Source organism: Winogradskyella psychrotolerans RS-3 (assembly GCF_000427335.1).
In the GTDB taxonomy this organism is placed as follows: domain Bacteria; phylum Bacteroidota; class Bacteroidia; order Flavobacteriales; family Flavobacteriaceae; genus Winogradskyella; species Winogradskyella psychrotolerans.
Genome location: NZ_ATMR01000139.1, coordinates 1 through 91,490, shown reverse-complemented (window position 1 = coordinate 91,490; position 91,490 = coordinate 1). Strand labels below are relative to the sequence as shown.

The following is a 91,490-nucleotide window of genomic DNA, read 5'->3' as shown; positions in this document are numbered from 1 at the left end:
TTTTTTTAGTTTATGCTTAGCATCTTTTGTTTTACCACATTTCACTAACCTCTTGTTTTATATATGCAAGAGCCGCATTACTTGGTGCTGGTTTATCCATAAGTTCTGTTAAAACAACCTCTCTAAGTTTGTCAGCTGTATCTGTTGATTCTTGCATGGCAGCTTTTCTAATCAATTGAATGGTCGCATTTTTTGCAGCTAATGTAATAGACCAACATTGATCGCTTACATAAATCTGTTGTGATAAGTTATGCTCTAATTCTTGTTCTATCGTTGCAATAAGTAAGCTTTCATAATCTGTTTTATTAGAAGACGTAGGGTGAACTCTCGTTAAAAGTTTTGAAGGTGCCACGCGCTCTAAGAAAAGCGATATACGTTCGTAAGCTTGCAAGCGTAATGGAAAGCTTTCTTTTTGCAAATCTTTCTGCAATAAAAAGCGTCTTCTACTATTTTCATTTTCTACATGTTGCTTAAAAAAATAGTAAGCCACTGCACCAACGATAGCAGCAGGAGCAATGCTGAAAAGTAACTCGATAATGTTGTCAATATCCATAGTGTAAATTTAGAATACAAACTTAAAACCTTTAAGTCTATTGCACAAACAAAACCGATAATTGAATGAAGTCTGTCTTTCATTCCATGAAGTCGCTTTTAAGGCATATGGTAACGTGCATTTTATAGTGTACGGCTTATTTTGCATAAGCTATTGACTTTTACGTCGTGAAAAGTATCGAATCGTTTTCGATTGCTTACACGAAATAATCTTTTTTTAAAATAATTCTAAAAAAGAAAGAATTAGAGGGTAACAATTTTAATAGCTACTTGATATAACCTCGAACGTCAGTTTTCAAAGCGTTAACTGAATTATAAAAAACAAAAATATAAGAATTATGAAATCAATTTTAAAAACAATTTTATTACTAGCCATTACACTTACTCTATTTAACTGTGACAACGATGATGACAATGCTCCAAACATAAGTGTTTGTAGTTATGAAGGACTTACAGCAGAATTACAAGGGGTTCTAACTTTAATACCAGCATCAGATTTGGTTACGGATTATTTTCCAAATAATGATGGACCAGGTATTGGAGCGTATGAAGTGAATCAAATTAGCAATATGGGAGGCACGTTCGTTGTCACAAAAGCGGTTACTAATGGTGCTGTAGATTCAGATCCTGAAATTAAAATTAATGATATAAACTATTCTGGTGTTGTGACTTGCCAAAGAGCAGGAAGTGCTGTAGGTGATGAGATTCGATTAGATATTGTACTAGCTTCAGGAGAGGAAGTAGAATTATGTGTTGTAATTGATTATGTAACTCCTTAAAAAAGTAGATTATGAAATTAGGAATAAACACCTTATTAATACTAGTTGTTGCTCTTACTTTTTTAATTGTGATAATAACGACGATGCTACATCAGCAGCTTCAACAGATGGATTTACAATAAATTCAACGTTTCACGAAACTGTAAATGCTTACGTCACTATAGATCAATTAGACAGCAATGCAGATGGTAATCCTGATCATTACAACTTTATGTTTACTGATGGGAGAATCACAGATACTTTTGGAGATGTAGGTCTCGGTTATGCCTATGCCTATTCGGTTAGTACCACTTCAAAATTGGCTTTAATAAAAGTATCGCTAGATGATAATCCAAGTTTAGGTTCGGGTTTAATTTCGACAGGTAATACGTATATCGGCTCTAGTTTAAGTACTGGTGTACCTAATTACTCAGCAGATTCTTTAATCGCTTATGATGGAGTCGTTTCTTCTTCTTTCGGAACAGAAAATGGAATCAACTATGGTCACCTTCCAGAAACAAGTGGAGTTTGGTATGCTGTAGGAACTATAGGACCGACGGTGATCATAAATGCAATAAACATTGATACAAATGTGCCTGCAAATAGCACAATCGATGTAGACTATACGTTTTTAGCTTCAGATGGCACTTCCATTACTGGGCATTACGAAGGCACTTTAGGAATAATATTAGATTAAAACAAAACGATGAAATCATTTATTAAATCAATGCTTTTAATGGCATTAACACTCTTGAGTTTTAGCTGTAGTAGTGACGACGATACAATTACACCAACCTTAAATACGAGTGAGTATTTTAAATATTCAATAAATAATGGTCCTGACCGTATTTTTGATGCTTACGCTAGAGGACGGTATGAGCCAAATCCCAATTCTACGTTTGAGAAATTTTATTTTAGAGCAGGTGCGGCAACGGCAGATGGTCCGACTGTTATAGTTGATGCCGATTTTACGTTTCAAGATTTCACGTCATTTACTAATACAACTAATTTTAATTGGGGAGTATCGGATGGTCTAACGGCTAATTTTTATTTCACAGAATTAACCCCTGGTCATACGTTTTTGTCTAGTTGGACGGTCATGCCAAGTAATCCTATTGTGTGCACAATTACCGTACACCCAGTGAATGTAGGAGACTATATAGAATTTTCTTTTCAAGGTGATTTTTTACTTGCGACAGAGAACTCTGTTCAAGGATCAATAGTAGGAGAGGGTAGAGTGTTGAGAGAATAAGTGATTCAAATAAATAATAAAAATTATGAAACGTGCATGTTAAAATTATTAATAACAAAGATCTAATTAATAACGAACAGCATGTGACCTTCGAAAAAAATAAACACATGAAAACATATATAAAAACAATAGTGTCAACATTGGTCGTGTTATTGGCTTTTAGTTGTAGTGATAATAGCTCTTCAAGCGGTTCTGGAAGCACAATAAATGCGGAGTATGCCTATATCACAGATGGTACAGATTTAAAAATTATTGATATTACGGTACCAACCGCACCAACGTTAGTAAATAGTATTGCGGTAAATACCTCTTACTTTGTAAGTGTATCTCCAGATGTGGCATATGTTGCTCAGTATGATGCGACCGAACCTTATTTAAGTATCGTAGATATTAGTAATGTAGCGGCACCAAGTATTCAGGCAGAGATTCAAAAAAGTAATACACTTGCTTTTAGTTTATTAAGTGATATGTACATGGTTAATAATGTGGCTTACTTAACAGATGTTTATAGAGGTTTACATGTTGTAGATATCGCTAGTTTTAATTTTACTAGTCAATTAAATTCTGGTGGAGATGCTATGAGTCTTACAAAGGTTCAAAATGAATTATTTGTCATCGATCAAGCTAATGGTTTACATTCTTACGATGTTACAACACCAGGAACTCCGACAGCAACAGGAACCACAAATACCGCAGATATTGATACGGCTTCTTATGGTGATGCTCCTTTTGGTCAGTATCATTCTTGGGTTGAAACCGATGGAACTTACCTTTTCGTTGCTAATACAATAGATAAGAAAATAAAACAATTCGATGCTGCAACACTTACGTTAGTTAACGAAGTTAATATAGAAGGATATCCTACAGCATTCGCAATTCATAATGGTAATGCTTATGTAACCATGAAAGCAAGTGCAAATGCACCGTTGCAAAATAGTTCTGATAGTGTTAGAATGTATGATTTGGCAACACTTTCCTTACAAGATATGAAAATACTATCAAGATCAAGTGGTGTAGCACTAAATGGTAATTACGCTTATGTAACAGATGCAAATGGACTTCATATTTATGACATCAGTGGAAATGATTTTGTATTAGAATCTTCTTTAGGAACTGGTTTCGGAAATTTTATAGCACTCGGACAATAACTAATTTAACCTAAATAAATAATTATTATGAAAATAATTATAAAAACGTTTTTAATCCTATTAACAATTACAATGTTTAGTTGTAATAGTGATGATGATCAAAACATAACACTTAATGTTTGTGATGAGAGTTATGTGTCTACAGAAATGACACATACGTTTTCTACAGCAAATGGTTATACAAATCTAACAGAGGCAAAACCATTAGAGGTTCACCATTATGCTATGCGAATACTCGAAGACGGAGTAATATGCAGTATTGGGTACCAAAACCCAACAAATTACACTGGTACTTATACTATTAAAATAACAAATAATAACAATGGTTTTATTTATGAAGATGTTCTGTCTTTTTCTCAAACAGAATTGGAATATCATACGATTTCTCAAGTTTTAAATGTTGAGGCAGGCGATTTCATTAGTGTCTGGAGGACAATAACCCCAGGATACACGGATATAAATCAAGCTAATGGGACTATCATTAATAAAATGGATAATTCCGCCTTTACATTCCCAATAACAGGTGTTAATGTAAAGTTTTTAAGCTCAAGTTTTGAAGGAGGTGGATCGGCAGAGTATGATACAGCCATTCCGCATATAGCTTTAGGTTTTAATGCTGATTAGAAATTGAAATATATCAATATTCATGTAGGTAATACATTTTTAAAGTAACATGAAGCTTTAAGATAAAGATATTATAAGAGTAGAGCTGTTCTGTCTGGGATTCCAGTTTTCAGAAGCAATACAATTATATAATAACATTAAAAAAGAATAGAGTTATGAATCTAGCATGTTATTACTATTAAGTACTCACTAGTCATTAATTGTAATAACATCTGATTGTAATAAATTAAAAAATATACACCTATGAAAACAAAAATACTATTATTGGCTTTTTTTAGTCTAGCCATATCAGCATATTCGCAAAATACTTATGTACCAGACGATAATTTTGAAAATTATCTAGAAACACACAATACTAGTGGTAATGTCGTTGCCGTTGGTGACCCAACGAGTTTGGGAAATGGAATTGCTAATGACGACTATGTAACTACGGCAAAAATTAATACAATAGGTTATTTGGATGTTAGCAATCAAGGGATTTCAGATTTAACAGGTATTGAAAGCTTTTCAGCCTTACAATCACTTTATTGTGGGTACAATCAATTAACAGAATTAAATGTGACACAAAATCCCGCTTTATCAGTATTAAAATGCTATCATAATCAATTAACCAGTTTAAATGTGAGTTTTAATTATTATTTGGAAACTTTAGAATGTAATGATAATGAGATAGTTACTTTAGATTTTTCTCAGAATCACCCTTTGTCATATGTATCTTGCTACAATAATCAAATAATAGGTCTCGATTTTTCACAAAATATAAATTTATATACCTTATTAGCTTATAATAATCAATTATACAGTTTAATCATGAAGAATATAAACAATGTAGCTATTTCAAATTTTAATGTGCTAAACAATCCATACTTAACGTGTATTGAAGTAGATGATGAAGATTGGAGTACTGCTAATTGGCTAAATGTTGACGTTACAGCTGTTTATAGTGAAGATTGTGCTCATGTCGGATTAACCTACGTTCCAGATGATAATTTTGAGAATTATTTAGAAACGCATGATGCTAATGGTAATATTGTATCTGTTGGAGATTCTAACAGTATGGGTAATGGAGTAGCAGGAGATGATTATGTGACTACAGCTTCTATAGATTCCGTAATTAACTTAAGTGTAACGTCGCAAGCTATTTTAGATCTAACAGGAATTGAAGATTTTGAGGCTTTGGAAAATTTACGTAGTGTTAATAACCAGTTAGCTAATGTTGATTTAACTCAGAATATTTTATTAAAAAAATTATATTCAAATAATAATCAATTGATAAATTTAGATCTGTCTCAAAACATCCTTTTAGAATATTTAGATATAAGTTCTAATGAGATAAGCACTATAGATGTGACTCAAAATATAGATCTAGACCATTTTTATATAACTAATAACCCAATAGCAACTATAGATGTGTCACAGAATATAGCGTTAGAATATTTTCACTGTAATAGTACAGAGTTAACGAGTTTAGATTTAACTCAAAATATAGTTTTATTTAGACTTTATTGTCAAAATAATTCTCTGACTAGTTTAAATGTAAAAAACGGGAACAATAGTAATTTGAACGGACAATTTTTTAATTCTTCTAACAACCCTTACCTAATATGTATAGAAGTAGATGATGCTACGTACTCCGCAATAAACTGGACAAACAAAGATAATGCATCAACGTTTGTAAACAACCAAGCAGAATGTGCTGCGTTAAGCACATCAGAATTTACACAGGTAGATTTTAATGTCTATCCTAATCCTGTAAAGCATGAATTAACGGTTTCAATAACTAATGAAGCTAGTTATAGTTTAATAACAGTAAGTGGACAGGTGGTTAAAAGTGGACAACTTCAATCAGGAGAGAATACTTTAAATGTATCTAGCTTCTCTAATGGTTTATACTTTTTACAAGTAAAAACAGAAAAAGGGATTTCAACTAAAAAATAATCAAAGATTAAATTTACACTTATATTTAGCCTTCATTCAAATAAGAAATAAAGACAACTAATTTTATTGAAACATAACAAACTCCATATCAAAATCTATTTTCTTCTGATATGGAGTTTTTCATTCGCACAACAATATACCAATTACGCTACAAAAGACGGTTTACCTAGTAATCACGTCTATACTATTATGCAAGACGCCAAAGGCTTTATGTGGTTTTTAACCGATAAAGGCATGGTGCGCTATAATGGTAAAACGTTTAAAACCTTTACAACAAAACAAGGTTTGCCAAATAACGATGTTTGGGATGCATTCCCCACGCCAGATGGTAAAATTTGGTACCTGTCTAAATCAACACATTTAGGATATATTGAGAATGATAGTGTGTTATCTTTTCCTAATGAAAATGAAGAAGAAACGATAAACCCTATTTATTCGATACAGCTAAATAATGAGGTATATCCTGCAGGACCTAAAAAGATTTATGCTTTAAAAGATAAGTTTTGGAGAAGTTTTGAAATTCAAACAGAAAACAAAATACGAGAAGATTATACCACTGTTTTTAATGATAAAGTGGCTTATTTAGGTATTGCGTTTAAAGACGAAAGCCTAAACGTTTATGACAAAAAATTTAATGTTTTAGGTAAGAGACCTACCAAAGGTGTCATCAATAATAACAGTACTCGTGGTCAGATAAGTGATAGCTTATATTTTTGGGTTTCAGAAAAATCATATAGTATTTTAAACCTAAAAACACTTGCTTTAAAAAGTTTTAAATTTATAGATGAAGTTGGTATTGAAACCTTAAAATATCCTAGAATTAATTTGGTTGGAAATTCGATTCAAATTTCCGGAGACCGCTTTGTAGGTACATTTAATACCGACTTTCATATTGTAAATCCTTTTTTCTTTCCGCCAGAGTTAAATGCACATTTTGGTTTTATAGACCAACAGAATACTATTTGGTTAGCGACGTTTACTAACGGAGTTTATAAATTACCATATATAAAACAAAACATAGCATACCAATTTAACAACGAAAAAGTTCAAAACCTAAATATTATCAATAATGAATTGTATGCAAGTGTTTATAATAAGGGCTTTTATAAGTACAACGAGACAAATAAAACCTTTGACCCTTATATAGCTTCTAATGATTATAATTTTGGTGGGGTTTATATTGATAGCCTTAAGCGCACCTATTTCTTAAAACAATCTGGTATTATTTCCGAAGGAGATGGAAAAAGAGAGCGCATAATCTTTAATACTAATGTAAAACCATCACATCATATTAACTCTTTTGTAAAGAAACTCGCGTTTTTTAAGTCCAATTTATATGGTATTTATTCTTTTGGAATTTTTAAGTTAGATGCTAAAACATTCAATATAGAGAAGGATATAATTTTGAAAGGCTCTAATGATTTCTTAGTTTTTAATTCCCGATTAATCATAGCAACCAATAATGGTTTAAAAGAATTAGAAAATGATGCCATAAAAAAAATAGAGTTTAAAGAAGCCGTTTTTAATAAATCTGTACTAAGTATTAAGTCCATCTCAGAAACCGAAATTTTAATTAATACGGATGGTTTTGGTAGTTATATTTCAGATTTAAATACAATAAAGCCTTTAGATAACTCTGAGTTTTTAATTGTTCAGGATGCTTTTATACAAGAAAAATCTATTTGGTTAGCAACCAATTCTGGCGTATTGCATTATACCAAAATCAACAATACATATAAGTTAGTTAGAACGTACAATAGCAATGATGGGTTGCCAAATAACAACGTGAACACAGTCAATGTTATTAATGAAGATTTAATTGTTGGAACAAATAATGGATTAGCAATTGTACCCATTAATCAAACAAGAAAATACTTATTAATTGATCTCTTTATTACCGAAGCAACCTATAACAAACAACCAATATCAGAAAACAATGTCTCCTTTAATTATGCAACTAATAATGCGGTGAACTTTAAGTTTGAAAGTATTGATTATTCTGAAGATCAATTAAAAAACGGTGACTATTTATATAAGTTAGAACCGCTGCAAAACAATTGGATAAACACACCAATTAACTCGGTGAATTATAACAACCTTCAGCCTGGAGATTATGTTTTTCAAGTATATAATAAATCAATTTCAAAAAAAATAAGTTTTAAAATAAAGGCCTTATGGTGGCAAACATTTTGGTTTAAAACCTGTATTGTATTGCTAGGAATTTTTCTCGTGGCACTAATATCAATGTTTATTGTAAAACAATCACAGTTTAAAAAGAATCAAAAGATTTTTGAAGATAAACGTCTTATCGAATTACAGCTAAAAGCCTTACGTTCGCAAATGAATCCGCACTTTGTATTCAATTCCTTAGCAGCGATTCAATATTATATCAATGAAAATGATTTTGAAGCATCGGAAATGTATTTGGTAAAATTTTCGAAATTAATTCGGCAATTTTTTGAGCTTTCAAAAGAAAATGAAATCTCATTAGCAGCCGAAATTGATTTACTACAGAGTTATTTAGAAATTGAGAAACTTCGTTTTAAAGAAAAATTAAATTTTAAGATTAATGTGGATGACGATTTATATACGGAAAGTACAAAAGTACCAACCATGATATTGCAACCCATTATTGAGAATGCCATAAACCACGGCATATTTAATAAGGAAGATAATGGGGAAGTTATCGTTAATTTTAAAAAAGGACAAAATCAGACTCTAATAGTAGAAATTATAGATGATGGAGTAGGTTTTGTTAATACCAATAAAAGTCAAAATGGAAAGATTAAGTCGTCTAATGTTCTAAAAGATAGACTACACTTTTTAAACAATTCTAAAAAATGGAATATCTCTTATGCCGAAGAAGAAGTATTTCCAGATCATTTCGAAAAAGGAAATAAGTCAACTTTTATAATTCAAAAACTATGATAGATCAGATAACAGCGGTAATAGTTGATGATGAAATTACCAATATAAAAGGCTTACAGAAAAAAATCAAAAAACTGTTTCCTAGTATTCAGATCATTGGCACTTATCAAAAACCAGAATTAGCTATTAGTGCGATAAAAGAACTGCAACCACAACTCGTATTTCTAGACATACAAATGCCTAGAATTAATGGTTTTGAGCTTTTAGAAGCTTTAGAGTTGATAAATTTTCAGGTGATATTTGTAACGGCTTTTAGCGAATATGCCATAAAAGCATTTAAGCAAAATGCCATCGATTATATTTTAAAACCAATAGATGATTCCGATTTAAAGAGCGCAGTTCATAAAGCTTTAGAAGCTATTGAATCACAAAACTCTGTAGAGCAAAACACAAAGCTTTTACAATTGATTTCAACCATGGTAACTGATAATAATAAGCTTATTGTACCAACTGCCAAAGGTTTATCCTTTATTCCACAAGATGAGGTTCTACATATTGAAGGTTATGAAGGTTACACCAAAATCCACTTAGAAGATAGTACCACATTACTAAGCTCTTATAACTTAGGTAAGTTTGCTAAAATGGTATCTTCTGATTTTTTTAAATGCCATAAGTCGCACATTGTTAATCTCAATAAAGTGAGGCATTTTGAAAACGAAGGCTATCTCGTTTTAGAAAATAAAGAACGTGTTCCGATTTCTAGAGCTAATAAAAAAGCGTTTCTAGAGCTATTCAATTAAAGCTGTACTTCAAAATATTACTGAAACAGAATGCAATCTCAATGCGTTGATTAGGAAGTTTCAATAATAAAATTTTAAAAATTGGGTAACAAACATAAGCTTGTTTTTATATAAGGGTGATAATACGTTAAAAACACTTTTTAAATAAAACAATATGAAAACAAGACAAGCAATTTCAAAAATTTCACTAGCATTAGTTCTAGTGTTTAGCGTTCTATTTACATCCTGTGAAAAAGAGGAAGGTATAGATATTCCTTCAGGTAATGGCAATAATGAAATAGGTGCTATAGACCAAGGTATAAATATTCAAAGAGATTTTATGGGCAAAATAGTAGATGAATCGTCTATGCCTTTAAGTAATGTAAGTATTACAATTGGAAACAAAGTAGCGTCAACTGATGCTAATGGTGTTTTTATGATTAGCGATGCACAAGTCAAAGAAAGACAGGCCTACGTAATCGCAGAAAAAGCAGGTTTTATTACAGGCTTAAAAACGGTAGTACCTACAGAAGGTATGAGCAACGTGCAAATTATGCTTGTTGCTAAAAATCTTACAGGTTCGGTGTCTTCAGGAACAAATAGTGAAGTGTCTTTAACTAATGGCGCTAAAGTAAAATTTGATGGTGCTTTTAAAGATGAAGATGGAAACGCTTACTCTGGTAATGTTGATGTGTATATGTATCATCTAGATCCTGCACATGCTAATGTATACGATGTAATGCCAGGAAATTTACAAGCCATAAATAGTAATGATGATGAACAATTACTAGAAACGTATGGTATGCTAAATGTGGAGTTAAAAGGAGAGTCTGGACAAACATTAAATATTGCCGATGGTCATGTCGCAGAAATACACATGCCATTAGATCCTGCGCAAAGTGGAATCGCACCTTCAACAATTCCATTATGGCATTTTGATGAGGTCAATGGTTATTGGGTAGAAGATGGTGAAGCCGATTTAATTGGTGGTGTATATATTGGAGAAGTTTCTCATTTTTCTTGGTGGAATTGTGATGCGCAATTTCCAACGGTATCATTCTGTTTAAATGTTGTAGATGATACAAACACACCAATTTCTAATGTAAAAGTAACATTAGGAAGAGCTGGTGAGGTTTATCCTAGACAAGGTTTCTCTAATGCAAATGGTGAAATTTGTGGATTAATTCCTGCAAACGAAACCATAACGCTAACGGCATATGATCAGTGTGGAGAAGTAGTGTTTTCAACAATTATAGGCCCATTTTCAACGGATACTAATTATGGCGACATTGTGCTTTCAGGTACTGTAACGGAAGTAATATCAGGTAACTTAGTAAACTGTAGTAATGCTAATGTTACGGATGGTTATGTGAATTTAAATTACGGACATCAAGAGGCATTGGCTGAAGTTACTAATGGAGCTTTTGCAATGAATATTATTAAATGTGCTTCCATAAATACGTTTTCATTAGAAGGAGTAGATTACGATGCATTGCAATCAACAACCGTTTTGCCTTTTAATTTAAGTACACCTAATGTTGGTAGTATCATGGCTTGTAGTTCGGTTACGGAGTTTATTTCTGTGCAAGTAGATAGTGATCCTGCAGAATATCTTTTATTGGATCTCTATGCGTATCAAGAAGGACCAGTAAACGGTATGTTTGTAATATCAAGTCAATCCGAAGATGGTTCAATTGGAGTAGGTGGTGATACAACCACATCAGGTACCTATACAACTCCAGACTTTTGGGTACAATCGTCTATGTTAGATATGGATTATAATGCACCAGATACGCTGCAATTTACTATATCAAATTTTGGACCAATAGGAGGTTATGTCGATATGACTATAACTGGGACCTATACGGATACGAGTGGTGTCGTAAAAAACTTAGCAATCACTATTCATGTTCTAAGAGATAGTTAATAGAAAAAGAAGAATACAACCTAAAGAGCCATTTCATATTTTGAAATGGCTTTTTTTGAGTTAACATAAAATGGGTATTGGTTAATACTTTTAAAAGCGTTTTGGTAAATTCATGCATAATATTTTAGGATAAGATAAAATGACAAAACCAAAATATAAAAAAGCCATCATTGTAATAGCTATTATTACAATCGTTACTATACTACTATCATTTTTAGCAAATAGTTTTATTGAACAAAAAATAGGAGAGGAGCTTCAAAATGTATCCGAATCTACTAAAATCGAATACACATCTATTAATGCTAATATATGGACAGGTAATGTTGAGGTGGAATCGCCAACAATCCTTGTCTCAGGAGAAACAACCAATAACACCATCTTAGATGCAAAACTTAAATCTATAGCGATCAATGATGTTGGCTATTGGGATTTACTTTTTAATGATAAAATAACCATTGAATCTCTTGTTATAGATGAGCTTATTGCAAAATATAAGCATAATTCAGTTGTTAAGAATGAGGATTACCAAAGTAGCTTTCTAGATAAAATCAAACAGGTTATTCATGCCGAAAAAATAGCGATTAATAAGGCAGATGTTTTAATAACGAATTATGAAAGCGACTCTATAATTTTGAGTATTCCGAATCTTAATTTCGAAGTATTAGACTTTCAAATCAATCCGAAAGCTTCAAAAGCAAATAAGAAAATTACCTATACTGATTTTGAGTTAAATGCTGAAAATGTAAAATGGGCGACCAATACGTATGATGATCTCATATTAGATGCCATGCATGTTACTAATGATAAAGCGACATTTAAAAATTTCCAACTAAAAACAAAATATTCAAAAGCGGAGTATTCAACAGTTTTAAAAACGGAGCGCGATCATTTCAACCTGAATGTGAAAGAAATTAATATCTCGGATATGGATTTTGGCTTTAATACGAATGATGCCTTTTACTTTACTTCAAAAAAGGTAGATTTAATTGCACCTGTAGCAGAAATATACAGAGATAAATTAGTTGCAGACGATTTAACGTATAAAGCACTCTATGGAACGTCACTCAGAGATTTGACTTTTGATTTAGGCTTAGATATGGTTGAAATTACAGATGGAAGTATTTCATATCTCGAAAAAGTGAATGCCGAAGAACAAGCAGGTCGTTTAGATTTTACAAACCTAAATGCCACATTTGCGAAATTAGGGAACACCTTTGGAAACGATGATACAGCGATTGAGATACAAACTACTTTTATGAATGATTCACCTTTAAAAGTGAATTGGAATTTTAAAGTTGCCGACACTACGGATCAATTTACATTTAAAGCCGATTTAGGATTTTTTAATGCCAAACAAATGGATCAATTTACACAACCGAATCTTTATGTCGATTTAAATGGAGAATTACAACAAACCTATTTCACCATTAGTGGTAATCCAAGAACGTCTCGCATCGATATCAAAATGAAATATGATGATTTTGAAGTTTCAATTTTGAAAAAAGATGGCAAGGAAAAGAACAAATTTTTATCTAGCATCGTCAATCTATTCGTTTCAAAAGATAGTGAAGATGATAAACATAATTACCGTTACGGGCAATCCGAAGATGTCGAACGTGAAACCAATAAATCCGTATTTAACTTTATATGGTTAAATGTTAAAGCGGGCTTACTTTCTGCCCTCGCAGGCGATGGAGACGAAAAGAAAGATTAATGACTATTCAAATAATCTAATGTCAGTTGCGTAAATGCTTTAACTCCGAGTAACATACTACTATCATCAATTTTAAAATCTGGAGTGTGGTGCGGAAATGATTCCGTAGCTCCAGGCGTCATACCTCCTAAGAAAAAGTAAACACCAGGCACAACTTCTTGGAAATATGAAAAATCTTCTCCACCAGTTGTTGCTTTTATAATTGAAACATTAGAGTCACCTGCTGCTTTTTGTAAAGAAGGTAATACCTGTGCCGTTAAGTCAGGATCATTATATGTAATAGACGTGAAATTTTGAAATGTAATAGATGCCTCACCACCATAAGCTTTGGCAATTGTTTCCACCATTTCTGTCATTCGTTTTTCAATGTGAACACGCATTTTTGGATCTAAAGTTCTAACAGTTCCAATCATTTCTGCCGATTCTGGAATAATATTAAATCGTGTACCAGACGTAATTTTACCAACAGTAATTACCGCAGCTTCATTGGTTAAATCAGATTCACGACTAATAATGGTTTGCAAGCCATCTATTATTTTTGCAGAAATCAAAATCGGGTCGACTCCTGACCAAGGTTGAGATCCATGCGTTTGTTTCCCCTTTACATCAATGACAAAGCGCTCTACTGCAGCCATAATGCCACCCGTTTTATAAGTTATAGAACCAACAGGAGTTCCAGAATCAATATGAAGTCCGAATATCGCATCTACTTTCGGATTTTCTAAAACGCCTTCTTTAATCATCAATTTAGCACCTCCTTCTTCGCCTGGTGGAGGGCCTTCTTCTGCGGGTTGAAAGATGAATTTTATAGTTCCTTTTATTTTGTCTTTATGTTTAGATAACACTTCTGCTGTAGCCATTAAAATGGAAATATGCGTATCGTGTCCGCAAGCATGCATCACTCCTGTTTCGGTATTTAAAAATGTAGTTTTTACTACAGATTTAAAAGGTAGATTGTTTCGTTCTGTAACAGGTAACGCGTCGATGTCTGCTCGTAAAGCAATAACTTTTCCGGGGTGATCACCTTTTAAAAGCCCAACAACACCGGTTTTGGCAATACCAGTTTCAACGTCTAATCCTAAAGATTTTAAATGTTCTGCTATTTTTTTAGCCGTTTTAAACTCTCTATTTGATAATTCGGGATTCTGGTGAAAATGATGTCTCCAGGCTATCATTTTTTCTTCAATAGCATTAATATCGCTTTCCATGGAATTTTGAGCATTAGAAAACAGCGATAAAAAGACGAGGAGTACAGTTAAATTTTTCATGTAATAAATATTTCTACTAAGATATTGAATTTTAATAAACTACATTTTTTTATAGTTTGTTTATAATTTATAGCATTTACATGCGGTAAACTATAGGACTATGCGTAATTTTACTCCTTCAAAAAATTTTAGCTTGGAAAAGTATCTTAGTCAACTTAATGAGGCTCAATTAGCGCCTACTGTACAGATTGATGGCCCAATGATTATCATTGCTGGAGCCGGTTCTGGAAAAACACGTGTGCTCACATTTCGTATTGCTTACTTAATGAGCAAAGGAGTAGATGCCTTTAATATTTTGGCATTGACCTTTACAAATAAGGCAGCCAAAGAAATGAAAGGCAGAATTGCTGATATCGTTGGTGATGGTGAAGCTAAGAACCTTTGGATGGGTACATTTCACTCTGTATTTGCTAAGATTTTACGTTTTGAAGGGCATCATTTAGGTTTTCCAAGCAATTTTACTATTTACGATACACAAGATTCACAAAAATTAATGGGTTCTATTATTAAAGAAATGGGACTCGATAAAGATATTTATAAAACCAAGCAGGTTTACAGCCGAATTTCGTCTTATAAAAATAGCCTCGTTACTGTAAAAGCGTATTATAAAAACCCAGAATTGATGGAAGCCGATGCAATGGCTAGACGTCCTAGAATCGGTGAGATTTACAAAGAATATGTAGATCGTTGTTTTAAGGCAGGAGCGATGGATTTTGACGATTTGTTGTTAAGAACTAATGAGCTTCTTACACGTTTCCCTGCAGTTTTAGCACAATATCAAAACAGATTTAGATACATATTGGTAGATGAGTATCAGGATACCAACCATTCACAATATTTAATTGTTAGAGCATTAGCCGATCGTTTTCAGAATATCTGTGTTGTAGGTGATGATGCGCAGAGTATCTATGCCTTCCGTGGTGCAAACATTAGTAATATTTTAAATTTCCAAAAAGATTACGACGGTGTAAATATGTACCGATTAGAACAAAATTACCGTTCTACAAAATGTATTGTTGGTGCAGCAAACTCTGTTATAGAACACAATAAAACTAAATTAGATAAGATAGTTTGGACCGCCAACGATGAGGGTGAAAAGGTAAAAGTACATCGTGCTTTAACGGATGGTGATGAAGGCCGATATGTGGCTAGTACTATTTGGGAAACCAAAATGAATGAGCAACTTCACAACAGTGATTTTGCCGTTTTATATCGAACTAATGCACAATCTAGAGCTATTGAAGATGCGTTGCGTAAACGAGATATTCCTTATCGTATTTATGGAGGTCTATCATTTTACCAACGAAAGGAGATTAAAGATTTAACGGCGTATTTGCGTTTAATTTTAAATCCTTCAGATGAAGAAGCTCTAAAACGTGTTATTAATTATCCAGCAAGAGGAATTGGCCAAACTACAGTAGATCGCTTAATTGTAGCAGCCAATGGTTATGGTAAAACTATTTTTGAAGTCTTAAAAAATTTAGATAGTATTGATATCAATATCAATGGTGGAACTAAAAATAAGTTGAGAGATTTTGTGACGCTTATTGAAAGTTACCAAGTGATGAATCAGACAGCAAATGCTTTTGATTTAGCAGAGCACGTTACTAAAACGAGTGGATTAATAAGAGAACTTAACAAGGATGCGACACCAGAAGGTGTGGTGAAAATGGATAACGTTCAAGAATTATTAAACGGTATTAAAGATTTCGTTGAAGGTCAATTAGAATTGGCAGATGCAGGCGATTCTTTAGCCGAATTCTTAGAAGATATTGCCTTAGCAACAGATTTAGATGGAGATAAAGGAGATCCAGATCATGTCGCTTTAATGACTATTCACTTAGCAAAAGGATTAGAATTTGGTCATGTATTCATCGTTGGTTTGGAAGAAGATTTATTTCCAAGTGGTATGAGTATGAATACGCGTAGTGAATTAGAAGAGGAACGACGTTTATTTTACGTAGCCTTAACGAGAGCAGAAAAGCAAGCTTATTTAACATACACCTTATCGCGTTACCGATGGGGGAAATTAATAGACGCAGAACCAAGTCGATTTATTGAAGAAATAGACGAGGAGTTTGTAGATATAGTAACACCATTAAGAGAACAACGTAATCCGATGTTAGATCAATCTATATTTGGAGATATTGAACCTAATCGCATTCGATTCGCGAAACCAAAAACAGCAAAAATTTTGAGAAAAGAGTCTAAGAAGAAACCTGAGAAATTTCAAATTAGTACACCAAAAAAGATGAAGCCACTAGCAGATACGGAAGAGGTATCAGGCTCATTTAATACTAAATTAGAAGTTGGTAACACTGTTAATCACGATCGATTTGGTAGAGGTGAAGTGATGACAATTGAAGGTACAGGAGCTGATGCAAAAGCTGAAATTAAATTTCTGAATGGAGATACTAAAAAACTGCTCTTACGTTTTGCAAAGCTTGAAATATTGAGAACAAAGCAAGACTAAAGGTACGTTTCAATAAATATTTTCAGTTTTAGAGTTGTGTCTAACAAGTTTAGTCCTGTCCATCCGTGTCCTTCATTAGGATACAGTGTGAATTGGTGTGTAACGTTAAGTGATTCGAGCTTGTCTCGCATGGTCGTACCTTGAGTTATTGGAATTAAAGGATCTTCTCCGCCATAAAATAAAATAGTTGGAGGAGATGTTGCCGTGGCTTTATGATACGGGCTAACTTCTTCTAAAAAATCTGTTGCTGTATCAATTCCAAAAGTATCTAATAGCTCTTGCAGCACTACATTGGTGTTGTTTAAGTAAGCAGGATCTGTAAAGTTTGTGGGGCCAACAATACTACAAACCATTCTAACTTGGTTTTCAGTGTCAAACCCATAACTCCATAATAAGGATAAATGGGCACCAGCGCTAACTCCTACAAAACCTAAGTTATTTGAAATGGTATAATGTGCTTCATTGTTTTTTAGACAATTAACAACGCTCGTAATATCATTAATCTGCATTGGGTAAGGTGAATTATTTTCATCTGCTAATCGGTAATTAATGTTTACAACAGCGTAGCTTGGCATTTGATCTTTAATAAAATTCTTAAAATCAGTCATGTCTGTTTTATCTCCAGAAGTCCAACCTCCTCCATGAACCAAAATAATTGTTTTAGTGTCAGCTGTTCGGTTTGCTGGTAAATACAGATCAAAAACCTGCTCGTCATCATTGCCATAAGAAATATTAAGGTCTTCGTAAGACTCTGACGTGTTTAACGGTTCTATTCCATCATCATCATCAGAACGTTCAGAAGCGCAAGACGTCACTATTGAAATTGAGTATAAAACGATGAATACAAGTTTTAAATGGTTCATATTGAAAAAAATATAGTTACTTTGTATAACGTATTTGAAAGATACATATTATGGCGGAGTTTATTAAAATATACCCAGAAAATCCGAATCCTAAAGAGATTCAAAAAGTAGTTAAAGTATTAAAAAATGGTGGATTAATAATTTATCCTACCGATACCGTTTATGGTTTGGGTTGCGATATCACCAATATAAAAGCCTTAGAGCGTATTGCTAAAATAAAAGGGGTAAAGCTAGAAAAGTCTAATTTTTCATTCGTTTGTGAAGATTTAAGTAATTTAAGTGATTACGTCAAGCAGATTGATACCACAACGTTTAAAATTCTGAAACGTGCCTTGCCTGGACCTTATACTTTTATTTTACCAGGATCTAAAAATTTACCCAACCCTTTCAAAAAAAGAAAAACAGTCGGAATCAGAGTTCCAGATAATTCTATAGCATTGGCAATAGTTGCAGCTTTAGGTAATCCAATCGTTTCTACTTCTATAAGAGACGATGATGATGTTTTAGAATACACTACAGACCCAGAGTTAATCCTTGAAAAATGGAATAATTTAGTCGATTTAGTAATTGATGGAGGTTATGGAGATAACGAAGCATCCACTATTATAGATTTATCGGAAGAAGAGCCTATTGTGATAAGAGAAGGCAAAGGGAGTTTGGAGATCTTTTAGACAGGTTTTAGACTATGCTCATGTCAGTTTTTTACGTTATAGAATAAAACCAATCCAATCCAATAATGAGTGTTATATTAGTATTCTTTATATAAAATGAGAATAAATAAATTGTACAATTTATTTATTTTTTCTTACGCACAACAACACTTAAACGTGTTTATTTGCTTTTTGTGGTATTTTTTTGTACGTTTACCGACTGATTAATTAATATATCTTAAAATTTTGAACACAAAAGCAAAAATTTACACAGCCCTTTCTTTACTAGTATCAACTTACAGTTTCTCTCAAACAGGACCAGGCGGAGTCACAACAGATAACGAAATATGGCTAAAGGCCGAAAATAGTACGTATACAGATGCAGGTGTAACTCCAGCTTCTAATAACTCATCGATACAACAATGGACTGATGCATCAGGAAACGGTAACAATGCCTTACAGAGTAATGGAAGTTATCAACCTAAATTAAAAACAAATGCTTTAAATGGCTATTCAGCGTTAAATTTTGATGGTAATGATGATAGAATTCTAGCAACTGGTATAGGACATAGCGATCAAGTAAGTTTATTTGTCGTTCTAAAAGCAACAACTTTTAGTGGTGGCACTGGGGGTATTATTCAAGCAGGACCGTCTGGAACTGCATTTGCAGGTCCACAAGAAGATAAATCTATTGGCATGTGGGCTAGTGATAATGGACGTGTGTGGGGAAGAGGAGTTCAATTTAATAGGGTTGCAAGGACTCTTGACAAAAATACAGGAATAATCTTAGCTAATAGTACCCCGTATATTATTACACAAAATTTCAATGGTACAGCTATAAATCAATATGTAAATGCAACAATTTCTGGTACAATAGGATATAATGGTACTTTACAAAGTTTCAGTGATTTTGGTATTGGTAGACAATCGGCTGATAGTTTCAACGGAGACATAGCTGAAGTTATTTTATACAAAAGATCACTTAATCTAGCAGAAACAACAATTGTTGAAAATTATCTATCTGCAAAATACGGTACAGCTTTAGACGGTTCTAAAGATTTTTATGCACAAGATAATACTGGTAATGGAGATTTTGACCACAACGTAGCAGGTATTGGCCAAGCATCAGATGGTTCTAATCATTCAGCTTCTAGAGGAACAGGAATTGTTAGTATCAATGCTGCTTCAGATTTAAATGATAGCGAGTATTTGTTTTGGGGAGAAGATACTAAAGACCCAGCATATGATTTTGCATTAAATGCAACCAACAATTCTCAAGAGTTAACGTCAAAGTGGCGTGTTAGTAAAACCGGAGATTTAGGTACGGTAACAGTAGAATTTGACATTACAACTATTAGTGCAGCTTTAGAAGGCTGTCAAGGCTTACAATTAGTAGTAGATAACAATGATACTTTTGCTACATCAACAGCTTATAATTTAACAGTTTCAGGAAATATAGCAACAGCAACAGGTGTTTCTTTTGCTGACGACGATTATTTTACATTAAGTTTCATTTCTGATATTGTTTGGGATGGTACGGATTACTTTAAAGGTTCAGCAGTCTCAGGTGCTCCAGATGGCACAGATACATGTTATGGGTTGATCATAAAATCAGGTACGAATGCAGTTCTTACTGCAGATGCAGATGTAAAATCAGTATTGGTAGAAGCAGGAGCAAGCTTAACTATTGATTCTGGAGTTACTTTAACGGTTACCGATGCTATGACTTTAACATCGGAATCTGATAGTTATTCAAGTTTAATTTTAAACGGTACTATTTCTGGTACGATAAACTATGACCGTCATGTAAATATAGTAGGTACAAGTGCAGGTGGTGGAAACGACTTAATCGCTTTACCATTAAGACCAGCTGGTGGACTTACATTTGATGCTTTTATAAATCTTGGTTCACCAACAAACGCTACCAAACTTGCGTCCAATGGATCGGTATATGCTTTTGGTCCTTATAATAACACTGTAGATGTTACTTCTTATGAGAATTTTGCAGTAAACGCAACTACAGCTTTAGAAACAGGAAAAGGATATAGAGCGGCAACTACAACTAGCGACCAAGTATTAACTTTTACAGGCGATGTCGTTACAGGTAATATTAGTGCTCCTATTAGTAATCCTGTTAGTGGAAATCAATGGAATTTAGTTGGTAACCCTTACCCAAGTTATCTTAGTGCTTCAGAATTTTTAACAGTTAACACAGCTGTTTTAGATGAGGATGCTATAGCCATTTATGGTTATAAGAGCAATGGAGCTTCTACAGGAAGTGTAGCTACTACAGGTAATTTTACAATTATAAATTTTGCCACTATTGGAGCTGAGACTGAAACTGGGATGTTTAATATTGCACCTGGTCAAGGATTTATAATTGCTGCTAAAAACGCTACAGATAATGTTGTTTTTAATAATGGAACGTCTAGTACTACAGATATGAGAACATTAATTGGTTCTGATGATTATATAGTAGGCAGATCACCATCTATCAGTTATAATCTTAAATTAGATCTTGTAGGTTCTGCTGCTTACAGGACAAGTTTCTACTTTAATGAAGGTTCTAGTTTAGGGTTAGATGCAGGCTATGATGCTAAAGTATTTGGTGCTGCACCTACATTTGCGCTTTACTCTCAATTAGTAGAAGATAATGAGGACGTTAATTTTGCACTTCAATCTTTAAATACTTCAAATTTAAGTGATGTTACTATTCCACTTGGTGTGAATGCTAATCAAGGTGAGCAAATTTCGTTTACCATTTCACAATCGACATTACCAAATACGGTAAATGTATATTTAGAGGATACTGTTACTAACACCACAACATTGTTAAATTCTGGTGATTATACCTTAACTCCTAGCACTAACTTAAGTGGTACAGGTCGTTTTTACTTACATGTTTCAAATAGCACATTATCTACAGTAGATAATACTTTAAACCAATTAAATATTTATACTAACGAGGCCGATAAAACAATTGTTGTTGCAGGTCAGTTAGTAGGTGCAACTAAGGCTACGATTTACGATTTACAAGGACGTGTAATTCTTTCGGAAAATTTAATGACATCTAGTACATCTCAAGCCATTGATGTGAGTGGATTAAGTACAGGTGTTTATATTGTAGAATTAAATAATAAAACACAGAACAAAACACAAAAAGTAATATTGAAATAAGCAGGGTATACCCCATGTATTAAATGTAACTAAAGAGTGAAAGCGATAATTTAAATATTAAGCTTTCACTCTTATTGGTTTCTTTACACTATAGAATAAAACCAAACCAATAATTCCTGTTACAAAAAAACCGATAAAAAGCGGTAAGACAGACGTTTTTACAAAACTACCAATATAATTAGCAATTGGTACAGCCATTATGGTAGATATAAAACCATTAAGCGCAGATCCTACACCAGCAATGTGTCCCATAGGTTGCATAGCTAAAGCTCTATAATTTCCAAATAAGAACGCTACACTCGCAAATTGAAGCATTAAAAATATAATGAGAATTTCTATTGGTGGATTTACACCAGACCAGAATATGATGACATAAGTTAAAGAGTTAATCACAAATACCAGTAAGGCAATATTCACCAAATTCCACATGCCAAAACGCATAACAATGGCACTATTTAAAAACGTTGCGAGACCAATGGTCACCGCTAAGCTGGCAAAAATATAAGGGAACATGTTACCCAAATCATACTGCACCTGAAAAATTTGTTGCGATGTACTTAAATAGACCATAAAAGAGCCTGTGGCCAATCCTGAAAGTAAGGTGTAGATAACCGCAGATTTTATTCTAAAGAACGTAATGGCTCCAGATTTAAAAATGGCTAACCGAAAGGTCTTCTGATATTTTTTGTGAAGCGTTTCGGGTTGGCGTCTCCAAAACCAGAATATAACTAAAGATCCAAAGATAAGGTTAACAATAAATATAGATTGCCATCCAAAATGCACCAATAAAAACTGACCTAACATGGGTGCAATAACTGGAACTAAAATAAAAGTCATAGTCACAACAGATAGAATTTTTGCCATGTGATCGCCTTCGTAAGAATCTCTTACAATAGCAATACTCATAGTTCTGGGTGATGATAACCCTACACCTTGAAGAACCCTTCCCAAAAGCATAACTTCAAAATTCCTTGTGGTAATACAAATAATAGAAGCAATTATAAACACGCCAAAACCAAATAAACCATTGGCTTTCGTCCAAAACTATCTGATAATGGTCCAAAAACAAGTTGTCCGAATCCCAGTCCCAAAAATATGGCTGTAATAAGCTTTTGGTTTTCAGTTTCATTCACACTACTTAAATATTCTCCAATTTCTGGCAATGCAGGTAAAAGTGCATCAATAGATAAAGCAACAATAGACATCAATGCTGCCATTAATACTACAAATTCTAATTGCGACCTTTTTTGTTTTCCATGGTGCAAAAGTAAGATATATATAACCTACTTTTAGATTCATGTTATTCTAAAATCGGATATTTATATTTAATAATTACATAGTATGCTAACTGATACCTTATTAAAATTATTTAAGCGAGATCTTAATAAATTAATTGAAGAAATTGAACTGTATAAGACCGATTCTCATATATGGAAAATAGAAGGTTCAGTTACTAATTCTGCCGGAAGTTTATGTCTTCATCTTATCGGAAATATAAATCATTTTATTGGATCCGTTTTGGGTAATACAGGATATGTAAGACAACGCGATTTAGAATTTTCATTAAAAGATGTTCCCAAATCCGAACTAATTAAACAAATTGAAGATACTTTACTTGCCGTAGAGCGCACTTTAAAAATTGTAACGCCTGAAGATTTACAAAAGGAATATCAACTGCAAGTTTTTAAAGAACCGATGACTACCGAATATTTTTTAGTGCATTTAAGCACACATTTAGCTTACCACTTAGGTCAGATTAATTTTCACAGACGTCTATTAGATTAAATTTCGGTTTGCGGATTGCTACTTTAGGGGATTTGTAAACGTATCTTTGTGCAAATTTTAAAATAAGGATGCAACACTATAAAGATTCACCAAAACGATCTAAAACAGATAAGCCAAAAGTAACTATGGCAACCGCTTTTAAGACCATTATTTGGCCAAGACGGAAGTTGGTTCTTGTTGGTTTAATACTTATTGTGATTCGTAGTTTATCTGGACTAATTTTACCATGGCAAAGTAAGGTATTGCTAGATGATGTGGTGCCAAATAAAGATTTTGATGGGCTTTATACACTTATTGGTATTGTATTGGTAGCTATTTTAATACAAGCCGTTACGTCATTTTTATTAACGCGTATTCTGAGTGTTCAGGCACAATATCTCATTTCAGAATTACGAGCACAAGTTCAAAAGAAAGTATTGTCCTTACCGATTAGTTTTTTCGATAATACAAAATCAGGTGCATTGGTATCACGTATAATGAGTGATGTAGAAGGTGTGCGAAATTTAATAGGAACAGGACTGGTACAACTTGTAGGTGGTACGTTTACAGCTATTGTTTCTATGGTGATTTTGATAAAACTAAATGCATGGATGACTTTATTCGTCTTTGTACCACTGTCATTATTCGGAATCGTTGCCTTAAAAGCCTTCAAATATATTAGACCCATTTTTAGAAATCGTGGGAAGATTAATGCTGAAGTTACCGGGCGATTAACCGAAACATTAGCAGGAGTACGCGTAATTAAAGCGTTTAATGCTGAAGAGCAGGAAAACCAAGTCTTTGAAAAAGGTGTAGAACGTTTGTATGAAAACGTAAAAAAGAGTTTAACAGCAACCGCTTTAATGACGAGTTCTTCAACATTCTTAATTGGAGTAGCAACCACAGGAATTATGGGAATTGGTGGTTATTACATGATTTTAGGCGATATGACTGCAGGTGAATTTTTATTCTTCACTTTAATTTTAGGCTTTATGATTGCACCAATTGTGCAAATGAGTAACATTGGTAGCCAATTAACGGAAGCTTTAGCAGGCTTAGATCGTACTGAAGAATTAATGAATTTAGCTACGGAAGATGAGCAAGAAGATAGAACTATCGCATTAGAAACATTGAAAGGTGACATAAAATTCGATAATGTGACGTTTGCTTATGAAGAAGGAAAACCGGTGTTACACAATATTAATTTCGAAGCACCATCCGGATCTGTGATAGCGTTAGTTGGAAGTTCAGGATCCGGTAAATCAACTATTGCTGGTTTATCAGCTACATTTTTAAATCCTGATTCAGGAATCATTACCATTGATGGGCAAGATTTATCTAAAGTGAAATTAAGTAGTTTTAGACGGAATTTAGGAGTCGTGCTACAAGATGAATTTTTGTTTGAAGGCACTATTAAAGAAAACATTATGTTTCCAAGACCTAATGCCACGGAAGCACAATTACAAAATGCAGTAAAAGCGGCTTATGTCAATGAATTTACAGATCGTTTTGATGACGGTTTAGAAACGTTAATTGGTGAACGTGGTGTAAAGCTGTCTGGTGGTCAACGTCAGAGAATTGCCATTGCGAGAGCCATTCTAGCAGATCCTAAAATCATAATTCTAGATGAAGCAACGTCTAACTTAGATACAGAAAGTGAAGGCTTAATTCAGAAAAGTTTATCAGAATTAACTAATAATAGAACGACGATTGTGATTGCACACCGTTTAAGTACCATTAAAAAAGCAGATCAGATTTTAGTGATAGAAAATGGACGAATTGCAGAACGCGGAACTCACGATGAGCTACTAAAAGCTGAAGGCCGTTATTACGATTTATATACTTTTCAAGCTAAGATATAAGTAATTACAGAAAATAGTTTGATTCTAAAAGGATATATAAAAGATTAAAATTCCAACTGTTACGATATGAATTCGCTCTGTTGATTTCACGTGATTTAATTCGATTATTGTCAATAACTTATATAATATCAGTGATTTTGATTGCAAATAGGTGCTAGTTTTGATGTATATTAAGTAGCGATAAATCAAGTTATGAAAAAATATATAGTACTATCACTTTTCCTATTGGGATTCTCAACTTTTGTGTGTTCTCAGAGTGTATCAAATGACCAAATAAAAGATTTAATCTCCACTTATAAAAATGATGTTCGTGGTCCTTATAAGGACATTCGATGGTTCTGTACAGATGGAAGTTTGCGTCAACCAAAAGATCCTTGTCCAGAAAATATTGGGCCAGGAGTTCAGCATGCACGCTATAAAGATGCAGTTGTCAACTTAGGCAAAACCAATCATATTTATTTAGGTCAAATATTAGCCTATACCGATGCTGCTGAGTTTTGGGATGTAAAGCATAATCATTCGCGTCTTAAACAATACCAATTAGATAAGTATTTAAGAACTATTGATAATGGATGGGTAAATCAAAAAGGACAATTTTATAGAGGCTCAATTCAGTCGGAAGATGAAGAGGCCTGGGGAATCGAATTCTACAAATGGTTATTAGCGAATGACACTAATCTTAAACAAAATTATTTTTTAATTAGACAGTCTTTAAAAGACATTCCGCATAGTGGTGATGATAATGTTGCACAAGTAATGCGCAGTCAATCTAAGGTGATTTCTGATGTAATTCCTGAGTTTATGGATTTACGTGTTAAGATTCATAGTTTACCAGAAGCTTCGGATATTCAGAAAGTTAAAAACTTCAAGCAAGCAAATACCTCTAAAATATCTTCCGCAAATGGAAAGAAAATAGATGAATTAATTGCGACGATGACGCTCTTTTTTAAACCAGTAGATGTTTCAGCATTGGCAAAACAGACTACTGCGCTTAAGAACACAGAGATTGGTTTAAAAATAAATGGCTTTATAAGTTCTAATTCTAATACGTCAGAACCATCCAAGCTTATTGAAGAATCATCACAATTACTTTATGATATTCGTGAAGCAGTGATTACTGAAACGAGTGGAGCAAAACGGTTACAGTTATTAGATGTATCACTTAAATTAGAAGAAATCGTTTTTAAGACTGCTCAAGATTGGGAAACTGAGACCGTTGATGAGTTATTGAATAAAATATGCTATTTAGGCTTAGCAACTGCAGGTGCTGGTTATGTAGAATTATCAGAATGGCAAGAATTAGATTTAGGTATTAAGCCATCGGAAAATAAAACGATGACCTTAGATGAGTTAACCCAAATTCTAGAAAATGCTCGGCGTCAAGTAGAGTGGAGTTCGTCTATGGTCAAAGCCAATTACCAGCATGTTGTAGATCAATTTACCGCTTTTGAGCCTTTGGCTTATGGTTTTATTGATGATAAGATTAGAGGTTCAGTAGCTTTACACTTAGGAAAAGCAGTCAGCGATTTAGGTGATTTTATTGCAAAAGAATCATCATTAACTAACAAAGTTTTAGATGTCCCAAATCAAAGTGGCTTTAGAGGTTTAAATCCTGGTTATGCTTTGGGTGAATTAGTTGTGGTTTCTGGATCACCTGAAGACATAGAAGTATCATCTAATAAAATATATATTTTTCAGCGTTCACCTTCCGATCTAAAACCTATTGCAGGTATAGCTACAGTTTCTGAAGGGAATATGGTATCACATGTGCAACTATTAGCTAGAAACTTAGGCATTCCGAATGCAGCATTATCAGATGATAATCTACAGAGTCTTTTAAAATATAATGGTGAGACGGTTTTTTATGCGGTTTCTAATAAAGGAAACATCATCATGAAGCTCGAAAAGGATATGACAGAAAGCGAGCGCTCGTTGTTTGTGAAAAAAGAGAGAAAGGAAGGAAAAATTGCTGTGCCCATTGAAAAAATCAGATTAGATGAAACAAATATTCTAAACCTTAGAAGTGTTGATGCTAGTGATTCCGGACAATTATGCGGACCAAAAGCAGCCAATTTAGGACAGCTCAAAAAAATGTTTCCTGATAAAGTAGTTGAAGGTCTTGTGATTCCTTTCGGAATTTTTAAAAGTCATATGGATCAACAAATGCCAGATCAAAATAAAACATATTGGGAGTTTTTAAACACAATGTTCGCAAAAGCAGAACAGATGTCACAAGATAATAGTGATGCTGAAATTGAAGCCTATCAGTTATCGCAATTAGAAATCTTAAGAGTTGCCATAAAGAAAATGCCAATGAAACCTGAGTTTCTTTCAGAACTTGAAAAAGATTTTAAATCAATTTTAGGGAATGAAATGGGTGATGTACCTGTGTTTTTGCGCAGTGATACTAATATGGAAGATTTAAAAGAATTTACAGGAGCCGGTTTAAACCTTACCTTATTTAACGTTGCAGATAAAGCTAAAATTATTGAAGGTATCAAAGATGTTTGGGCCTCACCATATACCGAACGCAGTTTTAAATGGAGACAAAAATATCTGTTGAATCCTGAAAATGTATTTCCTTCTATTTTGGTAATTCCTAGTGTAGATGTCGATTATTCTGGTGTTTTAATTACTAAAGGTATTAGTAACAGTAACGATAATGATCTCACAGTAGCATTTAGTAGAGGAGCAGGTGGAGCGGTTGATGGACAATCAGCAGAAACCTATCTGATTAAAAATGAGGGTGGCTTCCAGTTGTTAGCGCCTGCGAGAGAATCATATTTCAACAGGTTACCAATTACAGGAGGTATGGAAAAGCAAACTTCAACTTTTGATGATTTTGTTTTAAATATCCAAAATATTAATGAAATACGAGCTTTAGCAAAAACGATTAGAATTTCTATTCCTAAAGAAACCAATTCAGATTATGAAGGTGCGTATGATGTGGAGCTTGGTTTTAAGGATAATAAATTATGGTTGTTTCAAATTCGACCATTTGTAGAAAACAAAAAGGCATTAAGTTCTGAGTATTTAGAATCTATTACTCCAAAAATTAATAAGTCGAAAGTAATTTTACTTTCAAAAAACATAAATTAAAAGATGAAAAAATTAAGTCTCATTCTTATTCTATTCGTTTTGTGTACGGCATTTACGACCTTAAATTATTACCCAATTGATGGTTATACACATACAGGAATAAAGCGCCTAAAACGGCTTGAGTTAATTAAAAGTGGAGAACTTGTTGATGCAGCTAAATTACCAGCTGGAGCAATGAAGTCTTATATGGATATTAACTTAAATCTCACATCTAAAAAAGCAGATAGTATGGGGTCTTTTCTCGTTGTCGATGATGCTTTTCAAAAAGAAATAAGTAGTTTATTTAAAGGCTTAGATAAAAGTTATTCTATTGCGGTATTAGACATTTCTAATCCTGATAGTTTACGTTATGCCAAACGAAATGAAACTTCGGGTTACCAACCAGGCAGTGTAGGTAAATTAGCTGTATTAACCGGACTTTTTACACAGTTGGCTAAGATTTATCCCGATGATTTTGAAAAACGATTAGACTTGCTGAGATCAAAATCTGTTAGAGCAGGAGTTTGGGGATTAACGGATGAACATACCATTCCTATTTATAATATTGAAACTAAAAAATTAGTAAAGCGTCAGGTAATTGCTAGTGATGTTTTTACACTTTTTGAATGGGCTGACCACATGCTATCTGTAAGTAATAATGGTGCAGCAAGTATTGTTTGGAGAGAGGTTTTGCTGATGCAAATTTTTGGAGATAAATATCCAGCATTAACACAAGACGAAGCGGATGCTTATTTTAAAACTGCTAACAGAAGAGAGTTAACGGATTTAGGTAATGATGTGGTTAATTTGCCATTAAGAGCGTTAGGCATTACTAAAGATGAATGGAGATTAGGAAGCTTCTTTACAAGAGGTGCTAATACCTATGTTGATGGCAAGGATGGAAGTATAGGTTCTCCTTTGGGATTAATGAAATTTTTAATAAAATTAGAACAAGGTAATATTGTTGACGAAGCGTCTAGTTTAGAAATGAAACGTTTAATGTATATGACAGACCGAAGAATTAGATACGCACAATCGCCAGCATTAAAAGATGCGGCTGTTTATTTTAAATCTGGAAGCCTTTATAAATGCGACCGAAGTAAAGGTGAAGCTTGTGGAAAATATATGGGTAACGTTACTAATTTTATGAATTCTGTTGTGATAGTAGAACATCCAGATAACTGTAAATACATGGTAGCTTTAATGACCAATGTGTTGCGAAAAAATTCAGGTACAGATCATATGATGTTGGCTTCTAGTATAGATAAAGTGATTACGAAGTAGTTGTAGTATTAAGTATCTCTTTTATGTTTTTTTAATTTTCGGATTGTTATCAGTAATTAAAATAAGTTCTAATAACGGATTGAATTTTGGGTCGTTAGATTTTTCAATGAGATAGAGGACGGCAAGTTTTAATTTTAAATCCTTTCTTTTTAATAATTCACTGTAGCATTCTATTTCGCTTAATACTTTTAAGTTTAATTTTTTAAGATTTTCTTCAGATCGGATGCCTATTAAAATAGATTCAGCCACAGGAATCAATTCTTTTTTGAGTTGATTATCTAGAATATTCTCTAAGAATTCAATGGCAAGTATACGTTGTTCTTCTTTTCCTTTAAGAATGGTATTTAAAATAGAATCCACATCATTGGGAGGATATTTTATACCCAAAAATCTGAATATTCGCTGCAATTGTCGGTCTAATCGCAGTTCTAATAAATTGATAAGCCCTTTTCTCGCTTCATCGATGTCTTTTGATTCTTCTGTTTGATTTTTCGATTTATAACGAATCACAATTTGAGAATGAATTACAGCAAGCGTATTTTGGTATAAATGACATTCATCCAAAATTTTATCTACTATAAATTGATCCTTAATTTGTAGGTTGTTATGTTTCCATTTAAGTCGTCTTAAAGCTTCAATCGCTTCAATCTTAATAGTGTGTTCGGTGTCGCCGGTTAATTTTATTAAAGTATTGATAGCTTTTTGAGAAGCGAAATTTTCAATGACTAAAATGGCATAATGCGCATCTTCTAATTCGATGGTTTCAGATTTAATTTTTTCAGCAAGAATATCAATAATGGGTTCACCATAAAACGTTAGCGCTTCAATAGCATTTTTCCGAGTGTCTTTACCGGATAGATAAGAAATTATAGCATCTAGAAATTGTATATCTAAAGTTTTTGAAGCACTTAGAATTGCCATATTTAAGATTTCTAAATGATCTGATTTTAGCTGAGTTTTTATGATGTCATAATACCGTTCTACTTTAGCATTACCAATAGCCTCAAGAATTGCTAATATTTTATGGTTCTTATCATCCTGAGAATTTAGTTCAGAATACTGGGTTAAAGCTGTTTTTATTTTGTCTTCTAAACTAAAGCGATGCTGTAATAATTGGTTGTTTCTTAATTCTAATGACAGTCCGACTAATGCAGCATTGGCAATAGTCTTATCGTCACTATAGAGGTACTTGTTAAATAATTCTTCGGTGTTTTTGTTATAATGTTTTAGTAAATATCTGAAGGCAACTGTGGTGACCTGTTGATCCGTATCGTGAATCATAGTTTCTATTTGAGAACTTAGATTTTCAGTTCTTAAAAAGTATAAATTGTCAATAACCAATGCACGTATTTTTGGGGATGAATTGTTAAGTTGACTTTTTATCGCAGTGAAAAAACGTTCATCTTTTACCTCAAGTGTTTTTTGAAGCATGTGCAACACTTGGTTGTCATTACCATCCTTTAAAACCCGAATAACAGTATCAATAATAGAGGTGACCTTAATATCTTTTTTAGTTGTTTTTTCTTTTTTCTCTGGTGAAATTTCTAGCAGTTTTTTAAATGAAATAATGTATTCTATTCTAAGATGATATATAAAATACAGCCAAATAATAATTAAAGCGATGATAATTAAACTGATGTAAGTCGATGCGATATCTAGTCCGTTAATAAAAAAGATAAGAATAAAACCAGCTAAACCTGTTGCAATACTATCAACCACCACGTCTGTAAACGTTTTTGTTTTCTTTTTTATATCGATAGGAATAGGAATAGACAGTAATTCCGTAGCTGCTTTATTAACCGATTGTTTTAAACTACCATCCACAACTTTTATAAAAACAATGACCCAAAGTTGAGGAATAATCAATAACAAAATAGACCCTATTAAAATACCTGAAGGTAACCAGAGTAGAGATTTTCCAACACCAAAAGTTCCAACGATTCTTTGAGTTAAAAACAACTGAATCAATAATGAGATAACACTTAATGTAGAAAACCAAAATCCAAAAAAGGAAGTTAGATCTTCTTGGTTTTCTATGAGGCGAGAGGCATAGTCACTGTATTGGTAATCAACTAGTTTAGCTATTAAAACGCTGATTCCGATGACGATAGCGATTAGTTTTAATAGTTTTGATTGTTTAATGAGTTTAAAAGGAGAATCTGTTTTAGGATCAGACCTCAAAGCCACTTGAAACGTATTCAGCTTAACGACTTCATTTTTCCAAATATAGCGTGTTATGGGAATGCAGATAGCGAGTAATGCACCAGCTACGAATAATAAATCTTCCGTATTCAAAAAAGTGGTCAATATTGATGTTAAATAACCACCAAAAATCCCTCCAGCAATGGCACCTGCACCAATGAAACCAAACACACGTTTTGCTTCTCTTGCGTTGTAAACTAGATTAGCAAGGATCCAAAACTGTGATGCCGTTAATAAACCAAAAATAGCAACCCAAACATAGGGTATGTATAGTAGGGGCCCAGCAGCAAGATTAAAATTTAGTGCGATCGAGAATAGAATTAGGGACATGACTGAACCAATTAAGGTACGATCAATGATAATATTTAAAGGATATTTTTCTAAGGCTTTATTATAAAAAAAGGACCCAATAACCGCCATTACAGCTGTTAATATATAACCTAGTGGAAGTGCATCTGCCGTTAATTCGGATAAAAATAAGGAGTTAATTGTAGGCTTTACAATTAAGAGTGTCGTTATAATAATAAATATATTTAACTGAAGAAGCAGTGTTTTAGGTAACTCTTCTTCTTTTAAGTCAAATACTTTGAGTATATATTTTTTTAAAATGTGTAATACAGACATTTAATGGGGTCATTAGTAAAGCATATTGCTAATTTAGTTATTAGCGACTACGCATTCTTCTGTTTTAAGGATCTTTTCTGTAGGTTTTATTAAACACCTATTAATGTGTTTACCTTTTGCAGAATTATTTTACAGAATTTTAATGCTTGGATCACTTAAATCAACAATATCAGAGGCCTTTATTTTTTGATCAACTAGTTTCCGTTATTTTGGATTCTTGTAAAGCTCAGTTTGATGGTCTTCCGAAAAGTAGATGCAACTAGCGTTTTTATAGATTGTAATTATTACAATAATAGATTAGAGCATTATATTTTCTGTGGCTTAGTCAATGAACGTGCTTTTTTCATTGCTTTTTCTAAAGGCTGTACTAAATTTCTAATAATGGTCTCGCCAGAATTGTCATCTATCAGTGCAACCATAATATAATGCCTCTGTGGTCCCCATACTAATGCAGAATCTGAATGGTAATTTTTCCAAGATCCAGATTTTCTATATACGTCAGCCTTAGGTGCAATTTTATCTAAAGTGTTTACAAATTTATGGTGTAATGCAGGATTTTTCATAATCTCGAGCATCTCTCTAGAGCGGGCGTCAGTGACTAAATTTCCTGTTATCATTTGATAATAAAAATTACAAACTTGTTTTGTTGTTGCAGCATGACTAAGTTGCTTTAAGGGTTCTCTATTAGTATCACCACCTCCTCCATAACGTTTGCCAACCCAAAGTCCACCACCTGTTTCCTCATCATAAAGTTGATTGTCTGGTGATCTTAAAACCTCTTCAATCTTCGCATACCCGACACGATCAATCATACGAGTTGTGGCTTGATTATTAGATTTACTAATCATCAGTTTCATATCCTCTTGGATTTCCTGAGAATCTTCTAATTCTCCTTTTTCAATGGCATCCATTGCGGCTAATAATACTGCAATCTTAGGTAAGCTAGCGGCATACATCATATTCTCATCATTGATGCCTGCGTATTTTATGTTATTTAAATCTGTTAAATCTATAATACCAATAGCCATAGATTTATTAGCTACTAAATTTTTCCAAGTTTTGTTTTATTTATTTCTTTTTCTAATATGGATTGTAACTGAAGGTTTCTAAGGTCGTCTATTTTTATTAAAGAATCCTTAACCTCAATAGGTAATTGAATGTTTGTGCTGTATTGTGTAACTTGAGTTGCGTTAGAATATAGGCGCTCTGTAGATGTTTGAGATTCACAACTATAAGCTAAAACAAGGGAAATAAGTACAACTATGTTTTTCATGAGTTTTATTAGTTTATAAATTCAATAATATACGTGCAAGGTACATACAATGGATGTCACTAGATACTCGTCTAAATCATAAATATTTCACAATATTTTAAGCATTTTGTAGGTTTTAAAGGTTTGTTTACTAGTGTTTTAGGTTGTTTGTTTTGAGTTTTGATTACAATGGAATATTCCCATGCTTACGGTTAGGTCTTACAACGTCTTTATTTTCTAGCATACTAAATGCTTTTATTAGTTTGCGTCGAGTGTTTTCAGGTAGAATCACATCATCTACAAAACCACGTTCAGCAGCACTATAAGGATTCGCGAATAATTTGGCATATTCTGCTTCTTTCTCTTTCCATTTCGCTTCTTTATCGTCTGCTTTAGAGATTTCACGTTTAAAAATAATCTCAGCTGCACCTTTGGCTCCCATAACGGCGATTTCGGCATTAGGCCAAGCAAAATTCATGTCGGCTCCAATATGTTTAGAATTCATTACATCGTACGCTCCTCCATAGGCTTTTCTAGTAATAACTGTAATTCTTGGCACAGTAGCTTCACTAAATGCATAGAGTAATTTTGCACCATTGACAATGATACCATTCCATTCTTGGTCAGTACCTGGTAAAAATCCGGGAACATCTTCAAGTACTAATAAAGGAATATTAAAACAATCACAGAAGCGCACAAAGCGCGCTGCTTTTTTAGAACTATTCACATCTAAAACTCCTGCTAGAAACATAGGTTGATTGGCTACGATACCAATGCTTTTTCCGCCTAAACGGGCAAAACCTACAATAATATTTTCGGCATAATCTTTATGAACTTCGTAAAAAGAATCTTCATCTATAATACCTTTTATAACCTGATGCATATCATAAGGTTTATTCGGGTTATCAGGGACTATTGTATTTAAAGAATCTCTAAGTTCATCCTTAAGTTCAAAAGGAATATCGTCAGCTTTTTCTTTATTGCTTTGTGGTAAATAACTCAAGAGTTTTTTGATATCCTCTAAACATTCCACATCATTTGTCGATGTAATGTGAGCCACTCCAGATTTTGAAGAATGTACACTTGCTCCACCTAATTCTTCACTAGTAACTTCTTCATTAGTCACTGTTTTTACCACATTAGGGCCTGTTACAAACATATAACTGGTGTCTTCAACCATCATTGTAAAATCGGTCATTGCAGGCGAATAAACCGCTCCCCCAGCACAAGGGCCCATAATTGCAGAAATTTGAGGAATGACTCCAGACGCCTGAACATTTCTGTAAAAGATATCAGCATAACCTCCTAAAGAACGCACACCTTCTTGAATACGTGCTCCACCAGAATCATTCAACCCGATCATTGGGGCGCCAACGTTAACAGCCATATCCATGATTTTACAGATTTTTTCGGCATGTGTTTCAGATAATGAACCACCAAAAACAGTAAAATCTTGCGCAAAGATGTATATCAATTTTCCGTTAACTGTGCCGTAACCTGTAACAACACCATCTCCGTAGAATTGCTGATCAGCCATCCCAAAATCTTTTGTTCTATGCGTGACTAAGGCTCCAATTTCTTCAAACGAACCTTCGTCTAATAAATAGAGTACGCGCTCTCTTGCTGTTAATTTTTTCTTTTGATGCTGTTTGTCTATTCGTGCTTGTCCTCCGCCAAGTTTGGCAAGAGCTAGTTTTTCGTTTAGGATTTTTATGTTGTTATTCATGCTTTATGGTTTCTCGCAAAGGCGCAATGGCGCAAAGCTGTATGTATTATATGTTTAGCTGTTTAATTGTCATTCGAATTTCTATAAACTGAGACTGCGACTGAAAACTAACGCGGTACTTTTAAAACTTTTTGTTCTTTTAAAAAATGCTTTAAGGCAATTTTTGCTGCAATTTCTGCTTCTAACGTTTCCTGATCTTGCAAAAGGCTAGGTGAGTAGTACTTTTTTACAAAATGAGTATCAAAATTTCCACTTCTAAAAGCGTCATGTTCACAAACAAAACGTCCAAAAGGCAAGGTGGTTTGTACTCCTTCTATATGATAGTTATCAATCGCTTCTATCATTAGCTCAATCGCTTCTTCACGTGTTTTGCCATAAGTTATTAATTTTGAAATCATTGGATCGTAGTAAATTGGAATATCCATACCTTGTTCAAAACCATTATCGACTCTTATATTTTCGCCTTCAGGTAAAATATAAACTTCTAAATTTCCAACGCTAGGTAAAAAATCATTCATCGGATCTTCAGCATAAACTCTAAGTTCTAGAGCGTGACCGTTGATTTTTAAATCGTCTTGCTTAAGATTAAGATGTTCTCCTCTAGCAACTTTAATTTGAAGTTCTACCAAATCGACTCCTGCAATCCACTCAGAAACAGGATGCTCAACTTGTAATCTCGTATTCATTTCTAAAAAATAGAAATTTAGATTTTCGTCTAGTAGAAATTCAACTGTTCCGGCACCGATATAGTCACAAGAACGTGCCACTTTAATAGCGGCTTGTCCCATTTTTTCTCTTAATTCTGGTGTTAAAACCGCAGAAGGAGCTTCTTCAACTACTTTTTGATGACGACGTTGTACAGAGCATTCGCGTTCAAATAGATGAATAACATGGCCATGCATATCTGCCATGACTTGAATTTCGATATGTCTAGGAGACGCTACATATTTTTCAATAAATACAGAACCGTCACCAAATGCATTTTTAGCTTCACTAATAGCTCTATCCATTTGCGATTCAAATTCCGCTTCGTTTTCAACAATTCGCATTCCTTTTCCACCACCACCCGCAGACGCTTTGATAAGGATAGGGAAACCGATGTCTTTTGCTATTTTCTTGGCTTCCGGAATATCAGTAATGGCTTCGTCAGTACCAGGAACCATCGGAATATCATAAGCTTTAACCGTTTCCTTTGCTGCTAATTTACTACCCATAACTCGGATGGCTTTAGAACGTGGTCCGATAAAAATAATGTCATTAGCTTCACATAACTCAGCAAAATCGGCATTTTCACTAAGGAATCCATAACCTGGATGAATAGCATCAACATTTAATTCTTTTGAAACTTCTATAATTTTATCACCGCGTAAATAGGATTCGTTTGAAGGTGCAGGTCCGATACAAACGGCTTGATCTGCATATTTAACATGTGGAGAATTTCTATCAGCTTCAGAAAATACGGCAACCGTTTTAATGCCCATTTTCTTTGCGGTTTGCATCACTCTTATGGCGATTTCTCCTCTGTTTGCAACTAGTAATTTTTTCATCTTAAGTGCCTGCGAAAGCAGGTATCTTTTTAATTTATACTTATTTATCTAAAGATTCTCGATACATTCTGCCTAAAAAGGCAGAGCACTCGAACTGATGTTAATTTTATTCAAACTCAATTAAAAGCATGTTTTTATCAACAGTCTGACCTTGTTTTACTTCAATGGATTTTATAACACCATCACGCGGTGATTTTAGAACATTTTCCATTTTCATGGCTTCTAAAATTAACAACGCATCATTTTCTTTAACCTCTTGACCTTCGATTACATCGATTTCTAAAATCAACCCAGGCATTGGAGCTTTGATATAGTTGACTTGTTTTGATGCGCCAATTTCAAACCCTAAGGCCTCAATTTGTTGGTCTAAGGCATCGTAAATGTCAACTTCGTATGTATTGTTATTGACTTTAATTGAATATAATTTTTGGTTGAAATCGGAGCTCAGAATTTCAGCTTTAATAGGGGTGTTATTTTGAAGAATATGATACTGATTATTTGAAGTTTCTACAGCATCTAAAGTTTCCATGCTTTCTTTTGTAACTTCGAAAGTATGGTTAGTGTTAACTTTTATTTTATACATAATATTACGTTTATTACATGATTAGCATGTAATCATTAAATCCATTGCAAAATATGAAATTATAAACTTTTATTTTATGAATTCTATAAAGATTTGAAGTTTGAATTTTTTTGATGTGCTTTGATTGCTTTCTTAGAGAGAATAATACCAATGGCTAACGAAATAAATGCACCAATGGAAATTCCTGGAATAAAATTGATGAATAAGAAGAAATCATAGGCACCATGAAATAGAGTGGCTAATAATAAACCTGTTAGATTAAGAACTAATCTATTATTCGAAAATTTAGCTTTTCCCATATAGTAGCCCATAAGCACACCATACGTAGCGTGAGCTGGGACAGCAGTAAAAGCTCTTAAAATAGCAGTTTGATAACCCCCATCAATCACATACATAATGTTTTCTGTACAAGCAAAACCCATGGAAACCATTACGGCATAGATGATACCATCATAAGGTTCGTTGAATGCTTTTTTAGGTTGTGCATAATATTTTACAATGACATATTTGCTGAATTCTTCTGCTAACGCTACGACTATAAAAGCCTGAATAAATTGTTGCCAGATGCTGAATTCATCAGTGATAGGAATTAATCGTCCTGTGAAAAAATATAATATAAAAACAATAAGAATACTTACAATAGCTCCAAAAAGAAAGCTTTTAATTAATAGGGCTCTAGGTTCTTTTTCGTGTTTATCTTGAACGTAGATATATAGAAGAATAGCACAAATAGGTGCGATGGCTAGTAGGAGTAGATTCATAAATCAAAAATAATTAAAAAAGCAGTAAGAGCTGATTTCTGCTTTTCGTATCTAAAAAGATATAGACGATGTTAGTTATAAAGTGACTGGTTAAAACTGCAATAGCAGCACCTGTAACGTGCCAAATTGGAATTAGCAAGTAACATAAAATAACATTAGAAACGCAACCAATAATGAATCTGTATACATTTTTTTGTAGGTCGTTTGTATTGATAAGGTGTTTTTCATAAATCATTCCTATAAACACAAAAAGTGGCGCCCAACAGAAAATTAATAAAGGGATTTTGGCTTCAGCATAGCTTTCTGTAAAATAAGTGCTTAATATCGCATTCCCGAAGAGTGTGTATAGCACGCCTATAAGTATGGCTAAAGCACACATAATTTTTAGCAGACGTCTTATTTTTTTGATATAAAGAGGCCTGTTATTTTGAAAGGATTCTGCTAGAGAAGGGTAGAGTGCATTAATGATAGAAAATCCGACATTCCAACTTAAAGCTATTACTAAAAATTGAACTGTAGCAAAGATGCCATTGGCATGATCTCCTAGAAAATATTTTAAAAATAGCTCATCAATTGTGATATAAAACATAATTAAACTATTGGAGATTATTAAAGGAAAGGACATTTTTAATAATGATTTCCCTAGAGGCCATGAAAAGGTCCAGTATAGAAATGAAAATTGCTTTTTATACTTTAAAATGAGTGTGTAAATTAAGCCTTGAATGAGAAAATCGAGGACAATAAGCTTGGCAAAATAATAGACATCTAATTGTTGTTTAACTCCATAATATTGTAAAGACACAATTATAATTAAACTCGTTATTTTGCTCAGGAATATAATTTTTGTTTGTTTTTTGGCTAGTAAATAATATTCAAAAACATCAGTAAGCTTGAAAAGATAACTAATGGTTATGATATAATACAATCCCTTTAAAGGGCTATTTTCGGAGAGATTAAAATAAATTAGAATTCCTATTAAAATAACAATCCAACTTATAAGGCGAAGGTAAAACGCAGTCGCTAATATTTGCTGACTTCGTTTGGGATGAAATACAATTTCTCTGATACAGATACCAGATAAGCCTAAAAAAACAAAGGAGTCAACATCCCCAAAACGGATTCCACAAATTTGAGTTTTCCTATATCTACAGTACCTAACAGACTGAAAATTTGAGGAACAATTAAAACACCTGTAATAAGTTGTATAAGTTTTTCTAAAGTAAACCATTTGGTCGCAATAAAATCTTTCTTACTAAAAACCGATGTCATGTAGTATAATTAGGTGTTCAAAGATATAAAAACCAATTCCTTTTAGTCATTTCAAAGTTTATTATTACATTCGTTTTTCAATCCATTAGATGACTCCAGAGTTTCTTCGTCGCTACTATATATTACGCATTATTTCGAACCCAATAGTTTATGGGATTGAAAAAAATGAGTTTGTGCCATTAGAGGATTTACAACGGTCTTTAGATCAGTTGCGTAGCAATAATATGGATGATCCGCTTTACGATAAACTGAACCTTCACAGTCAAAAAACGATTAAGCGCGATTTAGAAAAAATCAAATCCTATTACAAAGCTATTATTTTACACAAGCGTAATTACGGTTATTATATTGGCACTTTTGAAGTAAGTGATGAACTGAAGGAGGTTTACGAAAAAACAGAACTCTATCTCTTGCATCACCATGCCCATGCATGGAAAACATATGTAACTACAGCACGCAGTTCGTTGAGCTCGCAAGTGGATTTGGTACCTTTAATTCAAGCTATAGAGCAACATTTCTTAATTGAGATAACCTATCATGGTTGGTATGACGATAGCTTTAAGACTATAAGTGGCTTTTTTCAAGCGTTGCACATTAAGGAAATTAATAAAGCGTGGTATTTAATGGCCTATAATGAACAGTATGGGTTTTACGCCTTTTGTTTGGATAATAGAATTAAGAGTCTTTCTGTAAGTAAACAGCGGGTGAAAGAACTTGTGACTTTTAACTCAAATCACTATTTTAAAAATGTTATCGGCATTTTAAAATCAGATATAACTGCAGAATGGATCCATATAGAAGTGGCCAATCATCATTTTAAGTATTTAGAAAATAATCCATTACATCATTCTCAACAAATTGTAACACGTCCTAAAGAACTAGATACGCACAACTTAGACTATAAAAATCCTAATATTTGGGGTGAAATTAAAGTGTATGTGGAACCTAATTACGAGTTTTTAATGGAAATCTTAAAGTATAATCTTTGGGTTAAGGTGGTTAGTCCATTACATGTAAAAGCTTATGTCAAGCATCATTTGGAGTTAATGCTTAGCTATTATAACTAGATTATTTATTTAAAATTTTCCTTCTCTAGCAACCACTCTTAAGGGGGTTGAAGTCTTCCTCTAATTATTTAATATGATAATCTTAAAATATATTTTTGAAATGGACACATTTTGTCTATTTCAAGAATAGATTTGAGACTTATTAGAAATTACCCCAAAATAACCAACCTATGGCAACCTATAAATGCTGTATCTGTGGCATCCACAAAAATGATACTGTGACTTCTCAATTAAATACGAGTACGACTTGTAAATCTTTAGAAAATACTGTTGAAGTTGTGTTTCATAAATGGAATTTGATTTCTGAGGATGATTTAATGATTGACTAATTAAAAAAAATACAATGGCAACATTCGAAATTAAAACAAAGCGCGCTATAAACGTGCAAGGTGAATACGTTGATGCAGGTTTATCTGTACAGGTCAGTAGTATGTTTTCTAATCCTTTTAACGAGGTGGATAAAATACATAAGGCTTTTAAAAGAGTTCATGGAATTGACTTGAGGCCAGAGGGGTATTTGAGTTTGGGGTATTTGGAGTGTAGATTAATTTAATAGTGATTTATAAATGTATAAAAGAATATTATGTATAGTATTTCCGCTTTTAGCTTTTAATTGTGGAGATGGATTAACATACGAACAAAAACTTAATGAATATCAATCGTATATAAATATAACGGATTCCCTAATAAATGCAAATAATTATGAAGAGGCCATAAAATACGCAAACACCGCAATTTCTTTAACTGATACTTTGTCTCCTGCTTTTACAAAAAAAGGCATTGCATGCTACGAGTTAAATTGGTTAGAGTTTGCTGAAGAAAATTTTGATGAAGCTATTGAAATTGAAGGCGAAGCTTCTAAAGTTTATAAAAGAAGAGCATTAGTTCATTTAAAAAATAATGATTCAGATTTTCTAGATGACATTAACATCTATTTATTAAACTATCCTGAGGATGAAGAGGCTTTAGAAATACGCCGTGATTATTATGAAAATAAAGAAGATTACGATGAGGCAATTTTCGAATATGATTTTGCTATTGAAAAATATAGAGACAGTACAGAACTATATATAAAGAGAAGTAGTTTATTATATTTAAATGGCGATTACGAAAGAGCATTAGAAGATTATGAAAAAATTCTAGTTTTAGATGCTTCTAATACAGAAATTTATAATAAAAAGAATGACTTATTGGCCGAATTACATAAAAAAAATGATTTAATTATTTTTATTATACTTCTATTCGTTTGTTATGGGGTTTATGTTCTGATTTCATATTTCATTTTTAAAACCATTAGTTCATAGAAAAGCGCAAAATCAGATAGGTGGTGAATTCCAGATTTCTAAAGATCCACTTCTTTGGGTTTTACCTGTTCTTTTAGTACTTCTTTTTACGATTTTATATTTTCTAGACTATTTACCAACATTTTAATTTTTTTTATTATGATAGATACTATTAATTGTACCAACTGTGGTTTAGAAATAAAGTATAATATACCATGCTGTGAATGCGGTTATTATATGCCTGAAAATGAGAAAAAAGAGATACTGAATTTGATAAATAGAACAAATACAGTTCAATTATTTAATAAAAGATTAGAGAGCAGTGCAAGGGGAGCTTATCTTAAATTGGACGACTACAGTCTTGATTCTAAGTATTATAGATCTAAAACTGCTAAAAAAGATTTTGAGAAAAAGAATAATTTTATTAAAGAAGAATTAGTTCCTAAAGTTATAACTTGGAGAGAGAAAGTCATTGATGTTGAAAAAAGAATGGCTAAAGAAAGGTTAGAAGTTTATGGAAGAATTTATCAAATCACTGATTTCATAATAAATGATTTTTTTGGAAAATTTAAATTTAATGATACTGATCATAATATAAAAATTTTTCTAGAAATGAGAGATTTTAGTAAATATGAAATAGAAGAAACTTTATCAACATCTGATTTAGATTTTTCAGATATTGAAACTACAGATTTAGGCTCAAATATCTTGAGTTCAGGGTTTAATGCGCTTGCTAATGGTTCGTTTGTTGAATTATCCGAAAAATCAGAATGGTCTAAGTCAGATAAAAACAGAGTTGCGGCAGAAGTTGGTATTGCTGTTGGGATGGAAATCATTAACGGAATTTCTAATGTTATAACCAAAAACAGTAAAATTATAAATCATGTTAGAGAATCAGATTTACAACTTAACACTGAGATGGAAAAGTTAATGAATGTTATTAGTGGCTTGTCTATTGAACAAAGTACTTTGATAAAAAATAAAAGATTGTATGATAGATGTGATTTAGTTTTAGATTTTACTTATAAGTATAAATTGTTACCTATAATTAACGAATTAGTTAAAAATCCAATATTTATTGAATATAAAAATAAAAGAAGACCTTATGATTTAGAGCAAGAAAAAATTCAAATAAATGAAACTGTTTTAAACGAGAAAATCAGTTTGTCTTTTTGGGGAAGTTTGTTGAAAGGTAAAAATGCAAATTTTAAAAGTTCATGGAAAAGGAGAATCCAACTTGCCAATCTTGAAGAAAAATACACAAAAATAAACTTAGAATTGAATGAGTCTTCACATACTAATTTCAATCAACTTATAGATTATAAATCAATTAAGGACGAATATTTCAAGGATTTTGAAAAAAAGAAAGAAAACTTATAAGACGCGAAAATATTTGGAAAGATAGTTTTGAAGACGTTAAACAATATGCTGAAGTTTTTAAAAATATAAGAAAGAATTTAAATTAATAAAAAATGAAAAACAACAATTTACCTCAAAAAAAGAAAGGTTCATCTATTCAGAACAGTAAAGAAGCCGAAGAAAAACGCAGAAAGGATGAGATGAAAATTAAGGAAATGGAATTTGCAAGTACCATTCATACAAATATTACTAGTGTTAAAAATAAAGGATTAGACACCATTAATAATTTATCGAATAATAAATTAGCATCTGAAAAATTAAAGATTGATGCTAAGCAAAAAGGTATTGATAATGCAAAAATGTTTAATACTTTAAATAAAACTATTGATAAAAAATTTAGCCAGCAAGACAGAGCTATGGATAATGCTGAGAAAACATTAGATGAAGCACTTGTTAGATGGGATAAAGATGTTATCATGAAATCTTTAGATAAATTGGCAGATGTAGCTAACACCAACCCTTTAGGTAATAATCTTAATAAAGAAATTAAAACTGAAATCTCTTTAGAGGACTTTGATGATGATGATTTTATGATTGAAATTTAAATCAAGATTTTGATGATGATTTTACTTTGGAATTTTAGTGACTTAACGTTATTTATTCATCTATACTAGATACTAAACCATTAATTATCAGAAAAACTAAAGTTGAATACTTAAAACTATAATAGTTAACATAATTCAAGAGCATATGAAAGGTTTCACTCAAATTATTCATCATCAAATATTTAGCAAAAGTGTTGGTTTTTTTAATAGAAATTTTAATTGGGTAACTCATAGACAGGACGAAAATGGAAATATTTTATTAAAGGATGAATCATGGAATAAAATAATTAAAAGTCTCAATTATTTTTGGTTAGAAAGATTTGATGAAAAAGATAAATATTCCGTAAAGTCTGATTATTTACTCATATGCTTAAAAGAAGAAGAATTTCAATACTTTAATTCTATTACTGTATTCAGTGCAATTGTATTAGATAGTTCCGGTTTAAATACTTTTAAAACCTATTGGGATGAAAACTCTAGATTTATTGAAGCAGGAGATTTTTATTATCAATCATGGATAGAGTTAGATAAAATAGAATTAGGTGAAGCTTGTCATGAACCATATTTACGTTTTTATTTGGTTGACAGTATGTTGTACAATGATGTTCCGTTAAAATTATTTAACGTAAAAAGTATTGAGGGTATTAACTTCTTAATAAAATTTTATACAGGTAATGCAAGATTTGTGCAATCCATAAATCAACTATAATAATTCAAACTATTAAATTCTAAATATCAAATGTTGCATTTTTTAAAAAAAATAATAAATAAAAACAACCCAACCCGCCCATACCACCGCAAAGAAATAGATTTACTATTCACTAAAGTAAAAGCTCAAATGCACCAAGACGCATTAACTAAAGGAGGAGATGGAATAGCATTATTTACAGATTGTTATACCGGAGAAACGTTGCGTGGTGGCGATAGATATGATTATGAACATATACGCTCATCAGAAGACGTATTTATGACGTATCGAGATCGTTTAACCAATACGGAAATTGCACAAGTGGTTAATTGTCCAGAAAATGTCGCAGTGACTTTAAGAACGATTAATCAATCGAAAGGAAAAATGAGAATGGAGGCTTGGATGGCTAATTCTAATAATGTTTCAAATCACAGTATAAGCATGGCTATATCAAAAAGAAGGGTTGCTAATGCCGATTTAGGAATAAAAAATAAGGTAGAAGAAATTTTGTCTCGTAGGTGAAACCATAAATTATAAATATTAAAACAGACACATTTTGACCATTTCAGATTTACTTTTGAAAAAGCTAATAGTTAGAGAGGTTTTCTGTATGAAAATTAAATTCTAAGATTATTACATATTTACGATTTGAAGCCACTAAATACGATGTAGGGATCGCTATTTAAATATTGATTAATTGGTTTCAGTCGTAACTAGCTGAAAAAAGCCTCAACCGAATAGGTTGGGGTTTTTTATTTATAAGTATAAGCGACTATAACTTCAGTAACTTGGTTTGTATGGCCTCATGTACTTTAAGATAATAGTCATAATTGCTAGCCACAAAATGCATGTTGGTTTCACTATGTTTTAATAAGTTCTTAAACTCTTTTAGCGTCACTAATTTTAGAGCTTCAACTTCCGATTCTTGTTTTACTAAGGCGTTTAATGGCACTGTTAATTCAGCGCTATAAACTTGATGAAATTCATTATCTTGAATATTGCCATTAGCATAAAGTGTTTCATGGAGAAACGTTCCGATTTTATCAAGATGTTTTGGTTCCAGTTTTAGGCCAATTTCTTCTTCAGTTTCACGTAAAGCGGCTTCAATAAAAGTTTCACCAGCATCGATGTGTCCAGCTACAGAAACATCCCATAGCAATGGGAAAATGATTTTTTTATGGGAGCGCTGTTGTAAAAGAATTTCGCCTTTAGAAGTATACAACCATAAATGAATGGTATTATGGTACAAACCTTTGGCATGTGCTTCAGATTTTAAAGCTGTTTTTCCTGTTGGTTGACCTTGTTTTGTGACAATATCTAGCAGTTCGTCCATAGTTGTAAGAAGACCTCAAAGGTTTTAGAAATCTTTGAGGTCTTTAATATTATTGTTTTGCCAAATCTAGCTTAGCTAGTTATTTAAAATAACTAAACGTTTCTCCGTCTTCTATTTTAAGCAAGGTTTCATAAATTAATTTAATCACATTTTCAACATCGTCTCTATGTACCATTTCTACTGTGGTGTGCATGTAACGCAAAGGCAATGAAATCAAAGCAGAAGCGACGCCTCCGTTGCTATAAGCAAAAGCATCAGTATCTGTTCCTGTTGCTCTAGAAAGTGCAGCACGTTGAAACGGTATTTTATTGGCTTCAGCAGTATCTGTAATTAAATCTCTTAATTTTTGTTGAACAGCAGGTGCGTAAGCGATAACTGGTCCTTTTCCGATTTCAGCATAACCTTGCGTTTTTTGCTCAATCATAGGAGTGGTTGTATCGTGCGTTACATCGGTAACAATAGCCACATTTGGCTTAATGGTTTGTGCAATCATTTCAGCACCACGTAAGCCTATTTCTTCTTGTACAGAGTTCGTAATATAAAGTCCGAATGGTAACGTTTTCTTGTTTTCTTTCAATAAACGCGCCACTTCAGCAATCATAAAACCACCCATTCTATTATCTAAAGCTCTGCAAACAAATTTGTCTTTATTCAGAATATGAAATTCATCAGGATAGGTAATCACACAACCCACATGAACTCCCATTTTTTCAACTTCTTCTTTGTCTTTAGCTCCGACATCGATGGTAATATTATCTGGTTTTGGAGCTTGTTCTTTGGCTTTATTTCGCGTATGAATTGCTGGCCAACCAAAAACACCTTTAACGATGCCGTTTTTAGTATGGATATTCACAATTTTACTTGGAGCAATTTGATGATCACTTCCTCCATTTCTAATCACGTAGATTAAACCGTTATCAGAAATGTAGTTCACATACCAAGAAATTTCATCAGCATGGCCTTCAATAACCACTTTAAACTTAGCGTCCGGATTAATAACAGCAACAGCAGAACCATAAGTATCTGTGATAAATTCATCAACATAAGGTTTTAGATAATCCATCCAGATTTTCTGACCTTCCCACTCATAACCAGTAGGTGAGGCGTTATTTAAATATTTTTCAAGGAAATCGAGTGATTTTTTATTTAGTATGCTTTTAGAAGCCATAATATAAGTTTTGAATTTCTGTAAAAATAAAAGGATTTCCTAAGCTTTTAATACCTTTTGAAAAATTTTTGTAACAAATTCAACTATTTTTACACTAATAGATCAATAATCTTAAACTTAAATTTAATACGATGAAACATCCATCCTAAAAATTTGATAATTATTCAAATTACTAATTGGATGTTGCATGTGACCATTTTAAAACAAATAAACTTAAACACATGAAACTAGTTATAACTAACCTTACTAAAACATATAAAAAATGGTGTAAAAGCCATTGATAATCTTAACCTTGAAATCGGAACAGGAATGTTCGGTCTTTTAGGACCAAACGGAGCAGGTAAATCCTCTTTAATGCGAACTATTGCCACATTACAAAGTCCAGATTCTGGATCTATAATGTTTGGAGATATCAATGTTTTAGAGGATAAAATGGCTTTACGAAAAGTGTTAGGGTATTTACCGCAATCGTTTGGGGTCTATCCAAAAATGTCGGCGGAAGCCTTGTTAGATTATTTTGCAACTTTAAAAGGGATCAGTTCAAAAACGGATAGACAGGCCATTGTAAAAGAAGTTTTAGATATTACCAATTTGTATGACATGCGTAAAAAACATGTTGCTGGTTATTCTGGCGGTATGAAACAACGCTTTGGTATTGCACAGTTATTATTAAACAACCCAAAATTAATTATTGTAGATGAACCAACCGCAGGATTAGATCCCGCAGAACGTCATCGATTCCTAAATGTTTTACGTGAAGTTGGTACCAATTGTACCGTGATTTTTTCAACACATATTGTAGAAGATGTAAAGGAACTTTGTAACGATATGGCGATTTTAAATGGTGGTCGTATTTTAAAACAAGCGACACCATCTCAAGCTAGACAGGAATTACAAGGTCGTATTTGGACTAAGATTATAGACAGAGATGATTTAGAAGCGCACGAATCACAATTCAATATATTGTCTTCTAATTATAATGAAGATAACTCATTAAATATTCGCGTATTTAACGATGCACAACCAAGTGACGATTTTAAATCCGTTGAGCCACAGCTAGACGATGTGTACTTTATTGCACTAAAACAAGACGAGCCAGTAAGCGCAGTTTAATTTGGTATTAATCTTGAATTTTTAAAAAAGTACATCTATGTTCTCAACAATATTTACTTACGAATTAAAGTACTGGTTAAAACGACCAGCGACTTATATTTACATGGCTATTTTCTTTATGTTATCGGTCTTTATGGCCGCAACAACAGCAGGAATATTTGATAGTATCACAGCAACGACAAGCTCGGCTCGAATTGTAAATTCCCCAATCGGAATAAACAACTTATTTAATGGAGTTACTATTTTAATTTTCTTTCTATTTCCTTCCATTATTGGAGCTTCAATCAATAGGGATTTTAAAAGTGAAATGCATTCCATTTTATACTCTTATCCGTTTACAAAAGCGAATTATTTATTTGCTAAATTTTTTAGTGCCATTACTATTGTAACGCTTATAGTTTTTACCATTGGAATTGGAATGTTTATAGGCTTTAGATTGCCAGGCACTAATTCAGATTTGATTATTGCGTTTGATTTTAAATCGTATTTCGATGCGTATTGGCTTTTTATTCTGCCTAATATTTTATTGTTCGGAGCTATTGTTTTTGCGGTAGTCACCTTTTCAAGGAATATTGCAGCGGGTTTTATAACCGTTATTTTATTACTGTTTATTCAGGGAGTAACTGATAATTTATTATCGGATCCTGATAGTCGTTATTTAGCAGCCTTATTAGATCCTTTTGGATCTTCGGCTTCAGATTATTACACACGTTACTGGACGGGTTACGAGCAAAACGAGTTGCATATTCCTATTAAGGAAGTAATTCTTTATAACCGTTTAATATGGTTAGGTGTTGCTAGTTTAGTGTTTGGATTGGTGTTTAAGTTTTTTACGTTTAGTCAAAATGCAATGACTATTTCGCTCTTTAAAAAAGCAAAAGGGGAACGTTCTACAAAACGTAATTTTGGTGGTATCACAAAAATAAATCTTCCTAAGGTTGTAAATGATTATTCATTTGTTCAGAATTTAAAAGCGACTTGGAAAATATCGAATGTAGAATTTAAGTACATCGTTAAAAGTTGGCCGTTTATTAGTATTGTTTTAGTCGGATTAATTGTTGTGTTAATTGCTTTATCTGATTTTGGAAGTCCAACCGGAACCGCATCATATCCTAGAACATGGTTAATGCTACGTGGAGGTAGCGCCTTTGTATTTGCTATTAATATTTGTACATTTTTATATGCAGGTATGTTAGTGAATCGAAGTAAGATAGCCAACATAAATGGTTTAGAAGACGTTACACCAATTCCAAATTGGTCGTTATTCTTATCTAAGTTTATCGCCATAGTTAAAATGCAAGTGTTATTGCTTACCGTGGTAATGGTTGCAGGTATTTTGTTTCAATTGTATAAAGGGTATTTTGATATTGAAATAGGTTTGTATATTAAAGAATTGTTCGGTTTAAAACTGATTAATTATGTGATTTGGGCCTTTTTAGCATTGATGGTTCAAACAGTAATTAGAAATCCATATTTAGGTCTGTTTATTCTTTTGGTAATTTCAATTGGTATTCCGCTACTAACGTTAGCAGGCGTAGAGCAAGCGATATTCAAGTATAATGAAGGACCAGGATTTGGTTATAATGATATGAACGGTTACGGAGATTCATTATCTAGATATTTAACTTATAAAATGTATTGGGTACTTGGAGGCTTAATTCTAATGCTTATTGCAGCGTTGTTTTGGGTTCGTGGCTTACCGCATTCGTTTAGAGAGCGTGTAAGTATAGCGATAGACCGTTTTAGAACTCCAATTGCAATTTTATTTGTTGCACTTTTGGTAGGTTTCTTTATAATGGGGTACACTATTTTCCATGCGACTAACATTAATAATGACCGCTATTCTTCTAAAGAAGCTGAAGAACTGAGAGTGAATTGGGAGAAAATGTATAAAAAATACGAAGACTATGCGCAGCCGCGTATTATTGCTGTAAACGTCAATATGGACTTGTTTATTGACGATCGTAATTTTGAATCGTCCGGAGAATATACAATGATCAATAAAACAGATACTGCAATTGATAGTATTTTCTTAAATCATAATGATTATCCAAGTACATTTAAGTTTAGTCGCGAAAACACGTTGGTTTCAGAAGATACCCTTTACAACTTTGATATTTACAGGTTGAAAGAGCCGATGATGCCAGGTGATACCATGAGTTTGAAGTTTACAGTTAAAAATAAACCAAATACATTGTTAGTGTCTAATTCGCCAGTTATTAAGAATGGAACGTTTATTAATAACATGGAATTGTTTCCTAATTTAGGATATAATGGAGGTGAGCTTACAGATGATAAAACTCGTGAAAAATACGATTTACCACCAAACAAATTAAAACCACAGCCATCAGACTCTACTGCTTTGGGGAATACTTATATTTCTAAGGATAGTGATTGGATCGATTTTGAAGCTACCGTAAGTACAAGTGAAGATCAAATTGCCATTGCACCAGGGTATCTACAGAAGGAATGGGTAAAAGATGGAAGACGCTATTTTCATTATAAAATGGATAGTAAAATCTTGAATTTTTACGCTTTCAATTCCGCAAAGTATGAAGTAAAAAAAGACAAATGGAAAGACGTTAGTCTCGAAATTTACTATCATAAAGGGCATGAATATAACTTAGAAAGTATGATGGATGGTATGAAGGCATCCTTGGCGTACAACAGCGAAAATTTTAGTCCATACCAACACAGGCAATTACGTATTATAGAGTTTCCTAGTGGTGGATTCGCACAGTCTTTTCCTAATACAATTCCGTTCTCTGGAGATGCAGGTTTTATTGCAGACGTCGAAGAGAGTGAAGATGGTGAAGATGCCGGTTTAAACTATACCTATGCGATTACCGTACACGAAGTAGCGCACCAATGGTGGGCACACCAAGTGATTGGAGCTGATGTTTTAGGAGCAACCATGTTGTCTGAAAGTTTGTCGGAATACGTGGCTTTAAAAGTTTTAGAAAAAGAATTAGGGAAATCACAAATGCGTAAGTTTTTGAGAAAATCTTTAGACGATTATTTAATTAGTCGAACTTTTGAACGTAAACGCGAAAAACCATTAATGTACAATGATGGTCAAGGCTATATTCGCTATCAAAAAGGCTCTTTAGTATTTTATGCGCTTAGCGATTATATTGGTGAAGATGTATTAAATGGAGCTTTAAAAACCTATGTTGAAAAGGTGAAATTTCAAGAGCCTCCTTATACCACGTCTATTGATATGGTAAATCATATTAAAGCGGTGACTCCAGATAGTTTACAGTATGTTATTAAAGATATGTTTGAAACGATTACGGTGTACGATAATAGAGTTACATCTGCGACATCTACCGAATTAGATAACGGTAAGTACAAAGTGGACATAGAATTTGAAGTAAGTAAATACAGAAATGACGAAAAAGGAAAACAATTATTTTCTGAAGTCGGAAGAGATTCAATTTCATATGTACCAGAAGGAAAAGAAAAACCTATTTTGTCATTACCACTTCAAGATTATATAGATATTGGGATTTTTACGGAGAATGACGTTGATGGTAAAATGAAAGAAAAAGAACTTTATTTGAAGAAACATAAAATAACAGCTATTAATAATAAGATTTCGATAATTGTAGATGAGAAGCCGACAGAAGTTGGTGTGGATCCCTACAATAAACTTATTGATAGAGTCTCTGGCGACAACCGTCAGAAACTATAAATAGCTTCAACATTTAATATAAAAGACCTTTCAGATGAAATTAATTTGAAAGGTCTTTTTTATTTGGTGTTTTTTTGAAAAGGTTTCATAATATTAATAAGAATTTAAGGTTATAGCCTTTAAATATTATTAATTTTGAAATTGCTAAGAATCTCACATTGGAACGATTTTAGTATTAGAATACTACATGAAATACATCACCTACATAGCATTGTTTTTCTCAATGATTATAAGCGCTCAAGAAGATCCTGTAAAACAAGATTCTACTGAAGTGCACTATATGTATATTGAAGGAGATTCTATACCTGTAACTTCTGTAGAATTAAACGAAGTTTTAGTGCTGCCAAATTTAAAGTTTAAGGATAGAGATGCACGCATTCGGTATATTATTTTAAAACGAAAAACATTAAAAGTATATCCGTATGCTAAGTTAGCGGCAGAACGTTTAGAAGCCTTACAAGAGCGGTTAGATGGATTGGAGCGTAAGCGCGATAAAAAGCGCTATGCTAAAATTATTCAGAATTATATTGAAGAAGAGTTTTCTGCAGAACTTAAGAAACTTACAAAAACCGAAGGTCAGATTTTAGTAAAACTCATTCACCGACAAACCGGAAAAACAACCTTCGATCTCATTAAAGAATTACGAAGTGGCTGGCGTGCCTTTTGGTTTAATAGCACAGCGAGTTTGTTTGATATTTCATTGAAGAAAGAATTTAGTCCCATAGATGAAGAAGAAGACTATCTCATTGAAGATATTCTGCAACGTGCGTTTCAAAGTGAACGCTTAAAGCGACAAGAATCCGCTTTTGAAATTGATTTTTACAGTTGTGTAAACAAATGGTCTCCAAAAAATAGAAATTAATTATGCGTATTCAAACTCAGCGAGAAGAAAAACTAAATACTTGGACACATGGTTTTGGTGCACTTTTGGGAATAGTAGCGTTAGTTTTATTAATTATTGACGCAGATAACCTAAAACCTTGGAGTTTATTTAGCGTAATTGTTTACGGCCTTTCTATTATCATTCTTTTTTTAGCATCAACATTTTACCACGCGGTAGAAGGGGAGAAGCGGAAGCATTATTTTAGAATCGTAGACCACGTTAGTATATATATATTAATTGCAGGGACCTATACACCAGTTTTATTAATACTTCTAACAAGAAGTTTGGGCTGGCCATTATTTTGGACGGTTTGGGGAATTGCAGCTTTTGGTGTAATTCTGAAATTGTTTTTTACCGGACGTTTTGAGATTTTTTCAACTCTTTTATATTTAGTAATGGGCTGGCTAATTGTGTTTGATTTCTCAAATGTATCAGAAGCACTTGGACCAAATGGTATACTTTGGTTGTTTGCAGGTGGTACTTTTTATACTGTTGGAATTGTTTTTTACGCCTTACAGCGAATTCCTTATAACCATGTTATTTGGCATTTGTTTGTTTTAGCTGGTGCCATTTGCCATTTCTTTATGATTTATCTTTATGTGATTTAGATAATTCTTTTTTAATATAAGGATTGAATGACGACATCTATTTCGTTATGAACTCTGTTTAATTCTATGTTGTAATTGTCTGTTTCATGAATAATTAAGTTTTTGAATAACTTAAACGCTTCTAATCTTAGTTTAGCGTATCTCAGTAATTTTTTATTTTGTTCTACAAGTTCGGATGGTAAGTCTTCAATACTATTAGTTCTATTAATAATCTCTATGTTTTCTTTCCATTTAGGGATGGCTATGTTATCAATCTCATTTAAAAGTGTTTCATTTTCTTCTGTATTTAAGTGATCGTAAAAGACTAATGACGCCTCTTCGTTTTTTGTGAACTGCTCCATTTCGGCATCATAGGTATCATATACTTCATCTGGAATTAAAAATATAGAAGCAAAAACGATGGCTATTAAAATAATTAATGAGATGACACCAATACCTGCAGCTCTCCAGCTAGAATAAAACGGATAATTATTTTCGTCGTGGTTGTTCAGAAGTTTACCCTGAATTTTGTCGACTATCAAATAAATAATTCCTGTATATATGGCAGGAATTATCATATTAGGAATTTTATCCATAATAGATTCAGGAATAACATATAAAGACCCAAAAATGATTAGCGTTGCTATTATGGAAATTATAAAAGCTGTTTTTCCTTTTTCAGCCTGATTTAATGCTTTGTAATTTTCTTTAATTAAATATCCGGCTGCCAAGGGGCCACCAATAAAACTAGCTAGTCCTATTGATTTTTGTGAATACAATTTTAAGTCTTTGGTTGAGTTGTTTGGTTCAATCATTTTGAGGTTTAAGGCTTTAAAAGTAACTTTTTTAAAATAATAATTTTTTCAAGTATATACTACAGTCCGGAATTGTAAACGGTAAATAATACTAATCACTCCCATACACAAGATCAATAAAATCTGACGTTTCTAAAGTGCCAAAGTAATCTTCAATTGAAACATTTTCAAGTGTTTTACGAATTTCATGTTTATCATATGGCACACCAATAAGTCTATTTTCTAGATCTGAAACCGGTTGCCTTCCAAAGAAATCTCCGAAAACTTTAACCTCTGAAATATGTCCTTTCTCAACAAAAATGCGAAGGTCAATTTCGCCTATCGGAAAACGTTTATTACGTTGGATATTAAACTTAGGTGAGCGTCCAAAATTCCAATCCCATAAATCATATTTTTCAGCTTTCAATTGGTGTACAGCTTTCCATTCGTCTTCCGTTAGTTTATAGGTTTCAAAAGGTTCACTGGCTTCATATAGACCAATGAGTAATTGCTCTTTAAAGTTAGCCATAGAAATCGGTGTCTTTAAAAATTCACTGATATTTGCCACACGACTTCTTACAGATTTATGACCTTTAGATTGTATTTTGCTCATTTTTACCTGAAGCGCTTTAGCCACCTCACTCATATCGGTATCAAATAATAACGTACCGTGACTGATCATACGTTTGCCGGTGGAAAATTGAGCAGTACCAGAAATCTTTTTATCATTTACTAAAATGTCATTTCGACCTTTAAGTTCTGCAGAAACACCCATGTCATTTAAGACTTTAATTACCGGTGCTGTAAATTTTTTAAAGTTGCTGATGCTTTTGCCATCGTGGTTAGTGATAAAACTAAAGTTTAAATTCCCTAAGTCGTGATACACAGCGCCACCACCAGAAACGCGTCTAACTACATGAATATGTTTAGCATCTATATACTCTTGGTTAATTTCTTCTAAGGTGTTTTGATTGCGTCCAATAATAATGGAAGGTTCGTTGATGTAGAATAACAAATAATCGGTAGACGTATCAAAATGTCTTAAGGCATATTCCTCTAATGCTAAGTTTAATTTGGGATTGGTATGGCCTTCGTTATCAATAAAAATCATAAGGTGTAATGGGTTTGGTACTTCACAAAGATACTAATTTGAAATGGCTGATTTGGTAAGGATTTGCTTGTTTCAAAGTGTAAAGAAATGTCCTCTATAAAATTAATTAATTTTTAATTTGTTTTGGTTACATTTTAATGAACTTCCAACAACACAAAAAATAATATAAAGGGATATTATTTTTTATATAAGTCTTAGAAGTTTGGTTGACGGACTGAATTTATTGTATAAAATCCAAGTAGACCTGAACACTGCATAAGGTTTGATGCATAGCACATGAGCATATATTCAATTCAACTCGATTTGATTAGGTAATTCATTGAACTATCATTCGATAAGGTGAAATATTTATGTTAAATTGTGATATTTTCAAAAATATAAAATTCTATATATGCATTCATTTCGATTATTTATTATTTTATTTTATTAAGCTTTTCAGTTCAATCACAAAACAAAACGCTCAAAGTTGAAGGTATTGTTTTAGACGAAGCTGAATTAAGCATTCCTTATGCTGCTGTTAGCATTACTTCAAAATATATTGGAACTTCAACTAATGAGGATGGTCATTTTTATTTAGAATTATCAAAGAAGAATGAATTAGATACTTTGGAGGTGTCTAGCATTGGCTATTTAACCTCTAAAATAGTCGTTAAAGAATTTCTAGAGTTAAAGGAAAAAGTCATCATCTTAAAAGAAGATATCGTATCGCTTGATGAAGTTAATATTATGAACCCACAACAATATGTAAAGTTCGCTTTTAAAAACTTAAAAAAGAATACGGTGAGTTCTGTACATGAATTAAAAATTCTGAATCGGTTTTTCGCTGTAGAAGATGATATAGCTAAATTTTTTGTTGAACATTATCTAAAAATTAAAGATGTAGGTCCAAGAGGTGGTATAGATATACGTAGAATTGGAATTTTAGAAGGTCGGAAATCTGCAGATTATAGAACTTATAAAGATGCTAATATTGGGAGAATTTACCCTGTGAATTTTATGGCTAAAATAGATCCTTTACGTCGCGGCATTTCTATTAAGGATTACAAATGGACAAAGATTGGTGATACGTCTTACGATGGAGAAGATATTGTTATTATTCAAGGTGTAAATCAGGTTCAAAAACGGAAAAATTATTTAGATCCTGTTCTCTATATTGGTATAGATAGTTATAAAGTGTACAAAACCAGAAATAAAGCCTCTAATGTGGTTTATATCTACAAGAAAAATACTGAGGGGAAACTTTATTTAAGTTATCACAATCATTACACAAAACGGTTTATAGATTTGACAGAAGAGCATCAGAAAATTCTACAAACTACAAACAAACAAATAAAATTATCTAAACGAAATGAGGTCATTGTTTTAGGAATAGAAACGGATAAGAAGAAAATAGATGTCGGAAACACGTACGTGCATCGCACGAAGATGGAAGACGTAAAGGTAAACTATAACGCGCAATTTTGGGGTACCTTTAATTTACCACCTCCAACAGACTATTATAAAAAGAGTATTAAGGAATTAGAAGCCAATTATGGTGTCGCTATTGATACGCAGTTTGAGTTGGTGAATAATTAAATCATCTTTAGCTAGATGACTTAATTTATAATTAACCATTAAGTAAGGACTTTGACTGTTTTAAAATGTCATGTTTGGTATCGTTTGTAAATCCGCTCTTCTCAGCTTTATCAAGCTTGGTTTTTATCCTGTCAACTTGAACTTGTTGTTTTCTAGCTTGTCTAATTAAGTCATTAACGAGTTCACTTTTGCTAGCGTACTCTTTATGATCCACTTGGTCTTTTAACCAGTCATCGTTTGGTTCTGTAAATGAAATACTTGGTCTTCCCATACTTTTCGTCTTTGATGTAAGTTTACACCAAAAATGAACATGAGCCAAAACTTTATTTGATGATAGGGATTGATTTCACGTAGATTGAACTGTTTAAAGTGATGCTTTTGCCATGTTATGATCTATCAGAAAGGCACATCTAAAAACGTTATCTATTATTTCTGTACACCAACCGAACCATCAGGCGAGGGGTGAAGCTCATAGATGAAATTAGGGTGGATATTAGCCTCATCACGATGCGCCACAAACAAAATACTGGTCTCACTTTCTTTGGCGATTTTGTTTATTAACGCAGAAATCAGCGCTCTACCTTCATCATCTACATTAATTAAGGGTTCATCTAAAATCAATAAAGGTGGATGCTTAATCATCGCTCTTGCAATTAATATTAAGCGTTGAACAGCTGGCGATAATTTGAGAAACGAGGTGTTCCTTTCTTGGCTTAGATTTAGGACGTCCATCCACTGCGCAGCGGCAAGTATTTGTGCGGTTGATGGGGTTTGATATAAGCCAATACTATCATAAAAGCCCGAAATAACCATGTGCTCTACCGTGTAGCTTCGTTTAAATAATTCTAGCATCGCAGGACTAATATAGCCGATTTTCTGTTTGATATCCCAAACACTTTCACCAGAACCTTTTTTCTTGCCAAAGAGACATACCTCTTGACCATAGGCTTTGCTATTATTCCCATAAATCATGGATAGTAAGGTTGTTTTACCAGAGCCATTAGGACCAATTAAATGCCAGAATTCCTTTTTCTTAATGGTCCAGTTGATATCTTTTAGAATGGAACGATCCTCATAATTCACATTTACATTCTTAAGTTCTATGAGCACTTCTGGAATATTGTTGTAGGTTGTTATTGCAGATGGAATGTCTTTATCAAAAACAAACTCTTTTTTTCTAAAAGCATAGTCTTCGATTGGCACCACCACTTTAAGCTCCGCTTTTTCAAAAGTAATCGCATGGGTGATTATGGGTAAGAGATCATCTTGTCTGTTAAAAATTAAGACGATGGGCCTGTCTTTAGACAAGGCTATTAATTGCTGTTTTAATAACACAACAGACCCTTTGTCTAAGGTTTCATAAGGGTTATTTAAGACTATAAAATCTGGGTTTTGCTGCAACAAATAAGACAGCAATGCTTTTTTTTGCTCACCAGAAGATAATGTTCTAAGGCTTCTGTTTAGTCCCGATGTGAGCTTAAAATTATCGTGTCTTTCTTCTTCTTGGATATATTTTTCTAAGGTGGTATTTGAAAATATCACCCCTTTTTTGCCTTCTAATCCTGGTAATTTATAAGAACCACTAAGTAACTGCGGTAGCCATTGCTCTTGTGGTGAACGTGCAGTGTCTTCAACGGCGTAATGCTGATGTGATGGTGTCATTGTTCTAGTTAGAAGTGCTTCAATATTTGAGTTGTCCCCAATCCTAATTCGTGTGAATAGCCATTGTTCATCAACGCTGATTCAATGGCTCCAACCGTTGCTAGTAAATCATTTTTGTTTACCGATCCCATGTGTCCAATTCTAAAGTAATTATTTTTTAATTGCGGTAAAAGACCACCAGCAAGTATAACTCCTTCTTGGTTTACTGACTTTAAAAAAGCGCTAGTATCTATTTGGCTGGGATATAATGGAGCTGATAACGTGTTTGCAGAAACGTGTTCGTTTTTTGATAATAAGTCTAAGCCTAAGGCCTTGATTGCAGCTCGCATGGCTTTCCCCGCTCTTTTGTGTCGGTCGAAACGATGGTCTAAACCTTCCTTTAAAATGAGTTGTAAACTTTTTTCTAAAGCTATTACAAGATTCACTGGAGGCGTTCCAAAATAAGAGGCTTGTTTATTTTCATAAGCTTTCATTATTGGTAACCAATTGGCCCAATCTCCATAGTAATTAGCAACAGGACTTGTTCGTTGATCAAATACTTGCATTGCATTTTTAGAAGCCACTAAAAGCGCGAGTCCTGGAGGAACGCCTATTGCTTTTTGGGACGCTGTAAGTACCACATCAATTCCCCAATCTTCTTGCTTAATTTCTTCACCCGCAACAGAACAAACACCGTCTAGAATGGTTAATACGTTGTACTTTTTACCCAAGGCACCAATACGTTTAGCGTCATTTAAAACGGCAGTTGATGTGTCAACGTGAGTAAACGTTAACAATTTATATCTTTTAGATTTTAGTTGTTCTTCTATAAGTTCTAAGGGTACAATGTCACCGACTTCAGCTTCAAGGATATCTACTTGAGCTCCATATCTTTTTAAGATTTCGGCATAACGTAAGCCAAAGTAGCCTGTAGCTATTACAAGGGCTTTATCACCGCTTTCTATTAGGTTTGCAGCAGCCACGTCCATAGCAAGTGTACCTGTTCCTGCTATTATGAATGGTTGACCAGAAGGGCATTGCCAAACGTCTTTCATTAGTTTTAAACTATTGGCAAAGCAGTCTATAAAATCTGGCGACACATGGCTAGGTGTTGGTATTGCCATACATTGCATCACTTCACTTTCAAATTCTATTGGACCAGGGATCATTAATAACTTTCTCGATTTCATCTCTTGCGTGTTATCGTATTGCTAACGGTTTTATTAATTTTTTCGACTATATTATGGTCACTAAAATTCTAGAACTCTACCTTTGACTTATTCTTTAATTTATTTTCTATGATAGGGTATAGGTTGTACGTTGGATAAATTTCTGTTGTAAAAGCTTTCCATGCCGTTCTTTCAATTGCTAAATTCACGGCGGATAATTTAGAGGCAGGAAGTTCTAACACCACCACTTGACCAAGTCCCATAACCACAAACCAATTCACTACAGAAGTACCTTCTGGAGGGAGATTTTCATAAAAGCCTTGATCTGTTCTTATCGTTTCAATCTCACTTAAGGTCATACTTTGATCATGTTTAAGAACGACGGTTAATAACAATTTGTCATCCTCTTTTTCAGAACTGGGTTTTGCATCTAGCGTTACTTTTGACTTATTTTTCAATTTGTGTTCTATGATAGGATACAAATTGTAAGTTGCATACATTTCTGTTGTAAAAGCCTTCCATGCGGTTCTCTCAATTGCTAAATTTACAGCAGATAATTTTGAAGCAGGAAGTTCTAACACCACCACTTGACCAAGTCCCATAACCACAAACCAATTCACTACAGACACACCTTCTGGAGGGAGGTTTTCGTAAAACCCTTGATCCGTTCTTATCTTTTCAACCTCATTCAAAGTCATACTTTGATCATGTTTAAGAAAGATGGTTAGCAACAACTTGTCGTCCACTTTTTCAGAGCTGTCAAGGGTATTAGTCGATTGTGCATGAACAATTATTTGTAATAAGAATAATGGGAGTAATACTGCGTATTTCATGTTTTTTATTTTTAGATGTTTGTTTAAAATAAGACAGAATAATCTTTAAGTCATTATTTTATAGTGTAATACCATTTTAATGCCATTAGCAAGTTCTGGTTTGTTTATCATTTAATTGATAAACGATCAAATCGTGTTCTTTTGAAAATTCCATAATAGTATGGTTATTCGTCAATGTTCCGTGGTCATTCATTTCTGCATTTAGATGACACTTTAATTGAAGTTGCCCATTTTTAAAGGCTATGAAGGTCGCAATTTAACTATGTTTATTACTTGTTTACTCTTCTATGCTTCTAAAAATCATACAAGTTTAGACCCGTGTCCTCATCATAATAGCGATTTAAGGTTCCATCAAAACTTTCTATAACAAATTCTGCAGCACCATTAATTTTGGCTGTAAGCAAGTGTCCCGCTAAAGCCGTGTAATCGTTACGTCCAAGAGTTACATGCATGTGTATGTAGTGCTTATCATTTTGTTGAGAGATATTACCTGTTAAGTTGGTGATTTCCATTTGTTCGGAAAACGTTTTATCTACAAATTCTTTAGTAGCTGGATCAAAAAATCGTAAGGTAGCTTCATTGACAGCCCCAAGACCTACAATTGTTCCTGCTTTTATATCCTGCTCTTTCACAAATGCCGTGATTGCTTTTGTAATCTCAGCATGATTTTGAATACTTACAACATACTTGTTACCAATCTGTTTGTAAGTGTACAGTTCAGAATTTGATTGTGCGTTTGCTAAAAAAGATACTGCGATACACAGTACTATTAAAATTGACTTTTTCATTTTGTATACTATTTTAAGTTATAACATTAATAAGACGCTCTTATTATATCTATTGTTAAACTATCGGCCTTTTTTCCAAGTTCGGTCTTTAATGTTAAAAAATGCGCTGTTTGATTATGAAAGTCAATCGCTTCCTGAGATTTCCATTCTTCTAGAATGATGACCTTTGCGCTATTATTAATATCTTCATGTAATACATACGAGATATTACCTTCCTCTTTCCGTGTGGCATCAGTTACGGTTTGCAACATATTTAAGACATCTTCCTTAAATTCGGGTTTTACAATAATTGTAGCTATAATTTTTAATTTGCTCATAATAAATACTATTTTAATTTATTTTTTTTGATTTACTTTATTTTTTGAGTTCATACCATCAATATGAACTTTTAATTGAGTTTAAACAGTTTCCGTTTTAAACACAGCTGTTTTTTTCGGCATTAAAGCTAACCTTTAACTCTTTGGTTTAAACCAAATTTTGAGTAATCGACCACGCTTACCTAAAAGTGGATCTTCATTTGGTATTGGTAGTGACAATATATTATTATCTGCAGTAGGACGCTCTCCTTTAGCGCCTCGCATTAGATCCCAGTCACGACCATCAGGATACGCACCTACTACACCAAGATTTAAACTTTCAATTTTTTTGTGGCCAACACCAGCAGGTATAATAATAACATCTCCTTTGGTAACTTTAATTTTTTCACCTTGCTCTCCTCCTAAATGAATGATCGCTTCACCAGAATATATTCCCAAAACTTCATGAGAGGTACTATGGTAATGGTGAAAAGGGTAGATACCGTTTGTCCATGAATTGGTCCAATTATTGGATTTGAAAGTTTGTAAAAACCATTGGCTAGGATTCTTTTCGTTTTTTGGCAAAGCATCTTTAATAAGGAGTAATGGTAATTTACTATTGGGTATTAGTCCATCATCTTTAAAATAAAATTTCTCATAGTGGTTTTCGTTGTCACTATTTGCAAATAATTTTGAAACAGGAAATACCAATGGCGCTAACCCCAATAAGCGTATAAATTTTTTTCTATTCATAAATTTTCGAGTTTTACAACATTATTGGTTTTGGTAGATTAAATTTTATCTATAAATCTTTTTCGTTTTTTACAACTAAAATAATAAGGGAGGTTTTAATTAATTTTAGCTAAAGCAAAAACTAAATTAGCAGTTATTTGCTAATAAATAGAAATAGAATATCTAAAGTTTTCTTAATTTTTAGATTTGATTCTGCTTAAAGTTTCATGTGATATATTGATATAAGAGGCTACAATTTTGTTTGGTAAACGCTTAACAATGTTTGGATTTATCTTGAATAATTGCTTGTATCTTTCTGAGGCATCTAGTGTTGTAAAAGAGATTAATCTCTTAGCATTATTGACATAAGCTTTTTCTAAATAGATGCTATAAAAATCTTTCCATTTAGGAACAACTGTCATGAGATGTCTAAAATCATCGTGAGTTATGTATAGAAGTTCACTGTTTTCAATAACCTGAATTGTTTCTTGTGCAGGTTCATTGGTGATGAAACTAACTAGTTCTGTTGCAAATTGATTTTCGAATGCAATATAACGTGTGACGTCTTTTCCTTCCTCATTGATGTAAAATAGCCTTAAACACCCTTTTTTCACGAAATAACTCACCTGACTATTCTTTCCATGGGATAGCAAAATGTCATTTTTCTTTTTTTAATTGTTTTAAAATAAGATAATATGATTTTTAAATCTTCATCATCAATATTAATAGTCTTTTTTATGAAATGAGTGAGTTCTATATTGTCTGCCATCTATTTGTAGTCTCTTACAAACTTACGATAATGAATAATATCTTGTATAGAAAGTACTATCAAATTATGCTCATCTGCAAAGTCTAAAATGGTGTCCATTTTTGCCATGGTTCCATCATCGTTCATTAATTCACACAGTACTGCTTCTGGTTTTAAGCCTGCTAATTTCATTAAATCTACGCTCCCTTCCGTATGTCCTTTTCTTTCAAAAACACCATTATTTTTCGCTCTTAAAGGAAAAATATGACCCGGTTTAGCTAAATCGGTACTACGCGCATTTTCTCTACAAGCCGCTTTAATGGTTGTTAGTCTATCTTTAGCAGAAACCCCTGTAGTAACACCTTCACTTGCTTCAATTGAAATTGTAAAAGGGGTTTGATAACTACTCGTGTTTTCTTTGACCATATAAGGTAATTCTAATGCATCTGCTTTTTTATTCGGTAAACAAAGACAGACAATACCACTGCATTTTCTAATCATGAGTGCCATTTGCTTATTTGTCATGTGATGTGCAGAGAATATTAAATCTCCTTCATTTTCTCTGTCTTCATCATCCATAAGGATGATTCCATTTCCGTTTTTTAGGTGTATTAGGGCTTTTTCTAATCGTTGTTGACTGTCGTTATTAAATGTTGTTAACGTCTCTATTTCTGTAAGTACCATTTTTGTTTTTATTGTTGATAGGCAAAACTACTGTTGTCTAAAGTGAGATTATTTGACATAAGTCAATAAATCTAATTTTTTTAATATCATAAGTTTTATGCTTTGGTCTCATTTGAATTCAATATGCTATAAGCTTGTTTTAAGCATTTTATAAGCATGCTATAACCACGCTATAACCTGTATTATAATATTTTGTATATTGCTGTATTGTAAGTGTTTAACTTAAAATATGATGTTATGGCACAACAGACCGGAATTATCCCTTTAGTAGGGACCTTAAATGGTATTAATTTTTATTATTTGAATGGTAAGCCGATTGCACGAAAAGCGGGTGGTGGATTTACTAAAAAAGCAATAAAGAGCAAGGCTAGTATGCAGCGTGTGCGCGAAAATGCCAATGAGTTTGGCCATTGTTCTGCAGTGAATAAAGCGTTTAGATCTGCATTGTATCCGTTTTATAAGGGGCACAAATTTACACATTTTCATAGTCGTTTGATGGGCTTGTTTACGGCTATAAAGGCTTTGGATACGACACATAAACGTGGGGCACGCTGTGTTGCAAATGGGATAGGGCAGGTGCATGGTTTGCAATTGTTGGCGCAGTTTAGCTATACACCAGCGTGTGATGTAAGGCAGGTTTTACCGTTTGAGTTAGAAGTTTCTAGCAGTGATTTTGCGTTAACACTTACTGATTTTGATATTGCGCAGGTAGGCTTTGCGGATGGTGCTACCCATATGGCGTTGACTTATGGTGTGTTGGATTTTGATTTTGACCGTTTAAATTACGACCTACATTTGGCACCTGCTTTGGTTTTAGATCGCTCTTATGCGGGTTCTACGGTGACGTTGGAACCTGATACTTTACCAAGTGGCCTTGGTACCGCGCTTTGTGTGCTTGGTATACGGTTTTACCAAGAAGTGGCAGGAGCTTTATATGTCTTAAATGCTAAAGACAATGTGGGGATTACCGTTTTGAAATGTTTATAGGGAGTTGGAGGTTGCGAAGTGGTTTTAATTTATTTTGAGTTTCCGAATTTGTTGAAGGCTGTTTTTTATGTTTTTATTTGGAAATCTTCGATACCATCAGAATTTTTTTGTGAATCCTAATCCATTTTTTAGTCTGTTATAAAGTCTTCATAATTATTTATTAATTATAATGTTTAATATATTCGAATTACCATTATTTTTTCTGCTACAAAATTCCCTTGTACTTGCCACGTTCTACCGTTAATTTGGTTTGGTAAAATGGAGTTACATGAGTTAATTATTGGATAAAGAAAAAACCTACCATTCTTCGCTTTATCTTTAGTTACGCTTGAGATGTAGGATAGTGTAGTCTCAAATTGATTGTCTTTTAGTCTCCACTAGATTTGCCACAATTGTCCATTTCTCGTATTTAATTTGATGAAATTATGCGTGTTATTTTTAGCAAAGCGTCGATAGACAAGATTGCTATCTGTAGAAATGTTTTGTGCAGTAGGTTGTGATGTGCTTTGAGCAACAGTTAGCATTGTAGTTTATGCAACAATCTATAACGAAATTTTTATTTTTATACGTCCTTTATTATTAGTGTGCGATCTCGGCATGTGGCTGGTTTTACTGACGCAGAACCGTATAGTATAAAAATAGTAGTGGGTTTTTACACACTAATTTTTAGATGACACACTCACTTTTTTTTAATTTAATTACTTTTATTTTTGCGATTATAGCGCTATTATTTTTAAACATTATAGGGTGTATGGTCTTTATTTTCGTCTAAATAGTTTTGCAATCGTTTTTCCAATTTCATCAAGTTTTTCAAGCGGTTCTATAAATGTTGGGTTTTTCAAGTCAATTTTTGAGGTGTCTGTAACCCCAGCTTGCATTGGGTAAATTAAGATATAACTGGTGTCTTTAAAATACTTGTTTAGATAGGAAGGTATTTTTATCATATTGTTGTGGAACGATGGTTTATCTTTTCTGCTTAAAACAATGATTAGATTGTCGTCTTTTTGAAATTTTCTTGCTAATATTAAGAAGTCATCCCAATCACTAAATTCTTCAAATAAACAGTCTATTGGGTGTTTAGATTGAATTTCCGTTATAACCTTTAGTGTTTCTTTTGTCGCATAAAAAATAAGTGTAGCACCAGAGTTTCTTGCAATATTCCATACTTTTATAAGCCAAAAAGGAAATCCAATTTCTTTTTCTGCATTTTCGGGAACGATAATAATGTGTCGTTTGATAGTTGCAAAAGGTTGTGCAGGTTTGTAAATTAATGTAGTGGTGTTACATTTTGTTAAAATGCCTTCAGTCAAATTTCCTAAAAAAGAGTTGGAAATCCCTTTACTGATATGCAATCCTAGTATTAAATCTGTGATTTTATGTTCTTTAGCTACACTTGTAATGCCATTGACTATACTTAGATCATAGCGCAGTAGTTCGTGAATTAAATTATCTGTTGCAGAAGCGGTTACGGCTGCTTTACTTAATATTTTTTTTGCTTTCTTGTCTGCTGAACCGTCTATTGTATTATTGTCCACAATACTTAGAGCATACAATCCATCTTTATTCTTTTTTGATTTAATGGTGACTCCCAAATTGATAAGTTCATCTGTTGTGTTTATATTACTAATTGGAATTAAGATTTTTTCTCTGTTTTCCTCATCGTCTATTTCTGCGTCAGCATTTTCTAAAAGGGCAATATTATTAGCGCCTTTTTGCGCCACAAAAGAGGCAATGGTGCAGGTAAAAAGTATCATCAAAATAGTTCCGTTCAAGATGCTTTCGCTTAGTAATCTTATAGGCTCTCCTGTTGCTGTTTCACCCACTATGATATTATAACCCACCAAAACCGCGGCCAATGTTGCGGCAGCTTGAGCGTTACTTAAGCCAAATATGAGTCTTCGTTCATCAACTGAAAATTTATAGGTTTTTTGTGTAAGCCAAGCAGCAAGAAATTTTGAAGTTGTTGCCACAATAATCATTACAGATGCCACTTTAAGTGTTTCAAAATCTTCAAAAAATGCACGGTAATCTATAAGCATTCCTACTCCAATAAGAAAAAAGGGAATAAAGATGGCATTCCCAACAAATTCTATTCGGTTCATTAAAGGTGAGGTGTGTGGAATTAGTCGATTAAGAGCTAAGCCAGCTAAAAACGCTCCAATAATGGCTTCAATTCCTGCCATTTCGGCAAGTACTGCACCGAGGAATACCATTACCAAAACAAAAATATATTGAGAAACATTATCTTCAAACCGTTTGAAAAACCAACGACCGATTATGGGGAAAAGTAGCATTACGATTACACCAAAAATGAGAATAGAAACCGATAGCCTTACCCAAAATTCTGTATTAACTTCTCCTGTGGTCATTCCGACAATTACGGCAAGCACCAAGAGCGCCAAGGTATCCGTAATCATTGTGCCACCAACTGTGATATTTACCGCTCTATTTTTTGCTACTCCCATTTTACTAATCAATGGATATGCAATGAGCGTATGTGACGCAAACATACTTGCCAATAAAACAGATGTGGGTAATGAAAACGCTAACACATACAGCCCTGTTAATGTCCCTAAAATCATTGGGATTAGGAACGTGAATAAGCCGAACACTAAGCTTTTTTTGCTGTTTTTCTTAAAGTCTGCTAGATCTATTTCTAAACCTGCAAGGAACATTATATATAACAGCCCTGCCGTTCCGGAAAGGATAATACTACTGTCTCTTTCCATTAGATTTATCCCGTTCGGTCCAATGACCGCTCCTGCTATAATAAGTCCGAGAAGATGGGGGATTTTTATTTTGTTCAGAATTATTGGGGCGAACAGGATTATAACCAATATTAATAAGAATTTCAATACTGGATTTGTCAGTGGTAAGGATGTCTCAAAGATGTTTAGTACTATCATTACATGTCGTTTTGAGTGATGTATTATACTGAAATAGGTTGCCTCTTTTTTTTGCTACTATTTCCATATTCTAAAGATTTTTTTTAAGTGTTTAGAAGGTAAAAAAATAGTTTGAACTCGTCTGTTTTTTAATTGTTAGTTCAAGTAAATTTACATTATTTTTTCGACAGGATTTGTATTTAATATTTGGATTTATGATGTCATCAGCTAAGCTTTCTTATTCGTAATAGTTTTTTTATGAACTCAAAATAAAGGAGACAAGCAAGACTGTAGATTCTATTTCCACGACTGTTTTTTACATTAAGTTGATTCGCTTATTCCTTTAGGATTAAATGAGATAATCTTTATTAATCGCTTCAAGATATGCTTTCACATAACTATCGATGGCCGCTTTGCTAGATAGGTTTTTACCACGAATAATCAGTATGATAATGTATTTATCCTTATAGGTAGCATGGTACTTGGCTTCCTCGTATTCAGCCTCAGTTGTGGTGGTCATAAACGCATTGTCAAATATGTGTAGATCGCTAACGTAAGTGCCTTCGATGTCTAATTTTTCGGCATTATTGTAACCTATTCGTATGTAATTGTACATGGTTTTGTTTTCATTTACCTCTTCATTGATGGTGAACGTAAATTCGTAAAATTCTTCTGTAGGGTGATCGTATTGAGCCACAAGTCCGCGTTTACTACAACCCACATGCTTGAAATTATATACTGCGTATGTATCGAGGTGTGGAACTGCATCAAACAGTTTCTTATTGGGTTCGCAAGTCGGTACACTTTCTGGAAATTTTGATACAGCGGTTACTGTATTCTCATTTATAGGTGCTAATTGAGATGTCGTTTTGTTTTCTTTACATGAAAACGTCATTGTTATTACTGCAAGAAATAGAAGCCTGTTTTTCATTTATATTGGTTTTAGAGCCGTTGTTTACCAAATACCTAAAGACCTGTACTTCTTTGTTTTCTTCGGTATTAACTCACATAAAAGTAGGATAAAGCATGTATCTTCTGTGTTACCTTTTCGTATACTTTTTGTAAATTTCTATGTCTTTTTACTTTCATTTTATAAATCTTTACCTTTAGATTTGTTACGCTAAGTTACTGAATGGGGGTGTTTATTTGGGTATTGTGGCCAACGGTTTTATGTATGATTTACATCTTCTGTTTGCTTGCGTGGTTAAGCACTTAATTTAGTAAACAAATACGAACCAGAGAAAATTCTGAAGGAATCTTCCAGATGAGCACTTGCCAAAGCCATTAATTATACATGGTGTTGTGGCCCGTTATTTTTTGTTCAGTTTAACTTTAATTTCCTCGTATAAACTCCATTTTGGGTCTTCTGTTAACTTATATTCAAACTTTCTTTTATTTCCATTTTCTTTTACAAAATTCATAAGTCCATTTGCTCCATCCTTGTCATTAGTTACAAAGTATATTTTTCTTTCTCCGCTACATGTCGTTCTGCCGATATAATAAGATTTAATTCCGTTATGATTTAGATTGTTTTCTATAAAGAGCTCCAATTCGTCTAGTTCCGCATAATCTGTTTCATTTGGCATTTTCGAAGTATTGACAATATCGTACTCAGATGTTATTTCTATAAAAATCGAATATTCCAATTTATGTGGAAATTGGTCAAAAGCTAAATTCGCAATTATGAGAAATTGGACACCATCTTTTTCAAAATCATTAGTTTTGAATTTTTCAGGAACAACATAAGTGTCTCTTTCTATTCCTTTGGTTTTATCTGCATTGCCAACATCAAAACCATCATAAGATTTAATTGAAAATTTGTCGGCAATTGCATAAAGTTTTTTGTTTAGACTGTAAAGACTTTCGGAATTATGGATTTCAATTCTTTCCATATGCAACCAATATTGGTTTGTTTCATCTGGATAGATGTCAACATATTCAAATCCTTGTTTTTTTAATTCCTGTGATACTTTTTCTAATTTCTTTGGTTCATTATTTGTAAAAAAGTAACCGTAAAGCATTTTGGTGTTTGTATCAGTACCATTTGATTTCATTTGCTCAAAAAATTCGATGATTTCTTCTTTTGGTATCATATTCGTCTGTGAATTCAATTGGCAAGAAGTCAACAAAGTAAATAGTAAAATTATCAATAAGTTCTTCGTCATTCTTGGTTTGGTTTAATTGGCTACGGTTTTGTGTATGGTTAGTTGCGTGTTTGAGTGCGTGGATTTTCCGAAGGAAAATCGGACGCAAGCAAACAAAGCAACTCACATTGGTTAAGCTAAAAATAGCAATTTTTTATATACTGTGTTGTGCAACGTATTTTGTTTTTTATTCTGTCAATCCTTTTTATGTTCTTGTTCAGTATGATTTTGATTTCCATTAATCATTTTATCTTCATCATACATTGCATTTGACATTCCAAGCATAACGGCAGTAATTATTAATATAATTTTTCTTTTTATCCAATTAAGGATTTGTTTGGATTTCTCCAAATGTGTTTTATTCTTTTGTTTATACATTTTAGTAATGATAAATGATTAGACATTTGTTTTATCATTTTATGCAGTAAAGCATATTCGCATAGAAAGTAAAGTCTGTTCTAGGCTATGTATAAACTTGTATATTGATTGCTGGACACGAATTTTTTATTTAAGAAAACGTGTCGAGCTATTATTGAACTTATTGTTTGATACCGTTCAATTTGTAAATTAAAGATTCTTGTAAATTTAGCACTATAAAAATCTCGTAAGTTGAGATATGTAATCAGCGCAACAAATATTTTTTCTGATTGAAGCTGTCTACCGTAAACGTATAATTCCGAATATTTATGGCTAAATTCTTTTCGGGTATTGATGTTTGAGACTTGATGATAGTTCGAAGAATTAGTTTGAGAATATAGAGAACATTCGTTAACCGTCAGACCGAAAATCAGAAGGAAGGAAATTAGATATTTTATATACTTTTTCAATTTATTATTTCAAATTATCAATCTTTGGCATATGTTGCACAACTCGTTATACAAAGTATTTTATAACCCATTTCCCGCAAATTAAACAGGATATAAGCTGAACTATGCCTAATTTATGTTTGCGTTCATTAATTCTATTTGAAATTTAGTAGCCCTAAAAGCCATTTCTATGCCTTTGAGATTAATATCTGCTTTATTGGTTTCAATTAAGGTGTCTAAATAGTCTACTTGCTTTTTAATACTGTTGGTATCTCTTTTAAAGATATGATATTTTAATTGTATTAATTGCGTGGTAATATTATCTATGAGATCGGTTTCTTTTAGCGCTTGGTTAATTGTGCTTTGAATTTGTTTGTCGTTTTCGGTGCGTTCGTCAAAGAGATAGGCATTTGCTAGATCGGACGTGCTCAAAGCCGTGTAATCACTCTCGCTAGACATATCTTTTCGATAGGTCATTTTGTTATCATTGAGAAAATACCATCTGGTGTAGGAGTCATTTTCCATTTTGATCTCTTTTTCAAATTTTCGTTCTTTTGTACTCCAATTGGTAAATGCAATTAAAAGTTCAGTACCATCATCTTTTTTTAAGATGGCCATTTTGATTAAATAGTTTCTGTCACCAGGTTTTTCAATCTTAATTTCTAAAGGAGTATCTACAGAAACATAAGTTTTTATAGCTTTTAGTATTGTTGACACATCTTCTGGGCTTGCCGTTGGACATAAATTCTCTCTCAAGAATAAATCTATATATAAATAATGCGTCATATAGAAATCATCCATTTTTAGGTAGTTGATTTCTTTAAGGTTTTCTGACTTTATTTTGATGTTGTCAGATTGTGCAAATCCAATGCTAGTAATTAAGAGGAGGATTGAAACTATAAGTATTCTTTTATGCATGTTTTTTGTTTTGAGTAAAATGGTGTCTTAAAATTCAGAGTTCCTTAATTTACAACTTAATCTATATTATCAATATAAGTGACCTTAAAATAACCATCAGTAATGGTTCTGTCTTCAATTTCAGAATTTTCAATGTAAAATGTGCCTTCAATAACGTTTGTGTCTTCGTTGTGATTACTAATAGAAATATAAGAATCATTTGATTGATCCGGATTATTACTCAATAAATTTTCAGGAATGTTAATTCTATTCTCAAAACTGATTCCCAAAGATTGAAAGCTGCCGTCTGGTTGATACGCATAATTATTTCCAGTTTGTACATCTGAAGGGACTGAAATAGTTAATCTTCCAAAGTTGCCATCATACCCCTGAATTCTAATTTTATCGATACCTGAAGATTGTGATCTGCGAGAATCAGGAGATCCTGGATCGTCAGTGACCATACGAAAACCGTCAACTCTAGCTGAAATTATATTTTTATCGGGATTCTCGTCTTCAGTTCTATCGATATATGGAAGACTAAACATTCCGTTTTCTAATTCTACACTCTTTAATTCTCCAGTCGTAACATCTATCCATCGAAATAAGGTACCACTAAAAGTTCCTGAGACTGTTTTATTTTCGGTATCTAAATTTGTAATATTAATTTCACCAACTTGGTTACTCGCTAAAACGTCACAGCCATATACGCCTGAGTAATATTCTGAAGAAGCGGTTGTATTCCCGTTGGTATCGTTAGAATTATAATAATAGAGATTTGTTTCTAAATGATCTTGTAACGTTCCTATTTCATATAGTCCTGTCGCAATTGGATCTTCAAGAAAGGTTTCTCCAATAGTTAACTTTAATGACGTATCGAGATTAAAATCAGTACCACTTATAACTAATCGCTTATTATCCCATAACGTCACCTCAACAAAAGCTGTTATTTCATTTGACGTATTTCCATAATCTAATAGCTGCCCATCTATGGTTGCTTTAAAAATTGTTTGTTGTGTGTCTGTAGTTTCATCTTCATTACTTGCGCAGCTCACAACGCTTACTACTAGTGTTAATAAAGCTATTTTAAATAGGTTTTTCATGGCATTGGTTTTAAACTTAATTGAATCTTTTTCTATGATAGGTGTTCGGTGCACCGAATTTAGTAAATTTATAACGAATAGACTCGAACACAACGAACAGGAGATGTAAACTCTAACTGGATTTATAGAGGTCGCTCGTCTCATTGGGTACAACGGTTTTGTGTATGGTTTGTTGCGTGTATTAAGCAACTAATTTAGTAAATAATTACCGACCAAGAAAGTCCGCGAGGACTTTCGAAAGTGAGCAAAAATCCAGCAATAAATTATATACGGTGTTGGCAAATCGTATTTTTATTTCAGATTATAATTTTTCAATTCAGTTTTCAATTCCATTAGAGAATTCGGTTCAATAATTTGAGTGTCAATTATAAATTCAGTTTTTTGTGTAATCAGTTTTAAGTCTCCAGCAAATTCCCTTATAGAATTTATTTCGGCTAGTTTTATTTTTTTGGAAATAGACTGTTTTTTATTAATTCTCCGTTTTTCAGAGTCAGATATTGTTTTTTGTTTTCAAAATAATAAATTATAAACATAAAAATTCCCGCTCCAATTTGTCCAATTCCGATAGATGCGAGTGAAATTTCTTTCCATTCTGAAGTAATAAAAGACAGCAAAACGAGAATAATTCCGATTGCTGCAAAGAATATTCCCATTCTTGAATTACTTCTTAATCTCTCTTTTGTATATCTGATTTTCGTCATTTCGTATATGTTTGCATCTCGTTATAAAATAGATTTTATAGCCCATATCCCCTAAAATAAACAGGATATAAGCTTAACTATGTCTATTTTTTATTTTCGTATTCCACAATCCATCTGAAGCATTTAAGTATTTTGATTTTTTTATTTCTTCAATCCATTTTTGGGATACGTATGGACTAACTTGAATTCGGGAGTCTACCTTATTAAAGGTCGCATTAGTAATCCACATAGGCTGAGACGTCCAATCCGAATTTATATAACTAAAGGCTTTTATTACATCAGAATTTTCATGTATAGTCTGGAAAAAAGGTATGAACCAGTCTTTCCATATTGTTTTTTCGAGTTTCACTTTTTTTAGATCCGAATCAAAGTATAAATTGTCTATTTGCCTTACCGGAGTTGCTTCAGAAATAAATACCGGCTTTTTATGTTTCCTTGCAAACACAATCATTTCTTTATCTGGTTGCCCAAAATATGAATACGCACACCAATCTACTAAATCATCACCAGGATACCATTCTTCTAACACCTTTTGATTAGAACCTGTTCCTTTAGATTGCCAGACAAAAGCAACATTATCTACTTGTTTAGCTTTGAGAATGGCATGTATTCTTTGCCACGCCTTAAGATAATGTTTCTTGTTATAATGATTCCAATCCCAACCATCAAATTCATAACCAATTCTTAAGAAAACAGGACGCTTAGTCGCTTTAATCCAATCCGCTAAATCATTAATTAAATAGTCAAGTTTTCCTTTTGCAACACTTTTTTCATGATTAACCATAGATAACCCTATTGCTAAAGCAGTATTTTGATACGTAGAATCTTGAAGATAAAGATTAGCCCAAGAATCACCAGCGCCCCAATTCACTTTTGTTTTTATCCCGTCTAACCCTTTGTTATAGTGGCCATAAGATTCATTATTAGGAGATAAGTTGGTGTATATGGTTACTCCAGCAGGTGTATCAAAATAATCTGTGTACCCATTATTATAATCATCTAAACCTCCGGTAGCCTCTAAATCTTGTCCAACAAAAACTAAACATTTACCATCTTCTGGTTCGAATTTTTGTGCCACTATTATACAGGTCGCACAAAGCCATAGTAGTGTGAAAATTAACTTATTGGATGTCATGTTTTTTTAGTTTAAATCAAAATTAGGCATAATGTATTAGAAATACATTAATCCCTATAGTATTTACGGTGGTCTAATGAGGAACACTATCTATGGTTCTTCTACACTATACAGTGTATTAGAATTTGATTTTGGATGTTGTTGTATCTGGTTTGCGCTGATTGGTATGGATTTGGATTTCTATGACAAAAAAATGACCTTTACTTAGGTTTAAGTAAAAGTCATTTTTTTGTAAGTGCTTTGTTTTTTTAATCGACTCCTAAATTAGAAAGCACCTCGTCATCTACAGGTATGGCGTAGACTCTCCAAAGGGTATTGTATCCTGCATATTTCCATAAGACTTCACCGCTATCGGACACTTCCCAAACTGTTCCGTCTCTACCTTCTGCAATAAGTGTATTTCCGTTCGGTGTACGTACGGCTCCTCCTAAACCGGAGCTGTATAGTTCTGAATCGGTGAATGACCATACCAATTCTGGTTCGTTATCTTCACCAGCAACAAGTTGATAAGGTGGATTTAATTGGTATTCAAAAACGGCAGATTGGTTATCGTAAATGTTGTTAGAAAACACTAACATGTTTCCTGTATCTAACAAATTAGGATAATGGACATCGTTTATGGTGACGTCTCCTACGTTATCGTAAGCTAAAGGGTTACCAAAACGGTACACTAAATCTCCGCCTAAATTATAGTTTCCACCCGTACTTGTTGCGGCTTGCGCTGTTGTTGTGCTGTGGTCTATCACCCAAATCTCGCTGTAGTTATTAATTGTTACATAGATAATATTATTAGTTTCATCTATAGTAATACCATTCATGTGCATGATATCTCCATTGGCTTGCGCGCTGTTGTAGTTGATATCTATTTTATTAGGGTTGTCTTGTACAGTACCATAATTAAGTTTGGTGCTGTCGTGATCTTGAATTAAATGATCTGTGGCATGCCACTCCCAGACGATTTCTTGGGTTACAGGATTCATTTCTATGATCGCTTCAGGATAAATGTCTTGACTACCTGAAAATCCCATTTCGGTTGCATCACTCACTAGAAGCTGTTCCCATACCGGGAATATAATATTGCCATTCGCTAAGTAATCTACATCATGATGAGCTGTTTGTGTGGTATTGTTATAAGACACCTCCCAATCTATAGTTTGGTCGGCATTTATTTTTTGAAATACACCTCCATACCCTCCAAAGGTGATTGCAGCATCGCTGGCTTTTAGACACACTAACATACTACCGTCATCTAATAGACTGGCATCATTTCCTATTGCGGCATCAAAGTCCCAACTAAATATTTCGTCACCATCGTGATTAATTATATCTGCACCTTGTCCTGTTTGGTCTACTACCAAAACATAGGTTGAGGTGTCTATTCCTGTTGTGGTATCGGTATCGCTACTGTCGCTACTTTCAATATCATCATCATTACATGCCGTAAAAAGTGCCATAACGGCTACTAATGCTAAAGCCGTCACGCGAGCTGAATTCATTTTCAATGTGTTTTTCATAGTATCTATTTTTTATCTATTTAGATGCCATTTTTATTAAAAACACGCGCTTGATTATGACAATTATAGGGGGTTGTGTTTTAATCGCTTGTTAGTTAGTAAGTTGGGCGTGGATGAGTGGCTGATTGAGGACAGGGAAATGGGATAGGGAAATGTGTGTAGATGTTGTGAGTAGGCTAATATTTTTCCTGAATTATATACTTTGTATGTTGTTAGTTTATTCTTCCAAAGGATGTGCTGCGTGTTTTAAAACTTATTAAACCTTTATTATTTTCACCTGGTCTTTTTATTAACTCGTAGTCTGGATTGGTATTGGGGTCATTGTCAATCCTAATTTCCCAATACAATAAGTTCTCGAAACAAGATTTAGCCAGAGGATTGTGTAATTCTTTTACTTCTTCGTTCATAACGGCTCTTAATTCTTTCGGTAAATTCTCATAGTGATTTTCTAAAAAAGGATATTGTTCATTATTATAGGTTAAAATTACATATTCCATTTCTTCGTATTTAAGGTCCTTTGGGACCTCAATAACTGAGGTTACTCTGTTTAGAATTTGTATTTGTTTATATTTTTGGTTGGTTGTCACTAATACTAAATTCAAGTCCGTTTTACTGATGTTGACTATTGTATCGTTATCAATAATTAGCCTTAACCTTAAAGGTTGAGACAGCGCTTTTATTTTTCTTACAATAAAAGGTATATCGTGTACGATGTATTCGCTATGTTCTTCGATGATGGTTTCTAAAATTTTGGCAAAGTTGGTTTCCACTAGTACTTTGTTGAAATCTAGTTCTGATTTTGCGAGGTTGATAAATTTATCTAATCGCTCCATGTCGTAGTTGGAATATATTAGTAAGGTTCTGTCTTTGGCTTCTTGAATATAGAACTTAAAATTTTTGTTAAGCGCTTCTTTATAGGTTTTTAAGGTGGTCGTATCTGTTATGTCTAAATCATAATCATCGAAAACGAGATGTGTTCCTTTAAGAATCTTATTCTTGTAGTTGTTATAATATTCGGTAATTATTTTGTCTGAATTTAGGGTGTTGAGCCATTCTTTTGCTTTTTCGGAATTGTCTTGCGCATTTAAAATGACCGTAAACACTAGTAGAATGATTGTTATTATTCTTCTCATAATTATTTACAATTCGTTTTGTAATGCTTTGTATTTTTTATGTTTAAAATTATGATAACAATTAGGCTCATTTCTCAAATAGCCTATTTAAGATACTTCTATGTTTAATTTTGTTCTATAAGGTGTAATCTACTTTTTCTAAAGCACTTCATTACCGTTTCTTAATGTGATTAGATACCTAATTTAGTAAATAAAAACTAGATAAAAAATCCGCAAGGATTTTTGCAAGTCAACTAGAACCAAGCAATTAATTATGCGCGATGTTGTATGCAGGCTTTATTTCGATTTTTCTAATTGTCCAACTTTTTCTGAATTCTTGTCAATTTCCATACTTATCTTTATAAAAATGTTTCCACTTTTCGTTTCATAAGTCGTTCCTCTTTTTAAATTCCCATCAATTTCTTCGGGTTTCAGTTTGTGCATTGCACCAGTAATTGGGTCGATTACAAGTCCGATTATTCCACCAATTAATACATTTCCAATGTACCAAGCATTAAATTTTTTCTCTAATTTGGTTTCGTATGTTTTGTATCCATCGAGTTTTAGAGTTAATTGATACTCTTGGTTTCTTTTGAGATTTTTTTGAACTGGTGTTTGTCCTATTTCAATTTCGTTTATGTAAACTTTCGCAGAACTTGGTTCTGAAGTAATCTCAACATTTTGTCGTGAACCTGAAATAATTGTTGCGCAACTTGAAAGCAATAGAACAGATAAAAATAGGATAGATTTAAAAATAGTTTTCATTGATTTGTTTTTATGGTTTAGTCAAGTTTTAGTTGATATTGTGGTAATGATGAAACATCTGCATCGTATTTATAAAGGTCAATTTTTAATCGGTAACAACTACTCCATAAATCTGGTTTCTTTTTGTCTACAACTTTCACAATATTAGCTCCATTTTTTCTTGCTTCATTTCTTGCTTGAGTCATTAAACTGTTAAAACTACAATCTGTAGAAAATCCAGAATCCTGAAATCTTAATTCTCCAACTTTAATAATATTATTTTTGGGTAAATTGTGTTCTATATCCAAAAGTGCCACTTTTTCATCAATAGATAATTTTGGTTGTGGGTTAATAAAGTTTGAAGAGATTTTTGGACTACAACTTGTAATTCCAATTACTGTTATTAAAAACAGAATTTTAGTCATTTTTTTCATATGTTGTTGTTTAATTCTCAATATTTTTTCAGTTCGCACATCACCTATATCCCGTTAATTAAATAAGATATAAGCGATACCATACCTTGCCTAATTTTTGTTTGCGTTTATTAGGTCTATTTGAAATCTCCAATAACCTCTCCTTCTTTGGCGTTCAGTTTTACGTCGCTCAGATAGCTTAAAATTTTGCCTTTGCTGTCTACATTACCCACATATCCATATTCTGGTGAATAGTAGAGTAGGTATTCCTTATTTTTTCTTTTATCCTTATTGGTTAGTTGTTTACAGCGCACTTTAATACAGTTTTTGTATTTATTTGCTGGTGTTTTAAACTTTTGTTGGTTGGCAATCACTTCGTAGCTCCAGCTGTTATCATGTTCTAGCCACTGATCGCCCACTTTAGGGTTGACAGGAAGTATAATTGATTCTTCTAAGGTCTTTTTATTAATGTGGTAGTAGTTTTCCGAGCCTTTTCTGTAGTAGGTGGTATCTACAGTTCCCCAACCGTATTTTCTGTATCGCACATAGTATTCCTTGTCTCCAATTGTTTCTTTGTCGTTGGCAAACGATTCGAAATAATGACTGTCACTGTATTTGTAATATTTGGCGCTACTTGCATCTTCAAACAAGGTGATGTAGCCTTTTAAGTCTTGATCCTTGAAAGCAACGAGCAGGACTGCTAAGATTATGATGGCGATTATTTTTTTCATATTATTTATTTAATTTAATATTTCCGATATCAAATTTTGTAGGTAGATTAATAAAGTCTGATTCCGAAATGAGGTATTCTCCTTTATAATCTTCGTCAAATGTTATTTTATACTTTTTAATTGTATACGAAAAACCAACACTATACGATTTAGCATCGTCAGGTGTTACAGAGTTCGTGGCCGAACTGTAATTACTTAATTGAATGCCTTGTGTTAAGTCTTCATTTAACTCCGCAAATTCTTTGCCTTCTGGCATAACTCCGCCAATGGTCTCCGAATAGCCACCGTTTTCATTTTCTGTTTTATTGGATGTGTTGCTGATTAACTGTTCGAGAATTAGGTAGTGTTGCCCTTCAAATTCTGTTTGTCTTAACCAAAGGCCATTTTCGATGGGTAATTTTGGAAGCACATTGACCTCCATAGTATTCGTGGTATATGTTTTACCATTAAATTCAAAATCGAATGGTCCTATGTTATATGTTTTTGCTTTTTCGAAAATAATGACTCTTTGAAAATCTTCTGATGACATCCCGAAAATTGAGGGTGAACCCGTGACATTGATGTTCTTTCCTAATTCTTTTTTTAAGTACTCATTTAGAAAGTCCATGTTAATGGATAAGGTCACTTTTTGTCCAACTCTTGGTTCTGGATTATCGATTTCTATTTCCAGTTTTTTTTGTGCAAGGATATGTAATGAACAACAAATTAAAAGTAAGAGGGTGATTTTTTTCATGTTGTTTTTTTAGGATGGGTTGGGTGTTTGAGACTCTAATTTAGTGAATAAATTTCGAATAGAATTGAGCACATATGACTAGAATAGAAAATCTGTGAGGATTTTTTGAAGTAGGCCAGAACTAGCCATAAATTATATATGGTGTTACCCGACGTTTTTATTTCGCAATTTGAAAAACTAGAGGCATTTTGTATAAAACATTTACAGGTTCTCCATCTATTGTTCCTGGTTTTAAATCAGGTAATAATCCTATAACTTCGATAGCATTTTGATTCATGATTTCAGGTCCGCCATTTGCAGTAATGTTTATTGGTCTTCCGTTTGTGTCAATCACAAATTCAATATTTATTCTAAATTTTCCTGTGACATTTACTTCTGCAGCTAAATCAGTATTAAATTTTCTGCTAACGTGCATATTAATATATTTATTTGTGCATTTTTTCTTTTTTTCAACGTCCCATTTCGATTTACATTCGGGTGCTAATGGTGGGTTTTCTATTTCTTTAAAGTCTATAATTTCTGATTTATCAATGTCTTTGTTTATCAATTCTGATTTAGTATAATCAACTGTTTCTGCTTTTTCTTTTTTTGATTTAATCAGTTTTGGTTTTGAAGGTTTGTCAGTACTTATTTTCTCCATTTCTAATCGCATCATTGGAAGTGAAAAATATGTTTTACCATTTACTTCTTGAAAAGTAATATGCATCGAAGAATAATCGTTATCCATTCCAATTTTAATTTGGTCATTTTGAATTATCCAATTTTGATTGTCAAGAAAAAATAATTCTTTTATTCTATCGTCTGCTGTTTTACCATATTCTATTTTAAAAACTTTATTTCCTTTGAAATTAAAAATTGAGCCTAAAAAAGCATCTTCCATAAATTTTAAAGCTTCTTTTTGAGACACTTCATCAGAGTTTGGAATTTCGACATTTATAGCTTTCCATTCTCCCATTATTTTTTCATCACTAAGATTTTGAGCCTTTGTTAAAAGGCTAAAGATAAGGGTGGTAACTAATAGTAATTTATATTTCATATTATTTGCTTTAAATGTTGCCTAACGTTGTTGTGTATGGTTTACTTCGTCTGTTTTCTGTGCTCGGGTGTTATGTGTCGTTATTTTTTCGGATTAATAACTTTCGGCAGGACACGAGTATAACATCTTACATTCACTTTCCGTTTTTGGTAAGTCGATTTAGTAAGCTTTAATTCCGTAATTGCTTTATGTATATCTTTTTCAAATTCAGGTGCGCTTGGATATCCTTTAGTAGCAATATCGGACACGTTTCCTTTTTTGTCTACTGTAAACCAAACATACATTTCGCCAGAATATTCATAGTCTTTTTCAATCCGATTCAGAATTTGTTCACGTAAGCTATTTTCCAAACATTGCGTCCTTTCTTTTTCGTCCGAAATTTCGTCACAATCAGTTTCGAAAGGTGTTTTGTCAACCATTGTAAAGTGAACTGTTTTTCCGTTTTCTTTTTTACAAGTTTCAGGTCAGATTGAGAATGAATTATCGAGATATTTAAAAACCCGAAAATAAACGCTACATAAATTAATTTCAATTTCATTGTATTTTCTGGTTTTCTAATTACACACAACGGTTTTGTGTATGGTTTACTTCGTCTGTTCGCTGCGCTCGGGTGTTGCTTGTTTGAGGAACTAATTTAGTAAATAAAAATGGAATAGGAAATCGTTTAGGGTTTTTGGAAGTGGGCTAGAGCTAGGATTGGATTGTATATGGTGTTGGCAAAAGGCTATATTCAGTTTGCTATAATTGCGAACGTTTTAATTCCGACGTAATTCATCGTATAATTTCTTGTCATAAAAATCAATTTCATCCATTATGAGATTATGAAAATCGTCATTATGGGATAAAATGTTTCCATTCAAACATATTCCTCTATATTCTCCAATACAGAGCGTATCTATGTTTTTATTTTTATAATTTATCAGCGCGAATATTCTGCTGTTAATAGAAAAATCGTCTGATTTTTTTAATTCATTCAGTTGTTGTTCAAACTTATTTAAAAAGTTTTCATTGGTGATTTTTTTGTAACGTATATTTTCCAAGTCCACAAATAGATTACTACTGCAAGAAGTCTGGGAAGGTGATTAAAAAACATTACAAGGTTTTTATAAGTATGTTATTGTTATTAATAAATAATATGTTATTAGTAGGCTTTATTTTGTTGGTATAAAGCCATTTTCTCTAGTGTATTTTATATGATTTATATTTTCTTTTATGTCTGTTGGTGGTACTTCATTTTCGATTACAATTATTTGTTCTAAATCACTTTGATTACAGATATATCTATAGAAATCCATTGCTAAATCATCACTAATCCTTTCTGCTCCAATGTTTTCTGGTTTCTTGTAAGAGACTAATGGAGAATCTATTATTGGTACACCTATTGAATATTCTTTTTTTAATATTAGTTCTTGTAATGCTACAATGAAAGCGGAATAAATAATTGCTCTAACCCCTTTCCCAGATAGATTTCTGTCTTCACCTGAAATTACAAAATCATTTTGCTCTTCACTATAACTGACACCAGTTAGATTTGGGTAATTATAACCTTTAAGAACAGATTTTATCGCTTTTGAAAGTGGTGTTAATGATCTAGTTGATATATGCTCAAATGTTTCTTTAGAACTAGATTTAGGTATAGAGCTTTCTAGTTTTTCTTTTTCAGCTTTAAATTTTTCAAGTTGCTCAAATTTATATAAAGCTCCAAGAGCTATACTTTTCTTTTCATTTTGTTGATTGATTTGTTCAATTATCAACCCCATTTCCAAGCCAACTCCTTTATCGATTTCTAAAGTGTATTTATTTATATTTTCCTCTAAATCAGAAACTTCTATAGAGATATCTTTAAATTCTTCTTTTAGCATTTTTTCTGATTCAAGTAATTCTTGAATCAATGATTCAATTTTTTGTATTTCTTTACTGCAAGAATCTATTATTTTATTAATGTCTGCTATTGAACATCTTTCTTCTATTTCGCCATTACAAAGTGGGCAATTACCATTGATAGAATGATTTTCTTCATTTAATAAAATGCTTGTTTCAATAGTCGATTTTAAGCGTGATACATCTGAATAGTAATGAGATTTTAATAAGTCTGTTCTTTTATATAATTCTTCGATTACTCTTTTACGTGATTGTCTTTTATGAAGAATGTCTAAAGTTTTTACTCTTTCACTTTCTATTTCATTGAATTTATTCTGAAGATTAGAATGGTTTTCTGTTAATTTTTCAATTAAAGAATTAGTTTCATTCAGCATCAATGATGGTTCAACTTTAAAAGTCTTTAAATCCTTGGTGTTGTCATTTATAAACTCTTTTAATATTTCTAATTTTCCTTTCCTATTTGCTATTTGGTTTTGAGAAAGGGATTCAATTATAGTACTATCATCATTTCCTGTAACAATTAATTTTAAAACATTTGATTCTTCGGTAGCTTTTGTATAATGACTAACTATTAATGATTCCTCAGTAGTGATTTTAGATTCATTAACCATTGAGAATTTTACAATATCACGATATGAAATTGGTCTAGTTTTTCCCTTTTGGTTTGTTCTAATTTTTTTGCCTGTAAGATTATTTAGTTTAAGTAAAAAAGCGGAAACAGTTTGTTCATTATAGGGACTATGTTTTCTGTCAAGGATTTCGAATTCATCAGTTTCTTTAATTTTATCTATAGATAAATTATAAAGTTTAAAATTGCCACCTTTTAAATCGCTTAATAAAGTATATGTGGTGTTTGTTGAATCAATTAATTCTAAATAGATAAAATCGTAATTTCTTGATTCTTTAATAGGTTTTGGCGGTTTTGAACCACCAAACATATAATTGAAACATTGGAAAATATATGATTTACCTACGTTTGAAGGTCCCGTAATGATATTAACGCCTCTTTTAAAAACGACACTTGCATTTTCAACTGATTTACCAATCAGTCTTAATTCTTTTATTATGAATCCCGTTTTCATTATTGTAAAATTTCAATATTAAACTCATTGTCTATCTCTGATAATTTTGGAGTCATAATGTTTTTTAATTCTTGTTTGGTGTGTTTTGAGTATTTATTAATAGCCCAATTTGCTTTTTCTTGAAGTTTGATTGAGTATAGTTCTTCAAGTGATTCAAGAAATGGCATTGCGTTTTCAGTTGCTTTATATTCTATACCATTAAAATTATATTGCTTTTCTATTAAATTCTTTGTGATAAAAAGATTTAATCCTTTATCAATGATAGAACTTCTAACCATTATTTCACCTGATCGATAAGGTACTGCGGGATGTAGACTTTGCGTTGTTTTGTCAATGTCTGCTGAATGTATAGTTAGGTAATCTAGATAAACAAGGTTTTGTAAATCAAAAGATTGAGGAAATGATTCATTTAAAATTGTTAAGATTCGAAGACCAGCTTCAACACTATTATTAAATGGATTTATATTTTTTTAGTTTCCATTATGTCCATTTGATTTTATTATCATTAACTAATTGATGACAAATTCCTTTTTTATCATAAATAAGACTAACCTCCTTTAGTGGGTTTGAAGAGATTATTGCTTTTCCTGCTTCTCTTTCTACTTCTTTAACTTTTATAAAATTATTTGAATGGATTTCTTCAACAATATCAATAATCCCTTCTAATATTTCATTTTGAAAATCTTCAAAGGTGTCAATAGGTAGGTTATCTCTAGTGAAATTCCTTAACTGTTCTGCGTGATGAAAACTTATTCTAGCTCTTGTAAAATGGTTTTTATAAAGTTCTTTTGAATCTAAATCTATTACATTTTTGTAATCTTCTTTGCTTTCAGAACCGTATGCAGATAAAAGTTGATTAACGTATGTGGTTTCCGTACTTTGGATTGAACTTGGTATAGTACCGGTGTCTAATTTTTCACGTTCAGGTAGTCCACCACCAAACCTTATTCGATGATTTGGATGCGAAATATGTTCTTTTAAAATATTCTTAGTATGAATTTTTGAAAAAATTGAAAAGTCAAAATTGTTTACCCACTTTAAAAACTCTCCTTCTAATTTTATTCCACCTGCAGTAGTGTCAATTTTACAATGATTATCCCAATTATTTACAATTGATTTTTTTAGTTCGGTTGGATTTTGAAGTAATTTGGAAAGTGAAGTTCCACAACCTTTTGGTGCAATAAAATAAAATTTTCTAGGAATTGGGTATTCTAATTTAAAAGTATAGTATAATATTTTAATAAATTCTTTATATACTTGAGTAGGTGTTAATGCACTTTTATAATGTTTGCATTGAAAACAATCCCAAGTATAGTTTTGTTTGTTTTTATCAGTTACATAGCCTACAACATCTCTTCCTTTATCTCCGGCACCTCCGAATCTTTCAGCCTCTATATATTCAGTCTTTTTTATGTCAACCCATTCTTCAATAAAATCTTCCCAGTCATCAAATGACATATGCTCAATCAACTTAAGAGGTATTATCCTCTTACCAAAATTGACTTGATGTGATGTTTTGTAGTATGTCATTCGTTTTTTTTAGCTTGCAGCTAATGTTTATGGATAAGATTAGTAGCGTGTTTTAAGAACCTAATTTAGCAAATAAAAACCGAATAGAAAATTCAAGATGATTTTCGTAAGTAGGCTTGTTCTAACAATTAATTTTAGACAGTGTTAGCCACAGTTATTTTCAGTGGAATTTCCTAATATCTGTCAAGAATTTCGCCATATTTATTAATGCTTGTTTTTGTTCTGATGTAATTCCTTCAGGGTCAAAATGCATTATATCGTTTCTAATTTCTCTAACGACATTCAATTGTTTTATAAATGTAACTCTTTCTATTTTTAATTTAAGTTTTTCCCAATTTTCAGGTTTTTCGACTAACCTAATATATTGACCAAAAGTCAAATCGTCTATTGTCTCAATACTTTTGTCATCATTTTCATTTTTACAGAAATCAATTAATTCTTGGATTAGAAACTTGTCATCTAAAAGAAGTCGAATAAGATTCTCAATCTCTTCTAAAAGAAGGAAAGGTTCTGTTAAAGTTAAAAATTGACTACTTACATCTGCTAAAGTTATAATTCCACTAAATGATTTATCTTTTTTCTGTACAATTACATATTCTTTTTCGATTACTGTTTTTATCGCTTTTAATAAAGGTGTATCATATTCTAAAATAGTATATTCAAAATTTAAATAGTCTTTTACAAGTTCAGTTGTTACTCCGTTTGTAATTGCACAGCCAATTGATTCCCAAGTTATAAATCCAACAATGCTTTTTGGATTACTTAAAACAGGAAGTTGAGAATAATTATGCATCATCATTTTCGTTATAGCATCAGTTAATTTAGCATCACGTGTCGTTGTGACTGGTGTTCTATTTGCTGAAGGCAAAATACTAATTCTTTGAATTGGGTCAGGCTCTGTCTTACTTTTCGCTTTTGGTTTATGTTTTAGCGTTAACTCTCCGTCAATCCAAACGTTTATGTAATTTGGAATTGTTTCTATTCTTTTTGATTCTAAAAAATTATCAATTCTTCCAGTGTTTCCTTTTGTTCTTTTTGAACAATGAAAATATGCAAGAAAATCTCTTGGCGACATTTTAAATTCTTTATTATTCTCTTGAATTTCGCTAATTATTTCTTTAAAATCTTCTCTTATCTGCATTTTTTTTAATTGTGATTAATGTGTTTGTATATGTTTTCTTGTGTGGTTTAAGCACTTAATTTAGTAAATGAAAACCGAATAGAAAATCCAGTGGAGTTTTCGTAAGTTGACATTGACCAGTGAATTAATATTACAAGGTTTTGTGCCTCGTTTTTTATAGACAGACTGTTCTATTCCTTCTAGTTTCTTTACTGCCTTCAATTGGAAAATCCATGAAATATCTGTCTGATAAGTCCACAGAAGTTGTCATATGAATTAGATTGGAAATGAAGTAAGAATGGGATAAATCTTCTAATTCATAAATATTATAGAAATTTGAATTACAATTGACATTAATAGGTGGTTGTAAACCTTCTCCATTAACCCAATGCCTAATGAAGATATTACCGCCTAATGAAAAGTGATTAATAATTCCACCCGACAATCTAATAGATTCATCTATTACTGTTGAATTTATGCCTCCTTGATAATCAAATGAAATAAGTCCTCTAAAAATTCTATTATTATCTATTCTTGCAACTGATGGGAACCTTACAATTGAGTTAAAATTCTCAACAACTTTATAAAGTCCATTTTTATGGGTTCGATTGGATAAAACTTTGGATTTAACTTCAATAATTGCTCTTACACTATTTTGAGTGACAATAACAAAATCTCCTTCTGAAAAAATAGGCGCTTGATTATTTTCATAAACTAAAATATCAATCTGTTTAGATACTACATTTTCATTGTGAGATATTTGATTCAGAATGAAGCCAGTTCCAACAGATAAATTTTGCGGTAATCTGTTTTTAAGTATTGTTTTTAGTTTCTCTTCTTTATACCTTCCATCTTCTCCCCAATTAGCATTTCCTATTAGATTTCTTACTCTATTTTTAATTGTATCAAGTTCTTTATTTAAGGATATTTGATATTCTAATGTGTTAATCATATTCTATTTGGTAATTGCGTGGTTGATTGAGGTACAGCGTTTATGTATAAGAATAGTTGCGGGTTTGTATGCGAGGATTTTCCGAAGGAAAATCAGACGTTACAAACACGCAACGACCTTTGATTAAGCACTAAACGGCAATTATTTTTATACGGTGTTGGCAATAGTTATTATTCAATATATAATTTTCCTTTTCCTTCTCTATTGTCAATTATTATTTTTTTGTCTTCATTAAATGGTAATATTAAATTTTTATATGATTTATTTATTGACATAAATTTTTCAGATTTTACTTTTTCAAATTCTTTAAATCCATTTTCAATATTTATTCTAATTAACTTTATCTCAGATTCATTAAACCAAGATTCTTTCTCCGAATATTTAATCGAACCTAATGTATCTTCTTTCATTTCTTTATATAAATTGTTAGTCCTATTAAACGATAATTCTTTTATATCAAATTTTGATATTTCTTCAATTTTTTTGGATAGGTGACTTATTCTATTCGAATCTGGATTTTTATAACAAATGTTCATATGAAATTCAGCCATTTTTGTTAAATGATATAATTCGTCCGCTATTAAAGAGGTTTTCATTTTAAAAATAAAACCTGTTTTTTCAAATTCTTGAGCTATTTTCTTTGCTTCGCTCAATGAGTTTAATGCTGAATATAAATTATTGTTTTTAATATTTGCAACTGAATTTTGTACCATTAAAAAGTATTCCTCACGAATATCTGTTAATTCTGATAATATCATTTTTAATAAGACAAAATCCTCAATCACAAAGTTTTGTTTATTTAGGATTTCTGATATGAACTGAAAAGATTTAACCAATTTAGCTTGTCTTTCAATATGGAAAAGATTTAGAAGTTCATCTAATTTTTCTTGAATGGAATTCAGTTGTTTACTTATGTTATTCATATAATATTGTCCTGTAATAACTGATGCTACTTGAAATATTATCATTGGTGTAAACATTGTAGTTCCTGCTTGAACAAAACCTGCTTGTTGAGTAATTTGTCCACCATTAACTACAGCAGATCCAACTCCTCCACTCGAGAGTTGCATTAATGTAGCTGGATTTGCTGTTGCTTGAAATAGACCATAAGTTGCAGTAGACGTTATTCCTACATTTGCTAATCCTCCAGTAATGTTTGAAAGTGTTCCCGATATTGTTTCCTGACTTTCCTTATTTAGATAAATTTCAGGTAGGTTTTTAATCATTTCACTATCTGTGATTCCTTCAAATTTAATTGACGTATTACTATTTTTTATTTCAAAATCAGTTATTAATTTCTCACTTGGTAGATTATTTTCTTTTAGAAGTTTATTATTTTGACTTATCAGGGTTTCAATTTTCGCTTCTAAAGAATTTTTACTACTAAATAAATTTCTAATTCTTTGTATTATGTTCATTCTGGTTTTTAATTATTGCCAACTAATTATATAATAACTTTTATTACTCATATCCCCTAAATATAGTAAGTTAATCATAACCTTTATACATTAAAGAGGTATCTAACAAACATAATCGTTATTTATCAGTAAATCTATACGTAAAGTTACGTATAGGTCTTAAAAATCAGTAGCCAAATTAAAACCTTCTATTCTAATTAACTTACGGTAAACCGTAATAGCAAAGTAAAACTGTATTAAACGCAAAAACCACCAAGCATTCGCCAAGTGGTTTTATATTTATATTATAACTATGCATTACATCTACTGCACTTTCCAGTCTGTTTTTAAGTAGGTCAGTGCCTCTTCTAAAGCTTGTTTTGATGGTTTAGGATTAAAGTTGAGTTCCTCTTTAGATTTGCTAATATCATAATCTTGTTTTAGTCCATAAAACATATCTAAATAATGCCGTTGCAATAAGGGTTCTTTCCCTGTGAGTTTACTGCTGAACTCCATGAGACCAGCAACCGTGTACAATAGGCATTTGGGTACTTTTTAGGGGTTTTTAATTGTAATTCTGGGTATAGCTTTGCGGCTATGTTTACACTGTCTTGTAATGTGGTGTGTGTTGGGTTAGAGAGGATATAGCGTTCTTGGTCTTTGCCTTTTAGCATGGCTTGATATGCGCCAAAAGCCACGTCTTTTACATCTACCCAGTTTAAGGTGACGTTGGTGTCTACAGGGATTTCACCTTTTAAAATTTGATAGACTAAGTTGTTAGAATAACTGAGTTTGTGGGCGTGGCTGCCAATCATTGCCGATGGTAAAATGAGCACGGTTCTGATGTTGTATGTTTCACCTAAGGCTAAAGCCAGTTTATCAGAATCGTTTTTAGAATTGTAATACCAGTTTCTTCGGTCTGTATTATATCCGTTATCTGCGTTGGCTGGTAAGGTGTTAAAGTCTAAAGCCGCCACAGAACTGACATAGACGATGTTTTTAATGCCACATGCTTTGGCGCTATCGAACAGGTTTTGGGTGCCTTTTAGGTTGTTGTCGTAAATATCCGTTTTTGGGTCTTTTGCCCACATGCTAAAGTTGGCGGCTACGGCATAGATGTGCGTGACGTCTTTACATGCTTTTCTTAGGGCTGCTTTGTCTAGAAGATCTGCTTGCACCACCTCGACATCTAAACCTTTAAACGGTGCGGTGTTATTTAAATCTCTAACGGTTGTTCTTACGTTTTGGTTTTTGGATAGCAACAAACGGATTAGATTGTTTGCTAAATGGCCATTGCCACCGGTTACTAAGGCTAAGTCTTTACTCATCACTATTGTTTTTTGTTTGCGTAAAGGTCTGCCGTAATGCCGCGTTGAAAAATAACAAATGTTAGATAGTGATCTGTTTTCTAATCCGGCTTAAGGATTGCGGTTCCATACCTAGGAAGGAAGCGATATTGTCTACAGAGACGTTTAGGGCTAGGTTAGGCTGTTGTGTTATAAACTTTAGATAGCGTTCTTTTGCTGTTAATACCTGGAAATCTTTGACGCGTTCTATTTTGCAATTGAGGTGCGCGTTGGTGACTGTTTTTATAAAGTCGCTCCAAAAGGTGGATTGCGCTTGGATGAGCTCGAAATCTGGTTTAGAGATTTTAAGTAGTTTACAGTCGGTAATGGTTTCGTAATAGTCTGGAGCAGGAGTTTCACTCATAAAACTCTCTAGGGAGGTGAAGAAATCGTGCTCGGCGACTAAATGTTGTACTACAATTTTACCATCTACATTTTGATAGCCTTTTACAATGCCTTCGCTTAGAAAATACACATAGCGTTCTGTTTTTCCGGCTTCTAAGAGTAGGGTGTTGGCTGGTACATTTTCGGAAGTAAAATAGGTTTCCACTAAACTGCTATCGGTTTGGGATATGTTACATCGTGATTGGATATAGTGGTGTAAGTTTTTCATGGGTGTGTTTTTAATCATCGTAGCTGTTTTACGAAGATAGCTGAAAATTTTAGCCTATGAAACTGTAAGAATCGCAACAACCATTTTGTTTATGCAGCGTGGTTTGAATAGGTTTATTGTTATAGTCTTTGTCTTCTATGAATTGCTTTAGGTGTTTGAATGCAGGTCGTTTCTTTGTTGATGGTGTTTTGTTTTATTAAGAGGTTTCGACTGCGCTCAACCTGACATCCATGGTTTGATTGTGTTCAATCTGTTATATAGGTTTCGACTTACGTTGTAAGCTATCTTCGCTCAAAATATATTTTGATCTCGCTAATGCTCAACCTGACAACTCGGTTTCGACTGTGTTCAACCTGTTATAGAGGTTTCGACTACGCTCAACCAGACAAATGTGTTTCGACTTACGTTGTAAGCTATCTTCGCTCAACATATATTTTGATCTCGCTAATGCTCAACCTGACAACTCGGTTTCGACTGTGCTCAACCTGTTATAGAGGTTTCGACTACGCTCAACCAGACAAATGTGTTTCGACT

Annotated in this window: 79 protein-coding genes and 3 pseudogenes; 31 read left to right on the top strand and 51 right to left on the bottom strand. The window is 32.7% G+C overall.

Annotation, left to right across the window (positions count from 1 at the left end):
• Positions 1-31 precede the first annotated feature (31 nt).
• Positions 32-553, bottom strand: coding sequence for a DUF7935 family protein (locus tag ADIWIN_RS14845; protein ID WP_020896238.1), 522 nt, complete (start codon positions 551-553; stop codon positions 32-34).
• Between the two features lie 337 nt (positions 554-890).
• Between ADIWIN_RS14845 and ADIWIN_RS14840 the strand changes: the two genes are divergently transcribed.
• The 10 genes from ADIWIN_RS14840 (at position 891) to ADIWIN_RS14795 (ending at position 13,560) form a co-directional block, all read left to right on the top strand.
• Entirely contained in the window at positions 891-1,331 is a 441-nt protein-coding gene (locus ADIWIN_RS14840; RefSeq protein ID WP_020896237.1) for a hypothetical protein, read from the top strand.
• Between the two features lie 211 nt (positions 1,332-1,542).
• Entirely contained in the window at positions 1,543-2,007 is a 465-nt protein-coding gene (locus ADIWIN_RS14835; protein WP_020896236.1) for a hypothetical protein, read from the top strand.
• A 9-nt stretch (positions 2,008-2,016) separates the two neighbouring features.
• Entirely contained in the window at positions 2,017-2,562 is a 546-nt protein-coding gene (locus ADIWIN_RS14830; protein ID WP_020896235.1) for a hypothetical protein, read from the top strand.
• A gap of 107 nt (positions 2,563-2,669) precedes the next feature.
• Complete coding sequence (locus tag ADIWIN_RS14825; RefSeq protein WP_020896234.1) at positions 2,670-3,710, top strand: LVIVD repeat-containing protein; 1,041 nt, start codon at positions 2,670-2,672, stop codon at positions 3,708-3,710.
• 27 nt (positions 3,711-3,737) lie between these two features.
• Positions 3,738-4,334 carry a hypothetical protein gene (locus tag ADIWIN_RS14820; RefSeq protein ID WP_020896233.1) on the top strand — a complete coding sequence of 199 codons (597 nt, stop codon included), beginning with the start codon at positions 3,738-3,740 and terminating at the stop codon, positions 4,332-4,334.
• 243 nt (positions 4,335-4,577) lie between these two features.
• Positions 4,578-6,272, top strand: coding sequence for a T9SS type A sorting domain-containing protein (locus ADIWIN_RS14815; protein WP_020896232.1), 1,695 nt, complete (start codon positions 4,578-4,580; stop codon positions 6,270-6,272).
• 66 nt (positions 6,273-6,338) lie between these two features.
• Complete coding sequence (locus ADIWIN_RS19730) at positions 6,339-9,200, top strand: sensor histidine kinase (protein WP_152487271.1); 2,862 nt, start codon at positions 6,339-6,341, stop codon at positions 9,198-9,200.
• The gene (locus ADIWIN_RS14805; RefSeq protein WP_020896230.1) at positions 9,197-9,940 is read left to right on the top strand and encodes a LytR/AlgR family response regulator transcription factor; all 744 of its coding nucleotides are present in this window, start codon (positions 9,197-9,199) and stop codon (positions 9,938-9,940) included. The genes ADIWIN_RS19730 and ADIWIN_RS14805 overlap by 4 nt, the downstream gene beginning before the upstream one ends.
• A gap of 154 nt (positions 9,941-10,094) precedes the next feature.
• On the top strand, positions 10,095-11,846 hold the full coding sequence (locus tag ADIWIN_RS14800; RefSeq protein WP_020896229.1) for a hypothetical protein: 1,752 nt from the start codon (positions 10,095-10,097) through the stop codon (positions 11,844-11,846).
• Positions 11,847-11,985: 139 nt separating this feature from the next.
• Positions 11,986-13,560 carry a hypothetical protein gene (locus ADIWIN_RS14795; protein ID WP_020896227.1) on the top strand — a complete coding sequence of 525 codons (1,575 nt, stop codon included), beginning with the start codon at positions 11,986-11,988 and terminating at the stop codon, positions 13,558-13,560.
• Here ADIWIN_RS14795 and ADIWIN_RS14790 read toward each other — a convergent pair.
• Entirely contained in the window at positions 13,557-14,828 is a 1,272-nt protein-coding gene (locus ADIWIN_RS14790; RefSeq protein ID WP_020896226.1) for an amidohydrolase, read from the bottom strand. The two genes, ADIWIN_RS14795 and ADIWIN_RS14790, sit on opposite strands and share 4 nt — an antisense overlap.
• A gap of 133 nt (positions 14,829-14,961) precedes the next feature.
• Between ADIWIN_RS14790 and ADIWIN_RS14785 the strand changes: the two genes are divergently transcribed.
• Entirely contained in the window at positions 14,962-17,301 is a 2,340-nt protein-coding gene (locus ADIWIN_RS14785; protein ID WP_040757532.1) for an ATP-dependent helicase, read from the top strand.
• On the opposite strand, the gene ADIWIN_RS14780 is transcribed toward ADIWIN_RS14785, so the two are convergent.
• Positions 17,298-18,164, bottom strand: a complete 867-nt coding sequence (locus tag ADIWIN_RS14780) for an alpha/beta hydrolase (RefSeq protein WP_040757514.1) — start codon at positions 18,162-18,164, stop codon at positions 17,298-17,300. The genes ADIWIN_RS14785 and ADIWIN_RS14780 overlap by 4 nt on opposite strands.
• Before the next feature lie 50 nt (positions 18,165-18,214).
• Between ADIWIN_RS14780 and ADIWIN_RS14775 the strand changes: the two genes are divergently transcribed.
• Together ADIWIN_RS14775 and ADIWIN_RS14770 are read left to right on the top strand one after the other, a co-directional pair.
• Positions 18,215-18,835: an L-threonylcarbamoyladenylate synthase gene (locus tag ADIWIN_RS14775; protein ID WP_020896223.1), complete on the top strand. Its 621-nt coding sequence runs from the start codon at positions 18,215-18,217 to the stop codon at positions 18,833-18,835.
• Positions 18,836-19,060: 225 nt separating this feature from the next.
• Positions 19,061-21,991 carry a T9SS type A sorting domain-containing protein gene (locus ADIWIN_RS14770; protein WP_020896222.1) on the top strand — a complete coding sequence of 977 codons (2,931 nt, stop codon included), beginning with the start codon at positions 19,061-19,063 and terminating at the stop codon, positions 21,989-21,991.
• Positions 21,992-22,048: 57 nt separating this feature from the next.
• On the opposite strand, the pseudogene ADIWIN_RS14765 reads toward ADIWIN_RS14770, so the two are convergent.
• Positions 22,049-23,196 (bottom strand): annotated as a pseudogene (locus tag ADIWIN_RS14765) (multidrug effflux MFS transporter).
• A gap of 136 nt (positions 23,197-23,332) precedes the next feature.
• On the opposite strand from ADIWIN_RS14765, the gene ADIWIN_RS14760 reads away from it, so the two are divergent.
• The 4 genes from ADIWIN_RS14760 to ADIWIN_RS14745 all read left to right on the top strand — a co-directional run bounded on the left by ADIWIN_RS14760 (position 23,333) and on the right by ADIWIN_RS14745 (position 29,979).
• Positions 23,333-23,776, top strand: coding sequence for a DinB family protein (locus ADIWIN_RS14760; RefSeq protein WP_020896219.1), 444 nt, complete (start codon positions 23,333-23,335; stop codon positions 23,774-23,776).
• A 68-nt stretch (positions 23,777-23,844) separates the two neighbouring features.
• The gene (locus tag ADIWIN_RS14755) at positions 23,845-25,617 is read left to right on the top strand and encodes an ABC transporter ATP-binding protein (protein WP_020896218.1); all 1,773 of its coding nucleotides are present in this window, start codon (positions 23,845-23,847) and stop codon (positions 25,615-25,617) included.
• Positions 25,618-25,809: 192 nt separating this feature from the next.
• The gene (locus ADIWIN_RS14750) at positions 25,810-28,716 is read left to right on the top strand and encodes a PEP/pyruvate-binding domain-containing protein (protein WP_020896217.1); all 2,907 of its coding nucleotides are present in this window, start codon (positions 25,810-25,812) and stop codon (positions 28,714-28,716) included.
• 3 nt (positions 28,717-28,719) lie between these two features.
• A complete protein-coding gene (locus ADIWIN_RS14745) occupies positions 28,720-29,979 on the top strand; it encodes a serine hydrolase (RefSeq protein WP_020896216.1) in 1,260 nt (419 codons plus the stop codon).
• A gap of 21 nt (positions 29,980-30,000) precedes the next feature.
• On the opposite strand, the gene ADIWIN_RS14740 is transcribed toward ADIWIN_RS14745, so the two are convergent.
• From ADIWIN_RS14740 to ADIWIN_RS21470, 9 genes are all read right to left on the bottom strand, one after another.
• The gene (locus ADIWIN_RS14740) at positions 30,001-32,805 is read right to left on the bottom strand and encodes an Npt1/Npt2 family nucleotide transporter (protein WP_020896215.1); all 2,805 of its coding nucleotides are present in this window, start codon (positions 32,803-32,805) and stop codon (positions 30,001-30,003) included.
• Positions 32,806-33,110: 305 nt separating this feature from the next.
• On the bottom strand, positions 33,111-33,833 hold the full coding sequence (locus ADIWIN_RS14735; RefSeq protein ID WP_020896214.1) for a serine hydrolase: 723 nt from the start codon (positions 33,831-33,833) through the stop codon (positions 33,111-33,113).
• Between the two features lie 14 nt (positions 33,834-33,847).
• The gene (locus ADIWIN_RS21960) at positions 33,848-34,078 is read right to left on the bottom strand and encodes a hypothetical protein (RefSeq protein WP_020896213.1); all 231 of its coding nucleotides are present in this window, start codon (positions 34,076-34,078) and stop codon (positions 33,848-33,850) included.
• A 163-nt stretch (positions 34,079-34,241) separates the two neighbouring features.
• Positions 34,242-35,783, bottom strand: coding sequence for an acyl-CoA carboxylase subunit beta (locus ADIWIN_RS14730; RefSeq protein WP_020896212.1), 1,542 nt, complete (start codon positions 35,781-35,783; stop codon positions 34,242-34,244).
• 107 nt (positions 35,784-35,890) lie between these two features.
• Positions 35,891-37,330 (bottom strand): acetyl-CoA carboxylase biotin carboxylase subunit, encoded by a 1,440-nt coding sequence (gene accC, locus ADIWIN_RS14725; RefSeq protein WP_020896211.1) that lies wholly within the window; start codon positions 37,328-37,330, stop codon positions 35,891-35,893.
• A 106-nt stretch (positions 37,331-37,436) separates the two neighbouring features.
• Positions 37,437-37,913, bottom strand: coding sequence for an acyl-CoA carboxylase biotin carboxyl carrier protein subunit (locus ADIWIN_RS14720; RefSeq protein ID WP_020896210.1), 477 nt, complete (start codon positions 37,911-37,913; stop codon positions 37,437-37,439).
• Positions 37,914-37,996: 83 nt separating this feature from the next.
• Positions 37,997-38,674: a PrsW family intramembrane metalloprotease gene (locus ADIWIN_RS14715; RefSeq protein ID WP_020896209.1), complete on the bottom strand. Its 678-nt coding sequence runs from the start codon at positions 38,672-38,674 to the stop codon at positions 37,997-37,999.
• A 13-nt stretch (positions 38,675-38,687) separates the two neighbouring features.
• Complete coding sequence (locus tag ADIWIN_RS14710) at positions 38,688-39,731, bottom strand: oligosaccharide flippase family protein (protein ID WP_235047122.1); 1,044 nt, start codon at positions 39,729-39,731, stop codon at positions 38,688-38,690.
• A 26-nt stretch (positions 39,732-39,757) separates the two neighbouring features.
• Positions 39,758-39,943 (bottom strand): hypothetical protein, encoded by a 186-nt coding sequence (locus ADIWIN_RS21470; RefSeq protein WP_040757510.1) that lies wholly within the window; start codon positions 39,941-39,943, stop codon positions 39,758-39,760.
• Positions 39,944-40,032: 89 nt separating this feature from the next.
• Here ADIWIN_RS21470 and ADIWIN_RS14700 point away from each other — a divergent pair, with 89 nt between their 5' ends.
• From ADIWIN_RS14700 to ADIWIN_RS14670, 8 genes are all read left to right on the top strand, one after another.
• A complete protein-coding gene (locus ADIWIN_RS14700) occupies positions 40,033-41,010 on the top strand; it encodes a helix-turn-helix transcriptional regulator (RefSeq protein WP_020896207.1) in 978 nt (325 codons plus the stop codon).
• 170 nt (positions 41,011-41,180) lie between these two features.
• Entirely contained in the window at positions 41,181-41,339 is a 159-nt protein-coding gene (locus ADIWIN_RS20595; RefSeq protein WP_020896206.1) for a hypothetical protein, read from the top strand.
• Positions 41,340-41,353: 14 nt separating this feature from the next.
• A complete protein-coding gene (locus ADIWIN_RS14695; protein ID WP_020896205.1) occupies positions 41,354-41,563 on the top strand; it encodes a DUF6140 family protein in 210 nt (69 codons plus the stop codon).
• A gap of 13 nt (positions 41,564-41,576) precedes the next feature.
• Positions 41,577-42,314, top strand: coding sequence for a tetratricopeptide repeat protein (locus tag ADIWIN_RS14690; protein WP_020896204.1), 738 nt, complete (start codon positions 41,577-41,579; stop codon positions 42,312-42,314).
• A 138-nt stretch (positions 42,315-42,452) separates the two neighbouring features.
• Complete coding sequence (locus tag ADIWIN_RS14685) at positions 42,453-43,673, top strand: hypothetical protein (protein WP_040757508.1); 1,221 nt, start codon at positions 42,453-42,455, stop codon at positions 43,671-43,673.
• Between the two features lie 92 nt (positions 43,674-43,765).
• Positions 43,766-44,257 carry a hypothetical protein gene (locus tag ADIWIN_RS14680; RefSeq protein WP_020896202.1) on the top strand — a complete coding sequence of 164 codons (492 nt, stop codon included), beginning with the start codon at positions 43,766-43,768 and terminating at the stop codon, positions 44,255-44,257.
• A gap of 145 nt (positions 44,258-44,402) precedes the next feature.
• The gene (locus ADIWIN_RS14675) at positions 44,403-44,966 is read left to right on the top strand and encodes a hypothetical protein (RefSeq protein WP_020896201.1); all 564 of its coding nucleotides are present in this window, start codon (positions 44,403-44,405) and stop codon (positions 44,964-44,966) included.
• Positions 44,967-45,095: 129 nt separating this feature from the next.
• Entirely contained in the window at positions 45,096-45,467 is a 372-nt protein-coding gene (locus ADIWIN_RS14670; RefSeq protein WP_020896200.1) for a hypothetical protein, read from the top strand.
• Between the two features lie 250 nt (positions 45,468-45,717).
• Here the strand turns inward: ADIWIN_RS14670 and ADIWIN_RS14665 are convergent, their stop codons facing one another.
• Positions 45,718-46,278 carry an NUDIX hydrolase gene (locus tag ADIWIN_RS14665; RefSeq protein WP_020896199.1) on the bottom strand — a complete coding sequence of 187 codons (561 nt, stop codon included), beginning with the start codon at positions 46,276-46,278 and terminating at the stop codon, positions 45,718-45,720.
• A gap of 79 nt (positions 46,279-46,357) precedes the next feature.
• Positions 46,358-47,446, bottom strand: coding sequence for a M42 family metallopeptidase (locus tag ADIWIN_RS14660; RefSeq protein WP_020896198.1), 1,089 nt, complete (start codon positions 47,444-47,446; stop codon positions 46,358-46,360).
• Between the two features lie 221 nt (positions 47,447-47,667).
• Between ADIWIN_RS14660 and ADIWIN_RS14655 the strand changes: the two are divergent.
• The 4 genes and pseudogenes from ADIWIN_RS14655 (at position 47,668) to trhA (ending at position 53,744) form a co-directional block, all read left to right on the top strand.
• Positions 47,668-48,559 (top strand): annotated as a pseudogene (locus tag ADIWIN_RS14655) (ABC transporter ATP-binding protein).
• Between the two features lie 37 nt (positions 48,560-48,596).
• Positions 48,597-52,253 carry an ABC transporter permease/M1 family aminopeptidase gene (locus ADIWIN_RS14650; RefSeq protein WP_040757504.1) on the top strand — a complete coding sequence of 1,219 codons (3,657 nt, stop codon included), beginning with the start codon at positions 48,597-48,599 and terminating at the stop codon, positions 52,251-52,253.
• A gap of 187 nt (positions 52,254-52,440) precedes the next feature.
• Complete coding sequence (locus tag ADIWIN_RS14645; RefSeq protein WP_020896194.1) at positions 52,441-53,115, top strand: DUF4294 domain-containing protein; 675 nt, start codon at positions 52,441-52,443, stop codon at positions 53,113-53,115.
• A 2-nt stretch (positions 53,116-53,117) separates the two neighbouring features.
• The gene (gene trhA / locus ADIWIN_RS14640; RefSeq protein ID WP_020896193.1) at positions 53,118-53,744 is read left to right on the top strand and encodes a PAQR family membrane homeostasis protein TrhA; all 627 of its coding nucleotides are present in this window, start codon (positions 53,118-53,120) and stop codon (positions 53,742-53,744) included.
• An 11-nt stretch (positions 53,745-53,755) separates the two neighbouring features.
• On the opposite strand, the gene ADIWIN_RS19725 is transcribed toward trhA, so the two are convergent.
• On the bottom strand, positions 53,756-54,538 hold the full coding sequence (locus tag ADIWIN_RS19725; RefSeq protein WP_020896192.1) for a hypothetical protein: 783 nt from the start codon (positions 54,536-54,538) through the stop codon (positions 53,756-53,758).
• Between the two features lie 91 nt (positions 54,539-54,629).
• Positions 54,630-55,628, bottom strand: coding sequence for a lipoate--protein ligase (gene lplA, locus ADIWIN_RS14630; protein ID WP_020896191.1), 999 nt, complete (start codon positions 55,626-55,628; stop codon positions 54,630-54,632).
• A 387-nt stretch (positions 55,629-56,015) separates the two neighbouring features.
• Here lplA and ADIWIN_RS14625 point away from each other — a divergent pair, with 387 nt between their 5' ends.
• Positions 56,016-57,203 carry a carboxypeptidase-like regulatory domain-containing protein gene (locus ADIWIN_RS14625; protein ID WP_081669587.1) on the top strand — a complete coding sequence of 396 codons (1,188 nt, stop codon included), beginning with the start codon at positions 56,016-56,018 and terminating at the stop codon, positions 57,201-57,203.
• Positions 57,204-57,234: 31 nt separating this feature from the next.
• Here ADIWIN_RS14625 and ADIWIN_RS14620 read toward each other — a convergent pair whose 3' ends face one another.
• The 9 genes and pseudogenes from ADIWIN_RS14620 to ribB form a co-directional block, all read right to left on the bottom strand.
• The gene (locus ADIWIN_RS14620; protein WP_020896189.1) at positions 57,235-57,474 is read right to left on the bottom strand and encodes a ribbon-helix-helix domain-containing protein; all 240 of its coding nucleotides are present in this window, start codon (positions 57,472-57,474) and stop codon (positions 57,235-57,237) included.
• Positions 57,475-57,629: 155 nt separating this feature from the next.
• Positions 57,630-58,865 carry an ATP-binding cassette domain-containing protein gene (locus ADIWIN_RS14615; RefSeq protein ID WP_020896188.1) on the bottom strand — a complete coding sequence of 412 codons (1,236 nt, stop codon included), beginning with the start codon at positions 58,863-58,865 and terminating at the stop codon, positions 57,630-57,632.
• An 8-nt stretch (positions 58,866-58,873) separates the two neighbouring features.
• Positions 58,874-60,034: a pyridoxal-phosphate-dependent aminotransferase family protein gene (locus ADIWIN_RS14610; protein ID WP_020896187.1), complete on the bottom strand. Its 1,161-nt coding sequence runs from the start codon at positions 60,032-60,034 to the stop codon at positions 58,874-58,876.
• Between the two features lie 68 nt (positions 60,035-60,102).
• Positions 60,103-60,846: a hypothetical protein gene (locus ADIWIN_RS20925; RefSeq protein WP_200859817.1), complete on the bottom strand. Its 744-nt coding sequence runs from the start codon at positions 60,844-60,846 to the stop codon at positions 60,103-60,105.
• Between the two features lie 293 nt (positions 60,847-61,139).
• The gene (locus ADIWIN_RS14595; RefSeq protein ID WP_020896185.1) at positions 61,140-61,634 is read right to left on the bottom strand and encodes a PPC domain-containing DNA-binding protein; all 495 of its coding nucleotides are present in this window, start codon (positions 61,632-61,634) and stop codon (positions 61,140-61,142) included.
• 26 nt (positions 61,635-61,660) lie between these two features.
• Positions 61,661-61,951, bottom strand: a complete 291-nt coding sequence (locus ADIWIN_RS14590) for a putative quinol monooxygenase (RefSeq protein ID WP_020896184.1) — start codon at positions 61,949-61,951, stop codon at positions 61,661-61,663.
• Positions 61,952-62,086: 135 nt separating this feature from the next.
• The gene (locus ADIWIN_RS14585; protein ID WP_020896183.1) at positions 62,087-62,683 is read right to left on the bottom strand and encodes a cupin domain-containing protein; all 597 of its coding nucleotides are present in this window, start codon (positions 62,681-62,683) and stop codon (positions 62,087-62,089) included.
• Positions 62,684-62,856: 173 nt separating this feature from the next.
• Positions 62,857-63,431, bottom strand: a pseudogene (locus ADIWIN_RS14580) (Crp/Fnr family transcriptional regulator).
• Positions 63,432-64,094 carry a 3,4-dihydroxy-2-butanone-4-phosphate synthase gene (ribB, locus tag ADIWIN_RS14575; protein ID WP_020896181.1) on the bottom strand — a complete coding sequence of 221 codons (663 nt, stop codon included), beginning with the start codon at positions 64,092-64,094 and terminating at the stop codon, positions 63,432-63,434.
• Positions 64,095-64,331: 237 nt separating this feature from the next.
• Between ribB and ADIWIN_RS14570 the strand changes: the two genes are divergently transcribed.
• Positions 64,332-65,081 (top strand): hypothetical protein, encoded by a 750-nt coding sequence (locus ADIWIN_RS14570; RefSeq protein ID WP_020896180.1) that lies wholly within the window; start codon positions 64,332-64,334, stop codon positions 65,079-65,081.
• 758 nt (positions 65,082-65,839) lie between these two features.
• Here ADIWIN_RS14570 and ADIWIN_RS14565 read toward each other — a convergent pair.
• From ADIWIN_RS14565 to ADIWIN_RS14445, 25 genes are all read right to left on the bottom strand, one after another.
• Entirely contained in the window at positions 65,840-67,987 is a 2,148-nt protein-coding gene (locus ADIWIN_RS14565; RefSeq protein WP_040757498.1) for a cation:proton antiporter, read from the bottom strand.
• Positions 67,988-68,315: 328 nt separating this feature from the next.
• On the bottom strand, positions 68,316-68,897 hold the full coding sequence (locus tag ADIWIN_RS14560) for a hypothetical protein (RefSeq protein ID WP_020896177.1): 582 nt from the start codon (positions 68,895-68,897) through the stop codon (positions 68,316-68,318).
• Positions 68,898-69,276: 379 nt separating this feature from the next.
• A complete protein-coding gene (locus ADIWIN_RS19720) occupies positions 69,277-70,059 on the bottom strand; it encodes a DUF695 domain-containing protein (protein ID WP_051155475.1) in 783 nt (260 codons plus the stop codon).
• A gap of 986 nt (positions 70,060-71,045) precedes the next feature.
• The gene (locus ADIWIN_RS14545) at positions 71,046-71,834 is read right to left on the bottom strand and encodes a hypothetical protein (protein WP_040757493.1); all 789 of its coding nucleotides are present in this window, start codon (positions 71,832-71,834) and stop codon (positions 71,046-71,048) included.
• Between the two features lie 56 nt (positions 71,835-71,890).
• On the bottom strand, positions 71,891-72,916 hold the full coding sequence (locus ADIWIN_RS14540) for a Riean_0653 family protein (RefSeq protein ID WP_020896173.1): 1,026 nt from the start codon (positions 72,914-72,916) through the stop codon (positions 71,891-71,893).
• A gap of 440 nt (positions 72,917-73,356) precedes the next feature.
• Positions 73,357-73,617, bottom strand: a complete 261-nt coding sequence (locus tag ADIWIN_RS14535) for a hypothetical protein (RefSeq protein ID WP_040757490.1) — start codon at positions 73,615-73,617, stop codon at positions 73,357-73,359.
• Positions 73,618-73,690: 73 nt separating this feature from the next.
• On the bottom strand, positions 73,691-74,752 hold the full coding sequence (locus ADIWIN_RS14530) for a glycoside hydrolase family 26 protein (protein ID WP_040757488.1): 1,062 nt from the start codon (positions 74,750-74,752) through the stop codon (positions 73,691-73,693).
• A 248-nt stretch (positions 74,753-75,000) separates the two neighbouring features.
• Positions 75,001-76,266, bottom strand: a complete 1,266-nt coding sequence (locus ADIWIN_RS14525; RefSeq protein ID WP_040757486.1) for an aryl-sulfate sulfotransferase — start codon at positions 76,264-76,266, stop codon at positions 75,001-75,003.
• Positions 76,267-76,478: 212 nt separating this feature from the next.
• A complete protein-coding gene (locus tag ADIWIN_RS14520) occupies positions 76,479-77,399 on the bottom strand; it encodes a hypothetical protein (protein WP_020896169.1) in 921 nt (306 codons plus the stop codon).
• A 276-nt stretch (positions 77,400-77,675) separates the two neighbouring features.
• Positions 77,676-78,143, bottom strand: coding sequence for a PEGA domain-containing protein (locus tag ADIWIN_RS14515; protein ID WP_020896168.1), 468 nt, complete (start codon positions 78,141-78,143; stop codon positions 77,676-77,678).
• Between the two features lie 17 nt (positions 78,144-78,160).
• Positions 78,161-78,556: a hypothetical protein gene (locus ADIWIN_RS14510; protein WP_020896167.1), complete on the bottom strand. Its 396-nt coding sequence runs from the start codon at positions 78,554-78,556 to the stop codon at positions 78,161-78,163.
• Between the two features lie 116 nt (positions 78,557-78,672).
• Positions 78,673-79,266, bottom strand: coding sequence for a hypothetical protein (locus tag ADIWIN_RS14505; RefSeq protein WP_020896166.1), 594 nt, complete (start codon positions 79,264-79,266; stop codon positions 78,673-78,675).
• Between the two features lies 1 nt (position 79,267).
• Positions 79,268-79,999, bottom strand: a complete 732-nt coding sequence (locus ADIWIN_RS14500; protein ID WP_040757485.1) for a BatD family protein — start codon at positions 79,997-79,999, stop codon at positions 79,268-79,270.
• Between the two features lie 157 nt (positions 80,000-80,156).
• The gene (locus tag ADIWIN_RS19715; RefSeq protein WP_020896164.1) at positions 80,157-81,035 is read right to left on the bottom strand and encodes an energy transducer TonB; all 879 of its coding nucleotides are present in this window, start codon (positions 81,033-81,035) and stop codon (positions 80,157-80,159) included.
• 80 nt (positions 81,036-81,115) lie between these two features.
• Complete coding sequence (locus tag ADIWIN_RS14490; protein ID WP_040757483.1) at positions 81,116-81,454, bottom strand: hypothetical protein; 339 nt, start codon at positions 81,452-81,454, stop codon at positions 81,116-81,118.
• A 336-nt stretch (positions 81,455-81,790) separates the two neighbouring features.
• Entirely contained in the window at positions 81,791-82,075 is a 285-nt protein-coding gene (locus ADIWIN_RS14485) for a hypothetical protein (RefSeq protein WP_152487270.1), read from the bottom strand.
• A gap of 111 nt (positions 82,076-82,186) precedes the next feature.
• Positions 82,187-83,998: an SMC family protein gene (locus ADIWIN_RS14480; protein WP_040757481.1), complete on the bottom strand. Its 1,812-nt coding sequence runs from the start codon at positions 83,996-83,998 to the stop codon at positions 82,187-82,189.
• Positions 83,998-84,462: an ABC-three component system middle component 2 gene (locus ADIWIN_RS21955; RefSeq protein WP_040757480.1), complete on the bottom strand. Its 465-nt coding sequence runs from the start codon at positions 84,460-84,462 to the stop codon at positions 83,998-84,000. The genes ADIWIN_RS14480 and ADIWIN_RS21955 overlap by 1 nt, the downstream gene beginning before the upstream one ends.
• Before the next feature lie 16 nt (positions 84,463-84,478).
• Positions 84,479-85,528: an ABC-three component system protein gene (locus tag ADIWIN_RS14470; protein WP_040757479.1), complete on the bottom strand. Its 1,050-nt coding sequence runs from the start codon at positions 85,526-85,528 to the stop codon at positions 84,479-84,481.
• Between the two features lie 160 nt (positions 85,529-85,688).
• Entirely contained in the window at positions 85,689-86,669 is a 981-nt protein-coding gene (locus ADIWIN_RS14465) for a CBS domain-containing anti-phage protein (RefSeq protein WP_020896160.1), read from the bottom strand.
• Positions 86,670-86,823: 154 nt separating this feature from the next.
• A complete protein-coding gene (locus tag ADIWIN_RS14460; protein ID WP_020896159.1) occupies positions 86,824-87,600 on the bottom strand; it encodes a DUF6602 domain-containing protein in 777 nt (258 codons plus the stop codon).
• A 170-nt stretch (positions 87,601-87,770) separates the two neighbouring features.
• Positions 87,771-89,018 carry a hypothetical protein gene (locus ADIWIN_RS14455; protein ID WP_020896158.1) on the bottom strand — a complete coding sequence of 416 codons (1,248 nt, stop codon included), beginning with the start codon at positions 89,016-89,018 and terminating at the stop codon, positions 87,771-87,773.
• Positions 89,019-89,321: 303 nt separating this feature from the next.
• On the bottom strand, positions 89,322-89,453 hold the full coding sequence (locus ADIWIN_RS21685) for a hypothetical protein (protein ID WP_262507770.1): 132 nt from the start codon (positions 89,451-89,453) through the stop codon (positions 89,322-89,324).
• 2 nt (positions 89,454-89,455) lie between these two features.
• On the bottom strand, positions 89,456-90,325 hold the full coding sequence (locus ADIWIN_RS14450) for an NAD-dependent epimerase/dehydratase family protein (RefSeq protein ID WP_020896156.1): 870 nt from the start codon (positions 90,323-90,325) through the stop codon (positions 89,456-89,458).
• A gap of 61 nt (positions 90,326-90,386) precedes the next feature.
• The gene (locus ADIWIN_RS14445; RefSeq protein ID WP_040757517.1) at positions 90,387-90,956 is read right to left on the bottom strand and encodes a Crp/Fnr family transcriptional regulator; all 570 of its coding nucleotides are present in this window, start codon (positions 90,954-90,956) and stop codon (positions 90,387-90,389) included.
• Between the last annotated feature and the right edge of the window lie 534 nt (positions 90,957-91,490).

Excerpts from the sequence above, each read along its gene's own strand:
- ADIWIN_RS14845 (WP_020896238.1), bottom strand. The coding sequence starts at position 553 with ATGGATATTGACAACATTATCGAGTTACTTTTCAGCATTGCTCCTGCT.
- ADIWIN_RS14840 (WP_020896237.1), top strand. The coding sequence starts at position 891 with ATGAAATCAATTTTAAAAACAATTTTATTACTAGCCATTACACTTACT.
- ADIWIN_RS14835 (WP_020896236.1), top strand. The coding sequence starts at position 1,543 with ATGTTTACTGATGGGAGAATCACAGATACTTTTGGAGATGTAGGTCTC.
- ADIWIN_RS14830 (WP_020896235.1), top strand. The coding sequence starts at position 2,017 with ATGAAATCATTTATTAAATCAATGCTTTTAATGGCATTAACACTCTTG.
- ADIWIN_RS14825 (WP_020896234.1), top strand. The coding sequence starts at position 2,670 with ATGAAAACATATATAAAAACAATAGTGTCAACATTGGTCGTGTTATTG.
- ADIWIN_RS14820 (WP_020896233.1), top strand. The coding sequence starts at position 3,738 with ATGAAAATAATTATAAAAACGTTTTTAATCCTATTAACAATTACAATG.
- ADIWIN_RS14815 (WP_020896232.1), top strand. The coding sequence starts at position 4,578 with ATGAAAACAAAAATACTATTATTGGCTTTTTTTAGTCTAGCCATATCA.
- ADIWIN_RS14805 (WP_020896230.1), top strand. The coding sequence starts at position 9,197 with ATGATAGATCAGATAACAGCGGTAATAGTTGATGATGAAATTACCAAT.
- ADIWIN_RS14800 (WP_020896229.1), top strand. The coding sequence starts at position 10,095 with ATGAAAACAAGACAAGCAATTTCAAAAATTTCACTAGCATTAGTTCTA.
- ADIWIN_RS14795 (WP_020896227.1), top strand. The coding sequence starts at position 11,986 with ATGACAAAACCAAAATATAAAAAAGCCATCATTGTAATAGCTATTATT.
- ADIWIN_RS14790 (WP_020896226.1), bottom strand. The coding sequence starts at position 14,828 with ATGAAAAATTTAACTGTACTCCTCGTCTTTTTATCGCTGTTTTCTAAT.
- ADIWIN_RS14780 (WP_040757514.1), bottom strand. The coding sequence starts at position 18,164 with ATGAACCATTTAAAACTTGTATTCATCGTTTTATACTCAATTTCAATA.
- ADIWIN_RS14775 (WP_020896223.1), top strand. The coding sequence starts at position 18,215 with ATGGCGGAGTTTATTAAAATATACCCAGAAAATCCGAATCCTAAAGAG.
- ADIWIN_RS14760 (WP_020896219.1), top strand. The coding sequence starts at position 23,333 with ATGCTAACTGATACCTTATTAAAATTATTTAAGCGAGATCTTAATAAA.
- ADIWIN_RS14755 (WP_020896218.1), top strand. The coding sequence starts at position 23,845 with ATGCAACACTATAAAGATTCACCAAAACGATCTAAAACAGATAAGCCA.
- ADIWIN_RS14750 (WP_020896217.1), top strand. The coding sequence starts at position 25,810 with ATGAAAAAATATATAGTACTATCACTTTTCCTATTGGGATTCTCAACT.
- ADIWIN_RS14745 (WP_020896216.1), top strand. The coding sequence starts at position 28,720 with ATGAAAAAATTAAGTCTCATTCTTATTCTATTCGTTTTGTGTACGGCA.
- ADIWIN_RS14740 (WP_020896215.1), bottom strand. The coding sequence starts at position 32,805 with ATGTCTGTATTACACATTTTAAAAAAATATATACTCAAAGTATTTGAC.
- ADIWIN_RS14735 (WP_020896214.1), bottom strand. The coding sequence starts at position 33,833 with ATGGCTATTGGTATTATAGATTTAACAGATTTAAATAACATAAAATAC.
- ADIWIN_RS21960 (WP_020896213.1), bottom strand. The coding sequence starts at position 34,078 with ATGAAAAACATAGTTGTACTTATTTCCCTTGTTTTAGCTTATAGTTGT.
- ADIWIN_RS14730 (WP_020896212.1), bottom strand. The coding sequence starts at position 35,783 with ATGAATAACAACATAAAAATCCTAAACGAAAAACTAGCTCTTGCCAAA.
- accC (WP_020896211.1), bottom strand. The coding sequence starts at position 37,330 with ATGAAAAAATTACTAGTTGCAAACAGAGGAGAAATCGCCATAAGAGTG.
- ADIWIN_RS14720 (WP_020896210.1), bottom strand. The coding sequence starts at position 37,913 with ATGTATAAAATAAAAGTTAACACTAACCATACTTTCGAAGTTACAAAA.
- ADIWIN_RS14715 (WP_020896209.1), bottom strand. The coding sequence starts at position 38,674 with ATGAATCTACTCCTACTAGCCATCGCACCTATTTGTGCTATTCTTCTA.
- ADIWIN_RS21470 (WP_040757510.1), bottom strand. The coding sequence starts at position 39,943 with ATGACATCGGTTTTTAGTAAGAAAGATTTTATTGCGACCAAATGGTTT.
- ADIWIN_RS14700 (WP_020896207.1), top strand. The coding sequence starts at position 40,033 with ATGACTCCAGAGTTTCTTCGTCGCTACTATATATTACGCATTATTTCG.
- ADIWIN_RS20595 (WP_020896206.1), top strand. The coding sequence starts at position 41,181 with ATGGCAACCTATAAATGCTGTATCTGTGGCATCCACAAAAATGATACT.
- ADIWIN_RS14695 (WP_020896205.1), top strand. The coding sequence starts at position 41,354 with ATGGCAACATTCGAAATTAAAACAAAGCGCGCTATAAACGTGCAAGGT.
- ADIWIN_RS14690 (WP_020896204.1), top strand. The coding sequence starts at position 41,577 with ATGTATAAAAGAATATTATGTATAGTATTTCCGCTTTTAGCTTTTAAT.
- ADIWIN_RS14685 (WP_040757508.1), top strand. The coding sequence starts at position 42,453 with ATGATAGATACTATTAATTGTACCAACTGTGGTTTAGAAATAAAGTAT.
- ADIWIN_RS14680 (WP_020896202.1), top strand. The coding sequence starts at position 43,766 with ATGAAAAACAACAATTTACCTCAAAAAAAGAAAGGTTCATCTATTCAG.
- ADIWIN_RS14675 (WP_020896201.1), top strand. The coding sequence starts at position 44,403 with ATGAAAGGTTTCACTCAAATTATTCATCATCAAATATTTAGCAAAAGT.
- ADIWIN_RS14670 (WP_020896200.1), top strand. The coding sequence starts at position 45,096 with ATGCACCAAGACGCATTAACTAAAGGAGGAGATGGAATAGCATTATTT.
- ADIWIN_RS14665 (WP_020896199.1), bottom strand. The coding sequence starts at position 46,278 with ATGGACGAACTGCTAGATATTGTCACAAAACAAGGTCAACCAACAGGA.
- ADIWIN_RS14660 (WP_020896198.1), bottom strand. The coding sequence starts at position 47,446 with ATGGCTTCTAAAAGCATACTAAATAAAAAATCACTCGATTTCCTTGAA.
- ADIWIN_RS14650 (WP_040757504.1), top strand. The coding sequence starts at position 48,597 with ATGTTCTCAACAATATTTACTTACGAATTAAAGTACTGGTTAAAACGA.
- ADIWIN_RS14645 (WP_020896194.1), top strand. The coding sequence starts at position 52,441 with ATGAAATACATCACCTACATAGCATTGTTTTTCTCAATGATTATAAGC.
- trhA (WP_020896193.1), top strand. The coding sequence starts at position 53,118 with ATGCGTATTCAAACTCAGCGAGAAGAAAAACTAAATACTTGGACACAT.
- ADIWIN_RS19725 (WP_020896192.1), bottom strand. The coding sequence starts at position 54,538 with ATGATTGAACCAAACAACTCAACCAAAGACTTAAAATTGTATTCACAA.
- lplA (WP_020896191.1), bottom strand. The coding sequence starts at position 55,628 with ATGATTTTTATTGATAACGAAGGCCATACCAATCCCAAATTAAACTTA.
- ADIWIN_RS14620 (WP_020896189.1), bottom strand. The coding sequence starts at position 57,474 with ATGGGAAGACCAAGTATTTCATTTACAGAACCAAACGATGACTGGTTA.
- ADIWIN_RS14615 (WP_020896188.1), bottom strand. The coding sequence starts at position 58,865 with ATGACACCATCACATCAGCATTACGCCGTTGAAGACACTGCACGTTCA.
- ADIWIN_RS14610 (WP_020896187.1), bottom strand. The coding sequence starts at position 60,034 with ATGAAATCGAGAAAGTTATTAATGATCCCTGGTCCAATAGAATTTGAA.
- ADIWIN_RS20925 (WP_200859817.1), bottom strand. The coding sequence starts at position 60,846 with ATGAAATACGCAGTATTACTCCCATTATTCTTATTACAAATAATTGTT.
- ADIWIN_RS14595 (WP_020896185.1), bottom strand. The coding sequence starts at position 61,634 with ATGAAAAAGTCAATTTTAATAGTACTGTGTATCGCAGTATCTTTTTTA.
- ADIWIN_RS14590 (WP_020896184.1), bottom strand. The coding sequence starts at position 61,951 with ATGAGCAAATTAAAAATTATAGCTACAATTATTGTAAAACCCGAATTT.
- ADIWIN_RS14585 (WP_020896183.1), bottom strand. The coding sequence starts at position 62,683 with ATGAATAGAAAAAAATTTATACGCTTATTGGGGTTAGCGCCATTGGTA.
- ribB (WP_020896181.1), bottom strand. The coding sequence starts at position 64,094 with ATGGTACTTACAGAAATAGAGACGTTAACAACATTTAATAACGACAGT.
- ADIWIN_RS14570 (WP_020896180.1), top strand. The coding sequence starts at position 64,332 with ATGGCACAACAGACCGGAATTATCCCTTTAGTAGGGACCTTAAATGGT.
- ADIWIN_RS14565 (WP_040757498.1), bottom strand. The coding sequence starts at position 67,987 with ATGATAGTACTAAACATCTTTGAGACATCCTTACCACTGACAAATCCA.
- ADIWIN_RS14560 (WP_020896177.1), bottom strand. The coding sequence starts at position 68,897 with ATGAAAAACAGGCTTCTATTTCTTGCAGTAATAACAATGACGTTTTCA.
- ADIWIN_RS19720 (WP_051155475.1), bottom strand. The coding sequence starts at position 70,059 with ATGATACCAAAAGAAGAAATCATCGAATTTTTTGAGCAAATGAAATCA.
- ADIWIN_RS14545 (WP_040757493.1), bottom strand. The coding sequence starts at position 71,834 with ATGCATAAAAGAATACTTATAGTTTCAATCCTCCTCTTAATTACTAGC.
- ADIWIN_RS14540 (WP_020896173.1), bottom strand. The coding sequence starts at position 72,916 with ATGAAAAACCTATTTAAAATAGCTTTATTAACACTAGTAGTAAGCGTT.
- ADIWIN_RS14535 (WP_040757490.1), bottom strand. The coding sequence starts at position 73,617 with ATGACGAAAATCAGATATACAAAAGAGAGATTAAGAAGTAATTCAAGA.
- ADIWIN_RS14530 (WP_040757488.1), bottom strand. The coding sequence starts at position 74,752 with ATGACATCCAATAAGTTAATTTTCACACTACTATGGCTTTGTGCGACC.
- ADIWIN_RS14525 (WP_040757486.1), bottom strand. The coding sequence starts at position 76,266 with ATGAAAAACACATTGAAAATGAATTCAGCTCGCGTGACGGCTTTAGCA.
- ADIWIN_RS14520 (WP_020896169.1), bottom strand. The coding sequence starts at position 77,399 with ATGAGAAGAATAATAACAATCATTCTACTAGTGTTTACGGTCATTTTA.
- ADIWIN_RS14515 (WP_020896168.1), bottom strand. The coding sequence starts at position 78,143 with ATGAAAACTATTTTTAAATCTATCCTATTTTTATCTGTTCTATTGCTT.
- ADIWIN_RS14510 (WP_020896167.1), bottom strand. The coding sequence starts at position 78,556 with ATGAAAAAAATGACTAAAATTCTGTTTTTAATAACAGTAATTGGAATT.
- ADIWIN_RS14505 (WP_020896166.1), bottom strand. The coding sequence starts at position 79,266 with ATGAAAAAAATAATCGCCATCATAATCTTAGCAGTCCTGCTCGTTGCT.
- ADIWIN_RS14500 (WP_040757485.1), bottom strand. The coding sequence starts at position 79,999 with ATGAAAAAAATCACCCTCTTACTTTTAATTTGTTGTTCATTACATATC.
- ADIWIN_RS19715 (WP_020896164.1), bottom strand. The coding sequence starts at position 81,035 with ATGAAATATAAATTACTATTAGTTACCACCCTTATCTTTAGCCTTTTA.
- ADIWIN_RS14490 (WP_040757483.1), bottom strand. The coding sequence starts at position 81,454 with ATGGTTGACAAAACACCTTTCGAAACTGATTGTGACGAAATTTCGGAC.
- ADIWIN_RS14480 (WP_040757481.1), bottom strand. The coding sequence starts at position 83,998 with ATGAAAACGGGATTCATAATAAAAGAATTAAGACTGATTGGTAAATCA.
- ADIWIN_RS14470 (WP_040757479.1), bottom strand. The coding sequence starts at position 85,528 with ATGACATACTACAAAACATCACATCAAGTCAATTTTGGTAAGAGGATA.
- ADIWIN_RS14465 (WP_020896160.1), bottom strand. The coding sequence starts at position 86,669 with ATGCAGATAAGAGAAGATTTTAAAGAAATAATTAGCGAAATTCAAGAG.
- ADIWIN_RS14460 (WP_020896159.1), bottom strand. The coding sequence starts at position 87,600 with ATGATTAACACATTAGAATATCAAATATCCTTAAATAAAGAACTTGAT.
- ADIWIN_RS14455 (WP_020896158.1), bottom strand. The coding sequence starts at position 89,018 with ATGAACATAATACAAAGAATTAGAAATTTATTTAGTAGTAAAAATTCT.
- ADIWIN_RS21685 (WP_262507770.1), bottom strand. The coding sequence starts at position 89,453 with ATGTTTTATGGACTAAAACAAGATTATGATATTAGCAAATCTAAAGAG.
- ADIWIN_RS14450 (WP_020896156.1), bottom strand. The coding sequence starts at position 90,325 with ATGAGTAAAGACTTAGCCTTAGTAACCGGTGGCAATGGCCATTTAGCA.
- ADIWIN_RS14445 (WP_040757517.1), bottom strand. The coding sequence starts at position 90,956 with ATGAAAAACTTACACCACTATATCCAATCACGATGTAACATATCCCAA.